Genomic DNA, 112,854 nt, shown 5'->3' on the forward strand with positions numbered 1-112,854 from the left:
CCGGGCGGAGGCGGGACCGCCCCGGAGGGGCACGACAAAGGACCCCGCCCCAGCGCTTCCGCTGGGGACGGGGTCCTCGGCACTTCTCGCGAAGTGCCCCCGGCAGGATTCGAACCTGCGCACACGGCTCCGGAGGCCGGATGAGCTTGGACCGTTTCAGCAGTTCAGGAGCTCGTACCTAGCTCCTGGTGCTTCGCTCACCCGCGAATAGGCCGCCACCATAAGGCCAAGGTGCAGAGGACGGCCGGGTTAAGCCCACTGCCTGCAGCGCGAAGCCCCGTGACTGACCTCCCCTCTCGGCCGGGATGAGTGGAGACTAGGCGATTCTCAAAACTGACAAAAGAGGCAAAAGGGGTGTCCTGTCGTAAGGATCACCAGGGTTGTGCGCTCATGCCATGATGCGGATCATGAGTGTCCAGGATGACAAGCGCGAGAACCAGATGATCGATCGCTTCAATCTTGAGGTTCCAGAAGACCGCAAGCGAGCTGACATCGATGCCTATTTGACCGTAAATGGGAAAACTATCTCATTTGAGCTTAAGTCGGCCACCCGTAAGGGTGTATCGACGGTCAGGGATCTTGGGCCGGGACACTTCGAGAAATGGAAGAATATTCACTGGCTCTTCGGTGTTTATGATCCCAGGGGAGAGCGGCTCCTGTATACCTACTATGCCTCGCCTGAAGATATGGCCCCGTGGATCTCTGAGAAGGCGCGCTATGTGCGCCCCGATGTCTCGTTGGCGCTACATGCCGCACAAGGCGTAGGGCGAGACTCCGTCATCGATCTGCTCGGCGAGAAGGAGTATTACACCCTAGAAGAAGCCAAGTGGGTCATGAAGAAGCAGTGGTCGGCGGCAAAGTATCGGGAAAGTGGGGATCTGACCGAAGGGAAGGAGATCCGATACTCTCTGGATCGGATGGTCGAGATAATGCGTGCCCGTTGCATCTATGTGATGTCTCGCGGGGCAACGCTGAATAATCCCCATATCCCGATGTCGTATATTGAGAAGCTGCCTAGGATCACCGTTGAGCCGGCGATGAATCTTCGGCAACTGGTTAAAGATTACTTGGAGAGTGCATCCCTCACTGAAGACGCTACTGCGTAGGCGAGTGGCGGCGGAACCGCGTTTCCGATCTGGCCGAGGGCCATGTATGTGGCGCCCACAAAGGGCCAGTCCTCAGGGAACCCCTGAATCAGCGCAACGTCGGGAACGGAAAGTCGAAAGTGCCCGTTCTTGGCGACGAAAGCGCGAGCAGAAGTTCGGTCCGCTGCCACTCCGTTGGGCCAAATTTCCATGCTCTCGAACTTGCGCTGCGCAGCAACGCTATTGAGGATCGACGTGGTGTGGCGTGGGCCGGTCAGGCTGCTTCGGATTGTGGGGGAGAGGTCGTCGAATCCAATATCAGGCAAACCGAGTGCCTCTCGGAGTCCCATGCAGCGGGCTTCAGTGCCAATGGAAGCGTCACCCCAGAAATGGGTAGGTTCGGGCGCATTCCAGGAGTTCGCTGCCTTCTTGGTGCGAAATCCGACGAAGAAAACCCGGCGTCGTACCTGTGGGACTCCGAAGTCGCTGGCCTGGAGGATCACCTTCTGAATGTGATAGTTAGCGGAGAGCGGGGTCATGATGCTTTCCGCTACGTACTCCGAGAACTTCGGGCTAGCCAGGGCTGGTACGTTTTCACCAATAAAGGCTGCCGGCCTGATCTCTTTGACCGCACGCACAAACTGAGGCCACATGTCCCGTTCGTCGAGATGGCCCTGCTGTCGCCCTGCGTTGGAGAAAGGCTGACAAGGGGGACCTCCATGGAGAAGGTCAACCTCTCCGCGCCACTGCTTGAAGTTGACTCCCCGGACGTCGCCTTCACTGCCGCTGAAAACCGCCCAATGGTCACGAGCTTTTCGCAGCGTGTCCCCTGCTTCCGGCATGATCTCGAACGATGCCGTGTGGCCGAAGCCGGCTCGTTCCACTCCGAGGTCCAGACCGCCCCCACCACTGAAGAGAGACAGTGCGGTCATGCCCGAAGCTTCGCGCTGGGGCATCAGGTCCAGCGGCCTGAAGTTCGGAATGTTGATCTCGTGAAGCGGTGCGGGTCCTTCGCCAGCCAGTGCGGAGCGTCGCGCTTCGCGTGAATCGCGCGACATTTTCCTGAACTTTTCGCGCTGGGCTTCGGTCAGCTCGCGAGGCTGGTGGAAAGGGGAGGTCGTCCGGATCCGACTCGGCACGACCTGCCCCTCAGGCCCCTCCGTCGCGCTAGAGGTGTCGAAGAGGCTGTCTTGCTGAGTGGGCTCGGGCATGGTGTGAATCTTACGAGACCGCGTAGCGTTTGTCAGCTGTGTGAGGGACTAGTGACTCTGAGCTGCGGATACGTGTGACCCGAGCCGTATATCCATGGGGTCACGAGAGCAAAGAATCCCGAGGCGTGTGGTGTGCCCCGGATAGAAGCCCCGCTCGGCCTGATGCCGCACCACCCTCCCTAGCTCCCATCCCGTCTGCCGTCGACCCACACACCGTGGAGCAGGCGCGGTGCCGGGCGTCCAGGTGGAGCGCGCCACTGTACGAACGACCTGGACGCCCGGTGCCGTGTCTGCTCGGCTCTGCCTGGGTCGACGGCAGGCGGGATGGGAGCCCCCACCGCTACACCCCACCGGCCGGCACCCGCCCGCGGGCCTCTCCCATCCCGGAGCCTGAGCGCCCCCGCCGGAGGCATGTCGGTGACCTGGGGAACCGGCGGCCGTTGGGGCTCGGACTCATGCTCTTGGGCCTGTCCCGTCTTGCAGGGGCGGGCGTCGGCGCAGCGGGGGCGGAGCGGGCCGAAGGCAGGAGCGGCGCCCCGAGCGGAGCCGGGAAGCCCGCCCGGCGGAGCGGAGCGCAGCCGGGTGCTTGATGAGGTAGAGAAACCTGTAACAGGTCCTCCGCTGCTCCTCGGCTATGCCGTGGTGACTGCGTCGGCGATGGCGTGCATATCGTCGGTGATGGTGTCAGCCTGGGCCTCGGCGAAGAGGTCGGCCTTGTGGGGCTTGTTGGCGTAGGCGATCACCGTGGCCCCGGCTGCGTGGGCAGCCTGGATGTCCGTGAGCGAGTCACCGATCAGGGCGCAGCTCGTGACGTCGATGTGCATCCGCTCGGCAGCCGTGATGAGCGGGAAGGGGTTCGGCTTCATCAGGTGGGGCTGTCCCGTCGGCCGGCCGACCACCTTCGCGACGTATCCCTCCAGCCCGTGCGCCTTGAGGAAGCTCTCGACGCACTCGGCCGAGTTGTTGCTCACCACTGCGACCGCCCTCCCCGAAGCGTTCACCGCCTGGAGGGCTTCCACCGCCCCCGGCGTCGGCGAGCCCGCCACCGCGACGGCTTCGACCTCCGCCTCCGTCAGCCGCTGCTCGATCTCCCCGCCCAGCTCGGCGTCCGCCTCATGCGCGATGCGCAGGACCTCGATGGGGTCATCGGTCTCGGCCGCCTTCGCGCCCGCGGATACGTCCTTCGCCGCGAGGATCGCCGTGAGCTGTTCTGCGACCTGGGAGGCGGGAAGCCCGGCGAACACATCGCACACGGGGCCGTCGAAGTCGAAGAAGACCACCCGGGCGTTGCCCAGGACCTCGGAGAGTCGGTCATCGTGCGTCAAGGTCGAAGTCCCTTCCGATGGTCTCCCAGACGCTGTCGAACCACATCCGGGCTTGCTGGACCTGCTGCGCTCCGCCGGACGACTCGCCGTCGTTGACCGAGTGGTGGAACAGGGTCGTGTCCTTGCCGACGAGGTCATAGATCTCGATCGCCTCGCCCTGTGCGACGACCTTGTTCGGACGGATCGGGTAGTACCCGAAGAACGCGTCCTCGTTGTTGATGACGTACAGCTTGAAGAACTGGGTGCCGCTGTGGACGCGGACCTTGATGCGCGTCTCGGCGACCAGGCCCAGGTGCTCCAGCTCGGTGATCGCGTCCCGGATGCTGCGGGTGTAGCCGACCATGATGTCGTGCATGCGGTCGCGGAGCCTCTTGTCGTCCGCTCCGTCGGACATCCGGACCGGCGCCGCCTGAGGCACCGCCATGTCGGGGACGAGTATCCGCATGGTGATGCTCGACGGCGTGAGCCTGCCGACGCGGATCTTGTCGAGCGGCTCTTGAAGAGCACCGTGCAGCGTCTCGCTGGAGAACCCCGCGAAGTCGATGGTGACGTGATCCTTCGCGAACGCCTGCTCCACGTAAGGCCGAAGCCCCGCCGGCCGTTCCGTCCGGTTGCGGACGTAGACACCGCTGCCCTTGCGCGAGACCACGAGTCCTTCGTCCTCAAGGTCCCGTAGCGCGCGCTGGATCGTCGCCCGCGCGAAGCCGTAGAGCTCCGTCAACTCCTTGTGCGACGGCAGCTTCTCGCCCGGCCCGAGCCTCCGCGTACGAATCGCTGCGCTCAGGCTGCTCGCGACCTGCTCATACGGGGCTCGGTCGTCGTCGGGGTCGAGGGGCTCGGGGACAAAGGTCATGAAGTCGATGGTAGGCGAGTTCCTTCAGGCAGGACAGTCATGCCAGTCATGTTGTTGACATGGCTAGCCACGTCTTCTAACTTCGAGATGTGACCAACCAGGTTAGCCAAGTTGGTCGCCTAGTCCCTTCCTGCCCTCTCGAAGGAGAAACTCATGCCCTCGTTCAAGGTGGACACGTCGACCGCCGTGGTCTTCGTCGCGACCGCTCCCACGCCGAAGCTCGTGAGCAAGCAGACCGGTGAGAGGGCGGTGGACCGGGAGACCGGGGCCGGGCTCTCCACGGTGGGCCTGCTGATCTCGGACGAGGGGGAGGGCAACCTCTACCAGGTGACGGTCCCGGAGACCGGTCTCCCCGACGGGCTGACGCCGGGCATGCCGGTGACGGTCATCGGGCTCAAGGCCCGGGACTGGGAGAACACGTTCAACGGCCAGACCCGCCACGGCATCTCCTTCCGCGCCGTCGCGGTCACCCCGATGGGCGCCTGACCATGGCTGACATCTCGACCTTATGGGAGGTCGGCCTCCCCCTCGCCGGAGCCGCCGGCGGCCTCGGATACGCCAAGGCCCGAGCGCCCCGGGTGTTCTGGTCGCTGATCGGTCTGCCGGTCACGCGGGTGCGGTTCGCGGTGAACTACCACGCGACGATGGACGTGTGCGGGCTGACGGTCCAGCCGTCCCGCCTGCGGGCGTTCATGGTCCGCAACGTCGCCCGCCGCTCCGAGGTGCAGCCCGTGCCGCCGAAGGTCCGCCGCGTGCGGGGCACTTCGACGGGGATGCGGGTCACCCTTCGCCTTCCGGCCGGTCTGGAGCCCGCCGACGTGATGGCGGCCTCCGAACGCCTGCGGCACGCCTGGGGCGTCCACTCCGTCCACGTCGTGGAGACCAAGCCCGGCTTCGTGGAACTCCGCATGACCGGCTACGACGTTCTTCGCCGGGTCCGGATGCCGCGCTCCCGACGTCGCCTGTCGGGGCCGATGGCGGTGCCGGTCGCGCTGCGCGAGGACGGGTCGGCGTTCGTACGGGACTACCTGAAGGTCCCGCACGCGCTGACCCTCGGCGCGAACCAGTCCGGCAAGTCCATGTATCAGCGCAACCTCATCGCCCAGCTCGCCCGCCTCGACGTGGCCCTGGTCGGCATCGACTGCAAGCGGGGCGTGGAACAGCGCGGGTACGCGCCCCGCCTGTCGGGGTTCGCCACCACCCCCGAGGAAGCGTCCGGCCTGCTCGACGCCCTGGTCGGGGAGATGGAAGCCCGCTTCGATCTGCTGAGCTTCGCCGGGGTCGCCGACATCTGGGCCCTGCCCGAGACCGCACGTCCGGTCCCGGTGGTGGTCCTGGTGGACGAGGTCGCGGAGCTGTTCCTCGTCGCGGGGAAGAAGGACGAGGAACGCCGGGACCGGATGGTCATGCAGATGATCCGGCTCGGGCAGATGGCCCGTGCGGCCGGCATCTACCTGGAGGTGTGCGGGCAGCGCTTCGGCTCCGACCTCGGCCGCGGCGCCACCACCCTGCGGGCCCAGCTCACAGGCCGGGTCGTGCACCGGGTCAACGACAAGCAGACCGCCGACATGGGCCTGGGAGACATTGCCCCGGACGCGGTGGTGGCCGTGACCGCCATCCCGCCGGACCGGCCCGGTGTCGCGGTGGCCGGTGACACCTCCGGCGGCTGGACCCGCATCCGCACCCCCGAACTGTCCGCCGCCGAGGTCGCCGACATCTGCACCGCGCACGCCGACCTCACGCCGGACCTTCCCGCCCTCGCCGCCTACCGCCCGGCCCTCCCGGACGACACCAGCGCCGATCCGGCGTCGGTCCCGCTGGTGAAGCCGAACCCGGCCACCGCGTAACCCCCTGCCTCGCCTCGGTCGGCGTGACCGTCTCACGCCAGGTCCCTACCCGACCCATGCCCGAAAGGAGGCGGCCGCGTGTTCCGTCCCTTCCGTCTCGACGCGGTCCTGATCCAGGCCGTCATCGCCGGGGCTCTGTCCTTCGCCCACCTGCACGACCTGGCCGAGGCGGCCGGGCAGGACGGATGGAAGGCGTGGGCCTACCCGGTCTCCGTCGACCTGCTCCTGGTCGCCGCCTGGCGCCGGATGCGCACCGACGCCGGCAACCGGGACGCCTGGCTCTGGTTCGCCATCGCCCTGATCGCGTCCCTCGGCGCCAACGTCGCCACCGCCGGACTCCTCGACATGAACGACGTCCCGGCCTGGCTGCGGATCCTCGTCGCCGGATGGCCCGCTATCGCCTTCCTCGGCGGCACCCTCCTCGCCCACGCCCACACCCACCCCGCCCCTGAACCCACCCGCGCCCCGGAGCCCGTGCCGGTCCCGGAACCGGTCGCCGAAGTGACCGTGGAACGGGCCCCGGAACCGGCTCCCGAACTCCCGCCGGCCGAACCCGAACCGGTGGAGACCCAGCCGGAACCCGCCGCACAGGAAGAACAACCCGAACCCGTGGTGCCTGCTGTGGTGGTGCCGCCCGCGCTGATGGCTCACGCCCAGAAGATCGCGGACGCCCATCGGGCCCAGACCGGCCGGCCAATCGACGCGGAAACCCTCCGCACCCGCCACGGCATGCCCCCGGCCCTCGCCGACTCCATCGCCCTCCAGCTCGCCTGACCCAGGAAGGAGGTACGTCCCGTGCGACCCAACCGCTTCCACAACGTCATCAAGCTCGGCCCGGTACAGATTGGCACCCACCGCGACGGCCGCGGCCGGACCAAGCACACCGCCGTGTGCACGGCCCCCGGCTGCGACTTCTCCGCCGACTACAACACCCGCGCCGCCGCCGAACTGGCCGCCCGCACCCACCGCTGCCAGCCCCGCTGAACCCGAAGGAGCCCGTCCCATGGACGTCCCGCTCTGGCTCGCCCTGATCGTCATCGGCGGCCTCGGAATCAAGCTCATCCGCCCGCCCTGGTGGCTCGTCGCCGTCCTCCTCCTCGGCGGCTACCTCCTCGCCGACAGCCTCCTCACCCCGCTCATCGACCCCATCGCCAAGTAGGGAGACCCCGTCATGCTCCAGCCCCGCATCCCGATCAACCCCCTCCCGCCCGGCCACCCCACCCCCACGGCCCGAACCGAACCGGCGACCACCCCGGCCCCGGTCGCGGTCCCGGCCCCCGCCCCGTCCACCGCCCCCCGGAACTCGGTCCAGCTCACCCCGGGCAGCGCGGTCGCCCTCGCCGCCGGCGGCGGCGCCGTCGTCCTGGTCGTCGGCGCCGTCCTGGTCTCCATGCTCCTCGCCGTCGCCATCAGCGCCGCGTCCATCGCCGTCGTCGCGGTCGTGCTCCGCCTCCTGGTCCGCGACATGCAGAAGGGTTGGTGACCGCCGTGGACACGCAGACGATCGCCGCCGCTGGCTTACCGGCCCTGGGCTGGGCCCTGCACGGCGGCCTGCTCTGGCGCCGCCTGGCCACCGCCCGCCGCGACCCCCTGACCGGCCTGCACACCCGCGCCGGATGGACCACCCGCGCCGAACACCTCATGGCCAAGCACCCGAACGCGCTCGTGGTCCTGGTCGACCTGGACGACTTCAAGGCCATCAACGACACCCACGGCCACGCCACCGGAGACACGGTCCTCACCGCCACCGCCGACCGGCTCACCGCCTGGTGCGGCCGGCACGGCATCGCCGCCCGCCTCGGCGGAGACGAATTCGCCGCCATCGTCACCCACCCCGCCCGCACCCCCGGCCTCACCGCACTCCGGGCCGCGCTCGACGAGCCGGTCACCCACGGCGGGCACGTCCTGCCGGTCTCGGCCTCGGTCGGGCACTGCCACCGCGATGACCTGCCGGTCCCGGTCCTCACCGATGCCCTCTCGGCCGCCGACGCGTCGATGTACGCGGTCAAGGGCCACGGCAGGCGCAACACCCGCTAGCGGCCCCCGGGGCGGCTCTCTCGCCAAAGACCGCCGCCCCGGGCGCCTTCACCCCATTCCAGATCCACAGGACCCGAAAGGGAGCACTCATCATGCCCGAGAACACCCCCGCCCAGCGCGTCTGCCGCCACTGCGACGGCTTCCCCGTCGTCCACATCACCACCGGCACGACCCCGGACGGCCGGCGCCGCACCCTCGCCGCCACCTGCCCCGCCTGCAAGGGCACCGGCACCCGCACCACCGCCGCCCTCGCCCGCGCCGGGAAGTGACCGTGATGGCCAAGCTCACGCCCTCGCCGGACCGGCCCGGCCTGCACGTCAGCAAGCCGTCCCCGTCCGAGCCGGCCACCGCGTCCGCCGTCTGCCACTGCGGCGCCACCGCCACGGCCGAAGGTGACGCTCAGGTCGGTGCCCTGGTCGCCGGATGGAACACGAACCACGGCTCCGCCCACGGCCGGGGAGGTGCCGCGTGAACGCCCGACCCCGGGTCCTGGACCTGTTCTCCTGCGCCGGCGGTGCCGCCATGGGCTACCACCTCGCCGGATTCGCGGTCGACGGCTGCGACATCGCCCACCGCCCCAACTACCCCTTCGCCTACCACCACGGCGACGCCCTCGACCACCTCACCCACCTGACCACCACCGGCGAGATCGAGCGGTACACCCTGATCCACGCCTCCCCGCCCTGCCAGGCCGGCTGCGCCATCACCGTCGGCACCAACGCCTCCCAGGGCTGGGGCGGCACCCACACCGACCTCGTCGCCCCGACCCGCGAACTCCTCGACGCCACTGGCCTGCCCTACGTGATCGAGCAGCCCAACGGCCGCGCCGCGATCCGCAAGGACCTCACCCTGTGCGGCGAGATGTTCGGCCTCGGCGTCCTGCGACACCGCAACTTCGAACTCGGCCGCTGGTCCACCCCCAAGCCCGCCCACCCCCGCCACCGCGGCTACGTACGCGGCCACCGCCACGGCATCCGCCGCGAAGGCCCCTACGTCGCCGCATACGGCAAGGGCGGCGGCAAAGCCACCGTCCCCGAGATGCAGCAGGCCATGGGCATCACCTGGACCGACGTCCACGCCGAGCTGACCGAAGCGATCCCTCCGGCCTACACCCGCTGGATCGCCACCGCCTTCCTCACCGCCCGACAGGAGGTCCTGGCGTGACCAACCCCGCCACCGCGGCGGGCCTGGACCCGGCCACCCTGAGCGACCTGCTCCGGGTCGCCGGGTCCCCCGGCTTCGACCGCCTCACCGAACAACTCCGCCGCACCGGCGGCTGCACCGCCCCCATCCGCCTCACCGGCGGCACCAAACTCCTCGACCCCGCCACCAAGACCGTGATCCACGCGTACACCACCGACGCCGAACCCGGCGGCGTCCTCCGCGTCGCCTGCGGCAACCGCCGGGCCTCCCGCTGCCCGGCCTGCGCCTGGACCTACGCCGGCGACACCTACCACCTCATCCGCGCCGGACTCACCGGCGACCCGAACAAGGGCACCCCCGACACGATCCGCGAACACCCCCGCGTCTTCGCCACCCTCACCGCCCCCTCCTTCGGCCCGGTCCACAACCGCCCCGGCACCCGCCCCTGCCGCTGCGGCACCCACCACCCCGAGGACGCCCCGGAGCTCGGGACCCCGCTCGACCCGCACACGTACGACTACGCGGGCGCCGTCCTCTGGAACAACCACGCCTCCGAGCTGTGGCGGTACTTCACGATCTACCTCCGCCGGGAGATCGCCGCCCGCGCCGGCCTCACCCAGAAAGCCGCTCGCGAACAGTCCCGCGTCTCCTTCGGCAAGGTCGCCGAGTACCAAAAGCGCGGCGCCGTCCACTTTCACGCCGTCATCCGCTTTGACGGCCCCGATGGGCCGCACACCCCGCCCCCGCGCTGGGCCACCCTCGACCTGCTCACCGACGCGATCCACGCGGCCGCCGCCCGCGTCCGCGTCAACGTCGACGCTGCCCCCGCCCACGGCATCGACCAGGACCTCGTCCTCACCTGGGGCGCGCAGATCGATGTCCAGCCCATCGGCGCCTTCGGTCAGGGCGAGGAACTGACCGAACAGGCTGTCGCCGCCTATGTCGCGAAGTACGCCACGAAGGCCGCCGAGGCCACCGGCACCGTCGACCACCCCGTCGGCAACAAGGAAGCGCTCATCCTCCTTGGCGTCCCCGACCACCCCCGGCGGCTGATGGAAGCCTGCATGGACCTCGACGCCGCCTACCCGGACCGGCGCCTGCGCGCCTGGGCCCACATGCTCGGTTTCCGCGGCCACTTCTCCACCAAGTCCCGCGCCTACTCCACCACCCTCGGCGCCTTACGCCAGGTCCGCGCCGACTACCGAGCGCACCAACAACGCACCGCCCTCGGCCTGCCCGACCCCGACGAACACCCGGAGTCCACCCTCCTCGTCGTCGCCCACTGGGCCTACGCCGGCCACGGCCACACACCCGGCGAGTCATGGCTCGCCGCCAACATCCGCCGCGACATCCAGCACAACCGCGAATACGCCCGAGAGATCCGAACCGAACTCGAAGCTCAGGGGGATGAGCTGCTGTGAAGGACGAGCTGATGACTGTGCCGCAGATCCTTGCCGAGCTGGGCGGGGTGTCGCGGCGAACCTTCTACCGGTGGCGTGAGCTGGGCCTGGGGCCGAACGCCTTCAAGCTGCCCAACGGCGAGCTGCGCGTCTGGCGCTCGGACTTCTCCGCCTGGCTCCGGGGCCTCGAAGGAGCCGCCGCGTGAAGTCGACCGATGTGCGGGTCTGGTCGATTCGCACCAAGCAAGGAGCGCGGCCGTCCTACGAGGTTCGGTGGAAGGTGGCCGGCGAGCCGTTTTCTCAGACGCGGAAGACCAAAGCGCTCGCCGACAGCTTCCGCTCGAAGCTGCTCCGAGCCGCGCGCGATGGTGAGGAATTCGACACCGAGTCCGGGCTTCCCGACTCGATGGCGGAAAAGAAAGCCACGCTGAGCTGGTACGAATTCGCCTTGAAGTACCTGGCCATGAAGTGGCCGCACGCCGCCCCCAACACCCGTGACGGCATCAACGAATCGCTGACCGCCGTGACCATCGCGCTCCTGGAGGATCGCCCAGGCCGGCCGTCTGACGACGTCCTTCGCAAGACGCTGCGGACGTGGGCCTTCGTCCTTCCCGCGCCAGGGGAGAGGGACCTTCCCGTGGACGTCGGCAACACGCTCCACTGGGTGCAGAAGGCGTCCCGTTCCATGGCCGTCCTCGCCGACCCCGTGGTCGGACGGGCCGTCCTCGACTCCCTGAAACTCAAGCTGGACGGCACCGCCGCGGCTGCCGAGACCGTACGCCGGAAGCGCCGCACGCTGGTCAACGCGCTGAATTACGCCGTCGATCTCGGGGAGTTCTCCGAGAATCCGCTGGCCTCTGTCCGCTGGCAGAAGCCGAAAGTCTCCAACGAAGTAGACCCGCGAGTCGTCGCCAATCCCGAGCAGGCCCGGTCGCTCCTCCACGCCGTCTCGTACATCGGCGGCTATCGACGGGCTCGCGGCCGGCGCCTGGTCGGGCTCTTCGCCGGGATGTACTTCGGGGGCTTCCGGCCTGCCGAAGCGGTCGGCCTGACCGAACAGGACCTCACCCTCCCCGAATCCGGCTGGGGGACCGCCCTTCTCCACCGGACCCGCCCCAGCGTCGGCAAGCAGTGGACCGACTCCGGAGAGAGCCACGACGACCGCGGCCTCAAGAACCGGCCCACAGAGGATGTCCGGCGGGTGCCGATCCCGCCCCAGCTCGTGCGGATCTTCCGGGAGCACGTCGAGACCTTCGGCACTGCGGACGACGGGCGGCTGTTCTTCAGCGAGAACGGGGGAGTGGTGTCCTCCTCCACCTACTACCGGGCCTGGCAGGAAGCCCGGGAGCTCGCGCTCCCGCCGGCCGTCGTCGCCTCGCCGCTTGCCCGGCGGCCGTACGACCTCCGGCACTCCGCGCTCTCCACGTGGCTCAACGCGGGCGTGGACGCCACCGAGGTCGCCGAGCGCGCTGGGAACAGCGTGGAGGTCCTGTTGACCCGTTACGCGAAGTGCCTCGACGGCCGCCAGGAGGTGGCGAACCGGCGCATCGATGATCTGCTGCGCGAGTACGAGTGAGCACTGCCTGACAACCTGCGCGCCATGGCCCCTGGACCTGTCCGGGGGCCTTCCGCGTTCTCCTCCCCGCCTAGAACGGGGCAGTCCACCCTGCCGGCCAGTTCGTTGCGTATCGGGGATGGGGGTACATGTCCGAGCCCTCGTACACGTACCACTGACGGCCCAGCCACTCGCACTCGGGAATGGATCCCTCCCAGTCGTCGGTGCAGCGGTCCGCCCACTCGCGGCCCACGAGAACGGGCCGGGTCAGGATCCCGTCCTCGGTGTCCTGGACGCGCAGGACCATGCCGACGTCGTTGATCCCCGGGTTGCCTCGCGGACCGTACGACACATGGTGAGTGCCCGAGGAATGAAGGTCCAGGACGGTCTCCTGGAGTACGGCAGGCACGCGTCCGGTCAGCTCCAGCCCGTCCAGAGTCACGCGCGGTCCGTGGGCGGCGTCGGCGGCCACGCAGAAGAGGCGGCCGGTGCCCTCGAAGTATGCGTAGACAGCCGGCACCGCTGGGTGGAAGCCGAGCTGGAGGCCGTAGATCTCCGGGTAGGAGGGCTCGGCGGAGAATCGGCTCAACTCGACGGCTTCCGGAAGAGCGGCCCGGACCTCGTCGGCGGACATGCCGAAGCGCAGAGGGCCGACGCTCTCCAACGGGGTCAGTACCCATACCGGTCGAACCGGCTCCGCCGCGGTCTCCTCGGCTCCCGAACCCATCCGTTGCTCCCCCTCGTTCGTCACTCGAGTCCCGGCCCTGACCTGCGCCGACACCCCACGGCCCAGGCCGCGAATAGGCCGCGGCCCCTGTCATACGGCCGCTCACCCCGGCGCACGCCCGCACATACAACAAGACCCCGCTCTCAGCGTTTCCGCTGATCACGGGGTCTGTGTGGCACTTCTGCGAAGTGCCCCCGGCAGGATTCGAACCTGCGCACACGGCTCCGGAGGCCGTTGCTCTATCCCCTGAGCTACGGGGGCTTTCGTCGCGCTCGGTGGCGACGGGAAGAACACTACCAGCTCTTCGGGGGTGGCTGTGAACAGGTATTTCCGGGGCGTCACAGGGGGGTGTTCGCTCGCACGGGTCGGAAGTGGGCAAAACCCGGACGCAGCCGCTCGGGGCGGCCTACTCTCGTTCACGTGTCAGGCGTGTCCGGGCGGGTGCTCGTTGTCGACGACAACAAGGTCATCCGGCAGTTGATCAGGGTCAATCTCGAACTAGAGGGGTTCGAGGTCGTGACCGCGGCCGATGGTGCCGAGTGTCTGGACGTCGTGCACCGCGTGCGGCCCGACGTCGTCACCCTCGACGTCGTCATGCCCCGGCTCGACGGGATCAAGACCGCCCAGCGGCTGCGGGAGGACCCGCGGACCCGGCACCTGCCCGTGGCGATCATCAGCGCCTGCGGGGAGGGCGAGGGCGCCCCGGCGGCGGATGCCTTCCTCGCCAAGCCCTTCGAGCCGGCGGAGCTCGTACGGGTCGTCCGGCAGCTGCTGCACCGGGAGCCCCGGCAGCGGCGCCAGGCCGGTGGACCCGACGCGGGAGAGGAGCCGTCCGCAGGGGACGAGCCCCAGGCCAGACCGGCCGCCGGGAGCGTGCGCCCCGGGCGGTGAGGCGGTGAGTCGGTGAGGCCGACGGCGCGCCGGTCCGGCCCGGCCCGATCCGGCCCGGTGACTTGCGGCGGCGAAGGCCCCCGGAAGCCCCGGCGGTGAACGGTCCGGTGGCGAAGGTCCCCGGAAAGCCCCCGGCGGTGAACGGTCCGGTGGTGACGGACCGGTGCGGGGGCCCGGTGCGTGCCTCCGGGGGGACCCTTCCGGGGCGCGGATCCCCGTCGGCCCCCGGCGCGGGTGCCCGGATGGCGAAACCGGTTCGCGTTCGGACCCCCCTCCTCCCCTAGGCTGGGAGCGTGACCCCCGCGGACCTCTCCCTCACCGTGCAGCACGCCGTGCGCCGCGCGGTCGACGACGGTGCGCTGCGGGTCGACGTCCCCCCGCGCGTCAAGGTCGAGAAGGCCAGGCCCGGAGGGGTGGGGGAGTACGCGAGCAGCGTCGCCCTCTCCCTCGCCCGGCCCGCCGGGCGCCCCGCGCTCGACGTCGCCTCCGTCCTGAAGGAGCGGCTCGAAGGCGCCGCCGGGATCCTCGCCGTGGACATCACCGGACCCGGGTTCCTGAACTTCACCCTGCGCCGCGAGACCGGCGCCGAGCTCGTCCGGGCCGTCCGGGCCGCCGGGCCCTCGTACGGACGCGGTGACGCCCTCGCCGGCGACGTCGTCCGGTTCGAGCCCCCGGCCGAGGCCCGCGCCCGCGTGGTCGTCGAGTGCCTGGTGGGGCTGCTGCTCGGACAGGGGGCCGACGCCGGCCTGGAGACCGGCGGCGAGCGGCCGCACGTCCACCCCGGCGCGTACGAGCCCGAGCGGCTGGGGACCGACGCCGCGCGGTGGCGGCTCCTCCGCGCCGCGCCCCACGACCGGCCCCTCGACGGGCCCCCGCTCCTCGTACGGCACGAGCGCAACCCGCTCTTCCGCGTCCAGTACGCCCACTCCCGCGCCCGGCGCCTCCTCGTCAACGCGGCCCAGCTCGGCGTCCTCCCCGTCCACGAGGACGACGGCACCGGCGTCGAGGGCCCGCTCCCCGGGCTCCTCCGCGACCACCCCGGCGTCCTCCTCGCCGCCGCCCGCCACCGCGCCCCCGACCGGGTCGCACGGCACCTCGAAGCCGTCGCCGACGCGCTGCTCGGCTTCCAGCACACCGTTCTGCCGCTCGGCGACGAGAAACCCTCGGCCGCCCACCGCTCCCGGCTCGCGCTCGCCGAAGCCGCCGGGACGGTGCTCGCCGGCGGCCTCTCCGTGCTCGGCATCAGCGCACCCGACCGGATCTGAAAGAGCAGACCAGACATGAGCCGTTCCGCCCACCCCGCCGGCCCCCGCCACGCCGACGTCCTCCCCGAGGGCCACTACACCGCCCCGCCCGCCGACCTGAACACGCTCGACCCCAAGGTCTGGGCGCGGACCGTCGCCCGGGACGAGCAGGGGATCGCGACCGTCGGCGGACTGCGCGTCACCGACCTCGCCGAGGAGTTCGGGACCCCCGCCTACTTCCTCGACGAGACCGACTTCCGCGCCCGCTGCCGCGCCTGGGCCGACGCCTTCGGCCCCGGCGCCGACGTCTTCTACGCCGGCAAGGCGTTCCTCTCCCGCGCGATCGTCCGCTGGCTCCACGAGGAGGGGCTCAACCTCGACGTCTGCTCCGGCGGCGAGCTCACCACCGCGCTCTCCGCCGGGATGCCCGCCGAGCGGATCGCCTTCCACGGCAACAACAAGAGCGAGGCCGAGATCCGGCGGGCCGTCGAGGCCGGCGTCGGCCGGATCGTCCTCGACTCCTTCCAGGAAATCGTCCGCGTCTCCCACGTCGCGCAGTCCCTCGGCAAGCGGCAGCGCGTCCAGATCCGCGTCACCGTCGGCGTCGAGGCGCACACCCACGAGTTCATCGCCACCGCCCACGAGGACCAGAAGTTCGGCATCGCGCTCGCCGGAGGACAGGCCGCCGAGGCCGTCCGCCGGGCGCTGAAGCTCGACGGCCTGGAGCTCATCGGCATCCACTCCCACATCGGCTCGCAGATCTTCGACATGGCCGGCTTCGAGGTCTCCGCCCGCCGCGTCGTCCAGCTCCTCGCCGAGGTGCGCGACGAGCACGGCGTCGAGCTGCCCGAGATCGACCTCGGCGGCGGCCTCGGCATCGCGTACACCTCCGAGGACGACCCGCGCGAGCCGCACGAGATCGCCAAGGCGCTCAGCGAGATCGTGACGCGGGAGTGCGAGGCCGCCGGGCTGCGGACGCCGCGGATCTCCGTGGAGCCGGGCCGGGCCATCGTCGGACCGACCGCGTTCACGCTCTACCGGGTCGGCACGATCAAGCCGCTCGACGGGCTGCGCACGTACGTGAGCGTGGACGGCGGCATGTCGGACAACATCCGCACCGCCCTGTACGACGCCGAGTACAGCGTCAGCCTCGTCTCCCGCGTCAGCGACGCCGAGCCGATGCTCTCCCGCGTCGTCGGCAAGCACTGCGAGAGCGGCGACATCGTCGTCCGGGACGCCTTCCTCCCCGCCGACCTGGCCCCCGGCGACCTGATCGCCGTGCCGGCCACCGGCGCCTACTGCCGCTCCATGGCGAGCAACTACAACCACGCCCTCCGGCCGCCCGTCGTGGCGGTCCGGGACGGCGAAGCAAGGGTCATCGTCCGGCGGGAGACGGAGGAAGATCTCCTGCGTCTCGACGTCGGCTGATGAAATAGTCGGGTGATGGAATCGATGTCTCAGGATCCGGACGGACGGCGGAATCCTCCGTCCGGTGAGTGAGACTTGTCCCCATCCCCGCCGGAACCGTAGAGATACGAATCAAGAAGTACGAGAAACGAGGTCGGATGATGCGTACGCGTCCGCTGAAGGTGGCGCTGCTGGGCTGTGGAGTTGTCGGCTCCGAGGTGGCGCGCATCATGACGACGCACGCCGACGACCTCGCCGCGCGCATCGGCGCGCCGGTCGAGCTCGCCGGCGTGGCCGTCCGCCGGCCCGACAAGGTCCGCGGCGGCGTCGACCCCGCGCTGATCACCACCGACGCGACCGCCCTGGTCAAACGCGGGGACATCGACGTCGTCGTCGAGGTGATCGGCGGGATCGAGCCGGCCCGCACCCTCATCACCACCGCCTTCGAGCACGGCGCCTCGGTGGTCTCCGCCAACAAGGCGCTGCTCGCCCGGGACGGCGCGGCCCTGTACGCCGCCGCCGAGCAGCACGGGCAGGACCTGTACTACGAGGCCGCCGTCGCCGGCGCCATCCCGCTGATCCGCCCGCTGCGCGAGTCCCTCGCCGGCGACAAGATCAACCGGGTGATGGGCATCGTCAACGGCACCACGAACTTCATCCTCGACAAGATGGACTCGACCGGCGCCGGCTACCAGGAGGCCCTGGACGAGGCCACCGCGCTCGGTTACGCCGAGGCCGACCCGACCGCCGACGTGGAGGGCTTCGACGCCGCCGCCAAGGCCGCCATCCTCGCCGGGATCGCCTTCCACACGCGCGTGCGCCTCGACGACGTCTACCGCGAGGGCATGACCGAGGTCACCGCCGCCGACTTCGCCTCGGCGAAGCAGATGGGCTGCACCATCAAGCTGCTCGCGATCTGCGAGCGGGCGGCCGACGGCGAGTCCGTCACCGCGCGCGTGCACCCGGCGATGATCCCGCTCAGCCACCCGCTGGCCTCCGTCCGCGAGGCGTACAACGCGGTCTTCGTCGAGGCGGAGGCCGCCGGGCGGCTCATGTTCTACGGCCCCGGCGCCGGCGGCTCGCCGACCGCCTCCGCCGTCCTCGGCGACCTCGTCGCCGTCTGCCGCAACCGTCTCAACGAGGCGACGGGCCCCGGCGAGTCCGCGTACACCCGCCTGCCCGTGAGCTCCATGGGCGAGGTCGTCACGCGGTACCACATCAGCCTCGACGTGGCCGACAAGCCGGGCGTCCTCGCCCAGGTCGCGACGGTCTTCGCCGAGCACGGCGTGTCGATCGACACGGTCCGTCAGCAGGGCAAGGACGGCGAGGCCTCCCTCGTCGTCGTCACCCACCGCGCGGCCGACGCCGCCCTCTCGGGGACGGTCGAGGCACTGCGCAAGCTCGACACCGTGCGCGGTGTCGCCAGCATCATGCGTGTTGAAGGGGAGTAAGGACCCATGACCAACCAGGGCACCCACCAGTGGCGCGGCATCATCGAGGAGTACCGGGACCGCCTTCCGGTCACGGACACGACGCCGGTCGTCACGCTCCGTGAGGGCGGTACGCCGCTCGTCCCCGCTCAGGTCCTCTCCGAGCGCACGGGCTGCGAGGTGCACCTCAAGGTCGAGGGCGCCAACCCCACCGGTTCCTTCAAGGACCGGGGCATGACCATGGCCATCACCCGGGCCAAGGAGGAGGGCGCCAAGGCGGTCATCTGCGCCTCCACCGGCAACACCTCCGCCTCCGCCGCCGCCTACGCGGTGCGGGCCGGGATGGTCTCCGCGGTGCTCGTGCCCCAGGGCAAGATCGCGCTCGGCAAGATGGGCCAGGCCCTCGTGCACGGCGCGAAGATCCTCCAGGTCGACGGCAACTTCGACGACTGCCTGACGCTGGCCCGCTCGCTCTCCGAGAACTACCCGGTGGCGCTGGTCAATTCGGTCAACCCGGTCCGCATCGAAGGCCAGAAGACCGCCGCGTTCGAGATCGTGGACATGCTGGGCGACGCGCCCGACGTCCACGTGCTGCCCGTCGGCAACGCGGGCAACATCACCGCGTACTGGAAGGGGTACCGCGAGTACGCCGAGGACGGCCTCGCCACCCGCCGGCCGCGCATGTGGGGCTTCCAGGCCTCCGGCTCGGCCCCGCTGGTGCGCGGCGAGGTCGTCAAGGACCCGTCGACCATCGCCACCGCGATCCGCATCGGCAACCCGGCCTCCTGGGAGTACGCGATCGCCGCGCGCGACGAGTCGGGCGGCTTCATCGACGAGGTGACGGACCGTGAGATCCTGCGCGCCTACCGCCTGTTGGCCGCGCAGGAGGGCGTCTTCGTGGAGCCCGCCTCGGCCGCCTCGGTCGCCGGCCTGCTGAAGGCCGCCGAGCAGGGCAAGGTCGACCCGGGCCAGCGGATCGTCTGCACGGTCACCGGGAACGGCCTGAAGGACCCCGACTGGGCCGTCGCCGGCGCCCCGCAGCCCGTCACCGTCCCCGTGGACGCCGCGGCCGCCGCCGAGCGGCTCGGACTGGCCTGATCCCGATGCCCCGGACGGGGGAGCGGATGCTCGGGAACGAGCGGAAAACTCCCCCGTCGGGGTGAGGGCCCTGGTCGAAACCCGATCAGGAACGTACATAGGCGCACAGGTTGGCGCGCGACACGCATCGTGCGCCTCCCGTGCGCCCTATGTCGCCACAGAACCTTCCTTCGATAGGCTGTACCGAACCCGCCCCGGCGCATATGCGCGGTGTCGTTGCCGTCGTCGCCTCCCCGCGACCGAAACGGCCGAAACGGCACCCCGGGTTCTCCAGCACTTCTCTTGAACACCCCGTTGCCGCAGTCAAGGAGAGTCATCGAGCGATGGCCGGTCCCGCGTTCCGCGCCGCCGCCGTACGGGTGCGCGTCCCCGCCACCAGCGCCAACCTCGGCCCGGGCTTCGACGCCTTCGGCCTGTCGCTGGGCCTCTACGACGACGTCGTCGTCCGGGTCGCCGACTCCGGGCTGCACGTCGACATCGCCGGAGAGGGCGCCGAGACCCTCCCGCGCGACGAGAGCCACCTGCTCGTCCGCTCCCTGCGCACGGCCTTCGACCTGCTCGGCGGACAGCCGCGCGGCCTGGAGGTCGTCTGCGCCAACCGCATCCCGCACGGCCGCGGCCTCGGCTCCTCCTCCGCCGCCATCTGCGCCGGCATCGTCGCCGCCCGCGCCGTGACCATAGGCGGCGACGCCAAGCTCGACGAGGCCGCCCTCCTGGAGCTGGCCACCGAGATCGAGGGCCACCCCGACAACGTCGCCGCCTGTCTGCTCGGCGGCTTCACCCTCGCCTGGACCGAGGCCGGCGGCGCGCGGGCGATCAGGATGGACCCCTCGGATTCCATCGTTCCGGTGGTTTTCGTGCCCGGGAAGCCGGTGCTGACCGAGACCGCCCGCGGACTCCTGCCGCGCACCGTCCCGCACGTGGACGCCGCCGCCAACGCCGGCCGCGCCGCCCTCCTCGTCGAGGCCCTGACCCGCCGCCCCGAGCTGCTGCTCGCGGCCACCGAGGACCGGCTGCACCAGGAGTACCGCGCCCCCGCGATGCCGGAGAGCATCGCACTTGTGAACCGGCTGCGGGCCGACGGAGTGCCCGCGGTCATCTCCGGCGCGGGCCCCACGGTCCTCGCGCTGGCCGACAACGAGGCGGCCGACAAGGTCGCCCTGCTCGCGGGCGAGGGATGGGCCGCCAACCGGCTCGACCTCGACGCGTCCGGAGCGAGCGTGCTGCCGCTGGCGCCCTAGCGGCGCGGCGGCGGACGCCGTACGGGACGCCGGGCAGCGTCCTGAACACGCGATTGCCGGTGAGGGAGAGGGGGAATGTTTGTTGGAGCCGGTAGTGTTAACCTCAAGTCTGCACCCGACCTCTTTGTGGAGCGGTGCGGAGTGTCCCCTCAGGGACCACCCATTCTTCCGGGAGCCTCCCCAACTGCCTGAGCAGCCTGCCTGAGCAGTTTCGAGCACGCTCCGGAACCGGCACGACACCCCTCGCTCCCACCCGCGAGGGCCGAGCAGGGGGCGCTCGGGCCGGACACAGCACGTTTCTCTCCTCTCGCCGCATTCCGGCGGGACCACCGCCCCGGCCACGGTCCGCCAACCAGGACCGCTGCCGGACAGCACAACCGGTCGCCGAGCCACAGGGCCGACGTCCGCTCCAGGGAAGGACCCTTCGTGAGCGACACCACCGATCTGATGGGCGTGACTGCCGACAGCACTGTCGACGCCACCGCGCCCGCCGCAGGTGCTGCCAGTGGCGGCACCGCACGGCGCCGCCGCTCCGGCACCGGCCTCGAGGGCATGGTCCTGGCCGAGCTGCAGCAGGTCGCGTCCGGCCTCGGCATCAGGGGCACCGCGCGGATGCGCAAGAGCCAGCTGATCGAGGTCATCAAGGAGGCGCAGGCCGGGGGTTCCCCCCAGGCCGCCGCCCCCGCCAAGACCGACGCCGCCGCCGAGGCCAAGCCGAAGCGCCGCGCCACCTCCAAGGCCCGTACGGGCGAGACCGCCGAGGCCGTCGAGCCGAAGGCGGAGAAGGCCGAGCAGGCCCCCGCCCAGCAGCAGATCGACATCCCGGGCCAGCCGTCGAAGCCGACCGCCGCCGAGCAGGGCGACGAGCAGCCGTCCGGTGAGCGCCGCCGCCGCCGGGCCACCGCCCCCGCCGGTTCGCCGGAGGGCGCCGAGGGCGCCGCGCAGGCCGTGAAGACCGAGACGCGCGTCGAGCCCAAGGGCGAGCCGCAGGGCGACAGGGCCGAGGCCGCCGTGGACGGCGCCGAGGGCCGCAGCCGCCGGGACCGCCGGGACCGCCGCGACCGCCAGCGCGAGCGCGGCAAGGGCGACGACCAGCAGCAGGGCGGCGGCCAGCGCAAGGACCAGCAGCGCCAGGGCCAGGGCCAGGGTCAGCAGCAGGGCCAGGGTCAGGGCGCGCAGGGCGGCTTCCAGGACGACGACGACTTCGAGGGCGGCCGTCGCGGCCGTCGCGGCCGCTACCGCGACCGCCGCGGGCGCCGCGGGCGCGACGAGTTCGCCGCCGGCGAGCCGCAGGTCTCCGAGGACGACGTCCTGATCCCCGTCGCGGGCATCCTCGACATCCTCGACAACTACGCGTTCATCCGGACCTCCGGCTACCTGCCCGGCCCGAACGACGTGTACGTCTCCCTCGCCCAGGTCCGCAAGAGCGGCCTGCGCAAGGGCGACCACCTCACCGGCGCGGTCCGCCAGCCGAAGGAGGGCGAGCGCCGCGAGAAGTTCAACGCGCTGGTCCGCCTCGACTCGGTCAACGGCATGGCGCCGGACTCCGGCCGCGGCCGCCCCGAGTTCAACAAGCTGACCCCGCTCTACCCGCAGGACCGGCTCCGCCTGGAGACCGACCCGGGCGTGCTGACCACGCGGATCATCGACCTCGTGTCGCCGATCGGCAAGGGCCAGCGCGGTCTGATCGTGGCCCCGCCGAAGACCGGCAAGACCATGATCATGCAGGCGATCGCCAACGCGATCACCCACAACAACCCCGAGTGCCACCTGATGGTCGTCCTCGTCGACGAGCGTCCGGAAGAGGTCACCGACATGCAGCGGTCGGTGAAGGGCGAGGTCATCTCCTCGACCTTCGACCGCCCGGCCGAGGACCACACCACCGTCGCCGAGCTGGCCATCGAGCGCGCCAAGCGCCTCGTCGAGCTGGGTCACGACGTGGTCGTCCTGCTGGACTCCATCACCCGCCTGGGCCGCGCGTACAACCTCGCGGCGCCCGCCTCCGGCCGCATCCTGTCCGGTGGTGTCGACTCGACCGCGCTCTACCCGCCGAAGCGCTTCTTCGGTGCCGCGCGCAACATCGAGGACGGCGGCTCGCTGACCATCCTGGCCACCGCGCTGGTCGACACCGGCTCGCGCATGGACGAGGTGATCTTCGAGGAGTTCAAGGGCACCGGCAACATGGAGCTCAAGCTCGACCGGAAGCTCGCCGACAAGCGGATCTTCCCGGCCGTCGACGTCGACGCCTCGGGCACCCGCAAGGAGGAGATCCTCCTCGGCAGCGACGAGCTCGCCATCACCTGGAAGCTCCGCCGCGTGCTGCACGCGCTCGACCAGCAGCAGGCGATCGAGCTGCTCCTGGACAAGCTCAAGCAGACGAAGTCGAACGGCGAGTTCCTGCTGCAGATCCAGAAGACGACGCCGGGCGGCAACAACGACTGAGGTCGTCGAGGAGACCCGCGTCACACCGCGGGGGACGGCCCCAGGGCCGTAACCCGTTCGTGACCTGCGCAGACGCTGTGCCCGCCGCTCCCCGAGCGGCGGGCACAGCGCGTTTCCGGGGCTCACCCACCGAAACCTCACAGGTCCGTATGCAACCCTTTCGGGCGCTTCGCCGTCACAACAGGTGAACCAGAGGCCCGAGGGAAGACGATGACCGAGCAGAACAGGAACGGCCGCGCCCGCACGGGCGCCGGCGGACGACGCCGCAAGCCGCCCGCCCGACGCCGCCGCGCCGGCATAGCCGTGTCCGGCGCCGCGGCCGTGCTCGTCCTGGCCGGCGCCGGACTCGGGTACGTCTACCTCAAGCTCGACGGCAACCTCCAGGGCGTCGACATCAACGCCCAGCTCGGCACCGACCGCCCCAAGAACGTCGACGACGGCTCGCTGGACATCCTCGTCCTCGGCTCCGACTCCCGCTCCGGCGACAACGGCGCCTACGGCAAGGACGAGGGCGGCGCCCGCTCCGACACCGCGATGGTCGTCCACGTCTACGAGGGCCACAAGAAAGCGAGCGTCGTCTCCGTCCCCCGCGACACCCTCGTCGAGCGCCCCGCCTGCGTCGACGGGCAGGGCGCCGAGGTCGCCGGCGAGAGCCGCGCCATGTTCAACACCGCGTACGAGGTCGGCGGCCCCGCCTGCGCCGTCAAGACCGTCGAGAGCATGTCCGGCATCCGCATGGACCACTACATCGAGGTCGACTTCACCGGCTTCAAGAAGCTCATCGACACCCTCGGCGGCGTCGAGATCACCACCACCCGGGCCATCAAGGACCCCAAGAGCCACCTCGACCTGGAACCCGGCACCCACACCCTCGACGGCGAGCGGTCCCTCGGCCTCGTCCGCACCCGCAAGAGCGTCGGCGACGGCAGCGACCTCGGCCGCATCCAGCTCCAGCAGGCCTTCATGAAGGCCTTCGTCGAGCAGGTCAAGGACGTCGGCGTCGGAACCAGTCCCAAGAAGCTCCTCGACCTCGCCGACGCCGCCACCAAGGCCATCACCCCGGACTCCGAGCTCGACTCCGTCCAGGAGCTCATGGGCTTCGCCCGGGGCCTCATGGGCATCTCCGCCCAGGACGTCCACATGGTGACCCTCCCCGTCCGGTACGACCCCCTGGACCCCAACCGGGTCGTCCCCGTCGAGGAGAAGGCCCAGCAGGTCTGGAAGGCCCTGAAGGCCGACCGGCCGATCCCCGCCGCGGCCACCGAGGACACCGCCACCGGCAAGGCCGACGGCGTCGTGAAGTAGCCGCGCGGCCCCCCGCCCGCCCCCGGGAATACCGGCGGTCGCACCCCGGTTTGGGGAGATGCGGCCGGTCCTGGCAGACTGGTACGTCGGCCCCGGTTCACGTCCGCCGCAACCCGCGGCGACGACCCGGCGCCCTCCCGGAACTAGGAGACACCTTGAAGCGCGAGATCCACCCCGAGTACGTCGAGACCCAGGTCAGCTGCACCTGTGGCGCGTCGTTCACCACCCGTAGCACCCTGACCGAGGGCACCATCCGTGCCGAGGTCTGCTCCGAGTGCCACCCGTTCTACACGGGCAAGCAGAAGATCCTCGACACGGGTGGCCGCGTCGCCCGCTTCGAGGCCCGCTTCGGCAAGGCCGCCGGCTCCGCCAAGAAGTAGCGAGCCCCCGCGCCGGTCACCGGCCGCCCCCGCGCGGGGCGGCCGGGACCGGCGCTTTGGCGTCCCCGTAGCAACTGACGAAACCAGGAGCCCGAAGATGTTCGAGGCGGTCGAGGAACTGGTCGGCGAGCACGCCGACCTCGAGAAGAAGCTCGCCGACCCGTCGGTCCACGCCGACCAGGCCAACGCGCGCAAGCTGAACAAGCGCTACGCCGAGCTGACCCCGATCGTCGGCACGTACCGCGCCTGGAAGCGGACCGGGGACGACATCGAGACGGCCCGGGAGTTCGCGCACGACGACCCCGACTTCGCCGCCGAGGTCAAGGAGCTGGAGAAGCAGCGCGAGGAGCTCACCGAGAAGCTCCGCCTCCTGCTGATCCCGCGCGACCCCAGCGACGACAAGGACGTCATCCTGGAGATCAAGGCCGGCGCTGGCGGCGACGAGTCCGCCCTCTTCGCCGGGGACCTGCTCCGCATGTACCTCCGCTACGCCGAGCGCGTCGGCTGGAAGACCGAGATCATCGACGCCACCGAGTCCGAGCTCGGCGGCTACAAGGACGTCCAGGTCGCCGTGAAGACCAAGGGAGGCCAGGGCGCCACCGAGCCCGGCCAGGGCGTCTGGGCCCGGCTCAAGTACGAGGGCGGCGTCCACCGCGTGCAGCGCGTGCCCGCCACCGAGTCCCAGGGCCGCATCCACACCTCCGCCGCCGGCGTGCTCGTCACCCCGGAGGCCGAGGAGGTCGACGTCGAGATCCACGCCAACGACCTGCGCATCGACGTCTACCGTTCTTCCGGCCCCGGCGGCCAGTCGGTCAACACCACCGACTCCGCGGTCCGCATCACCCACCTGCCGACCGGCATCGTCGCCTCCTGCCAGAACGAGAAGAGCCAGCTCCAGAACAAGGAGCAGGCCATGCGCATCCTGCGCTCCCGGCTCCTCGCCGCCGCCCAGGAGAAGGCCGAGGCCGAGGCCGCCGACGCCCGCCGCAGCCAGGTCCGCACGGTCGACCGCTCCGAGAAGATCCGCACGTACAACTTCCCGGAGAACCGCATCTCCGACCACCGCGTCGGCTTCAAGGCGTACAACCTCGACCAGGTCCTCGACGGCGAGCTCGACGCCGTCATCCAGGCCTGCGTCGACGCCGACTCGGCGGCGAAGCTCGCCGCGACCTGACCCACCCCCCTGCGCAAGGCCCCCCTCAAGCCCCGCCCCGCACCACGGAGGACCGCGTGAACCTGCTGCTCGCCGAGGTGGCCCAGGCCACCCAGCGGCTGGCCGACGCCGGCGTTCCCTCACCGCGTTTCGACGCCGAGGAGCTCGCCGCGTTCGTGCACGGCGTCAAGCGGGGGGAGCTGCACAACGTCAAGGACGCCGACTTCGACGCCCGCTACTGGGAGGCCATCGCCCGCCGCGAGGCGCGCGAGCCCCTCCAGCACATCACCGGCCGGGCGTTCTTCCGCTACCTGGAGCTCCAGGTCGGCCCCGGCGTCTTCGTGCCCCGGCCGGAGACCGAGTCCGTGGTCGGCTGGGCCATAGACGCCGTCCGCGCGATGGACGTCGTCGAGCCGCTCATCGTCGACCTCTGCACCGGCTCCGGGGCCATCGCCCTCGCCATGGCGCAGGAGGTGCCCCGCTCGCGCGTCCACGCGGTGGAACTCTCCGAGGACGCCCTCGTCTGGACCCGGAAGAACGCCGACGGCTCCCGCGTCACCGTCCACCAGGGCGACGCGCTCACCGCCCTCCCGGAGCTGAACGGCCAGGTCGACCTGGTCATCTCCAACCCGCCGTACATCCCCCTCACCGAGTGGGAGTACGTCGCCCCCGAGGCCCGCGACCACGACCCCGAGATGGCCCTCTTCTCCGGCGAGGACGGCCTCGACACCATCCGCGGCATCGAGCGCACCGCCCACCGGCTGCTGCGCCCCGGCGGCCTCGTCGTCATCGAGCACGCCGACACCCAGGGCGGCCAGGTGCCGTGGATCTTCAACGAGGAGGCCGGCTGGGCGGACGCCGCCGACCACCCCGACCTCAACAACCGGCCGCGCTTCGCGACCGCCCGCAAGGCGATGCCATGAGCAGGCACCGCACCACCACGACAGAGGAGGAGCGCGACTGATGGCACGCCGATACGACTGCAACGAGGCGACCGACCGCGCGACCGGCCTGCGCGAAGCCGCGTCGGCGGTCCGCCGCGGCGAGCTCGTCGTGCTCCCCACCGACACCGTGTACGGCATCGGCGCGGACGCCTTCGGCCGCGAGGCCGTCGCGGACCTGCTCGCCGCCAAGGGGCGGGGCCCCGGCATGCCCGTCCCCGTCCTCATCGGCTCCCCGAACACCCTGCACGGCCTCGTCACCGACTTCTCCGAGCACGCGTGGGAGCTGGTCGACGCCTTCTGGCCCGGCGCGCTCACCCTCGTCGCCCGGCACCAGCCGTCCCTCCAGTGGGACCTCGGCGACACCCGCGGCACCGTCGCCATCCGGATGCCGCTGCACCCGGTCGCCATCGAGCTGCTCACCGAGGTCGGCCCGATGGCCGTCACCTCGGCCAACCTCACCGGGCACCCCGCGCCGGAGGACTGCGACGCCGCCCAGCAGATGCTCGGCGACTCCGTCTCCGTCTACCTCGACGGCGGTCCGACGCCCGGCATCGTCCCCTCCTCCATCGTCGACGTCACGGGCAAGGTCCCGGTGCTGCTGCGCGAGGGCGCGCTGTCACCGGAGGAGCTCCGCAAGGTCGTACCCGACCTCGAGGTGGCCAGTTGACCGCCCCTGAGGGGCGTGGCATAGCGGGGTACGAGAACGGCGGCACCTTCCGCATCCTCCACGTCAGCACCGGCAACGTCTGCCGCTCGCCCATCACCGAGCGGCTGACCCGCCACGCCCTGCTCCAGCGGCTCGGCGACGGGCTCGGCCGGGGCCTCATCGTGGAGAGCGCCGGCACCTGGGGCCACGAGGGCGCCCCCATGGAGACCAACGCCGAGCTGGTCCTCGCCGACTTCGGCGCCGACCACACCGGCTTCGTCGGGCGCGAGCTCCTCGACGAGCACGTCATCCGCGCCGACCTCGTCCTCACCGCGACCCGCGACCACCGCGCGCAGGTCATCTCGATGGGCCACTCGGCGGGCCTGCGCACCTTCACCCTGAAGGAGTTCACCCGCCTGGTCCGCGCCATCGACCCCGCCACCCTCCCCGACCCCCGCGACGGCGTGGTCGAACGCGCCCGCGCCCTGGTCCGCGCCGCCGCCGCTCTACGCGGGTGGCTCCTGGCCCCCTCCGCCGAGGCCGACGAGGTCAACGACCCCTACGGCGCCCCCATCACCGTCTTCCGCTCCATCGGCGACGAGATCCAGGAGGCCCTGGACCCGGTCGTCACGGCCCTGACGGGCGTGCCGACGCGACGCTGACGCGACGGGGCGCGCCCCTGCCCGGCGGTTCGGAGGCCGCCGCAGCGGCCCGAAGCCCGGGAAGGCCCCCCGGGGCCGAGCGGTGCGAGGGGTGCGTCGGGAGGAGGGGTTCCAGGAGGCCCTGGACCCGGTCGTCACGGCCCTGACGGGCGTACCGACGCGACGCTGACGCGACGGGGCGCGCGTCGAGGAGAAGGGGTTCCAGGAAGCCCCCGGGGCCGAGCGGTGCGAGGGGTGCGTCGGGAGGAGGGGTTCCAGGAGGCCCTCGACCCGGTCGTCACGGCCCCGACGGGCGTGCCGGCGGGGTCGTCCGGAGGGGCGGGCTCGGGGTGTCGCGCCTACATTGGTGCTACGTCCCTCCAGGCCCGGAGTCAGCCATGTCGGTCAGCGCGCCCCCCGAAGAGGTCCTCGACGTCCTGCGGCGGCAGGACCCGCAGATCGCCGACGTGCTGCTGGGGGAGGCGCGGCGGCAGGCCGAGACGCTCCAGCTGATCGCGGCCGAGAACTTCACCTCGCCGGCGGTGCTCGCCGCCCTGGGCTCGCCGCTCGCCAACAAGTACGCCGAGGGGTATCCGGGGGCCCGGTACCACGGGGGCTGCGAGTACGCCGACGCCGCCGAGCGGATCGCCGTGGAACGGGCCACCGCGCTCTTCGGAGCCGATCACGCGAACCTCCAGCCCCACTCGGGCTCCTCGGCCGTCCTGGCGGCGTACGCGGCCCTTCTCAGGCCCGGTGACACGGTCCTGGCCATGGGTCTGGACCACGGCGGGCACCTCACCCACGGCGCGCCGGCGAACTTCTCCGGCCGCTGGTTCGACTTCGTCCCGTACGGCGTCGACGCCGAGACCGGGCTCATCGACTACGAGCAGCTCGCCGCGCTCGCCCGCCACCACCGCCCCAAGGCGATCGTCTGCGGCTCGATCTCCTACCCCCGCCACCCCGACTACGCGCTCTTCCGGGCCGTCGCCGACGAGGTCGGGGCGTACCTGATCGCCGACGCGGCCCACCCCATCGGCCTCGTCGCCGGGGGAGCGGCGCCGAACCCGGTCCCGTACGCGGACGTCGTCTGCGCCACCACCCACAAGGTGCTGCGCGGCCCGCGCGGTGGGATGGTGCTGTGCACGGCGGAGCTGGCCGACCGGGTCGACCGGGCGGTCTTCCCCTTCACCCAGGGCGGCGCCCAGATGCACACCATCGCGGCGAAGGCGGTGGCGCTGGGGGAGGCGTCCACCCCGGCCTTCACCGCGTACGCCCATCGTGTGGTGGAACACGCGCGCGTGCTGGCGGCCGCGCTCGCCGCCGAGGGCTTCGCGCTGACCACCGGCGGCACCGACACCCACCTCGTCACCGCCGACCCCGCGCCGCTGGGCGTCGACGGACGGACCGCGCGGGCCCGGCTCTCCGCCGCCGGGATCGTCCTGGACACCTGCGCCCTGCCGTACGGGGACCGGCGCGGGATCCGGCTCGGCACCGCCGCGGTCACCACCCAGGGGATGGGCGCCCCGGAGATGGCCCGGATCGCCGCCCTCTTCACCGCCGCGCTGCGCGACGAACCGGAGGAGACGGCTCGGGTACGGGCCGAGGTACAGGAGTTGACCAGCGGTTTTCCCCCGTATGGACGGTGAGCCGAAAGCGGCCGCAACCGTTCCGGGCTCCGGGGTGTCTCCAACCACGTGGACGGCACGGCTAGGGTGTGGGGCTGAGATGGCCAGCGATTCCTGTGGGGACAGCCCGTGCGTGATTACCTGCTGACGCTCTGTGTCACGGCCGCGGTGACCTATCTGCTGACCGGTCCGGTGCGGAAGTTCGCCATCGCGACCGGCGCGATGCCGGAGATCCGCGCGCGCGACGTGCACCGAGAACCGACTCCGCGACTCGGTGGCATCGCCATGTTCTTCGGGCTGTGCGCGGGCCTGCTCGTCGCCGACCACCTCCAGAACCTCAACAGCGTCTTCGACCAGTCGAACGAGCCGCGGGCGCTGCTCTCCGGCGCCGCCCTGATCTGGCTGATCGGCGTCCTGGACGACAAGTTCGAGCTGGACGCGCTGATCAAGCTGGGCGCCCAGATGATCTCGGCCGGCGTCATGGTGGCGCAGGGCCTGACGATCCTGTGGCTGCCGATCCCGGGCGTCGGCACGGTCGCGCTGACCCAGTGGCAGGGCACCCTGCTGACGGTCGCCCTGGTCGTCCTCACCATCAACGCGGTCAACTTCGTCGACGGTCTCGACGGCCTCGCCGCCGGCATGGTCTGCATCGCGACCGGCGCCTTCTTCCTGTACGCGTACCGGCTCTGGTACGGCTACACGATCGAGGCGGCTGCCCCCGCGACCCTCTTCGCCGCGATCCTCATGGGCATGTGCCTGGGCTTCCTGCCGCACAACATGCACCCGGCGCGGATCTTCATGGGCGACTCCGGCTCGATGCTGATCGGCCTGATCCTGGCCGCCTCCGCCATCTCCATCACCGGCCAGGTGGACCCCGACACCCTGAAGATCTTCGAGGGTTCGACCCGCGAGGCGACCCACGCGGCGCTGCCGGTCTTCATCCCGCTGATCCTGCCGCTGACCATCATCGCGATCCCGATGACCGACCTGGTCCTGGCGATCGTGCGGCGCACCTGGAAGGGCCAGTCGCCGTTCGCCGCCGACCGCGGCCACCTGCACCACCGGCTCCTGGAGATCGGCCACTCGCACAGCCGGGCCGTGCTGATCATGTACTTCTGGTCCGCGCTGATCGCCTTCGGCGCGCTCGCCTACTCGGTCCACTCGACCTCGATGTGGATCGTCCTGGCCATCACCGCGCTGAGCGCCCTCGGCCTGGTGCTGCTCCTGCTGCCGCGCTTCTCGCCGCGGGCGCCCCGCTGGGCCGAGGCCGTCGTGCCGCCGCGCTACCGGAGGCGCAAGCCGCTCCCGGAGCCGGAGCCGGAGCACGCCGCGGTCGAGGAGGAGCGGGTCCCGGTGCCGGCGGGGCTGCACGGCTCGACGGCCATCGGTCACCGTTCGCGCTTCTCCGACCGGAGGAAGGCCGGAACGCCCAGTTGACGAAAGCCTCAGCGGGGCCCAATACCAGACAAGGTGCCCCGCTGTCGCGCACAACCGCGCGTTGCCACCCTCATGTGTGACAGTTGGCACACCTTAGGGTAAAGACCTATTCAAATAGTTTGTGATACGGTTCACGAGACCCGGCGCCAGTGCCGAAAGACCGTAGTGCGACGGTCTGTTGGCCCCGAGACCCACCTCGGACCGGGCTTACGCTCGTCCCTGACGACACCATCGCCCCCTCCAGCAAGCGGAGACACCGCCATGCCTTCCAACGACGCACGCCTCCTCCTCTCGGCCGTCGTACCCACTGCCGCCGTCGGCGCCATCGCCACGGTGATCAGCGGCATCGTCGCCGGCGGGAAGGGAGCGATCGGCGCCGTCCTCGGCACTCTGGTCGTGATCCTCTTCATGGGCATCGGGATGCTGGTGCTCCAGCGGACGGCAAAGAAGCTTCCGCAGCTGTTCCAGGCCATGGGGCTCTTGCTCTACACGACCCAGCTGCTGGTGCTCTTCGTCTTCCTGGCCTTGCTGAAGGGCACCACGGTGTTCGACTTCAAGGCCTTCGCCTTCACGCTGCTCGCGGCGACCGTGGTGTGGGTCGCGGCCCAGGCCCGTGCCTACATGAAGGCCAAGATCGCGTACGTCGAGCCCGAGAAGACGGGTTCGAAGTCGTGAAGGGTAGGGCCGGGATAAAGACGCGTTCGGCTTCCTGCTATCGTCCGGTGCCAACTGCGGCACTGCGGGCGCGGGCATCCGAAGCGGCGCCTGTCCCAGCGCGAGGCTCGATGCCGACCCGCCGCCCCCTTATCCGTAAGACCAGTCCAGTGCCGACCCGCGGCTGCGTGCCGCGCCGACACAACGAGGTTGCCGTACCTATGCGCCACGCTGAAGGAGCCCGCGGTGAGTGCTGACCAGACGCTTGCCTTCGACCCGGATTGCCACATCTTCACCGGATGCGGCTTCCCGGCTCCGGGCCTGCACACGTTCATCTACGAGCCGATCGCGACGTGGGGCGGCTTCGAGCTGACCAAGCCCATGCTGCTCGCGGTCCTGAGCTCCGTCGTGGTGGTCGGTTTCTTCTGGGCGGCCTTCCGCAAGCCGAAGCTGGTCCCCGGCAAGATGCAGATGATCGGCGAGGCCGGTTACGACTTCGTGCGCCGCGGCATCGTCTACGAGATCATCGGCAAGAAGGACGGCGAGAAGTACGTCCCCTTCATGGTGTCGATGTTCTTCCTCGTCTGGATGATGAACCTCTGGTCGATCATCCCGCTGGCCCAGTTCCCGGTCACCTCGCTGATCGCCTTCCCGGCGGCCCTGGCGCTGATCGTGTACGTCGTCTGGGTCTCGCTGACCTTCAAGAAGCACGGCTTCGTCGGCGGCTGGAAGAACATCGTCGGCTGGGACAAGTCCCTCGGCCCGATCCTCCCGCTGGTCGTCGTCCTCGAGTTCTTCTCGAACCTGATCATCCGGCCCTTCACGCACGCGGTCCGACTGTTCGCGAACATGTTCGCCGGTCACCTGCTGATCGTGATGTTCTCGCTGGCCTCCTGGTACCTGCTCAACGGCATCGGCATCGTCTACGCCGGCACGTCCTTCGTGATGGTCCTCGTGATGACCGCCTTCGAGCTCTTCATCCAGGCCGTCCAGGCGTACGTCTTCGTCCTCCTGGCCTGCAGCTACGTCCAGGGCGCGCTCTCCGAGCACCACTGAGCCCCCTGCCACGGACCAGCTCCACCACCCACCCCGCAGTCTCCGGTGGCCAACCCCCACCGGGTCCTTGAAAGAGAAGGAAGAACCGGCATGTCCGCTCTCCAGACCCTTGCTGCTGTCGAAGGCAACGTCGCCGCCATCGGTTACGGCCTCGCCGCGATCGGCCCCGGCGTCGGCGTCGGCATCATCTTCGGTAACGGCACCCAGGCCCTCGCCCGCCAGCCCGAGGCGGCCGGCCTGATCCGCACCAACCAGATCATGGGTTTCGCCTTCTGTGAGGCGCTCGCCCTCATCGGCATCGTCATGGGCTTCGTCTACTAAGCCTGCTTCACGACGACAGCCACATTTTCACGGAAGGCACTGATGTGAACGCTCTGCTTCTTGCGGCCGAGGGGGAGCCCATGCCCCCCCTCCTCCCGCATCTTGACGAGCTCGTCATCGGCCTGATCGCCTTCGTCATCGTCTTCGGCTTCCTCGCCAAGAAGCTCCTCCCGAACATCAACAAGGTTCTGGTCGAGCGCCGCGAGGCCATCGAGGGTGGCATCGAGAAGGCCGAGTCGGCCCAGATCGAGGCTCAGAGTGTGCTGGAGCAGTACAAGGCACAGCTTGCCGAGGCCCGCCACGAGGCCGCGCGTCTCCGCCAGGAGGCGACGGAGCAGGGCACCGCGATCATCCAGGAGATGAAGGCGGAGGGCCAGCGCCAGCGCGAGGAGATCATCGCCGCCGGTCACTCGCAGATCGAGGCCGACCGCAAGGCCGCGGCCGCCTCGCTGCGCCAGGACGTCGGCAAGCTCGCCACCGACCTGGCCGGCAAGCTGGTCGGCGAGTCCCTCGCGGACACCGCCCGCCAGAGCCGCACGATCGACCGCTTCCTCGACGAGCTCGAGGAGAAGGCTGAGGCCGTCCGATGAACGGAGCGAGCCGTGAGGCACTGGCTGCCGCCCGCGAGTCCCTCGACGCGCTGACCGACAACACCTCGGTCGACGCGACGAAGCTGGCGGACGAGCTGGCCGCAGTCACCGCCCTGCTCGACCGCGAGGTGTCGCTGCGCCGGGTCCTGACCGACCCCGCGCAGTCGGGTGAGGCCAAGGCCGAGCTCGCGCAGCGACTCCTGACCGGTCAGGTGGGCGGGGAGACCGTCGACCTGGTCTCCGGAATGGTCCGGTCCCGCTGGTCGCGCTCGCGCGACCTGGTCGACTCGGCCGAGGAGCTGGCGAACACCGCCGACCTCACCGCGGCCCAGAAGGCGGGCGCCCTCGACTCCGTCGAGGACGAGCTGTTCCGGTTCGGCCGGATCGTGTCCTCCAGCACCGAGCTCCGCTCGGCGCTGACGGACAAGACCGCCAAGGCCTCCGCCAAGGGCGAGCTGCTCCGCAGCCTGCTCGGCGGCAAGGCCCACGCCACCACCGAGCGCCTGGTCGTCCGTCTGGTGACCCAGCCCCGGGGACGTAGCCTGGAAGCGGGACTCGAGTCCCTGTCCAAGCTCGCCGCGGCGCGCCGGGACCGGATGGTCGCCGTCGTCACCTCGGCGGTGCCGCTGACCGACCAGCAGAAGCAGCGCCTCGGCGCCGCCCTCGCGAAGCTGTACGGCCGCGCGATGCACCTGAACCTGGACGTGGACCCCGCGGTCCTCGGCGGGATCTCGGTGCGGGTCGGCGACGAGGTCATCAACGGCACGGTCGCCGAGCGCCTCGACGAGGCGAAGCGGCGCCTGGCCGGCTGACGGCAGCAGCCACCAACTCAACACGCATCACAGCGGCCCGGTTGGGCCGTGCAGAGATTGCAGAAGATTCCTGGGGGTCGGCCCCCAGACCCCTTAAGAAACTTCGGGCCCAACAAGGAGAGCAGGGAACCCAGATGGCGGAGCTCACGATCCGGCCGGAGGAGATCCGGGACGCGCTGGAGACCTTCGTCCAGTCGTACCAGCCGGACGCGGCCTCGCGCGAGGAGGTCGGCACGGTCAGCCTGGCCGGCGACGGCATCGCGAAGGTCGAGGGTCTTCCCTCGGCCATGGCGAACGAGCTGCTGAAGTTCGAGGACGGCACCCTCGGTCTCGCGCTGAACCTCGAAGAGCGCGAGATCGGTGCGATCGTCCTCGGCGAGTTCAGCGGCATCGAGGAGGGACAGTCGGTCACCCGTACCGGCGAGGTCCTCTCGGTCGGCGTCGGCGAGGGCTACCTCGGCCGCGTCGTCGACCCGCTCGGCAACCCGATCGACGGCCTCGGCGAGATCGAGGTCGAGGGCCGCCGCGCCCTCGAGCTGCAGGCGCCCGGCGTCATGCAGCGCAAGTCGGTCCACGAGCCGATGGAGACCGGCTACAAGGCCGTCGACGCCATGACCCCGGTCGGCCGCGGTCAGCGTCAGCTGATCATCGGCGACCGCCAGACCGGCAAGACCGCCCTGGCCGTCGACACGATCATCAACCAGCGCGACAACTGGCGCTCGGGCGACGTGAACAAGCAGGTCCGCTGCATCTACGTCGCCATCGGCCAGAAGGGCTCCACCATCGCCGCCGTGCGCGGCGCCCTGGAGGAGGCCGGCGCGCTCGAGTACACGACGATCGTCGCCGCCCCGGCGTCCGACCCGGCCGGCTTCAAGTACCTCGCCCCGTACACCGGCTCGGCCATCGGCCAGCACTGGATGTACCAGGGCAAGCACGTCCTCATCGTCTTCGACGACCTGTCGAAGCAGGCCGACGCCTACCGCGCCGTGTCGCTGCTGCTGCGCCGCCCGCCGGGCCGCGAGGCCTACCCGGGTGACGTCTTCTACCTGCACTCCCGCCTCCTTGAGCGCTGCGCCAAGCTCTCGGACGACCTGGGTGCCGGTTCGATGACCGGTCTGCCGATCGTCGAGACCAAGGCCAACGACGTCTCGGCGTTCATCCCGACCAACGTCATCTCCATCACCGACGGCCAGTGCTTCCTGGAGTCCGACCTGTTCAACGCCGGCCAGCGCCCGGCCCTGAACGTCGGTATCTCGGTCTCCCGCGTCGGTGGCTCCGCCCAGCACCCGGCCATGAAGCAGATCGCCGGTCGCCTCCGCGTGGACCTCGCCCAGTTCCGTGAGCTGGAGGCCTTCGCGGCCTTCGGTTCCGACCTGGACGCGGCCTCGAAGGCGCAGCTGGAGCGCGGTCAGCGGATGGTCGAGCTGCTGAAGCAGCCGCAGTACCAGCCGATGCCCACGGAGAACCAGGTCGTCTCGGTCTGGGCCGGCACCACCGGCAAGATGGACGACGTCCCGGTCGCCGACATCCGTCGCTTCGAGGCCGAGCTCCTGGCGTACCTCCGCCAGAACCACTCGGGTCTCATGACCTCCATCCGCGAGGGCAAGAAGATGTCGGACGACACCCTGACGGCCGTCGCCGACGCCATCGCGGAGTTCAAGAAGCAGTTCGAGACCTCTGACGGCAAGCTGCTCGGCGAGGACGCTGCCGCTCCCGCCACCGTCAACGTCTCGAAGTGACGACGGAAGGGACCTGACTCATGGGAGCGCAGCTCCGGGTCTACAAGCGTCGCATCAAATCCGTCACCGCGACGAAGAAGATCACCAAGGCGATGGAGATGATCGCCGCCTCGCGCGTGGTCAAGGCTCAGCGCAAGGTGCAGGCGTCGACCCCGTACGCCACCGAGCTCACCCGCGCGGTGACCGCGGTGGCCACGGGCGCCAACGACAAGCACCCGCTGACCACCGAGGCCGAGAACCCGACCCGCGCCGCGGTTCTGCTCCTGTCGAGCGACCGCGGTCTGGCCGGCGCCTTCAACTCCAACGTCATCAAGGCGGCGGAGCAGCTCATCAAGAAGCTGGAGGGCGAGGGCAAGACGGTCGACGTCTACGTCGTCGGCCGCCGCGGCATCGCGCACTTCAACTTCCGTGAGCGCAAGCTGGCCGACACGTGGGCCGGCTTCACGGACGAGCCGACGTACGCGGACGCCAAGAAGATCGGCGCGCCGCTGATCGAGGCGATCGAGAAGGACACGGCCGAGGGTGGTGTGGACGAGCTCCACATCGTCTACACCGAGTTCGTCTCGATGATGACGCAGACGGCGGTCGAGGCCCGGCTGCTGCCCCTCAGCCTCGACGAGGTGGCGAAGGAGGCGGGCGAGCAGGACACGCTCCGTCCGCTGTACGACTTCGAGCCGTCGGCGGAGGACGTCCTGGACGCCCTCCTGCCGCGCTACGTCGAGAGCCGGATCTACAACGCGCTGCTCCAGTCGTCGGCGTCGAAGCACGCCGCGACGCGGCGCGCGATGAAGTCGGCGACCGACAACGCGGGCGAGCTGATCACCAGCCTCACCCGACTTGCCAACGCGGCCCGCCAGGCCGAAATCACCCAGGAAATCAGCGAGATCGTCGGTGGCTCCGCAGCCCTGGCCGACGCGACCGCGGGGAGTGACAAGTAATGACGACCACTGTTGAGACGGCCGCCGCCACGGGCCGCGTCGCCCGGGTCATCGGCCCGGTCGTCGACGTGGAGTTCCCCGTCGACGCGATGCCGGAGATCTACAACGCGCTGAACGTCCAGGTCCCGGACCCGTCCGGCGAGGGCACCAAGACGCTGACCCTGGAGGTCGCGCAGCACCTCGGTGACGGCATGGTCCGCACCATCTCGATGCAGCCCACCGACGGTCTGGTCCGCCAGGCCCCGGTGACCGACACGGGCGCGGCCATCACCGTCCCGGTCGGCGACGTCACCAAGGGCAAGGTCTTCAACACCCTGGGCGAGGTCCTCAACGAGGACGCGTCCACGGTCGCGAGCGCCGAGCGCTGGGCGATCCACCGCAAGGCCCCGGCCTTCGACCAGCTCGAGTCCAAGACCGAGATGTTCGAGACCGGCCTGAAGGTCGTCGACCTCCTCACCCCGTACGTCAAGGGTGGAAAGATCGGTCTGTTCGGTGGTGCCGGTGTCGGCAAGACCGTTCTGATCCAGGAAATGATCATGCGTGTGGCGAAGCTGCACGAGGGTGTGTCGGTCTTCGCGGGCGTCGGCGAGCGCACCCGTGAGGGCAACGACCTCATGGTCGAGATGGAGGAGGCCGGCGTTCTCGACAAGACCGCGCTGGTCTTCGGCCAGATGGACGAGCCCCCGGGCACCCGTCTGCGCGTGGCCCTCGCCGGTCTGACCATGGCGGAGTACTTCCGCGATGTGCAGAAGCAGGACGTGCTGTTCTTCATCGACAACATCTTCCGCTTCACCCAGGCCGGTTCCGAGGTGTCGACCCTGCTCGGCCGCATGCCCTCCGCGGTGGGTTACCAGCCGAACCTGGCCGACGAGATGGGTCTCCTCCAGGAGCGCATCACCTCGACCCGTGGTCACTCGATCACCTCGATGCAGGCGATCTACGTCCCCGCCGACGACCTCACCGACCCGGCGCCGGCGACCACCTTCGCCCACCTCGACGCGACGACGGTTCTCTCCCGTCCGATCTCCGAGAAGGGCATCTACCCGGCCGTGGACCCGCTGGACTCCACGTCCCGGATCCTGGACCCGCGCTACATCGCGCAGGACCACTACGACGCCGCCATGCGCGTCAAGGGCATCCTGCAGAAGTACAAGGACCTCCAGGACATCATCGCGATCCTCGGTATCGACGAGCTCAGCGAGGAGGACAAGCTCGTCGTGCACCGTGCGCGTCGTGTCGAGCGCTTCCTGTCGCAGAACACCCACGCCGCCAAGCAGTTCACCGGTGTGGACGGTTCGGACGTCCCGCTCGACGAGTCGATCGCCGCGTTCAACGCGATCTGCGACGGCGAGTTCGACCACTTCCCGGAGCAGGCCTTCTTCATGTGTGGTGGTCTCGAGGACCTCAAGAAGAACGCCAAGGAGCTCGGCGTCTCCTGAGCCCCGTGCTCGCCTTGAGGGGGGCGGGACCGGTCCCGCCCCCCTCGTCACGCCCCCTAGAATTGATCCCAACACCCGGCAGCACCGCCGGGTGGTGACCCGAGGAGCCAACCTTGGCTGCTGAGCTGCACGTCGAGCTGGTCGCCGCGGACCGGAGTGTCTGGTCCGGCGAGGCCACCCTGGTCATCGCGCGTACCACCTCCGGCGACATCGGCGTCATGCCCGGTCACCAGCCGCTGCTCGGTGTGCTGGAGTCGGGCCCGGTGACCATCCGTACGAGCGAGGGCGCCACCGTCGTGGCCGCCGTGCACGGCGGATTCATCTCGTTCGCGGACGACAAGCTGTCGCTGCTGGCCGAGATCGCCGAGCTGTCGGACGAGATCGACACCCAGCGCGCCGAGCGTGCGCTGGAGCGTGCGAAGGCCGACGAGGACGCCGCCGCCGAGCGGCGCGCCGAGGTCCGGCTGCGCGCGGTAGCGGTCCGCTAGCGGACCCGCGACCGAAGAGTAGTGCCCTCAGCCGCGGCACGGCTGGAACGTTCCAGACCGTGCCGCGGCTGAGGCGATGCAGATGCAGGTGGTATTCGGTTCGGCCGGCGGCGCCGGCCACGGGACGCAGCGAGGAGGTCGGTGAAGATGTTCCTCGCGCTGCTCGTGTGCGGCCTGGTCGTCGCACTGGTGGTGATCGGGCTCTTCGTCTTCGGCTTGCGCCGACGGCTGATCCAGCGGGCCGGCGGCACCTTCGACTGCTCCCTGCGCTGGGACGTCCCGGAGGAGCCGGACCTGTCCGGCAAGGGCTGGGTGTACGGAGTGGCCCGGTACAGCGGTGACGAGATCGCCTGGTTCCGGGTCTTCTCGTACGCGCCCCGGCCGCGCCGCTTCCTGGAGCGCTCGGCGATCGTGGCCCTGGAGCGCCGGATGCCGGAGGGCGAGGAGGAGCTGGCGCTCCTCTCCGACTCGGTGATCCAGCCCTGCATGTACAACGGCGTCCGGCTGGAGCTCGCGATGAGCGAGGACGCCCGGACCGGCTTCATGGCCTGGCTGGAGGCGGCGCCGCCCGGCCAGAGGGTGAACGTCGCGTAGTTCTCGCGCACGTACGGAAGCGGGGGACGGTGTGCTGCACCGTCCCCCGCTCCGTCGTACCGGCGGGTGCTAGCTCAGGCCGCTGTTGATGGCGTTGACCAGCTCGCCGTTGCCGGTGTCACCGCTGAACTCCCAGAAGAAGGCTCCGCCGAGGCCCTGGTTCTTGGCCCAGCTCATCTTGGAGGTGACGGTGGCGGGGGTGTCGTAGCTCCACCAGTTGGTGCCGCAGTGGGCGTAGGCGGTGCCGGCGACGGTGCCGTTGGCCGGGCAGGAGGCCTTGAGGACCTTGTAGTCCTCGATGCCCTGCTCGTAGGTGCCCTGCGCCGGGCCGGTCGCCGTGCCGCCGGGGGCGGACTGGGTGACGCCGGTCCAGCCGCGGCCGTAGAAGCCGATGCCGAGCAGCAGCTTGTCGGCCGGGACGCCCTTGGCCTTGAACTTGGCGATCGCCTCGGCGGAGTTGAAGCCCGCCTGCGGGATGCCGGCGTACGAGGTCAGCGGGGAGTGCGGGGCCGTCGGGCCCTTCGCCGCCCAGGCGCCGAAGAAGTCGTACGTCATCACGTTGAGCCAGTCGTAGTACGGCGCGGCGCCGCCGTAGTCGGCGGCGTCGATCTTGCCGCCGGCGGAGGCGTCGGCCGTGACGGCCGCGGTGACCAGGTTGTTCGGGCCGAACTTGGCGCGCATGGCCTGCATCATGGTCTTGAAGGACGCCGGGCCGCTGGTGTCACAGGTGAGACCACAGGCGTTCGGGTACTCCCAGTCCAGGTCGATGCCGTCGAAGACGTCGGCCCAGCGCGGGTCCTCGACCAGGTCGTAGCAGGACTGGGCGAAGGCGGCGGGGTTCTGGACGGCCTGGCCGAAGCCGCCGGACCAGGTCCAGCCGCCGAAGGACCAGAGGACCTTGATGTGCGGGTACGCCTTCTTCAGCTTGCGGAGCTGGTTGAAGTTGCCGCGCAGCGGCTGGTCCCAGGTGTCGGCGACGCCGTCGACGGACTGGTCGGCGGTGTACGCCTTGTCGTAGTCGGCGTAGGCGTCGCCGATGGTGCACTTGCCGCCCTGCACGTTGCCGAAGGCGTAGTTGATGTGGGTGATCTTGGACGCGGAGCCCGAGGTCACGATGTTCTTCACGTGGTAGTTGCGCCCGTAGACGCCCCAGTTGGTGAAGTAGCCCATCTTGACGGTGCCGGGGTTCGGCTGGCCGCCGTCGCCGCCGGTGGTGCGGACGGCGACCGGGCCGGCGGCGGGGCCGGTCTGGTCGGCGGTGTCGCGGGCGACGACGGTGTAGCTGTAGTCGGTGCCGGCGGTGAGGCCCGTGTCGGTGTAGGTCAGGGCCGTGGTGGTGGTGACCTTGGCGCCGTCGCGCAGCACGTCGTAGTTCTTGACGCCCTTGTCGTCGGTGGCCGCGCCCCAGGAGAGCTTCACCGAGGTGTCGGTGACGCCGGAGGCGGTCGGGGTGCCGGGGGCCGAGGGCGGGTTGTCGCCGGGCTGCTGGGTGCCGTCGCAGGAGGCGCCGTTGATCTTGCAGCCGGAGGGGGCGCCGGAGCCGGTGCCGTTGTAGCCGAAGGAGACGGAGGCGCCGGGGGCCAGGGTGCCGTTCCAGCCGACGTTCTTGGCGGTCCAGTGGTCGCCGCTGTTGGTGACGGTGGCGTCCCACGCGGAGGTGACCTTGGTGCCGGAGGGGTAGTCCCACTCCAGGTTCCAGGAGGAGATGGTGGTGGTGCCGGTGTTCTTGATGGTCCAGTTGGCGCCGAAACCGGTGCCCCAGTCCTGGGTCTTGGTATAGGTCGCGGTGACCGAGGTGGCGGCCTCCGCGGGGGAGGCGAGGCCGACCATCGCGGCGAGCGGGAGGGTCAGGGCGGTGAGGCCGGCGGCGGCCTTCGCCTTGAAGCCTCTTCGGCGCGTCGGTGCTTGAGTGCTCAACGGTGCTCCTCAAGTAGCGGACGTTCGGGGTGGGGGTGGTCCGTGGAGAAGTTGCGCGCGCCCCGCGAGCGTAGGAAGGTCTGGACCAATCGTCAAGAGGTCCAGACCAACGTCGGCGCCGTCCGCTCAGACCCCCAACTCGCCCGCCAGGACCGCCGCTTGGACCCGGCTGCGCAGCCCCAGCTTGCTCAGCACCTTGCTGACGTGGGTCTTCACCGTCGCCTCCGCCATGTCCAGCCGTACCGCGATCTCCGCGTTCGACAGGCCCGCGCCCAGCGCCGCCAGCACCTCCCGCTCCCGGGGCGTCAGCCCGTCGAGCACCGCGGGGTCCCTCCGCGCCGGCGGGGCCGAGGAGGCGAACTCGGCGATCAGCCGCCGGGTCACCGCCGGCGCGATCAGCCCCTCGCCCCGCGCCACCGTCCGCACCGCCTCGACCAGCTCCCGCGCGTCCGCGTTCTTCAGCAGGAACCCCGCCGCCCCCGCGCGCAGCGCCCCGAAGACGTACTCGTCCAGGTCGAAGGTGGTCAGCACCAGCACGTCCGCCAGGCCCTCCGCCACCACCAGGCGGGTCGCCGTCACCCCGTCCATCCGGGGCATCTGCACGTCCATCAGCACCAGGTCCGGCCGCAGCTCCCGGGCCAGCTCCACCGCCCGCTCCCCGTCCTCGGCCTCCCCGACCACCTCGACGTCCGGCGCGCTGCCCAGGATCAGCACGAGCCCCGCCCGTACCGCGGCCTGGTCCTCGGCCACCACCACCCGCACCGTCATGCCCGCTCCTCCTCGCTCACGTCCACGGGCAGCACCGCGCGCACCCGCCACACCTTCCCGCCCCCGTCCGCCGCCACCGGGCCGGCCTCCAGCTCCCCGCCGAGCAGCGCCACCCGCTCCCGCATGCCCACCAGTCCTGCCCCCGAGCCCGGCGCCCGCGGCCCCGGCCGCTCCCCGTACGGGCTCGTCACCGTCACCGTCAGCGCCCCGCCCCCGCGCGCCAGCGCCACCCGCACCTCACCGGGGGCCGCGTGCTTGAGCGCGTTCGTCAGCGACTCCTGCGCGATCCGGTACGTGGCCAGCTCCACCGGCGCCGGCAGCCCCGGCCCGTCCCGGCGGGCGTCGTCCAGGACGAAGCGCAGCCCGCTCGCCGCGCCGTTCGCCTCCGCCTGCGCCACCAGCGCGTCCAGCCCCGCCAGGGTCGCCGTCGCGGCCGGCTCGCCCGCCGCCCCGCTGTCCCGGAGCAGACCGATCAGCCGCCGCATCTCCGCGAGCCCCGCCACGCTGTTCTCCCGGATCACGGTGAGCGCCTGCCGGGTGGTGGCCGGGTCGTCGAGGGAGAGCGCGGCCGTCGAGTGGATCGCGATCGCCGAGAGGTGGTTGGCCACCATGTCGTGCAGCTCCCGCGCCATCCGGGCCCGCTCCGCCACCACCGCCTGCGCCCGGTCCATCTCGGCCAGCAGCGCGGTCTGCTCCGCGCGCAGCCGGGCGGACTCCGCCGCGTCCCGGTGGTTGCGCACGATCGACCCGGTGACGGCGGGCAGGAACGAGACCATGCCGGTGAGCGCGCCGACGAGCAGCGCGATCGCGTTCTGCCACCAGACCAGGAAGACCGCCGTGACGCCGACCGTCAGCAGGGCGGTGGCGTACGGGACGCGGCGCGCCTGGGCCGGCGTGCCGTAGAGGACGGAGGCGTAGACGACGTCGGTGAACATCAGCACCGTGGCCAGGTTCCCGTTGGTGAGCTGGTCGCCGGCCATCGCCAGCGTGCCCACCACCAGCGCGGTGTGCGGCGCCGCCCGGCGGACCGCCTCCATCGCGGCCAGCACGGCCAGCGGGATCAGCGGCGCCCACTCCTGGGGGAAGGGCCGGCCGCCCGTCGTGTACAGCCCGTACGACCACAGCAGCAGGCCGCCGGCGAGCCCGGCGAGGGCGATGAGCAGATCGACGCGGTGCGGGCGGGGGAGGGTCACGTACCCATCCAACACGTCCGCCGGCCCCCGGACCTCGGCGTCCGGGCCGATCCGCGGGCGCCGGCGCCTCCGTCGAAGGATGTAGACGCGTTTCCTCACCGGCGACGACGAACCGGGCCCGTCCGCACGGGAGGCTGGGAGGGTCCCGACGGGGGAAGCGAAAGGGGAAGCGTCGTGATCGTCACGATGATCGTCGTCTGCGAGGTGGGGTTCTGGGTCCTGCTGGCCGCCGGACTCACCGCGCGCTACCTGCTGCGCATGCCCAGGCTGGGCGCGGCGCTGCTGCTGTGCGAGCCGCTCCTGGAGGTCCTGCTCCTCGTGGTCTCCGCGATCGACCTGAAGAACGGCGCGGAGCCGAGCTGGCGGCACGGCCTCGCCGCGATCTACATCGGCTACACCGTGGGCCACGGCCACCGCACCGTGAAGTGGCTCGACGGCCACGCCGCCCACCGGTTCGGCGGCGCCCCGCCGCCGCCGAAGCCGCCCCGCTACGGCATGGCCCGCGCCCGCCACGAGGGGCAGATCTGGCTCGGCACGGTGGTGGCCGGCTCCGTCGCCTCCGCCCTCCTGCTCGCCGCGGTCTGGTACGTCGGCGACGCCGGTGACGTCTCGAAGCTGGAGGCCTCGATCGCCGGCGTCTGGCGGGCGGTCGGCATCCACGGCCTGATCGTGCTCAGCTACACGGTCTGGCCGAAGAGGGAGCCGGAGGGCGCGACGGGGGAGAAGGAGCGGTCAGCGGTCGCCGCCCGGGACCCAGAGCACGTCCCCGACCTCCTTGTTGGCCACCCGGGCCAGGATGAAAAGAAGGTCTGACAGCCGGTTGAGGTACGTGGCGGTGAGCGGGTTCATCGTCTCGCCGTGCACCTCCAGGGCCGCCCAGGTCGAGCGCTCGGCCCGCCGGACCACCGTGCACGCCTGGTGCAGCAGCGCCGCGCCGGGCGTGCCGCCGGGCAGGATGAAGGAGCGCAGCTTCTCCAGCTCCTCCAGGAAGCGGTCGCAGTCCGCCTCCAGCTTGTCGACGTACGCCTGCTCCACCCGCAGCGGCGGGTACTCCGGGTTCTCGACCACCGGCGTGGCGAGGTCGGCGCCCACGTCGAAGAGGTCGTTCTGGACCCGGGTGAGGACGGTGACGACCTCCTCCTCCAGGTGCCCCAGCGCGAGCGCGGTGCCGATGACGGCGTTGGCCTCGTTGGCGTCCGCGTAGGCCGCGATCCGGAGGTCGGTCTTGGCGGTGCGGCTCATGTCGCCCAGGGCCGTCGTGCCCCGGTCGCCGGTGCGGGTGTAGATGCGCGTCAGATTGACCATGGGCCCAGCCTAGTGACGCCCCCGCCCGCCGCGCCTGTCGCGAGTGTGACGTCCGTCAAAGACAGCGTGACGCGCATTACTTCACGGTCACATGGCGCCCCGCGCCCGCTAATCTCCGCCGAGGAGCCAGAAGTGAACAGGCGTTAAGGGGTGGAATTCGTGGCTGGGAAGCTCGCCGTCATCGGGGCCGGACTCATGGGGTCCGGCATCGCTCAGGTCTCGGCGCAGGCCGGCTGGGACGTCGTCCTGCGGGACGTCACCGACGCCGCCCTCGCCCGGGGCACCGACGGCATCGAGGCGTCGTACGAGAAGTTCGTCGCGAAGGGCAAGCTGGACGCCGCCGACGCGGAGGCCGCCCTCGGCCGCATCACCGCCACCACCGACCTCGACGCCGTCGCCGACGCCGACGTCGTCATCGAGGCCGTCTTCGAGAAGATCGAGGTCAAGCACGAGATCTTCCGCTCCCTCGACAAGATCGCCAAGGACGGCGCGGTCCTCGCCTCCAACACCTCCGCCATCCCGATCACCAAGATCGCCGCGGTGACGGAGCGCCCCGAGGCCGTCGTGGGCGTCCACTTCTTCTCGCCGGTCCCGATGATGCGGCTCGTCGAGCTCGTCCGCGGCCACAAGACGAGCGACGCCACCCTCGCCGCCGCCCGCTCCTTCGCCGAGTCCGTCGGCAAGACCTGCATCGTCGTCAACCGCGACGTCGCCGGCTTCGTCACCACCCGCCTGATCTCCGCCCTCGTCGTCGAGGCCGCCAAGCTGTACGAGTCGGGCGTCGCCACCGCCGAGGACATCGACCTCGCCTGCAAGCTGGGCTTCGGCCACGCCATGGGCCCGCTCGCCACCGCCGACCTCACCGGCGTCGACATCCTCGTCAACGCCACGGGCAACATCTACGCCGAGACGCAGGACGAGAAGTTCGCCCCGCCGGAGCTGATGCGCCGGATGGTGGACGCGGGTGACATCGGCCGCAAGAGCGGGCAGGGCTTTTACAAGTACTGAGCTCTGGGCGCCACACCACCTCACTCCATGGAGTGAATTCAGGTATCGGTTCGACGACAAGGCGCAACGTATCTGCCGAGGCAGCAGTCAGTTGTTGCGAAGACGGAGCATTTCCCGGGGAGCGACTATGCACATCAGGGGCGACCATGCCGAGCTGGTCGTCGGGGGCCGCCTCGACGTCCGGAGCGCGGCGGACGCCCGTACGGTCCTGCACTCGGCCGTCGACGACGGCGTCGGCGACCTGGTGCTCGACCTGACCGGACTCGACTCCTGGGACGCGACCGGCCTCGGCGTCATCATGGGCGCCCACCGGCGGGCCGGCCGCTGCGGCCGCCGGCTCGTCCTGCGCGGGGTGCCGCCGCAGATGCAGCGGCTCCTCGTCGCCACCCGCCTCCACCGCATCCTCGCGATCGAGGGCGGCCTCGCGCTGGAGTCCCTGCCCCGCGTCTGAACGGACGGCGGCGGCCCGGGCACCGGTGTGAACGCGGGCCCGCCGTCTGTGAAGCCCCTGTGCGAACCAGGCGTCACGCTCAATCCTCACAAGACCGTGACGTCTTGGTCTCCACGGCACCCCGCCTGTTCCCGGGCGTCCGGCGACCGTCTAGGGTTCGGTCGCCCGCACCCGACGACGAACCCGCCCGGCGGGCTCCGCACCACCGCTCTTGGGGGCTTTGACCATGGACCCGATACACCGGGGGCCGGACGAGTCCGGTCACGACGCCGCGGCCGAGGACGCCCGCCCCGCAGCCCTGCCCGACCGCGCCGCCGCGCCCGCCCGCGCCCGCGTCACCCGGATCGTCTCCGGCGGCCTCCTGCTCACCGTCAACCCCGTCGACGGCAGCGAGATCGAGGCGTGCCCGCCCGGCGAGGAGCCCCCCGCCGCCCGCCGCCGCACCCCCGAGGAGCGCGCCGAGGCCGCCCGCGCCGCCGCCGCGCCCGTGCCGCCCGGCCCCGCCGCCCCCGGGCTGCCCCTCCTGGAGCGCGACGAACAGCGCGCCCGGCTCACCGAGACCCTCACCCGCGGCCGCTCCGCCCGGCTCACCGGCCCCGACGGCTCCGGCCGCACCGCCCTCCTCGACGCCGTCGCCGCCGACTGCGCCGACCTCGCCCCCGACGGCGTCGTCCGCCTCTCCGGCCACCACCGCACCACCGGCGAACTCCTCCACGAGCTCCGCGCCGCCGTCCTGCACGCCCCCCACCACCGGCCCGACCGCGACGGCCTGCGCGCCGACCTCGCCGGCGTCGGCGCCGTCGTCGTCGTCGACGACCTGGAGTTCGGCGGCGCCGCCCTCGACGAACTCCTCGCCGCCGCCCCCGAGTGCGCCTTCCTGCTCGCCGCCGCCCCCGGCGTCCCCGCGCCCTCCGCCGAGGCCCGCGTCGAGGAGGTCGCCCTCCCCGGCCTCGGCCGCGCCGCCTCCCTCGCCCTCCTGGAGGCCGCCGTCGGCCGCCGCCTCACCGACGAGGAGGCCAACTGGGCCGGCGACCTCTGGTTCGAGTCCGAGGGCCTGCCGCTCCGCTTCGTCCAGGCCGGCGCCCTGCTCCGGCAGCGCGACCGGCTGCGCGTCACCCCCGCCGAGTTCGACGCCTTCGGCGCCCTGGAGGAGGCCTTCGGCCCGTCGGGCGCGGCCCCCGCCGGGCCCGCGCCCGCCCCCGACCCGTACGAGGACCCGGACGTCGAGCTCCACGACGTGCCGCTGCCCAGCCTCGGCGAGGGCGCCGCGCCCGCCGCGCTGCTCGCCTCCCGGCTCAGCCGCGCCGCCCAGACCACCCTCCGCTTCGCCGTCGCCCTCGGCGGCGAGGTCCCGCACCACGCCCACCTCCCGGCGCTCGTCGGCGACACCCACGCCGACGCCGCCCTCGGCGAACTCCGCGCCTGCGGCCTCCTCAGCCCCGTCGGCCCCCGGCACCGGCTCGCGAGCGGCGTCCTCACCCAGCTCCTCGCCCACGGCTACGGCCTCGACGCCGCCGACCGCCTCCACACCGCCGCCCAGCACTACGCCTGGTGGGCCGGCCACCCCTCCGTCGGCCCCGAGCGGGCCGCCGCCGAGTCCGACGCCCTCCTCGCCGCCCTCGCCGCCCTCGTCAGCGGCGAGACCGGCCCGGGCGCCGGCGACGAGACCGCCGCCGAGCACCGGACCACCGCCGTCGCCCTCGCCCGGGCCGCCGCCCCCGCCTTCGCCGCCGGCCTCCACTGGGGCGCCTGGGAGCGCGCCCTGCGCTCCGGCCAGGAGGCCGCCCGGCTCGCCGGGGACGTCGCCGAGGAGGCGTACTTCCACCACGAGCTCGGCGTCCTCGCCCTCTGCGCCGGCAACCTCGCCCGCGCCCGCGCCGAACTGGAGGCCTCCATCGGCCTGCGCGGCGTCCTCGCCGACAAGCGGGGCACCGTCGCCGGCCGCCGGGCCCTCGCCCTCGTCGCCGACCTCACCCGCGAACGGGAGCCCGCCCCGGCCCCGCCGCCGGCCCGCGCCGACTCCCCGCCCCGCGGCCTGCCCGCCGTCCGCGCCGCCGCCCCGGCCCCGCGGACCCCCGCCGAACCGCCGACCGAGCCGCTGCCGCCGGTCCCCGCCGGCGCCACCGCCCCGGCCGCCGCGCCGCCCGGCTTCCCGGCCTTCCCGGACTTCGCCGACCAGGGCCCCACCCTCATCACCCGCTCCGACGCCACCCCCGAGGCCCCGCCGCGCAAGGGCCTCGCGGCGGGCATCCTCACCGGCACCCGCCGCAACCTCGCGGCCGTCGGCGCCGGCGTGCTCCTCGTCGCCGTGCTCGGCACGGTCGTCACCCTCGGCGCCACCTCCGGCACCGACGACACGCCCACCTCCGGCACCGTCTCCACCGACAGTACCGCCGACCAGGGCGGCGACGAGGTCCCCGGCACCGAGGACGGGGCCCCGGCCGAGAGCGGCACCGACGCCCCGACCGGGACCGGCACGCCCACCACCTCCGGCTCGCCCGGCCCCACCACCTCCGGCGCGGCCCCGACCACCGGCACCGCCGACCCGACGGCGACCGGCTCCCCGTCGGCCTCCGCCACCTCGGACCCCGCGGCCCCGTCGTCGAGCGCGCCGGGACCGACGCAGCCGCCGACGACGACACCGGGGCGGCCCACGACGACCGGTCCGTCGGCGACGCAGCCGCCGACCTCGCCCACGGAGACGACTCCGCCGGCCACGCCCACCACGCCGCCCACCACCTCGCCGGAGCCCCCTCCGACGACGACCCCGACCACCCCGCCGACCACGGAAACGGGGACCGCCCCTCCGCCGGTGGAGCAGGCGCCGAGCAACTCCGCCTCCTCCACCCTCGACGGCGCCCCCTCCGCCTCCGACGACCCCCCGGTGGCCTGAGACCGCGAAGGGGACGGCCCCGGACGCTCAGCGCGTCCGGGGCCGTCCCCTCCGTCGTACCGCCCGGCTCAGAAGAGCCGCAGCTTGTCGTCCTCGATGCCGCGCAGGGCGTCGTAGTCGAGCACCACGCAGCCGATGCCGCGGTCCGTCGCGAGGACCCGCGCCTGCGGCTTGATCTCCTGGGCCGCGAAGATCCCCTTCACCGGGGCGAGGTGCGGATCGCGGTTGAGCAGCTCCAGATAGCGGGTCAGCTGCTCGACGCCGTCGATCTCGCCGCGCCGCTTGATCTCGACCGCGACCGTGGCCCCGTCCGCGTCCCGGCAGAGGATGTCCACCGGCCCGATCGCCGTCGGGTACTCGCGGCGGACCAGCGTCCAGCCCTCGCCGAGCGTCTCGATCCGGTCGGCCAGCAGCTCCTGGAGGTGCGCCTCGACGCCGTCCTTGATGAGGCCCGGGTCCACGCCCAGTTCGTGGGACGAGTCGTGGAGGATCTCCTCCATCGTGATGATCAGTTTCTCGCCCGCTTTGTTGATCACGGTCCAGACGCCGGCCTCACCGTCGGCCCCCTCCTTGAGGGTGCACGGCGGCGACATCCAGTTGAGGGGTTTGTACGCCCGGTCGTCCGCGTGGATGGAGACGCTGCCGTCTGCCTTGATCAGGATCAGACGGGGCGCGGAGGGCAGGTGGGCCGTGAGCCGACCCGCGTAGTCCACGGAACAACGGGCAATGACGAGACGCATGGTCGCCCACGCTACAAGAGGAGCGCCCTTCTCCGCGATTCGGGCATCGGTGTGAGCCGAACACCCGTCGTTTATCGGCCTGTTGTGTGCCCAATCGCCTGGTGCGGGCCGGACCGCGCGCTTACCGTGGAAGCTGGAGGTCGTCGTCCGTGCACGCTGCGTGGCGTACGTCGCCCTTCGGCCCTGCCCGCACAGACCCCGTCCGCGGGGTCGCGAGAGGAGAACCCATGTCGCTCGACGTCTCACCGGCACTGTTGGAACAGGCCGAGCGAGGCGAGGTCGACGAAGCCGCCTTCGTCGACTGCGTCCGGACCTCCCTGCCCTACGCGTGGGAGATGATCAGTTCTCTGGTGGCCCAGCTGGAGGTCGAAGGCGGAGAGTTCGCCGACAACCAGACGCCGCCGCCGAACGAGCAGGCACGTGGTCAGCTGCTGCGCGCGCTGGCGAGCGACGCGATCCGCGGGGCGCTCCAGCGCCACTTCGGAGTGCGTCTGGCCTTCCAGAACTGCCACCGCGTGGCGGTCTTCCCCCTGGACCCGGCGGTGGACGAGCGGCTCGCCCGCTTCACCTCGATCCGGGGACAGCTGCTCAACCAGTCGCCGGAGCTCCGCGACTGCTGAGGCCCGACCGCCACCACCGGGATCCATCGGGACTTGATGCCGCCGCCCCGCGTCACAAAGAACCGCGAACGGTGCGCGCCGACGCGCGCCGCGCGCGGGGACGCCGGAGCGGCGGCAGGCCCCGGTCCTCACCCCAGCAGGGGGAGGACCTCGGCGCCCAGCCGCCGCAGGTTCTCCTCGGTGCCGGCCAGGTCGCCGGAGCCCTCGGCGAGCAGCGCGAAGCGGGTGATGCCGGTGCGCTCGGAGGTCGCCGCGAGCCGGTCCGCCGCCAGCGCGGGGGTGCCGACCGGGTGCAGCGAGCAGAGCAGCTCGGTGTACGCCACCGGGTCCCGCATCGCCCGGTGCCGGCCGTCCACCGTCACGTGCGCGTCCAGGCCCTGCTTCAGCCAGCCCGGCATCGCCTTCACCAGGGTCTCCGCCGCCTCCTGCGGACGGTCCGCGAGCTGCGCCACGCCCGCGGAGACGTGGCCGGCGCTGATCCGCGCGACCTCGTCCGGATCCCGGCCCGCCTCCCGCGCCCAGCGTGCCCAGGCCGCGACCATCTCCGCCTTCTCCTCGTCGCCGCAGTGCATGCCCAGCAGCATCGGCAGCCCGCGCTCGGCCGCGAGCCGTACGCTCTTCTGCGAGGTGCAGGCCACGACCACCTCCGGCGACGCCTCGCCGCCGATCAGCTCGCCGGCCCGGGGCACCACCGGCACCTCACGGAAGGAGAATCGTTCGCCCTCGGCACCCACGCGGGGCTCGGTGAGCCAGCGCAGCAACAGGTCCAGGGCCTCCGGGAAGCCGCGCTCGTACGCCTCCAGGCCCGCGCCGAAGACCTCCAGGTCCACCCAGGGGCCGCCGCGGCCCACCCCGAGGGTGAACCTGCCGCCGGAGACGACGTGCAGCAGCGCCGCCTGCTCGCCGAGGGCGACCGGGTGGACGGTCGGCAGCACGCTCACCGCCGTGCCCACCCGCAGCCGCCGGGTGCGGCCCAGCAGCAGCGCCGCCAGGGTCACCGCCGACGGGCAGACGCCGTACGGCACGAAGTGGTGCTCGGCCAGCCAGACCGAGTCCAGGCCCGCCTCCTCGGCCACCTCGGCCGTCCGCACCGCCCGGTGCAGCGCCTCTCCCTGGCCCTGGCCCGGAAACTGTGCCGCCAGAACGAACGTTCCTACCCGCATCGTCTTCTGCCTCCTCGCGGCCGACGCGTTCTCTCCCCCCGGTACCGGCATCAACGCCTGACACGTGCCAAAGGCAACGGCCCCGCATGAAGTTCTTGCGATTTTCGGTCCGGCCCTCCGGACCGGGGCCCCGCGCACCACGTCGCGGCCCGTACGCTGGAGGGAACGGTCCGTGTTCCCCGACCCCGTGAGGTGTGCTGTGTCACCGCGTCACAACCGTTCCCGCCGCGGCCCCAGGCCCGAGGCCCAGGACGACCGCGACGACCGGTACGGCGGCTCCCAGCGCACCGAGTCCTGGCAGGGCGAGGAGTGGTACGTCCGGCTCGTCGCCGGCGCCAGCTCCCCGGGCAAGCGCTACCGCTGCCCCGGCTGCGACCAGGAGATCCCGGCCGGCGCCCCGCACGTCGTCGCCTGGCCCGAGTACGGCGGCGTCGACGACCGCCGCCACTGGCACAAGGCCTGCTGGAACGCGAAGGACCGCCGCACCACCCGGGTGCAGCGGTCCCGCAACGCGCCGAAGTACTGAGCCCCGGCGGGCCTCAGACGTCCCGGCTGTTCAGCAGCGCGTAGGCGGCCCCGAGGACCACCGCGGTGATCCCCGCCAGGGTCAACAGCGCCTCCCAGCCCGCCGGACCGCTCTCCGAGAACGGCGGCCGCGCGCTGTACAGCGCGATCATCTGCGACGGCACCGAGTAGGTGAACAGCACCTCCCGGAGCCCCTCCAGCGCCGGCGAGAACATGAACAGGGCCGCCACCAGCGGCAGCAGCAGCACCCCGATCATCACGGTGATCGCCCCGGCCGAGTGCCGCACCAGCGCCCCGACCGCCATCGACAGCAGCCCGAGCACGGCCAGGAAGCCGGCCGCACCGACCGTGGCCCGCGCCCACTCCGCGCCCGTCGGCTCCGCCGCGTCCACCATCGCCACCTGCGCCGTCGCCACCGCGAACGCGACGACCAGCGTCACCGTGAAGACCAGCAGGAAGAAGACGACCGCCTTCGCGGTCAGCACCCGGGCCCGGCTCGGGCACGCCGTCAGCGTGGTCCGGATCATCCCCGTGCCGTACTCGGACGAGATGGTCAGCACGCCCAGCGTGATCACGCAGATCGACGCGGGCAGCATCCCGAAGAAGCCCAGCGACAGCGCCGACTCCTCGCCCACCCCGCCCTCGCCGCTCGCGACCGCACCCACGCCGAGGCCGATCAGCAGCATCAGCAGGACCATCGTCCCCAGCGTCCACATCGTCGACCGCACCGAGCGGATCTTCGTCCACTCCGAGGCGAGCGCGTCCCCGAGGTGCGCCCGGCGGACCGGGATGGGGGAGACGTAGCCGTACGGCGGGGGAGGCGTCGGGGTCGGGGTCGGAGCGGTCATCGGGCGTCCTCGGTGGTGTCGCTCTGCTTCTGGAGGCTCGGCTGCGGCGTGCCCGGCGCGGCCGGGGCCGCGGGAGCCGGCGGCTGCGGGGCGGCGGCGTACGGGTTCCGGTCGGGCGGCGGCGGGGCGTACCAGCCCTGCTGCGGCACGTCCGCCGGGACCGGCGGCTGCGGCGGCAGCCCGTACCCCGGCTGCCCGGGCTGCGGCGGGGCCTGGAGGTGGGCCAGCTTGTCGTCGCTGGAGCGGTAGTCCACCGCGCCCTGCGTCAGCCGCATGTACGCCTCCTCCAGCGAGGCCTGGTGCGGGGACAGCTCCCAGAGCCGTACGTCCGCCCCGTGCGCCAGGTCGCTGATCCTCGGCAGCGGCAGACCGGTGACGCGCAGCGCCCCGTCCGGCTCGGAGAGGACCTGGCCGCCGGCCTCGACGAGTACCCCGGAGAGCTTCTCCCGCTGCCCGGGCTCGGCGTCCGGGACGCGGACCCGGGCGAAGTCCGCCGAGTTCGCCGAGATGAACTGCTTCACCGGCATGTCGGAGAGCAACTGGCCCCGGCCGATCACGATCAGGTGGTCGGCCGTCAGCGCCATCTCGCTCATGAGGTGGCTGGAGACGAAGACCGTGCGGCCCTCGGCGGCCAGCTTCTTCATCAGGTTCCGCACCCAGAGGATGCCCTCCGGGTCCAGGCCGTTGACCGGCTCGTCGAAGAGCAGCACCTGCGGGTCGCCGAGCAGCGCCGCCGCGATGCCGAGCCGCTGGCCCATGCCGAGCGAGAAGCCCTTGGAGCGGCGCTTCGCCACGTCCTGGAGGCCCACCACGCCCAGCACCTCGTCGACCCGGCGGGCCGGGATGCCCGCCAGCTGGGCCAGCGACAGGAGGTGGTTGCGGGCGCTGCGGCCGCCGTGCACGGCCTTGGCGTCGAGGAGGGCGCCGACCTGCCGGGGCGCGTTCGGCAGCTCCCGGAAGGGGTGGCCGCCGATCGTCACGTGGCCGGCCGTGGGGGTGTCCAGGCCGAGGATCATGCGCATGGTGGTCGACTTGCCGGAGCCGTTCGGTCCCAGGAAGCCCGTGACGACGCCCGGCCTCACCTGGAAGGAAAGGTTGTACACGGCCGTCTTGGCGCCGTAGCGCTTGGTCAGGCCGACTGCCTCGATCATTCTCCAGCCCCATCGACAGGTCGGTGGTGTGCGACCGGGGCACGACGGCGCGCGGCCGCGAGGTCCCCGTACGAGTCAGGAGCTTATCCAGCCGTTGACGGTTCCCGCGCCGCGGAAGAGAGACCGAAGCGAAACCTCCGGGGAAAATCCGGGACGCGCCCCCGGGAGACCCCAGGGGCGCGCGTCCGTCCTCCGGCGCCGTCTCCGGCCCGCCCTCAGGCGTCCCGTCGCTTCAGCACCAGGTAGCCGCCGAGCAGCGAGGCCGCCACCCACAGCAGCATGATCCCGAGCCCGCCCCACGGGCCGTACGGCGCCTTCTCCGAGCCCAGCGCGTCCGGCACCACCTGCATGATCTTGGAGCCGGCCTGGTCGGGGAAGTACCGGGCGACCTCCTTCGCCTTCGGCACCGCCGACAGGATCTGCGAGATCAGGAAGAAGAACGGCACCAGGATGCCGAGCGACAGCACCGTGGAGCGGAGCATCGCCGCCACGCCCATCGAGAAGACCGCGATCAGCCCCATGTAGATCCCGCCGCCGACCACCGCCCGCAGCACGTTGTCCGCGCCGATCGTCGTCCGGTGCTCGCCGAGCAGCGCCTGCCCGAGGAAGAACGACAGGAAGCTCGTCACCAGACCGACCAGGAGGGCCAGCGTCCCGGCCACCGCGACCTTGGAGAAGAGGAAGGTGGCCCGCTGGGGGACGGCGGCCAGCGAGGTGCGGATCATGCCCGAGGAGTACTCGGTCCCCACCACGAGCACGCCGAAGACCACCATCGCCAGCTGGCCCAGCACCATCCCGGAGAAGCTGACGAAGGTCGGGTCGAAGGTCGCCCGCTCCACCTCGGAGAGGTCGTCGAAGGTCGAGCTCAGGAGCGCCGAGAGCGCGGCGCCCATCGCCACCGTGACGAGCAGCGCGCTCGCCAGCGTCCAGACCGTCGACGAGACCGTCCGGATCTTGGTCCACTCGGACTGGAGGACCGCCGGTACCGCCGCCATGGATCAGACCCCCTCACCGGTCGGGCCGGCCCCCGGACCCCGGTCGGGGCCCCAGCCGGCGTTCGCGCCCCACGCGGGGCCGGGCGCGGCGGGCTCGCCGCCGTGCGTGTCCGTGCCGTGCGCGTGGTACTCCACCGCGCCCGCCGTCATCTGCATGAACGCCTCCTCCAGGGAGGCGCGCTGGGCGCTCAGCTCGTGCAGCGTCAGCCGGTGCTCCGCCGCCAGCTCGCCCAGCTCCTCGATCGGGGCCCCGTCCACCTCCAGGGTTCCGTTTCCGGCCTCGACCACCACGAATCCGCCCGCGTGCAGCACGTCCCGCAGCCGTTCCTGCTGCGGAGAGCGGAGCCGGACGAAACTCCGTGAATTCTGCTGGATGAAATCGGCCATCGACGTGTCGGCCAGCAGCTTTCCCTGCCCGATGACGATCAGATGATCGGCCGTCAGCGCCATTTCACTCATCAGATGGCTGGAGACGAAGATCGTTCTTCCTTCCGCCGCCAGCGACTTCATCAGATTGCGGATCCAGTGAATTCCCTCGGGGTCCAGACCATTGACGGGTTCGTCGAACATGAGGATCTCGGGATCACCCAGCAGCGCCGACGCGATCCCGAGCCGCTGGCCCATGCCGAGCGAGAATCCCTTCGACTTCTTCCGCGCCACCGCCGTCAGACCCACCAGGTCGAGCACCTCGCCCACCCGGCGCTCCGGGATCCGGTTCGACTGCGCCAGGCACAGCAGGTTGTGGTACGCCGACCGGCCCCCGTGCATCGCCTTGGCGTCGAGCAGCGCCCCGATGTACTTCAGCGGCTCGTCCAGCTCGCGGTAGTGCCGGCCGTCGATCCGCACCGTCCCGCTCGTCGGGTTGTCGAGATCGAGCATCATCCGCATCGTGGTCGACTTCCCCGCCCCGTTGGGCCCCAGGAAGCCGGTGATCATGCCCGGCCGGACCTGGAAGGAGAGATGATCGACCGCCGTCTTCGTCCCGTACCGTTTCGTCAGCCCGTCAAGCTCGATCATGCGTACCAAGCTAAGGGCGCGCGAAACCCCCCGCCACCGGAGTGACGGGGGGTTCGGAGGCCCGGCGGAAGGGGCTCAGCGGGTCTGCTGGGCGGGGACGCCCGCGGAGCGCTCCTCGTCCATCGGCGAGCCGGCCGCGGCCACCGCGGCACCGGTCAGCGTGGCCAGCATCTCGCGGACGTTGGTCAGCTGCGCGTTGATGGAGTCGCGGCGGTTGGTGAGCGCCGCCAGCTCGCGCTCCGATTCCGAGCGGATCCGGTCCGCCTTGGCGTTGGCGTCGGCCACGATGTCCTCGGCCTGGCGCTGCGCGGTCTCCACCGTCTGGCGGGCCCGGCGCTCGGCGTCCGTGCGGAGCTTCTCGGCCTCCAGGCGGAGCTGCTCGGCGCGGTGCTCGATCTCGGCGAGGCGCTTCTCCGCCTTGGCCTGACGGGAGGCCAGGTCGCGCTCGGACTGCTCGCGGCGCTTGGCCAGGTTGGTCTCGAAGTCCGCGGCGGCCTGGGCGGCCTTGGCGCGGGTCTCCTCGAAGAGGGCGTCCGCCTCCTCGCGCTTCGACTGCGCGTCCTTCTGCGCCTCGGCGCGCAGCGAGTTCGCCTCGCCCTGGGCCTTCTCGACGATCCGGACGCCCTCGTCCTCGGCCTTCGCCTTGCGCTCCGCCGCGAACGACTCCGCGTCGTTGCGCACCTGCTGGGCGGCCGACTCGGCCAGCTCGCGGTGCTGCTCGGCGGCGCGACGGGCCTCCTCGCGCAGGTCCTTCGCCTCCTCCTCGGCGAGCCGGAGGATCTTCTCGACGCGCGCGCCGAGACCGGCGTACGACGGCTCCGCGTCGCTCACCTGCGCCTGGGCGTTCTGCGTCTCGAGGTGGAGCTCCTCGATGCGCTTCTCCAGGGAGGTGATCCGGGCCAGAGCACTGTCACGGTCGGCGACGAGCTTGGTAATGCGGTCGTCCACCTGACCGCGGTCGTAACCACGCCGCACGAGCTCGAAGCCGAAGGGGGAGGAAGTGTCGCTCATGGGGTTCCTGTCGAATGAGACCGGTGAGGTGTTAGAGGGAATCCTAGGGGCCGAAGCGGCGTGTCATCGAGCGTATGCCCGTTTGATCTGGAGAATGTCCAGCCTTTTGAGTGGCTAGCCGTCCTGGGACTTGCCACCCGAACGAGTGGAACCCGAGGAAGCGCCCGCCTTGAGCCCGTCCTTCGCCCCCGCCGACGGAGTCTCGAAAGACTCCAACGCCTCCAGTACGTCCTGGACACGGGAGATCTCGGCATTGATGTCCGTACGACGACGGGTCAGGACCTCCAGCTCGCGCCGGCCCTCCTCGACCAGCCGCTCCGCTTCCGCCTCCGCCTCCGCCTTGATCCGCTCGGCCTCCGCGATCAGCGAACTCTTCTTCTGCTCCGCCTCCTTGAGGAGGGCGTCCGCCTTCCGCACGGCCGCGATCCGGACCTTGCTCGCCTCCGAACTCGCCTCCGAGACCATCTCCTTGGCCTTCTCCTCGGCCTCGGCCCGCTGCTCCTCGGCGGCCTTCACCAGCTTGTCGACGCGCTCGCCGGCCGTCTTCATCTGCTCGGCCGACTCGCGCCGCGCCCGCTCGTGCAGCTCCTCGATCTCCCCCTCGATCCGGCCCCGCAGCTCCTCGGCCCGCTCCCTTATGTCGGTGGCGTCCTTGCGGGCGCCGACCAGCAGCTCGTCCGCGTCCGTACGGGCCTTCTCCACCAGCGCGTTGCCCTCGACGGTCGCCTCGGCGACGATCCGCTCGGCCTCCTTGCGGGCCGCGCCGACCATGGTGTCCGCCTGGGTCTCCGCCTCGGCGGTGGCGCGCAGCGCCTCCTCCTGGGCCTTGGCGATCAGCTGGTCGGCCTGCTCGGCCGCGTCCGCCCGCTTCTTCGCGCCGGCCTCGCGGGCCTCGTCGAGGGTCCGGTCGGCCTCCGCGCGGGCCTCCGCGCGCATCTGCTCGGCCGCCGCCTCGGCGTCCTCCCGGAGCTTCGCCGACTCCCGGCGGATCCGCTCGGCGTCCTGACGGGCCGCCTCCAGCGCCTCGGCGCCGTCGGCCCGCAGCCGCTCGGCCTCCCCGGCCGCGTCGGCGAGGGTCCGCTCGGCCTCGGCGCGGGCGTCGGCGGTCACCGAGTCGGCCAGCTCGGCCGCCTCGTCGGTGATCCGGCCGGCCTCCGCCGTCGCCTCGCCGACCAGGGCGTCGGCCTGCTCGGCCGCGTCCTGACGGCGCTTGTCGGCGGCCTGCCGGGCCTCGTCCAGGATCTGCTCGGCGTCGGCCAGGGCGGCCGTGCGCAGGGCCTGCGCGTGCGCCTCGCCGTCGGTCTTGACCTGCTCGGCCTCGGTCCGCAGCCGGGTCGCGTCCCGCTCGGTGGTCTCCCACAGCTCGGCGGCCTCGGCAGTGATCCGCTCGGCCTCGGCGGTCGCCTCGCCGACCAGGGCGTCGGCCTGTTCGGCGGCGTCCTGGCGGCGCTTGTCGGCGGCCTGCCGGGCCTCGTCGAGGACCCGCTCCGCCTCCGCGCCGATCCGCTCGGCCTCGGCCGTCGCCTCGCCGACCACGCCCTCGGCCTTCTCGGCCGCCTCCGAACGGATCCGGTTGGCGTCGTCCCGGGCGTCCGCCCGGGTGCGGGCCGCGTCCTGCTCGGCGGAGGCCAGCGCGTCCGTCGCCTCGGTCCGCACCCGCTGCGCGTACTCGGCGGTGTCCGCGCGGAGCTTCTCCGCCTCCGCGATGGCGTCCCCGACCGTCCGCTCGGCCAGCGCCTTCGCGGCCTCGGACTCCTCCTGGGCACGCGCGCGCGTGCGGGCCGCGTCCTCCGACGCCCGCTCCCGCTCCTCGTACGCCTCGGCGCGGACCCGGTCCGCCTCCTCCTGCGCCTCGGTCCGGGTCCGCTCCGCCGCGTGCTCGGCGGCCGAACGCAGCCCGGCGATCTCCTCCTCGGCCTGCTCGCGCAGCCCGGCGACCGAGTCGCGGACCTCCTGCGCGGTCTGTTCGGCGGCACCGACCATCTCGGTCGCCCGCGCGTCGGCCTCCTCGACCAGGCGCTGCGCCTCGGCCTGCGCCTCCTCCACCCGCTTGCGGGCGGCGGCGAGCAGCTCCTCGGACTGCTCGCGGGCGTGCTCGCGCTCCCGGCCGGCCTCGGAACGGGCCGACTCCAGCGTCTCCTCGGCCTCCCGGCGGCGCCGGTTGGCCTCCTCCCGCGCGGCGGCCAGCGCCTCGGCGGCCTCGGCGGCGACCCGCTCGGCGGCGGCCGCGGCCTCCGCCCGCACCCGGTCGGCGGTCTCCTGCGCCTCCGACCGCAGCCGCTCGGCCTCGGTCTCGGCCTCGGAGGTGAGCCGCTGCGCGGTCGCCTCGGCCTCGGCGCGGGCCGCGGCGGCGTCCGCCGTGGCCTCGGTCCGCAGCCGCTCGGCCTCGGTCTCGGCCTGCTCCCGCAGCGTACGGATCCGCTCGGCGGCCTCCGACCGCAGCCGCTCGGTCTCCTCGGCGGCCTCGCGCCGCATCCGCTCGCCCTCGGCACGGGCGTCGGTCAGCTCCCGCCCCGCCGCGGCCACCTTCGCCTCGGCGTCGGCGTGCAGCCGGGCCAGCTCCTCGGCGGCCTCCGCCCGGCGGGCCTCGGCGGCCCGCTCGGCGTCCGCGCGTAGCCCCTCGGCGGCCTTCTCGGCGGCCTCCCGGACCGCCTCCGCCTGCTCCTCGGACTCGACGCGCAGCCGCTCGGCCTCCGCGCGGGTCCGCTCCAGGGTCTCCTCGGCCTGGGTCCGGAGCGTCTGGGCGCGCTCCATCGCCTCCGACCGGACCTTCTCGCTCTCCGCGCCGGCGTGGGTGCGCAGCTCGTCGGCGTCGGCCTTCGCCTTGGCCAGCAGCTCCTCGGCGGTCTTCGCCGCCTCCTCGATCTGCTGGAGCGCCTCGCGGCGGGCCTCGCCGCGGATCCGCTCGCCCTCGGCGATGGCCTCGGCGCGCAGCTGCTCGGCCTCGCCGCGCAGCCGCCGGGCCTCCTCCTGGAGCTCGACGGTCTTGGCCCGGTACTCCTTGGTGTCGTCCTTGGCCGAGCCGAGCAGCTCGTCGGCCTGCTCCTCGGCGCGCGAGCGCAGCCGGTCGGCCTCGGTCTCGGCCTCGCGGCGGATCCGCTCGGCCTCCTCGGCGGCCTTCCGGGTGGTCTCGGAGGCGTCCTCGGACGCCTTGCTCAGGATCTCCTCGGCGCTGCGGGCCGCCTTGGCGAGCGCCGCCGCCGAGTCCTCGGCCGCGGCGGTGCGGGCCTTCTCGGTGGCCTCGGCGACCAGCTTCTCGGAGTGCGCGGTCGCCTCGCGCAGCTTCTCCTCGGCCTCCGCCTTGAGGGCCTCGGCCTCCTTGGTGGCCTCGCCGACGAGGCGGGCGATCTCCGTCTTGGCGGTACGGGTGCGCTGCTCGTTGACGGAGTCGGCGGAGGCCAGCGTCTTCGCGGCGGCCTCCTTGGCCTCCGCGAGCGCCTTGTCGGCCTCGGCGCGGGCCTGCCGCAGCTTCTCCTCGGCCTCCTGCATCCGCTGCTCGGCGGCGCGGGACAGCTCGGCGGCCTGCCGACGGGCCTGGTCGGTCTCGGCGACGGCGGCGGTACGCAGCTGCTCGGCGTGGCCGGTGGCCTCCTGCGCCTGGGTGGAGGCGGCCGTCATCAGCCGCTCGGCGTCCTTGCGGGCGCGCAGCAGAATCGCTTCGGCCTCGGCGCGGGCGGCCTCCGCCTCGGCGCCGACGCGGCGGCCGGTCTCCTCGGTGAGGCGGGCGGCCTCGGCGCGGGCGGCGGCGAGCGACTGCTCGGCCTCGGCGCGGGCCTCGTCCATCAGCCGGCGGGCCTGCGCCTCGGTGCGGGCGCGCAGCTGCTCGGCCCAGGCCACGTTCTCGTTGACGTGGGCCTCGACGGTCTGGCGGCGCTCGTTCAGCTCCTGGTCGAGCTGCTGGCGGCGCTGGACGGCCTCGTTGTGCAGTTCGGCCTGGAGCCGGGCCTGGTGCTCGGCGTGCTCCTGGAGGATCCGCTGGGTCTGCGCCCGCGCCTCCCGGAGCTCCCGCTCGGCGTCCTGGCGGAGCTGCTCGGCCTGCGCCTGGGCGTTGCGCAGCAACTGCTCGGCCTGGTAGCCGATGTCCGCGCTGTCGTAGGCGGGCCGGGACGCGATGGTGCGGCGCGCCTCGTGGAGCTTGGCACGCAAGACCTCGACCTGGTAACCGAGGTCCTCGGCGTGCTGGACGGCCTTCTCTCGCTCCTTCTTCAGCCGGTCCATCTCGGCTTCGAACCGCGAGAGATGGTCGTCTTCAGCTCGGTGGCTCTCCTGGCGTTCGTAGCCCCGCACTGCGCGGTCCATCCTTCCCCGAGCTCCGCGAGCGGGGCAGACCCCAACCCTGGTCGCTACATTCCGACGAGCACCGTTCACCGGACAGAACGGCCCCCCCGGGGAATCGTGGCAGATCGGACGACCCCGACATCCCGACTACGGCGCCGCGCGAAGCGGCCCCGACCGGCCCCGGCCCGGAGTCGCCCACTCTACCGGGCCGGGAATACGGAGGTCAGTGCTCCACTGAGGAGTGGTCAGCGGAGGTGACCAGTTCGGTCAGGACGCCGTGGCAGTCCTTGGGGTGGAGGAAGGTGATCCGGGAGCCCATGGAACCGGTCCGGGGCTCGTCGTAGAGGACCCGGACGCCCTTGCCGCGGATGGCCTCGGCGTCCCCGTCGACGTCGGCGGTGCCGAAGGCGATGTGGTGGACGCCCTCGCCGTTCTTGGCCAGCCACTTGCCGACCGCGGAGTCCTCCCGGGTGGGCTCCAGGAGCTGGAGGTAGGAGGCCCCGCCGTCGTCGGTGGCGTTGATCCTCAGCATGGCCTCGCGGACGCCCTGCTCCTCGTTGACCTCGGAGTGGTAGACCTCGAAGCCGTACGTGGCACGGTAGAACTCGACGGTCCTGTCCAGGTCGAAGCAGGCGATCCCGATGTGGTCGATACGCGTCAGCATGGCTCCAGTGCACCCCCGCCGGGATGGTTACGCAACGTGCGCGCCGTCACACCGGCAGGCCGGTGACCTCGCCCCGCACCGCTCAGTACATTGGCGGTAAACCCTCGTTCACTCCTCATCCCAAGGGGCCGTGCCTCATGTCTGGAACGACCGGTACCACCTCAGTGATCGTCGCGGGCGCCCGCACGCCCATGGGTCGCCTGCTCGGCTCGCTCAAGTCCTTCTCCGGCGCCGACCTGGGCGGCTTCGCCATCAAGGCCGCCCTGGACCGGGCCGGCATCGGCGGCGACCAGGTGCAGTACGTGATCATGGGCCAGGTGCTCCAGGCGGGCGCCGGGCAGATCCCCGCCCGCCAGGCCGCCGTCAAGGCCGGCATCCCGATGAACGTCCCCGCCCTCACCATCAACAAGGTGTGCCTCTCCGGCCTGGACGCCATCGCGCTCGCCGACCAGCTCATCCGCGCCGGTGAGTTCGACGTGATCGTCGCCGGCGGCCAGGAGTCCATGACCAACGCCCCGCACCTGCTGCCCAAGTCCCGCGAGGGCTACAAGTACGGCGCGATCGAGATGCTCGACGCGATGGCGTACGACGGCCTCACGGACGCCTTCGAGTCCATCGCGATGGGCGAGTCCACCGAGAAGCACAACACCCGCCTCGGCATCGACCGCGCCTCCCAGGACGAGATCGCCGCGCTGTCGCACCAGCGCGCCGCCGCCGCCCAGAAGAACGGCGTCTTCGAGGCCGAGATCACCCCGGTCGAGATCCCGCAGCGCAAGGGCGACCCGGTGATCTTCTCGAAGGACGAGGGCGTCCGCGCCGAGACCACCGTCGAGTCCCTCGGCAAGCTCCGCCCGGCCTTCACCAAGGACGGCACCATCACCGCCGGCACCTCCTCGCAGATCTCCGACGGCGCCGCCGCCGTGGTCGTGATGAGCAAGGCCAAGGCGGAGGAGCTGGGCCTGGAGTGGATCGCCGAGATCGGCGCCCACGGCAACGTGGCCGGCCCGGACAACTCGCTCCAGTCGCAGCCGTCCAACGCGATCAACCACGCCCTGAAGAAGGAGGGCCTGACCGTCGACGACCTCGACCTGATCGAGATCAACGAGGCCTTCGCCGCGGTCGCCGTGCAGTCCATGAAGGACCTCGGCGTGTCCCCGGAAAAGGTGAACGTCAACGGTGGCGCCATCGCGCTCGGCCACCCGATCGGCATGTCCGGCGCCCGCGTGGTGCTCCACCTCGCCCTGGAGCTCAAGCGGCGCGGCGGCGGTGTCGGCGCGGCCGCGCTCTGCGGCGGCGGCGGTCAGGGCGACGCCCTGATCATCAAGGTCACCGGCAAGTAAGCACCTCTGACAGGAGAACGCAGCATGGTGGACGTCCCCGCTCTCGTCGCCCAGGCACGGGAAGGCCGGCCGCGGGCCGTGGCCCGGCTGATCTCGCTGGTGGAGGGGGCGTCCCCGCAGCTGCGCGAGGTGATGGCGGCGCTGGCCCCGCTGACCGGCAACGCCTACGTGGTGGGCCTGACCGGTTCGCCCGGGGTCGGCAAGTCCACGTCGACCTCGGCGCTGGTGGCCGCGTACCGCCGGGCCGGCAAGCGGGTCGGCGTGCTCGCCGTCGACCCGTCCTCGCCGTTCAGCGGCGGAGCCCTCCTCGGCGACCGGGTGCGGATGTCGGACCACGCCTCCGACCCGGGCGTCTACATCCGCTCGATGGCCACCCGCGGCCACCTGGGCGGTCTCGCCTGGGCCGCCCCGCAGGCCATCCGGGTGCTCGACGCGGCCGGCTGCGACGTGATCCTGGTGGAGACCGTCGGCGTCGGCCAGTCCGAGGTGGAGATCGCGGGCCAGGCCGACACCTCGGTGGTGCTGCTCGCCCCGGGCATGGGCGACGGGATCCAGGCCGCGAAGGCGGGCATCCTGGAGATCGGCGACGTGTACGTGGTCAACAAGGCGGACCGGGACGGCGCCGACGCCACGGCCCGCGAGCTCAACCACATGCTGGGCCTCGGCGAGGCCCGCGGTCCCGGCGACTGGCGGCCGCCGATCGTGAAGACGGTCGCGGCCCGCGGCGAGGGCGTCGACGAGGTCGTGGAGGCGCTGGAGAAGCACCGGGCCTGGATGGAGGAGCACGGGGTCCTGGCGGAGCGCCGGAAGGCCCGCGCGGCCCGCGAGGTGGAGACCATCACCATCACGGCGCTGCGCGAGCGGATCGGCGACCTGCACGGGGACCGGCGGCTCGACGCGCTGGCCGAGCGCATCGCGACCGGCGCGCTCGACCCGTACGCGGCCTCCGACGAGCTCCTGGCGAGCCTGACCGGCAACTGACCCGCCGGACGACGGAGAAGGGCCTCCCCGCGCCGGGGAGGCCCTTCTTCCGCACATCCGTCAGGTCACGGCTTGCCGCGCTTGCCGCGCAGCCGCTCGGCGACCGGCTTCAGCGACTCGTGGAGGTCGCCGAGCGCCTCCGGGGTGAGCCGGTCGATGAAGTGGTCGCGGACCGACTCCACGTGGTGCGGGGCGACCTTGCGCATGGTCTCCATGCCGTGGTCGGTGAGGACCGCGTAGAGGCCGCGCCGGTCGGACTCGCAGTTCATCCGCTCGACCAGGCCCGCGTTCTCCATCCGGGTGATCTGGTGCGAGAGGCGGCTCTTGGACTGCAGGGTGGCCGCCGCCAGGTCGCTCATGCGCAGCCTGCGCTCGGCGGATTCCGAGAGGTTGACGAGGATCTCGTAGTCGTTCATCGTCAGCCCGAAGGGCTGGAGGTCGCGCTCCAGCTGGTGCGTCAGCATTCTCTGGACGTCGAGGAAGGTGCGCCACGCGCACTGCTCGGCGTCGGTGAGCCAGGGAGTGGCCGTCTCGGTGTCCATGAGTGGATTCTACCTAAGAAGTTGAATACTTGACGAAATCTGCGGGGTGACGCTCGGCACCCGCCGTGCCGGCCGCGCGCCCCGCGCGGCCGTTCGACGCGTCACGCTCCGCAGACTACCGCTCACAGCCCGAAGCGCCGCTGCAGGTCCCCGAGCTGGCCGGGAAGACGCGGTACCGAACCCGGGACGCCCTGGCCCGAACCGTGCGCACCGCCCGGCACCCCGGCCTGGGCCGGCGGGGCACCGGCGGGACGCTCCGCCATCAGCAGCTCCGTCGACTGGAGCAGCACCGTCCCCGCCCCGACGAACTCGAACTGGTGCTCCTCGCCCGAGGAGCCCCCGATCCCCGTCAGGGCCCGGACGCCGCCCATCACGCCCGTCAGGTAGGCGTGGTCGTAATGGTGACAGGGGGAGGGGCAGTCCGCCCAGCCGACCAGCGCCTGCGGGTCCACCCGCAGCGGCGGCTCCATGAAGACCACCGGCCCGTTAGACGCCGCCACGAACTTCCCCGTGCCGATCAGCGTCACGAACCCGGGCACGATCGACTGCTTCAGCGCCAGCGTCGGCTGGTAGGCCAGCAGGTTCCCCGACCGGATCGTCAGATTGCCCTCGTCCAGGTCGTACGAGTTCACGTCGAAGGCCCGGTCCGCGAGCAGCATCTTCCCGGTGCCCTCGGCCACCACCCAGTCGCTCGCGTGCAGCGGCGAGTGGAAGGCCGTCCGCACCAGCCGGTCCAGCCGGCCGTGCCCGATCCCGTTGAACTCGATCCGCCCGTAGTAGGCGATCATCTTCCCCTTCTGGAGGAACCAGGGGGAGCCCTTCAGCTCGACGCAGAAGGTGTACGCGTTGACGTTGTCGTCCGACGGCAGGGTGTGCGGATCGTGGATGACAGGGGTGCTCACAGCTTCTCCTCCGACGCCTGGACGTACACCGCGCCGCTGCCGCTCAGCTCCAGCTGGAACGCCTCGCCCGAGCCGCGGCCCACCATGTCCCGCCAGCCCAGCGCCGCCGAGAGCTTGTTGCGCACGTCGCCGTGGTGCGCCACGTACGCCTGCGGGTCGACGTGGACCGGGCGGCCCGGCGCGATCGGCAGCTCGATCACCCCGCCGTGCGCCATGACCGCCACCGAGCCGTGGCCCTTGAGGGTGGTGGTGAAGAGCCCCTGGCCGGTCACCTGGCCGCGGACCATGCCCATCACCCCGCCCTGCGAGCCCATGAACATGGTGCCCTGCTCCAGGGTGCCGTCGAAGGCGAGCAGCCGGTCCGCCTCCACGTACAGGGTGTCGCCGGTCAGCGCGATCACCTGGATGTGGTGGCCCCCGTGCCCGAACATCACCGTGCCGCTGCCCTCGACGGTCATCAGCGGCGTCGCCTCGCCGGCCACCCGGCGGCCGATCATCGACATCAGGCCGCCCTGGCCGCCGGCCATGTTCGGCGTGAACGTGACGTCCCCGCGGTACGCCAGCATGGCGCCGCGCTGGCTGAAGAGGCGCTGCCCGGGGACGACGGTCGCCTCGACCATCTTCGAGTTGATCTCCCGGAACGGCATCAGACCGCACCCCCTTCGTTCGCTTCTCCGCCCGCGCGGCTCAGAGGCGCGGCCGTCGTCGTCGCCTGCGGGCCGGTGGCCGCGCGTGCGTCGCTCACAGCTCACCCCCGATCGTGTTCCGCTCGCTCGGCTGCACGTAGACGAGCCCGTCGCCCTCGAAGCGGATCTGGAAGGCCTCGCCGCCGCCCTCGCCGATCAGGGTGCGGAAGGTCACGCCCGACTGGAAGTGCTGCTGGAGGTTTCCCTGGTGGGCCACGTACGCGCCGGGGTCCACCGACAGCGGGTACTGCGGGGTCACCCGGAGCACCGTCGCCGGGCCGTCGGACATGATGGCCGCCTGGCCGGTGCCCTCCACCGTGGTGGTGAAGAGGCCGTTGCCGGTCGCGCCGCCGCGCATGCCCGTGAAGGACGTGCCGGTGCGCAGCCCCGCGTCGGCGCAGAGCAGGTTGCTCGCCTCGACCCACAGCTTGTCGCCGTGCAGCTGGACGAGGTTGATCTCGGAGGCCCGGTCGGCGAACCAGCAGGTCCCCTGGCCCTTGACCTCCATCACCTCCATCTGTTCGCCGGTCAGCCGGCGGGTGACCATGCCGCGCAGGCCCTCACCGCCGCCGCTCATCTTCTTGAACGCCATCTGCCCGTCGTAGGCGACCATCGAGCCGTTCTTCGCCTTGACGGCGTCGCCGGTCATCGTCACGGCGAGCACCTTGCTGCCTTGGAGTCGGAACGTAGCCACCGCTCGAAGGTAGCGGGGACCCGGTTAAAGGGACTGCAAAGTCGCCGTGCACAATGGACTCGCCCACCCCTTGTGCATCCGTTCACAAGATCGCGCTCCTGCTCGAACGAAGGTGATCCCTCCGTGGACCTCAAGACCGCTTCCTCGCTGCACCGCCTCCGGCTCGTCTCCGCGCCCGAGGCCGTCTCGTTCCTGCTCCTGCTGGTCTGCTCGGTGCTCAAGCGGACCACGGACTTCAACGCGGTGCCGGTGATGGGCGCCGTCCACGGCGTGCTCTTCGTCCTCTACGTGCTCTTCTGGCTGGACGCCTGGAACCGCACCAAGTGGAGCTTCGGCACCGCCGCCGTCTACTTCGTCCTCTCGGTGATCCCCTTCGGCGGCTTCTTCGCCGACCGCAAGCTGAAGGCCGAGGCCGAGGCCGCCGTCATCGCCTCCCGCGCCCGCGCCGAGGCCGCCGAGGGCGCGGTGAAGGCGTGATCGTCGCGTTCTCCGTCACTCCGCTCGGCGTCGGCGAGGAGGTCGGCGAGTACGTCGCCGACGCCGTCCGCGTCGTCCGGGAGTCCGGGCTGCCGAACCGCACCGATGCCATGTTCACGTCCATCGAGGGGGAGTGGGACGAGGTCATGGACGTCGTGAAGCGGGCGGTCGCCGCCGTCGAGGCGCGCGCCCCGCGCGTCTCCCTCGTCCTCAAGGCCGACGTCCGGCCCGGCGTCACCGACGGCCTCACCGCCAAGGTCGAGACGGTCGAGCGCCACCTGGCCGGCTGAACCCGAGCCGCCCCGAGCCCCCGGTCCATCGCCGGGGGCTTCTCGGTTCCCACCAGCGCTTTGAGCGAATGATCGCCATCGGTTAACGTCCTCCTTGAGCAGTCGCTCAAGACGGGAGGAAGGCCGGGACGCGTCCACGGCCCGCTCCCGATCCCGGCCGTCGCCGGGGCCGGTGTCTCCGCGGGGGAGCGCCACCGGTCCGGCGGCGGCCGGAGCCGCGCCGGGGCCGGGGGGCCCGCGCGCCGGGAGGGGCGGGACGGGCCCGCGGGCGAGAGGGGCGGGGCGTGAGCCGGGAGACGAAGGCGCGGGACGCCAAGGGGCGGGAGACCCGCGAGAAGCTGCTGGACGGCGCCCTGCGGAGCCTCGTCGAGCACGGCATCGCCGGGACCTCGGCCCGGTCCGTCGCGGCCGCCGCCGGGGTCAACCAGGCCCTCGTCTTCTACCACTTCGGCTCCGTCGACGACCTCCTCGCCGCCGCCTGCCGGCGCGGCGCCGAGCAGCGGGTGGCCCGCCACCGCGACCGGCTCCGGGCCGTCACCGGCCTGACCGAGCTGCTCGCCTTCGGGCGGGCGATGCACGAGGAGGAACGGGACGCCGGCCACGTCGCCGTCCTCGCCCAGCTCCTCGCCGGCGCCCAGACCCACCCCCGGCTCGCCCCCGCCACCGCCGCCGGCCTCGACCTGTGGGCCGAGGAGATCGAGCGGGTCCTCCGGCGGGTGCTCGCCGGGACCCCGCTGGACGGGATCGCCGACCCCGCGGGACTCGCCCGCGCCGTCGCCGCCTCCTTCGTCGGCCTCGAATTGTACGAGGGCGTCGACCCCGAGGGGGCCGAGGCCGCCCTCACCGCCCTGGAGCAACTCGGCGCGCTGCTCGCCGCCGTGGAGGAGCTGAACCCGGTCGCGCGGAAGGCCGTCGCGTACACGCTGCGTCGATCGGGTGGACGCGGGCGCTAGAGCACCCTCACTCGGAGTACTCCAGTCGACACGCCGGACGATCTCCCCTTTCGTGGGGATATCGACCCGATCGACGACAGCTGGAGGCACCGTGCGGCCGGGAGGCTACGACTACGACACCTACAGCCGACTCGCCGGTCCCCTCACGGAACCGGACACGGCGGCGTACCAGGTGCGGTACACGAGTCTGCTCTCCAAGGAGCCGCACCGAATACGAGCCGTCCTCCTCATGGCCCTCGCGCCGCTGCTCTCCGCGGTGCTCCTGGCCTACCTGGTCTGGCCCAGCCACTGGACCGTCCGCGAGGGCGACGACGCCTGGCGGGTGCCGTACGACACCGTGATGCTCGTGTCGATCGGCCTCATCTGCCTCTTCATGCTGGTGAACGTCTCCTCGATCGCCCACGCCACCATGGTCGCCCGCGACCCCGTCCCCGTGTACCCCGAGAAGGGCACCCGGGTCGCCTTCCTCACCACGTACGTGCCCGGCAAGGAACCCCTCGCCATGGTCCGGGCCACCCTGGAGGCCGCCGTCCGCCTCCGGCACGACGGCATCCTGCACGTCTGGCTCCTCGACGAGGGAGACAGCGACGAGGCCAAGGCGCTCTGCGCCGAACTCGGCGTCCGCCACTTCACCCGCGCCGGCGTGCCCGAGTGGAACCGCGCGAAGGGCCCGCACAAGGCGAAGACCAAGCACGGCAACTACAACGCCTGGCTCGCCCGGCACGGCGACGCCTACGACTACTTCGCCTCCGTCGACACCGACCACGTCCCGCTCCCGAACTTCCTGGAGCGGATGCTCGGCTACTTCCGCGACCCCGACGTCGCCTTCGTCGTCGGACCGCAGGTCTACGGCAACTACACCGGCGCCGTCACCAAGGCCGCCGAGTCCCAGCAGTTCCTCTTCCACGCCCTCATCCAGCGCGCCGGCAACCGCTACCGCGCCCCCATGTTCGTCGGCACCAACAACGTCGTCCGGATCGCCGCCCTGAAGCAGATCGGCGGCCTGTACGACTCCATCACCGAGGACATGGCCACCGGCTTCGAACTGCACCGCCGCAAGAACCCGGTCACCGGCCGGTACTGGCGCTCCGTCTACACCCCCGACGTCCTCGCCGTCGGCGAGGGCCCCGAGTCCTGGACCGACTTCTTCACCCAGCAGCTCCGCTGGTCCCGGGGGACGTACGAGACGATCCTCAAGCAGTCCTGGAAGGCGCCGTTCACCATGCCTCCCGGCCGCCTCCTCAACTACGCGCTGATGCTCGTCTACTACCCCATGACGGCCGTCAACTGGCTGCTCGGCATCCTCAGTTGCGTCCTCTACCTGTGGCTCGGCGCCTCCGGCACCCAGGTCTCCTCCCAGGTCTGGCTGATGATCTACAGCGACGCCGTCGCCCTCCAGATCGGCCTCTACCTCTGGAACCGCCGCCACAACGTCTCCCCGCACGAACCCGAGGGCTCCGGCGGCCTCGCCGGCATGGTGATGTCCGCGCTCTCCGCGCCCGTCTACCTCAGGTCCCTCGGCTCCGCGCTGCTGCGCACCCGCGGCCGCTTCGTCGTCACCCCCAAGGGCGGCGCCGCCAGCCCCGACCGCGTCCTCACCTTCCGCATCCACCTCTTCTGGGCGGCCGTCCTCATCGCCTCCCTGGTGGCCTCGGTCCGCTACGACCACACCCACGCGGCCATGCGCACCTGGGCGGTCCTCGCCCTCGTCATCGCGCTCGCCCCGGTCGCCGTCTGGGCCTTCACGTGCCTGCGCGACCGGCGGGCCCGCGCGGTCCGCGCCCGGGCCCGCGCCCGGACCCGGGAGCGCCGCCTCGCCGTCGCCCGCGCCGGGATCGAGCTGCGCGCCGTACCGCCGCTGCCGCAGTTCCCGCCGCTGCCCCCGCACCCGCCCGCGACCACCGCGCCCACGACGACCGGAGGGAACTGATCCATGGCCTACCGGCCGTCCAAGAAGTTCAAGAAGACCCTGCTCGGCAGCGGCGCCGTCCTCGTCCTCGCGGCGCTCAACGCCCCCGCCGCCGTCTCCTTCGCCACGGAGAAGTACCACGCCTACAAGATCGCCCAGCCGGAGTACAAGAAGCGGTACGGCTCCTGGGGCGGCGTCTCCGTCCCCGACGGGGCCCGGATCAACGCCATCCACGCGGCCCTCCTGCACACCGGCAAGGTGCTGCTGATCGCCGGCTCCGGCAACAACCAGAAGAACTTCGACGCCGGGACCTTCGACACCGTCCTGTGGGACCCGGTGAGGAACACCTTCAAGAAGGTCCCCACCCCCGAGGACTTCTTCTGCGCCGGCCACAGCCAACTCCCCGACGGGCGGCTCCTGGTGGCCGGCGGCACCGCCCGCTACGAGGTCCTCGACGGCGGCGTGAAGAAGGCCGGCGGCGGGATGCGGGTCAAGAACGAGTCCCCCGACAAGGCCGTCACGCTGAAGAAGGGCACCCGCTTCCGCTCCCCGTCCGGCGTCGAGTACGTCACCACCACCGACGTCACCGTCCCCAAGGCGAAGCGCGAGTTCGAGATCTCGTACTTCAAGAGCGGCCAGATGAAGCCGTGGCGGACCAAGGTCACCGCGGCCGAGGCCCGCGTCTTCGTCGAGGCCGTCGAGGAGGGCCCGCGGGGCCTCACCACCCAGGCCGCCCAGTACGAGGTCGTCGGCCTCAAGGGCAAGGACGCCGACAACGTCTACGGCCTCGCCCAGAAGCTCACCACCGAGAAGCAGGACTTCCAGGGCATCAAGGCCGCCTACGAGTTCGACCCCAAGGCGGAGAAGTACGTCCCGGTCGCCCCCATGAAGGACGCCCGCTGGTACCCCACCCTCGTCGGCCTCCAGGACGGCAAGGTCCTCGCCGTCTCCGGCCTCAACGACGTCGGCGACGTCGTCCCCGGCGACAACGAGATCTACGACCCCAAGACCAAGAAGTGGTCCAAGGGCCCCTTCCGCTACTTCCCCACCTACCCCTCGCTCTTCCTCACCAAGGGCGGCAAGCTCCTCTACACCGGCTCCAACGCCGGCTACGGGCCCGCCGAGAAGGGCCGCGAACCGGGCCTGTGGGACCTGAGGACCAACACCTTCACCAAGCTGTCCGGGCTCAGCGACCCCGACCAGCTGGAGACCTCCGCCTCCCTGATCCTGCCCCCGGCCCAGGCCCAGAAGGTCATGGTGCTCGGCGGCGGCGGGGTCGGCGAGTCCGCCAAGTCCACCGCCCGCACCGCCGTCGTCGACCTGGGCAGCGACAACCCCGTCTTCCGGGACGGGCCCGCCCTCCCGCAGGGCACCCGCTACCTCAGCAGCGTCCTGCTCCCCGACGACACCGTCTTCACCACCGGCGGCTCCCGCGACTACCGCGGCCGCGGCGGCAGCGACATCCTCAAGGCCCAGTTCTACGACCCCGCCACCAACGCCTTCGCGGCGGCGGCCGACCCCACCGTCGGCCGCAACTACCACTCGGAGGCGCTGCTGCTGCCCGACGGACGGGTCGCCACCTTCGGCTCCGACCCGCTCTTCGGCGACAAGGACAACACCAAGCTCGGCACCTTCGAGCAGCGCATCGAGGTCTTCACCCCGCCCTACCTGCACAAGGCGGGCGCCGACCGGCCGGTGCTCGGCGAGGGGCCGCGGGAGCTCGACCGGAACGGCCGCGCCACCTTCAAGACCAAGGACGCCGGGCGGATCGCCAAGGCCCGGCTCATGCGGCCCAGCGCCGTCACCCACACCACCGACGTCGAGCAGCGCTCGGTGGCCGTGGACCTGACGAAGGGCAAGGACGGCCTGACCGTCACCGTGGACGTGCCCGACGACCGCACCCTCGTCCCGCCCGGCTGGTACATGCTCTTCGTCACCGACCGGGACGGCATCCCGTCCGAGGCCAAGTGGATCCAGGTGGGGGAGGGGTGACGGCTCCTCGGGTCCGGGGCCGCGTCAGGACGCGGCCCGGCGGGCCAGGCCGAGCGCGTACTCCGGCCACCAGGTCCCCGCGGACGGGCCGCCCCGGCACTGCCCGTCCGAATCGCCCGGCCGCTTGATCCACAGGTACGCGTCCACCAGCGCGTCCCCGGTCCGGTCCGTCGGCGGCACGCCGAGCGACCGGCCCGGGGGATTGCACCAGGCCTCCGCCCGGTCCCCCGGGAGGGGGCCGGCGCCGTTCCGGCTGGTGTCGATCGTGAAGTGCAGCCCGCCGAGCAGCCCCGACAGGGTCGCCCCGAACTCCCGCACCGCCGCGTTGGTCTGGAAGTTCGACACGTTCAGCGAGAAGCCGTCCGCCCGGCCGATCCCCGCCCGCCGCAGCGGCTCCACCAGCTTCCCCGGATCGTCGATCCACGCCGGATTGCCCGCGTCCAGGTAGACCCGGGTCCGCGGCTGCCGCTTCAGCCGCTCGATCGCCTCCGCGAGCAGCGCGGACCGCTCCTCGTGGTACTGCGCCGGAGTGCAGCCGTCCACCATGTGGGGCACCGCGTCCGGTTCGAGCACCACCACCGCCGAGGCGTCCCCGATCGCCGAGGCGAAGGAGTCGATCCACGCCCGGTACGCCGCCCCGTCGTGCGCCCCGCCCGCCGAGTACATGCCGCAGTCCCGGTGCGGGATGTTGTACGCCACGAAGACCGCCGTCCGGCCCTCGGCCGTCGCCCCCCGCACCGCCCGCAGGATCTCCGGCACCGGGTCGTCACCGGCCGGCCACTCCGCGACCGGCTGCTCCGCGATCCGCTTCAGCACCCGCGCGTCGTCGGCGCGGCCCTGCGCCTCGTACCGCCGCACCTGCTTCGCCGCGTCGCTCTCCGGATCCACCCAGAACGGCGACCCGCCGGTCGGCGCCGGAGCCTCGCCCCCGGTCGTGGCGGGCGGACCGACGGGGGAGGGGGCGGGCCCGTCGGAGGAACAGCCGGCCCCGGCCAGCAACAGCGCGCTGACGAGGGCGAGCGTGGCGGTGACGGTGGTGCGGCGGGACATCCGGCCCCCAGGGTCGGCAACACGGGAGAGGGGAGTACGGGCGTGGGATCCGCCCGCGGCAGCCGGGCGAACGGGGCTTATCGTGACATGACGGTCAGTCGGCGTCCGGCTGCGACACCGCGATCCCCAGCGGTGTCCGCTCGTACAGCACCTGGTGGCCGTAACGCCGCGAGGTCAGCAGCCCCGCGTCCCGCAGCACCGCCAGGTGCGCCGAGACCGACGACGGCGCCCGCCCCAGCCGGTGCGCCAGCGCCGTCGTCCCCATCGGCGCGTCCAGCGCGCACAGCACGTCCGCCCGCACCGGGCCGAGCAGGCGCGCCAGCACCTCCGGCGTCCGCTCCCGCGCCGGGGTCCACAGCCCGCCGATCCCGCGCACCGGATACACCACCGTCGGCTGCCACGGCTCCTCGAAACCGCTCACCACGTCCGGCCAGATGAACACCGACGGCATCAGCACCAGCCCCTGCCCGCCCAGCGCCCGCACGTGCTCCCCGCGGTAGCCGTCCACCTCCAGGACCGCCGCCTCCGCGTCCCAGGAGAAGGACGGGTGCAGCTCGCCGAGCAGCCGCTCCAGACCGCCGTCCGCGAGCCGCCGCGAGTGGTACGCCACGTCCGCTTCGAGCAGCGCCCGCAGCCGGGGCCAGTGCGGGGCGATCAGCGCCTCCCAGGCCGCCTGGAGCAGATCGGCCAGGCGCTCCACCGCCCCGGCGGGGTCGGCGAGCAGCCGCCGCCCCTCCGGGCTCTCCGCCGCCCCCGGCGTACAGGCCAGCGCCCGGGCCAGGTCCGGCCCGACCAGCGCCGGATCGACCGCCCGTACGGCGGCGAGCTCCTCCTCGAAGGAAGCCGCGGGACCCAGCGGCGGCGGGTACAGGAAGTCCGGCGAGTGCCCGCGCAGCGGCATGAGCAGCTGGAGCGGCGCCAGCTCCAGCTCCCGCGCGGCCGCGGCGATCCGCCGCAGCCACGGCAGGTGGTAGCCCTGCTGCCGGGGCCGCGCCAGCACCCGCACCGCCGACTGGGCCTCCCAGAGCGGCGAGACGGCGAACCGGATCCGCAGCGGATCGGTCTCCCCGAACAGCAGGTGGTACGGCACGGGAACCCTCCGGGTGCGCGGAGCCGGGCGCGGCGGGCGGGCGCGGGGCGCCCGGCGAAGATTCGGCTGGAGCCGAAAGTCTACGGCCGCCGTCCGCCCGCCCCCAGGCTGCTCCCATGACCCAGACCGACACCCCCGTCCCCGGCGCCGCCGGACCGGACGCCCCCGCCCCCGACACCCCCGGCGCCGCCGGGGCCGCGCCGACGGCCGGTTACCTCGCCGTCTTCCGGGTCCGTGAGTTCCGGTGGGTCTTCGGGGCGCACCTGCTCTCGCTGCTCGGGCTCGTCGTCAGCGAGATCGCCCTCACCGTCCTCGTCTACGACCTCACCCGCTCCCCGCTCCTCTCCTCCCTCACCTTCGCCCTCGGCTTCCTCCCCTACCTCCTCGGCGGCACCCTCCTCGCCGGCCTCGCCGACCGCTTCCCGCCCCGCCGGGTCCTCGTCGTCTGCGACCTGGTCTCCGCCGCCGCCGTCGCGCTCATGGTGCTGCCCGCCACCCCGGTCGCCGGGCTGCTCGTGCTGCGCTGCGCCGTCGCCGCCGTCGCCCCGGTCTTCCAGGGGGTCCGGATGGCGACGCTCACCGACATCCTCGGCGAGGGCGACCTCTTCGTCCTCGGCCGCTCCCTCCTCCGGATCGTCTCCCAGTCCGCCCTCCTCGCCGGCTTCGGCGTCGGCGGCGTGCTGCTCACCGTCGTCCCCGCCCGCGGCGCCATCGCCCTCACCGCCGCGACCTTCCTCCTCTCCGCCCTGCTGCTGCGCCTCGGCACCGCCCGCCGCCCCGCCCGCGCCGCCGCCGGGCGCGCGGGGAGCGGCGCCGGGTGGTCGCTGCTGCGCGACCGCCGGATCCGCGTCCTGCTGCTGCTCTTCTGGACGCCGCCGCTCTTCGCCGTCGTCCCCGAGGCCCTCGCCGCCCCCTACGCCGACGGGCTCGGCGTCTCCACCGCCGCCCTCGGCCTCCTCATGTGCGCCATGCCCGTCGGCACCATCGCGGGCGAGCTCCTCGCCGGCGCCCTCCTGAAGCCCGCCACCCGCTCCCGGCTGGTCGCCCCGCTGCTCCTCGCCGGCTTCCTCCCCTTCCTCCTGTACGCGCTCCGCCCCGGGCCCGCCCTCGCGGCGGTCGCCCTCGTCCTGGCCGGCGCCGCCGGGGCGTACACCCTCGGCCTCGACGCCTGGTTCGTCGCCGCGGTCCCGGAGGAGCGGCGGGGGAGGGCGATGACCCTCCTGTCCGGCGGCATGATGACCGTCCAGGGCCTCGGCATGGCCGGCGCGGGGCTCGTCGCCGAGTTCGTCCCCGTCCACCTGGTCGTCGCCGGCGCCGGCGCGCTGGCCACCGCCGCCGTCGCCGTCCTCCTCGCGACCGAAAGACGAGACAGGGCTGACCGGCATGTGACCAGTCGGTAAGGTCGACGCGTGCCGAAGCCGCTCAGTCTCCCCTTCGACCCCATCGCCCGAGCCGACGAACTCTGGCAGAAGCGCTGGGGTCCGGTCCCCTCGATGGCCGCGATCACCTCGATCATGCGCGCCCACCAGATCCTCCTGGCCGAGGTCGACGCCGTGGTCAAGCCGTACGGGCTGACCTTCGCCCGCTACGAGGCGCTGGTGCTGCTCACCTTCTCCCAGGCGGGCGAGCTCCCCATGTCGAAGATCGGCGAGCGGCTGATGGTCCACCCCACCTCGGTGACGAACACGGTGGACCGCCTGGTGAAGTCCGGCCTCGTCGCCAAGCGGCCCAACCCCAACGACGGGCGCGGCACGCTGGCCTCCATCACGGAGAAGGGCCGCGAGGTGGTCGAGGCGGCCACCCGCGACCTGATGGAGATGGAGTTCGGCCTGGGCGCGTACGACGCGGAGGAGTGCGCGGAGATCTTCGCCCTCCTGCGCCCCCTGCGGGTCGCGGCGCACGACTTCGACGAGGGCTGACCCCGCTCCGGCGAGGGCCGACCCCCGCGAAGATCGCCCGGAACGGGCGGTTACGCTCGACGGCATGAAATCCAGCGTGCTGACCCGCTACCGCGTCATGGCGTACGTGACCGCCGTCATGCTGCTCGTGCTGTGCACCTGCATGGTCTTCAAGTACGGGTTCGACATGGGCGAGGACGTGACCTTCGCGGTCTCCCAGGCCCACGGCGTCCTCTACATCATCTACCTGGTCTTCGCCTTCGACCTGGGCTCCAAGGCCAAGTGGCCGTTCGGCAAGCTGCTGTGGGTGCTGCTGAGCGGCACCATCCCCTTCGCCGCCTTCTTCGTCGAGCGCAAGATCGTCGCCGAGGTGAAGCCGCTGGTCAGCGGCGGGCAGCCGGTTCCCGCGAAGGTCTGACACCCCACCCCCGCACAACTGTGCGGGGGTTTCTCATCGACATTTACTAGGACGTCCTAGTAAATTCGAAGGCATGGACGCTGACGCCATCGAGGAAGGCCGCCGTCGCTGGCAGGCCCGTTACGACAAGGCCCGCAAGCGCGACGCGGACTTCACCACGCTCTCCGGGGACCCGGTCGAGCCGGTCTACGGGCCCCGGCCCGGGGACTCGTACGAGGGGTTCGAGCGCATCGGCTGGCCCGGCGAGTACCCCTTCACCCGGGGGCTCCACCCCACCGGCTACCGGGGCCGCACCTGGACCATCCGCCAGTTCGCCGGCTTCGGCAACGCCGAGCAGACCAACGAGCGGTACAAGATGATCCTCGCCGCCGGCGGCGGCGGGCTCTCGGTCGCCTTCGACATGCCCACCCTCATGGGCCGCGACTCCGACGACCCCCGCTCGCTCGGCGAGGTCGGCCACTGCGGCGTCGCCATCGACTCCGCCGCCGACATGGAGGTCCTCTTCAAGGACATCCCGCTCGGCGACGTCACCACGTCGATGACGATCTCCGGCCCCGCCGTCCCCGTCTTCTGCATGTACCTCGTCGCCGCCGAGCGCCAGGGCGTCGACCCCGCCGTGCTCAACGGCACGCTCCAGACCGACATCTTCAAGGAGTACATCGCGCAGAAGGAGTGGCTCTTCCCGCCGGAGCCGCACCTGCGCCTCATCGGCGACCTGATGGAGCACTGCGCGGCCGGCATCCCCGCGTACAAGCCGCTCTCCGTCTCCGGCTACCACATCCGCGAGGCCGGGGCGACGGCCGCGCAGGAGCTGGCGTACACCCTCGCCGACGGCTTCGGCTACGTGGAGCTCGGCCTCTCCCGCGGCCTGGACGTGGACGTCTTCGCGCCCGGCCTCTCCTTCTTCTTCGACGCGCACCTCGACTTCTTCGAGGAGATCGCCAAGTTCCGCGCCGCCCGCCGGATCTGGGCCCGCTGGATGAAGGAGGTGTACGGCGCCAAGACCGACAAGGCGCAGTGGCTCCGCTTCCACACCCAGACCGCCGGCGTCTCGCTCACCGCCCAGCAGCCGTACAACAACGTGGTCCGCACGGCCGTGGAGGCCCTCTCCGCCGTCCTCGGCGGCACCAACTCGCTCCACACCAACGCCCTCGACGAGACCCTCGCCCTCCCCAGCGAGCAGGCCGCCGAGATCGCCCTGCGCACCCAGCAGGTGCTCATGGAGGAGACCGGCGTCGCCAACGTCGCCGACCCGCTGGGCGGTTCCTGGTACGTCGAGCAGCTCACCGACCGGATCGAGGCCGACGCCGAGAAGATCTTCGAGCAGATCAAGGAGCGCGGCCTGCGCGCCCACCCGGACGGCAAGCACCCGATCGGCCCGATCACTTCCGGCATCCTGCGCGGCATCGAGGACGGCTGGTTCACCGGCGAGATCGCCGAGTCCGCCTTCCGCTACCAGCAGGCCCTGGAGAAGGGCGAGAAGAAGGTCGTCGGAGTTAACGTGCACCACGGCTCGGTCACCGGCGACCTGGAGATCCTGCGGGTCAGCCACGAGGTCGAGTGGGAGCAGGTCCGCGTCCTCGGCGACCGCAAGGGCCGGCGCGACGAGGCGGGGGTCCGCGCCGCCCTCGACGCCATGCTGGCCGCCGCCCGCGACGGCTCCAACATGATCCCGCCGATGCTCGACGCCGTCCGCGCCGAGGCCACCCTCGGCGAGATCTGCGGCGTGCTGCGCGAGGAGTGGGGCGTGTACGTGGAGCCCGCCGGCTTCTGAGCCCCCCACGGGAACGGACGGGGCCGGTACGGGACTTCCCGCACCGGCCCCGTCCGCGGGCGTCAGCGGACCGGGCCCAGCACCTTCGCCGGGGTGATCCGGAGCACCACCCGGACCCGCTCCGGCGGCAGCTCCAGGTACTCCCGCCCGGCGCCCTCGCCCTCGTACTTCTCCGCCAGCGCCACCGCCAGGGCCCGGCCCTCGTCCTCGGTGACCGTCGCCGTGCCGCGTATCTCCGTGTAGCGGTTCGGGTCGTGGCGGTCGGGGACCAGGAGGGAGACCCGGGCGTCGGCCCGGACGTTCTCGACCTTGCGGCGGCCGTCCTGGCTGGAGATCAGCACGTCGTCGCCGTCCCGGCCCGTCCACACCACGGAGGTCTGCGGGGAGCCGTCGGGCTGGATCGTGGAGAGCACGGCGTGGTTCACGTCGTCGAGCAGGGCGCGCACCGGCGCGGAGAGCCGGACGTCTGTACGGGTGGTCATGCGGGCACGCTAGCCGAGCGTCGCCACCGCGCCCAGACCCCCCACGAGCAGGGCCGACAGCCGGGTCACCCAGGCGGTGTCCACCGGCTCGGCGCTGACCAGGGCGCGGTGCACCACGGCGCCGGCGACCACGTCGAAGATCAGGTCGTCGGTGGCCTCCACGGCCACCGGGTCGCGGTGCGCGGGCAGTTCGCCGCGCTCCTGCGCCCGCCGCCGGCCGTCGAGGACCAGCCGCTTCTGGCGCTCCACGATCGAGGCGCGGATCCGCTCCCGCAGCGGGACGTCCCGGGTCGACTCGGCGACCACCGCCATCAGCGCGGTCTTGGTCTCGGGGCGCTCCAGGAGGGCGGCGAACTGGAGGACGACGTGCTCGATGTCGGCCCGGAGGGAACCCAGGTCGGGCAGTTCGAGTTCGTCGAAGAGGACGGCGACGGCGTCGACGACCAGTTCGTTCTTGTTGGCCCAGCGGCGGTACAGGGTGGTCTTGGCGACGCCGGCCCGGCCGGCGACGTCGCCCATGGTGAGCTTCGACCAGCCCAGCTCCACCAGGGCCGCACGGGTCGCCTCCAGGATGGCCTCGTCGGCCTCGGCGGAGCGGGGGCGCCCGGCGCGGGGGCCGCGGGGGGTGGTGCTGCTACACATGGACGACGACCATACCCGCCGGTAAGTAAGGCGCCAGAGGCGTGCGATGTGAGGCAGTTCACGGCAGGGGGCTCCCTCCGGGCGGGCCGGGGCCATTACGCTACGACCCGTAGCGAAAGGCATCGAGAGGCCCGAGCGACAACCACGCAGGACCGCCGGGTGGGGACCCGGCGGGCAGGAAGCGCCCTCGGCGGAGGGCGCTGTTCGGCCACGGCTTACCGGATACGCGCGCGGAAGGGGGAGGATGTACTCATGCAGCCCCGAAACATGTCCATGAGCGGCGTCGTCGACCTCGCCGCGGTGAAGGCGGCCGGAGAGGCCAAGGCGAAGGCGGAGCAGGCGCGCGCCGAGGCCGCCCGGCACGGCGGGCCCGCGGCGGTGCCGCCCTCCGCCCTCGTGATCGACGTCGACGAGGCGGGCTTCGAGCGCGATGTGCTCCAGCGCTCCGCCGAGGTACCGGTCGTCCTCGACTTCTGGGCCGAGTGGTGCGAGCCCTGCAAGCAGCTGGGCCCGCTCCTGGAGCGGCTGGCCGTGGAGTACGACGGCCGCTTCCTCCTCGCGAAGATCGACGTCGACGCCAACCAGATGCTGATGCAGCAGTTCGGCATCCAGGGAATTCCGGCCGTTTTCGCGGTCGTCGCCGGCCAGGCCCTACCCCTCTTCCAGGGCGCGGTGCCGGAGGCGCAGATCCGCGAGACCCTCGACCAGCTGATCCAGATCGGCGAGGAGCGCTTCGGCCTGACCGGCCTCACCGTGGACGCCGGCGCGGAGGGCTCCGCCCCCGCCGCGCGTCCGGCCGCCGGTCCGTACGACGCCCTCCTGGAGGCGGCCATGTCCGCGCTGGACGCGGGCGACCTGGCCGGTGCGGTGCAGGCGTACAAGAACGTACTCGTGGACGACCCCCAGCACCCCGAGGCCAAGCTGGGCCTCGCCCAGGCCGAGCTGCTGAGCCGGGTGCAGGGCCTGGACCCGCAGACGGTGCGGAAGAACGCGGCGGACGACCCGGCGGACGTCGCCGCCCAGATCGCCGCCGCCGACCTGGACCTGGTGGGCGGTCACGTGCAGGACGCCTTCGGGCGCCTCGTGGAGACCGTGCGCCGCACCGTCGGCGAGGACCGGGACGCGGCGCGGCTGCGGCTCCTGGAGCTGTTCGAGGTGATCGGCCCCGAGGACCCGCGGGTCACGGCGGCCCGGCAGGCGCTGGCGCGCGTGCTGTTCTGAGTCCGGGTACGCACCCGGGTGCCGGATCGTCCGACGATTTGGCGACACGGTGACAAACGGCGGCCGCGCTTTACCAAATCTTGATAAACGCGGCCGCTGTTACTTGCAGTAAATCGAACCCGTGGGTCTGTCCGGGTTCGCTCTCCTATCAGAGGATTTTCCGCGCCGCGGGCCTCCACCCTGTGTACCCGCCCGGCGGCATCGCGCCATGGCACGGTCACGCATCCGTTACTAGCGAGTAATGAACCCCTTGTGCGGGCGCCCGGAATGGACCACGATCGGCCACGCTCGGTCCGAACCGCACGCCCCGGCCACCACCCGGGACACGCGGCGAGGGTCCCCACCGGGCAGGCCGGCGCCACAGGCGGCCGGCCATGGACAGGGGGGTTCCCGCTCCCACCGGGCGGGACCTGTCCACCGGGCCGTGCGCACGCGCGGCACATGGTTGTCGCTCGGGGGTGATCGCCGGTGATCAGGACGCGCGTCGCGCCTTTTGACGCCCCGGCGCTCTCCTTCCCGAGGACGTAGCTCTTCTCCCATCCCAGGACGGGCCCCGGGCCCTTCTTGGAGATGTACGTCCGAGAAGGAGGATTCTCATGAAGTCCCAGGTTCGTGGCGGGACCAGATGGAAGCGGTTCGCCGTCGTCATGGTCCCGAGCGTGGCCGCCACGGCCGCGATCGGTGTCGGCCTGGCCCAGGGCGCGCTCGCCGCGTCCTTCAGCATCTCCGGCCAGGAGTTCAAGGTCCGTGCCGACAGCCTCGTCGGTGAGGGCTTCGTCCAGTACGGCAGCGTCGCCTCCGGCAAGACGCTGGAGGGCGAGGCCTTCGCCGCTCCGGTCGCCGTGTCGGGCTTCCACAAGGCGAAGATCTACGGGATGTGCCAGTCCGTGGTCACCCCGAAGGTCCCGTTCGTCGGCGACGTGACGCTGCAGCTGAACGCGGGCACCGACTCCAAGAAGCCGGTCGAGGCCTCGGGTCTGTACCTCGACGTCTCCGACCTGAAGGCCGACGCCGAGTTCGGCAACATCGACATCGGCATCGCGGCGGGCTCCGCCGACAAGAACCAGAAGGGCGAGGTCCTGCCGGGCCGTCCGGGCATCCAGCCCGAGACCAGGGCCAACCTGAACGGCTTCGCGCAGCGCGCCGAGACCGCGAAGCTCAGCAACGTCCGTCAGAAGGCGTGGGCGACCACCGCCGCGACCTTCAAGCTCCCCAACCTGAGCCTGTCCCTGCACCGGGGCACCTCGGCGGAGTGCTTCAAGGACTGATCCGGTCCCCCAGGGTGCGGGCCGTTCCGGCGGCCCGTACCCGCGCCGGGGCCCGTCCCCGGCCTCTTCACCTTTCTCAGCAACACCGCTTCCAGGGAGCTGTTTCCATGAGCGCCGAGACCCTCGCCTCCCGCGAAGTCCCCAAGAAGGAGAACCGGTTCAAGGTCTGGCGGCAGACCCGGCCCTTCTGGGCGGGACTGTTCACCATGCTGGGAGGCGTGCCGATCGCCTACCTGCCGTACGGGGACCTGCGGCTCGGCAACGTCACCCTCGCCATGGCGACGACCGCCGGAGCCGGCGCGCTGATCATCGGCGTCCTGCTCATCACCCTCGGCCTGACGATGTGGTTCCAGCCCGTCGTCCGGGTCTTCGCGGGCGTCGCGGCGATCGTCCTGGCCCTGGTCTCCCTCCCCGTCTCGAACTTCGGCGGACTGGTCGTCGGATTCCTCTTCGCCCTCATCGGCGGCGCCCTGTCGGCCTCCTGGGCCCCCGCGCCCGAGCCGGAGGAGACCGAGGAGACGCCGGCGACGGCGGAGGCGGAGCACGACGGCGGGCCGGACGGCTTCGCGGAGGCCGCGTACGACTCCGAGGCCGAGACCCGCGCCGTACCGGCGGCGGGGATCCCGGAGCAGGCGCACGGACCGGCGACCGACACGACGATCGACGCCAACGGCGGGAGGAACAGTGCGGGGTGACGAGACCCAGCAGGGCCTCGGCAGGAGCGGGCCGCGCCACGCGGCCCCGCGCAAGACGCTGCTGAACAGGATCCAGGGTCCCGCGGGCAAGGCGATGGCGCTCGCCGCCATGCCGACCGCGGTGTTCGTGGGCATGGGCCTCGCGCCCAACCCCGCGCTGGCCGACGAGAAGGACGTCCCCTTCGCGCCCGGCCCCTGTGTGACCCGCTCGGACGAGCCGGTGGCGGAGGAGACGACGGCCACGCCCACGGCGAAGGCCACCGAGACCGCGAAGCCGGACCCGACGGCGACGGCCACCGGGCCGGCCGGGCCGGGCGGGGAGCCGACGGCGACCCCGTCCGCGACCGCCACGCCCACCGCCACGGCGACCCCGGAGCCGACGGCCACCGCGACCGCGTCCGCCCCGGCGGCACCGGCCGCCGGCGCGGCCGCCGCCACGGCGACCCCGACGCCCACGCCCACGAAGTCGGTCAACCCGCTCGATCCGCTGGGCGTCGGCGACGCCCTCAAGGACCTCTTCGGCGGCCTGGCCCCGAAGCAGGAGCCCACGGCCGCCCCGACGACCGCCTCCGCCACCCCGGCTCCGACGCCGACCCCGACCAGCTCGGCGACGACGGCCGCCCCGCGGCAGGAGAAGGCGGCCGCGGAGACCGAGGAGGAGAAGCCCGCGGGCACGACCGAGGAGAAGCCGGCCGAGGACACGGCCGAGCCGTCGTCCACCGCCGCGAAGACCAAGGCCGCCATCGAGGAGGCCGCGGAGAAGGCCGGCGCCGAGGTCGAGGAACTCCCCGAGGAGGCCCAGGGGCTGGACGCCAAGCCGGACACCGACATACCCGACGGCGCCAAGCCCCGCTTCCCCTGCCCCGAGCCGGACCCGGCCGCGCTCGCCGCCGCCGAGCTGGAGCCGGGCATCCCGCTCCTCCCGGACGACCCGTGGCGCCTGGACACCACGCTGCTCACCCTCAAGGGCCTGAAGTACCACGGCATCGTGGAGGTGAAGACCGCCGGCGGCCAGATCAAGAAGGTCCTGAAGTTCACCGCCAAGGACGGCGTGGACATCAAGGACCTGCACCAGACGACCGTCCACTCGCCCGGTTACAAGGGCCACGTCCGGTCGGACAGGGGCTCCACCTCGACCATCCGGAACGGCACGGTGACCATGTACACCGAGTCGATCAAGGGCAACCTCTTCGGGATCATCCCCATCGAGTTCACCCCCCAGTCCCCGCCCCCGCTGGACGTCCCGCTCGCGATCTTCTCGAACGCCGTGGTCATCCAGGCCGGCCAGTTCGGCGGCACCCTCAAGGTCCCGGGCCTGCGCAACACCATCGAGCCCGGCTGATCCCCCGTACCGCTCCGGGAGCCGCACACCGCGAAGCCCCCGTCCGATCCGTCGGACGGGGGCTTCGCCGTGGTGCCGTGCGGCGGTGCGCGTCAGTCGCGTTCGCCGCCGCCCAGGTGGTGGACGCGGACCATGTTGGTGGTGCCGGGGACGCCGGGGGGCGAGCCGGCGGTGATGACCATGGTGTCGCCGGCGTTGTAGCGCTGGAGCTTCAGGAGCTCGGCGTCCACGAGGTCGACCATCGCGTCGGTGTTGTTCACGAACGGGACGAGGAAGGACTCGACGCCCCAGCTCAGGGTGAGCTGGTTGCGGGTGCCCTCGTCCGTGGTGAAGGCCAGGATCGGCTGCTGGGCGCGGTAGCGCGAGAGGCGGCGGGCGGTGTCGCCGGACTGGGTGAAGGCGATGAGCGCCTTGCCGTTCAGGAAGTCGGCGATCTCGCAGGCCGCGCGGGCGACGGAGCCGCCCTGGGTGCGCGGCTTCTTGCCGGGGACCAGGGGCTGGAGGCCCTTGGAGAGCAGCTCCTCCTCGGCCGCGGCGACGATCTTCGACATCGTCTTGACGGTCTCGATCGGGTAGGCGCCGACCGAGGACTCGGCGGAGAGCATGACCGCGTCCGCGCCGTCCAGGATCGCGTTGGCGACGTCGCTCGCCTCGGCGCGGGTCGGACGCGAGTTGGTGATCATCGACTCCATCATCTGGGTGGCGACGATGACCGGCTTGGCGTTGCGGCGGCACATCTCGACGAGGCGCTTCTGCACCATCGGGACCCGCTCCAGCGGGTACTCGACGGCGAGGTCGCCGCGGGCGACCATGACGGCGTCGAAGGCGGCGACGACCTCGGCCATGTTCTCGACGGCCTGCGGCTTCTCGACCTTGGCGATGACGGGGACGCGGCGGCCCTCCTCGTCCATCACCTTGTGGACGTCCTTGACGTCGGCGGCGTCGCGGACGAAGGAGAGGGCGACCATGTCGCAGCCCATGCGGAGCGCGAAGCGGAGGTCCTCGACGTCCTTCTCGGACAGGGCCGGGACGTTGACCGCCGCGCCGGGCAGGTTGATGCCCTTGTGGTCGGAGATGACGCCGCCCTCGATGACGACCGTCTTGACCCGGGGGCCGTCGACCTCGACGACGCGCAGCTCGACGTTGCCGTCGTTGATGAGGACCTGGTCGCCCTTGGAGACGTCGCCCGGGAGGCCCTTGTAGGTGGTGCCGCAGATGGACTTGTCGCCGGGGACGTCGTCGGTGGTGATGGTGAACTCGTCACCGCGCACCAGCTCGACCGGGCCCTCCGCGAAGGTCTCCAGACGGATCTTGGGGCCCTGGAGGTCGGCCAGCACACCGACGGCGCGGCCGGTGTCGGCGGCGGCCCTGCGGAGACGGTCGTACCGCTCCTGGTGCTCTGCCTGGGTCCCGTGGCTCATGTTGAAACGGGCCACGTTCATGCCGGCCTCGATGAGAGCCTTCAGCTGCTCGTACGAGTCGACGGCGGGGCCCAGCGTGCAGACGATTTTGGAACGGCGCATGAGGCGGATCCTATCGGTTTGTTTCACTGCGGAATATTCCGACTGGCGGAAAGTACAAATGGGCGGGGGCCCGCTCAGGCGTTCACTCCTTCGAGGGGCTACCCGCTCACGAGTGCGTAGCTCTGACGGGCGATCTCCAGCTCCTCGTCGGTGGGCACCACGGCCACCGCGACCCGCGCGTACTCGGGCGAGACGATCCGGGGGCCGTCGGCCCGCGCCGCGTTGAGACCGGCGTCCACCGCGAGGCCCAGCTCCTCCAGGCCGGTGATCGCCGCCTCCCGCACCGGCGCCGCGTTCTCGCCGACGCCGGCGGTGAACGCGACCGCGTCCACCCGGCCGAGCACCGCGTAGTACGCGCCGATGTACTTCTTCAGCCGGTGGACGTAGATGTCGAAGGCGAGCGCGGCCCGCTCGTCGCCCGCGTCGATCCGGCGCCGGATCTCCCGCATGTCGTTGTCGCCGCAGAGCCCGACCAGCCCGGACCTCTTGTTGAGCAGCTCGTCGATCTCGTCGGCGTCCATCCCCGCCACCCGCTTGAGGTGGAAGGTGACCGCCGGGTCGATGTCGCCGGAGCGGGTGCCCATGACCAGGCCCTCCAGCGGGGTGAGCCCCATGGAGGTGTCGACGCAGCGGCCGCCGCGGACCGCCGAGGCGGAGGCGCCGTTGCCGAGGTGGAGCACGATCACGTTCACCTCCTCGGGCTCCTTCCCGAGCAGCTTCGCCGTCTCGCGGGAGACGTACGCGTGCGAGGTGCCGTGGAAGCCGTAGCGGCGGATCCGGTGCGCGTCGGCGGTCTCCACGTCGATCGCGTACCGCGCCGCCGACTCCGGCATCGTGGTGTGGAAGGCGGTGTCGAAGACGGCGACCTGCGGCAGGTCGGGGCGGAGCGCCATGGCCGTGCGGATGCCCAGCAGGTTGGCCGGGTTGTGCAGCGGCGCCACCGGCACCAGGCGCTCGATCTCGGCGATCACCTCGTCGTCGATGACGGTCGGCTCGGTGAAGCGCAGCCCGCCGTGCACCACCCGGTGCCCGATCGCCGCCAGCTCGGGGGAGTCCAGGCCGAGCCCGTCGGCCGCCAGCTCCTCGGCGACCGCCTTCAGGGCCGCCGCGTGGTCGGGGACCGGCTCCACGCGCTCGCGGGTCGCGCCCCCGCCGTCCCGGAGCGGGGTGTGGGCGAGCCGGGAGGTCTCCTCGCCGATCCGCTCGACGAGCCCCTGCGCGAGCCGGCTGCCGTCGCTCATGTCGAGGAGCTGGTACTTCACCGACGAGGAGCCGGAGTTGAGGACGAGGACGCGGGTGGGGGTGCCGGTCATGCGGGGAGCTCCTGAGCCGGGGTCGGGACCTGGGACTGGATCGCCGTGATGGCGACCGTGTTGACGATGTCGCTGACGAGGGCGCCGCGCGAGAGGTCGTTGACCGGCTTGCGCAGGCCCTGGAGGACCGGGCCGACGGCGACGGCACCGGCCGAACGCTGCACCGCCTTGTAGGTGTTGTTGCCGGTGTTGAGGTCCGGGAAGATCAGCACGGTCGCCTGGCCGGCCACCTCCGAGTCCGGCAGCTTGGTCGCCGCCACGGAGGGCTCCACGGCCGCGTCGTACTGGATCGGGCCCTCGATCCGCAGCTCCGGGTGGGCCCCGCGGACCAGCTTGGTCGCCTCGCGGACCTTGTCGACGTCGGCGCCCGAGCCGGAGGTGCCGGTCGAGTACGAGAGCATCGCGATCCGCGGCTCGACGCCGAAGCGGGCCGCGGTGGCCGCCGACTGCACGGCGATGTCCGCGAGCTGCTCGGCGTCCGGGTCCGGGTTGACCGCGCAGTCGCCGTACACCAGCACCTTGTCGGCGAGGCACATGAAGAAGACCGAGGAGACGATCGAGGCCTCCGGCTTGGTCTTGATGATCTCGAAGGCCGGGCGGATGGTCGCGGCGGTGGAGTGGACCGCGCCGGAGACCATGCCGTCCGCGAGCCCCTCCTGGACCATCAGGGTGCCGAAGTAGTTCACGTCCGAGACCACGTCGTACGCCAGCTCCACGGTGACGCCCTTGTGGGCCCGGAGCGCCGCGTACTTCTCGGCGAAGGCGTCCCGCAGCTCCGAGGTCTGCGGGTCGATCAGCTGGGTGTCGCGCAGGTCCACGCTGAGGTCGGCGGCCTTCTTGCGGATGGCCTCGACGTCACCGAGCAGGGTGAGGTCGCAGACGTCCCGGCGCAGCAGCACGTCGGCGGCGCGCAGCACCCGCTCCTCGGTGCCCTCGGGCAGCACCACCCGGCGCCGGTCGGCCCGGGCCTGCTCCAGGAGCTCGTGCTCGAACATCATCGGGGTGACCCGGCCGCTGGGCGCCACCGAGATCCGCTTCAGCAGGTCGGCGGTGTCCACGTGCCGCTCGAAGAGGCCGAGCGCGGTCTCCGCCTTGCGCGGGGTGGCCGCGTTCAGCTTGCCCTCCAGGGCGAAGAGCTCGGCGGCGGTCGGGAAGCTGTTGCCGGGGACGGAGATCACCGGGGTGCCGGGCGCGAGCCGGGCCGCCAGGGTGAGGACCGCGTCGGTGGGCCGCTCGTCCAGGGTGAGCAGGACGCCCGCGATCGGGGGCGTACCGGCCGAGTGGGCGGCGAGCGCGCCGACGACCAGGTCGGCCCGGTCGCCGGGGGTGACGACCAGGCAGCCCGGGGTCAGCGCGGCGAGGAAGTTCGGCAGCATCGCGCCGCCGAAGACGAAGTCCAGGGCGTCGCGGGCGAGCCCGGCGTCGTCGCCGAGGACGACGGTCGCGCCGAGCGCGTGGGTGATCTGGGCGACCGTGGGCGCGGCGAGCGCCGGCTCGTCCGGCAGGACGTAGCAGGGCACGGGCAGCCGGGCGGTGAGCCGCTCGGCGATGGCCTCGCGGTCCTCGGCCGCCACCCGGTTGACGACCATCGCGAGGACGTCGCAGCCGAGGCCGTCGTACGCCCGGAAGGCGTTGCGCGCCTCGGCCCGCACGGACTCCGACGGCTGGCCCTTGCCGCCGACGACCGGGATGACGGAGGCGCCGAACTCGTTCGCGAGCCGGGCGTTGAGGGCCAGTTCGTCGGGGAGCTGGGTGGCGGCGAAGTCGGTGCCGAGGACGAGGACGACGTCGTAGTCGCGGGCGACCGCGTGGAAGCGGTCGACCAGCCGGGAGACCAGCTCGTCGGTGCCCTGCTCGGCCTGGAGGCCGGAGGCCTCGTGGTAGTCCATGCCGTAGACCGTCGCGGGGTCCTGCGTCAGCCGGTAGCGGGACCGCAGCAGGTCGAAGAGGCGGTCGGGGCCGTCGTGCACCAGCGGCCGGAACACCCCCACCCGGTCCACCTGTCGGGTGAGGAGCTCCATGACTCCCAGCTCGACGACCTGGCGGCCGTCCCCGCGGTCGATCCCGGTCACGTACACGCTGCGCGTCACGCCGTGGTCTCCTGTCCAGTCCTGCGGAAGGGGCCCGCCCCGTGGGAGGGCCGTCCTGCGCGAGGGCCCGGCCCGTCCTCGGGCCCGGCCCTCGCCCTGCGTCAATCCCCGGCGCCGAAAAGGCACCGATAGGGTGGCATTACCCCCTTGACAATACCCCTGCACCTGGGTAGGTCGCCCGCTGTACGAAAGGCCCCCGGCGAGGGACGAAAGGCCCCCGGACGGACCCGCTCCCGGCACGCGCGGAGCGGCGGCGAGCGGCCCGGGAGCATCCCTCGTGTGAGAATCGAAACGGCTCAGAAGGACCACGACGAGCAGGAGACACAGCACGATGCGCATCGGAGTTCTCACCGCAGGCGGCGACTGCCCGGGCCTGAACGCAGTGATCCGGTCGGTCGTGCACCGGGCCGTGACCAACTACGGGGACGAGGTCATCGGCTTCGAGGACGGCTACGCCGGACTCCTCGACGGCCGCTACCGCCCCCTCGACCTCAACGCCGTCAGCGGCATCCTCGCCCGCGGCGGCACCATCCTCGGCTCCTCCCGCCTGGAGCGCGACCGCTTCGCCGCCGCCTGCGCCAACGCCAAGGAGCTCATCGAGAAGAGCGGCTTCGACGCCCTCGTCCCGATCGGCGGCGAGGGCACCCTGACCGCCGCCCGGATGCTCTCCGAGGCCGGCGTGCCCGTCGTCGGCGTCCCCAAGACCATCGACAACGACATCTCCTCCACCGACCGCACCTTCGGCTTCGACACCGCCGTCGGCGTCGCCACCGAGGCGATGGACCGGCTGAAGACCACCGCCGAGTCCCACCAGCGGGTGATGGTCGTCGAGGTGATGGGCCGCCACGCCGGCTGGATCGCGCTGGAGTCCGGCATGGCCGGCGGCGCCCACGGCATCTGCCTGCCCGAGCGCCCCTTCGACCCGGCCGACCTGGTCAAGATGGTCGAGGAGCGGTTCGCCCGGGGCAAGAAGTTCGCCGTCATCTGCGTCGCCGAGGGCGCCCACCCCGCCGAGGGCACCATGGACTACGGCAAGGGCGAGATCGACCAGTTCGGCCACGAGCGCTTCCAGGGCATCGGCACCGCCCTCGCCTACGAGCTGGAGCGCCGGCTCGGCAAGGAGGCCCGCCCGGTCATCCTCGGCCACGTCCAGCGCGGCGGCACGCCCACCGCGTACGACCGCGTCCTCGCCACCCGCTTCGGCTGGCACGCGGTGGAGGCCGTGCACCGCGGTGACTTCGGCAACATGACGGCGCTGCGCGGCACCGACGTGAGGATGGTGCCGCTCGCCGAGGCCGTCACCCGGCTCAAGACGGTCCCGGAGGAGCGGATGCGGGAGGCCGAGTCGGTCTTCTGACCGCCGCGCGCACCCGGGCCGGAAGCCCCGCGCGGCGGGCCCTGCGGCCTCTTCTCCCCGCGGACCTACGGCCCGACCGCCGCCCAGAAGTGCTCCAGGACGTCGTCCAGGTAGGCCCGGCCCTCGTCGCCCGTCGCCCCCGACGCGCCCCAGCTCGACGTCGCCGCCATGCGGGCGTGGTACTCGGCGTGCAGCCGGGCCAGGACGGGCTCCACCGCCCGCTTGGACAGCGGCAGCATCCGCACCACCGGCTTCACGTACGCCTGCCAGCGGGTCGTCGCCGCGTCCCGCAGCAGCTCCGCGAGCCGCTCGTCGCCGCCGGTCGCGGTGATCAGGGCCCGCGGGCCCAGGCCCAGGACCTCGGCGAGGGCGGCGGTCTGCCGCTCGGTGCCGCGCCAGTCGCCCCCGTCCTCCATCCGGGCGTACGCGTGCGCCGCGACGCCCACCCGGCGGGCCAGCTCCTCCACGGAGAGGCCGCGCGCCACCCGGTGCTCCCGCAGCGTGGAGGCGGCGGCGATCAGATCGGCGGGCGAGCACCACAGGACGCCCGCCAGCGCGGTCAGCTCCTGTTCGCTCGGGGCGAGGGTGCCGCGCTCCCAGGCGGCGACGGTGTCGGGGGTGACGGACAGGCCGTACTGCGCCCGCAGGCCGTACGCGACGTGTCCCGGGGCCATGCCGAGGCCCTGGCGCAGGCGGCGCGCGGCGAGGGCGTCGAAGGGGGGAGAGGGATGGTGCACCCGGCCACGGTAGGTGCGCAGGGTGACGATTGGCTACGGTGCGTTCGTCCGAAGGCCAAAGCCTGGAGGAACGTCGGAACCGGCCGGTAATCGGGGCGTGACGTCCGGTGAGCGGTCGCCGCGGGGGCGCGGGCCCCGCTCCGGCTTCCGCCGCGGGTCCCGCCTCAGCGCCCGCCGCGCCAGCGGTACTGGAGCTCGGGGCGCCCGATCTGCCCGTACTGGGGCGCCCGGACCGCACGGCCCTCGGCGACCAGGTGCTCCAGGTAGCGTCGGGCGGTGATCCGCGAGATGCCGACCGCCGCCCCCGCCTCGGCGGCGGTCAGACCGGCCGGCGCCTCGCGCAGGGCCCGGGTGACGGCCTCCAGCGTCGGGCCGCTCAGCCCCTTCGGCAGGGCGGCGGGGTGCGGGGCGCGCAGCGCGGCGAGCGCCCGGTCCACCTCGTCCTGCCCGGCCGCCTCCCCGGCCGCGCCCCGGAACTCGGCGTACCGCACCAGCCGGTCCCGGAGCGTGGCGAAGGCGAAGGGCTTGAGGACGTACTGGACGACCCCGAGCGACACCCCCTCGCGGACCACCGCCAGATCGCGCGCCGAGGTCACCGCGATGACGTCCGCCGCGTGCCCGGCGGCCCGCAGGGCGCGCAGCAGGGCGAGCCCGTGCCCGTCCGGCAGGTAGAGGTCGAGCAGGATCAGGTCGACCGGGACCCGGTCGAGCAGCCGCACCGCCGCCGCCCGCGAGTGCGCCACCCCGACCACCCGGAAGCCCTCCACCCGCCCCGCGTACAGCGCGTGCGCGTCGGCGGCGACCGGATCGTCCTCGACGACCAGCACCCGGATCTCCTGCGGCCCGCTCACGCGTCGCCTCCGGCGGGGGTACGGGGGAGCGGGACCCGGACCGTGAAGCGGGCGCCGCCCCCCGGCGCCTCGTCCAGGGCGAGCGTGCCGGAGGCGCGGACGACGGCCTGGCGGACCAGCGCCAGGCCCAGGCCGCGGCCCGGGCCCCGGGTGGACCAGCCCCGGCCGAGCACCGCGTCCCGGTCGGCGGGGCGGACGCCGGGCCCGCTGTCGTCGACGCGGAGCAGCAGCTCGCCGTCGCCCGCGCGGGCCGCGACGGTGACCGTCACGCGCGCGTGCGGGGTGCCGCCCGCCGCCTCCACCGCGTTGTCCACCAGGTTGCCGAGCACCGTCACCAGCTCCCTGGGCCCCAGGGCCGGCGGCAGCAGCCCGTCGTCGATCCGGCTGTCCTCGGTGAGGACCAGCTCCACGCCCCGCTCGTTCGCCTGCGCCGCCTTGCCGAGCAGCAGCGCCGCGAGGACCGGCTCGCCGACCGCGTCCACCACCCGGTCGGTGAGCGCCTGCGCCAGCTCCAGCTCGGCCGTCGCGAACTCCACCGCCTCGGCCACCCGCCCGAGTTCGATCAGCGACACCACCGTGTGGAGCCGGTTCGCCGCCTCGTGCGCCTGCGAGCGCAGCGCCTCGGTGAAACCGCGCTGCGAGTCCAACTCGCCGGAGAGCGCCTGGAGTTCGGTCCGGTCCCGGAGGGTCACCACGGTGCCGCGCCGCTCCCCGCCCACCACCGGGCGGGTGTTGACGACGAGGACCCGGTCGTCGGTCAGGTGCGTCTCGTCCACCCGGGGCTCCGAGGAGAGCAGCGCCCCCGTCAGCGGCGCCGGGAGCCCGAGGTCCGCCGCCGACCGGCCCACCACCCCCTCGTCCAGACCGAGCAGGACGCGCGCCCCGTCGTTGATCAGCGCGATCCTGCGCCGCCCGTCGAGCATCACCAGGCCCTCCCGCACCGCGTGCAGCGCCGCCTGGTGGTAGTCGTGCATCCGGCTCAGCTCGGTGGCGTTCATCCCGTGGGTGTGCCGCCGCAGCCGCGCGTTGACCACGTACGTGCCGGCGCCGCCGAGCGCCAGCGCCGCGCCCGCCATGCCGAGCAGCGCGGCCACCTGCTCCCGTACCTGCGCGCTGATCCGCTCGATGGTGATGCCCGCGCTGACCAGGGCGACCACCCGCCCGCCGGAGAGGACCGGCGTGACCGTCCGCACCGACGGGCCGAGGACCCCCAGATGGGTCTCCGAGAAGGTCTCGCCGCGCAGCGCCGGCTCGATGTGCCCGAGGTAGTGGCGGCCGATCTGGTCCGGCTCGGGGTGGGTCCACCGGGTCCCGTCCGGCGCCATCACCACCACGAAGGCCACGTCCGCCCGGCGCCGCAGCTCCTCCGCGTACGGCTGGAGCGCGGCGGACGGGTCGGCCGAGCGGGCCGCGGCCACCACGGACGGCGAGCCGGCGACGGCCGCCGCGGTCGCCGTGGACTGCCGGCGCGCGGTCTCCTCGGCCTGCGCCCGGTCCGTGACGTACGCGAAGACCGCGCAGCCCGCCACGACCGCGGCCATCAGCACGACCTGCATCGCGAAGAGCTGTCCGGCCAGGCTGCGGGGGCGGGGGAGGAGACGGGGGGACGGGAGACGCATGCGAGCAAGTGTGCACGCCGGGGTTTGCTCCGGCGCATCACGTTCCCGAATCGTGCCCTCGGCCCCCGCCCCGGCCCCGACCCGCCCCGGCCGCGGTGCCGCCCCCGCCCCCGGTCCTGTCTCCGCCCCCGGCCCCGGTCCCGGCCCCGCGGGGCGGGTGACGTTTCGGCCGTGAACGAAACGCACGTAACCGTGACCCCGGTCACAGGCTGGTGGATAGTCGCGGAGTCCACCGGGACGTGGACACCCCCCATCAGCGCGAGGAGGATCCCGTGGCCGCACGCCGGGACCGCACCCACTATCTGTATCTGGCCGTCATCGGCGCCGTCCTGCTCGGCATCGCCGTCGGTTTCCTCGCCCCGGGCGTGGCCGTCGAGCTGAAGCCGCTGGGCACCGGCTTCGTGAACCTGATCAAGATGATGATCTCGCCGATCATCTTCTGCACGATCGTCCTGGGCGTCGGCTCGGTCCGCAAGGCCGCCAAGGTCGGCGCCGTCGGCGGCCTCGCCCTCGGCTACTTCCTCGTGATGTCGACCGTCGCGCTCGCGATCGGCCTCGTCGTCGGCAACCTCCTGGAGCCCGGCTCCGGCCTCCACCTCACCGAGGAGCTGGCCGAGGCCGGCGCCAAGCAGGCGGAGGGCGCGAGCGAGGGCACCGCCGACTTCCTCCTCGGGATCATCCCCACCACCCTGGTCTCCGCCTTCACCGAGGGCGAGGTCCTCCAGACCCTGCTCGTCGCCCTCCTCGCGGGCTTCGCGCTCCAGGCGATGGGCCCGGCCGGCGAGCCGGTGCTGCGCGGCATCGGGCACATCCAGCGGCTCGTCTTCCGCGTCCTCTCCATGATCATGTGGGCGGCCCCGGTCGGCGCCTTCGGCGCCATCGCCGCCGTCGTCGGCGCGACCGGCCTCGACGCCCTGAAGTCGCTCGCCGTCATCATGATCGGCTTCTACCTGACCTGCGCGCTCTTCGTCTTCGTCGTCCTCGGGGCGCTGCTCCGCCTGGTCGCCGGGATCCACATCTGGCCGCTCCTGAAGTACCTGGGCCGCGAGTTCCTGCTGATCCTCTCGACCTCGTCGTCCGAGTCCGCGCTGCCCCGCCTGATCGCCAAGATGGAGCACCTGGGCGTCTCCAAGCCGGTCGTCGGCATCACCGTCCCCACCGGCTACTCCTTCAACCTCGACGGGACCGCCATCTACCTCACGATGGCCTCGCTCTTCGTCGCCGAGGCGATGGGCGACCCGCTCTCGATCGGCGAGCAGATCTCCCTCCTCGTCTTCATGATCATCGCCTCCAAGGGCGCCGCCGGCGTCACCGGCGCCGGCCTCGCCACCCTCGCCGGCGGCCTCCAGTCGCACCGCCCCGACCTGGTCGACGGCGTCGGCCTCATCGTCGGCATCGACCGCTTCATGAGCGAGGCCCGCGCCCTCACCAACTTCGCGGGCAACGCCGTCGCCACGGTCCTCGTCGGCACCTGGACCAAGGAGATCGACCGGACGCGGGTGACCGAGGTCCTGGCGGGGAAGTTCCCCTTCGACGAGAAGACCCTCGTCGACGACCACGGCGGTCACGGCCCGGCCGACGACCCCGGCGCCGTGCCGGACCAGCGCGACCAGGGCGAGGAGCGCGCCCGGGCCGGCGTCTGACCGCCCCGAACCTCCTCCCGGGACCCGGGCCTTGAGCCGGATCCGGGCACCGGGAGGAACCCGCCCGCCGAGGACGGCGACCGCCTCCTCGTCGTCGGCCCGGCCGGCGGCTCCGGCCGCCGCCCGGACCGGTACCGCGACCTCCCGGCCGCCCCCACCGCGACGGGACCGGCCCCGGGAGCCGCGCCCCGGGTCCGGCCGGCCGCGGGCGGAGCCGGAGGCGCACGTCGCGTACGAGGGGGCGGAGGCCGTCCCGCCGCTCAGGGCGGCGGGACGGCCTCCGTACGGCGGCTTCCTTGCCTTGACGTCGGCGTCAACGCGTACGTTCGTCGTCATGCGCATCGGAGAGCTGGCCGAGCGGGCCGGGACGACCACGCGGACCCTGCGGTACTACGAGTCCCGCGGTCTCCTGCCCGCCCGGCGCACGGAACAGGGGCACCGGACCTACGACGAGGGCGACCTCAGGCTCCTGCGGGAGATCCGGACCCTCCAGGACTTCGGCTTCGAGCTGGAGGAGACCCGGCCGTTCGTCGACTGCCTGCGGGCCGGGCACCCGGCGGGGGACTCCTGCCCCGCCTCGGTCGCCGTCTACCGCCGCAAGCTCGGCGAGCTGGACGCGCTGATCGGCCGGCTCCAGGAGGTGCGCGACCAGGTGGCCGTCCAGCTGCTGCGGGCCGAGGCGGAACTGCCGCACGGCCCCGAGCCCCGGTGCGAGCTCGGCACGGAGACGGCGGAGACGACGACGAGCACGGAGGAGTGACGGCGATGACGACGACCCCCCGGACGACCCCCACGGGAGCGCCCATGACGACGCCCGAGGCGGCGGTGACCGAGACCTCGGACGCGGACTTCGCGGCGGACGTCCTGGCCGCCGGGACGCCGGTCCTGGTGATGTTCACGGCCACCTGGTGCGGCCCCTGCCGCCAGCTGAAGCCGGTGCTCGCCGCGCTCGCCGCGGAGGAGGCGGGCCGGCTGCGCGTGGTCGAGATCGACGTCGACCGCAACCCGGCGACCACCGTCCGCCACGGCGTCCTGGCCACCCCCACCCTGATGGTCTTCCGGGCCGGCGAGCCGGTGAAGTCCCTGGTCGGCGCCCGCCCGAAGCGCCGGCTGCGGGAGGAGCTGGCGGACGTCCTGGACTGATCCCGGAGCCGTGCCAGACTCGGCCCCATGGATCATGATCACGACGAGACGGGGCTGACCGTCGGGCACCGCGACCCGGGCCTGGCCGAACTCCTCGACCGCGGCCTCGACGCGTACAACTTCGCGGCCACCGGCACCACCGCGGCGGACCAGGGCGAGCTGTCCGTGCGGGCGGTCGACCCGGCCACGGGCGAGACCGTCGGCGGGCTCACCGCCTGGACCTGGGGAGGGCTGCTCGGCATCGACATGCTGTGGGTGCACGAGGACCACCGGCGGGACGGCTGGGGGAGCCGGCTGCTGCGCGCGGCCGAGGCGGAGGCCCGCCGGCGCGGCTGCGACCGCGCCGTGGTCTCCTCCTTCACCTTCCAGGCCCCGGACTTCTACCGGCGGCACGGGTACGCGGAGACCGGCCGCACGCTCGGCATCCCGGGCGGGGCGGAGGACGTCCACTTCCACAAGGAGCTGACGCCGGACACCCCGTGACCCGGTGGCCGGGCCCCGCCGGGAACCGTTCCTCCGGCGGGGCTTGACCCTCCCCGGACCCATGACGATACGATACGTCTCGTCTTATTGGCGGTGCGAGGGGAGAGCGGCATGGCGCGCGAACGGTACGTGGACGTGGAAGCCGGCGTACGGCTCTGGGCCGAGGAGCGCGGGGACGCCGGACTGCCCCCGCTGCTGCTCGTCATGGGCGCGCAGGCGCCGGGGCTCACCTGGCCCGACGAACTGGTGGAGTCGCTCGCCGTCCACCACCGGGTGATCCGGTACGACCACCGGGACACCGGCCGCTCCACCTGGGCCTTCGACGAGAAGCCCTACCCGCTGGGCCGGCTCGCCGAGGACGCCGTCGCCGTCCTGGACGCGTTCGGCGCCGAGCGGGCGCACGTCGTCGGCATGTCCCTGGGCGGCCTGCTCGTCCAGCTGCTCCTCGCCGACCACCCGGACCGGCTGCTGAGCGCGACCGTCATCGGCACCACCGCCCTCAGCGACACCCCGTACGTCCGCCCCGACGGCACCCGCGTCCCGGTCGGGGAGCTGCCCGGCCCCGCCGCGCACCTCCTGGAGCTGTGGTCCCGCCCGGCCGGCGACCTGGACCTGGAGGGGGAGCTGGACCGCCGGGTCGAGCACTGGCGGGCCCTCGCCGGCGACGCGCTCCCCTTCGACCCGGACTGGTTCCGGGAGCGGGAGCGCCGGGTCGTCGCCCACACCGGGCACCACGCGGCCTCCACCGCCCACGCCCGTGCCGACGCCTCGGACCTCCTGCGCACCGGCCCGCTGGCCGCCACCGAGGTGCCCACCCTGGTGATCTCCGCCCCGGCCGAGCCGGTCGCCCCGCCGCCGCACGCCGCCCACCTGGCCCAGGTGATCCGGGGGGCCCGCCTCGCCGAGGTCCCCGGCATGGGCCACGCCCTCCCGCCCGAGGTCCACGCCCCGCTCGCGCGGGAGATCCTGCGCCACACCGGAGCGGCGTGAGGGCACGAAAAAACCCCGGCTGAATTGACAGTCGGGGTGGTGCGGCGCCTATATTGGTGAATTCCGTGTGCTCAATCGGACTTCAAGCCCGATGAATTCACGGAGCATTTCACTAAAGGCACTGTATCGCGCTGGGAGTCGAATTGTCAACCGAGCCAATTCGGGAAGAGCAGAAATTCATCACCTCGCTCTACGCGCGGCTCGACGACCTGAGGGACCGGGCCGAGGCCGCCGTCGGCGAGGCGCTCAGGACGCCCGGGACCGGGAGCGCCCAGTCGCGCCTGGAACGGGACATCATGGTCGCCGAGCAGTCGGGGCTGCTCGCCGCCTTCAACGCCGGCGAGACCGGCCTCTGCTTCGGCCGGCTCGTCTTCCAGGACGGGCGCGACCACCACATCGGACGCATCGGCCTGCGCGAGGACGACCCCCAGCGCACCCCGCTGGTCGTCGACTGGCGCGCCGAGATCGCCCGCCCCTTCTACCTGGCCACCGGCCACGAGCCGATGGGCCTCACCCGCCGCCGGCACATCACCACCAAGGGCCGCGAGGTCGTCTCGCTGCACGACGAGGTCCTGGACCTCGCCGACCGCACCCGCACCGGCCACGAGGGCCGGGACGCCGACGAGGTGCTGCTGGCCGCGCTCGACGCCGCCCGCACCGGCCGGATGCACGACATCGTGCAGACCATCCAGGCCGAGCAGGACGCCATCATCCGCTCCCCGCACCGGGGCGTCCTCGTCGTCGAGGGCGGCCCCGGCACCGGCAAGACCGCGGTCGCCCTGCACCGGGCCGCGTACCTGCTCTACGCCCACCGCGAGCAGCTCGCCCGGCGGGCCGTCCTCATCGTCGGCCCCAACCCGGCCTTCCTCGGCTACATCGGCAACGTCCTGCCCTCGCTCGGCGAGACCGGCGTCCTCCTCGCCACCCCCGGCGAGCTCTACCCCGGCGTCCGCGCCACCGGCACCGACACCCCCCGCGCCGCCGCCGTGAAGGGCGACGCCCGGATGGCCGAGGCGCTGGCGGCGGCCGTGCGCGACCGGCAGCGGGTCCCCGAGCGGGGCGCCCCGCTCGTCGTCCCGCACGAGGACGGCGACCTCGTCATCGACTGGGACATGGCCCTGGAGGCCCGCCACAAGGCCCGCGAGACCGCCCTCCCGCACAACCTCGCCCGCCCCCACTTCGCCTTCCGGATCCTCGACGCGCTCGCCGCGCAGCTCGCCGACCGGATCGGCGCCGACCCGTACGGCGGCCCCAACTTCCTCGGCCCCGACGACATCGCCCTGCTCGCCAAGGGCGTCGCCGCCAACCCCGACGTGCACGCCGCCATCGACGAGCTCTGGCCGGACCTCACCCCCGAGGACTTCCTCGCCGACTACCTCGCCGAGCCCACCCACCTCCCCGAGGAGGACGCCGCCGCGATCCGCCGCGACGGCGGCGCCTGGACCCCCGGCGACGTACCGCTCCTGGACGAGGCCGCCGAGCTCCTCGGCCGCGACGACTCCGCCGAGCGGGCCGCGCAGGAGGCCGAGCGGCAGCGGCAGGTGCAGTACGCGCAGGGCGTCCTCGACGTCTCCTTCGCCTCCCGCACCTACGAGTTCGAGGACAAGGAGGAACTCGACGAGGACGCCTCCGAGGTGCTCTCCGCCCACGACATCATCGACGCCGAGCGGTTCGCCGAGCGGCACGAGGAGGCCGACCACCGCACCGCCGCCGAGCGGGCCGCCGCCGACCGCACCTGGGCCTTCGGCCACATCATCGTCGACGAGGCCCAGGAGCTGTCCGCGATGCAGTGGCGGCTCCTGATGCGCCGCAGCCCCACCCGCTCGATGACCCTGGTCGGCGACCCGGCGCAGACCGGCGACCCGGCCGGCGTCGGCTCCTGGGCGGAGATCCTCACCCCGTACGTGGAGGACCGCTGGCAGCACGTGCGGCTCGGGGTCAACTACCGCACGCCCGCCGAGATCATGGCGGTCGCCGCCGCCGTCCGCCGGGAGGACGACCCCGCCTTCGAGCCGCCCGGCTCGGTCCGCTCCACCGGCGTCGAGCCCTGGGACAGGACCGCCGAGGACCCGGTGAAGGAGACCGCCGACGCGGTCGCGGCCGAGTCGCGGGCCGAGGGCCGGCTCGCCGTGATCGCCCCGGCGGAGCTGCTCCCGGCCCTGGCCGAGGCCCTCCCCGAGGCCGCGCGCGGCCGCACGCCCGACCTCACCCGGCCGGTCGTCCTCCTCGACCCCCGGCAGGCGAAGGGCCTGGAGTTCGACACCGTCCTGGTCGTCGACCCGGACGGCATCCGGGCCGGCGCCCCGCACGGCACGAACGACCTGTACGTGGCGCTGACCCGGGCCACCCAGCGGCTCGGGATCGTCAGGCGGGCCTGAGCCAGACCGTCGCCAGCGGCGGCAGCGTCATCCGGACGCTCGCCGCCCGGCCGTGCCACGGCACCGACTCGGTCTTCACCGGGTCGGTGCCGACCACGTCCGAACCGCCGTACCGGGCCGCGTCCGTGTTCAGCACCTCGCTCCAGGCGACGAAGGACTCCGGCACCCCGATCCGGTAGTCGTGCCGGACGACGGGGGAGAAGTTGCAGACGGCGAGCAGCGGCGAACCGAAGCCGTCGTACCGCAGGAAGGCGAGGACGTTGTCGTCGGCCGCGTCCCCGGTCACCCACGCGAAGCCCTCCGGCACGGTGTCCCGCTCCCACAGCGACGGCGTCGCCGTGTAGATCCGGTTCAGGTCCGCCACCAGGTCCTTCACGCCCCGGTGGTCCGCCTCCGCCCCGTACGCCGGGTCCAGCAGCCACCACTCGGGCCCGTGGTCCGCCGACCACTCCGCCCCCTGGGCGAACTCCTGCCCCATGAAGAGGAGCTGCTTGCCCGGGTGGGCCCACATGAAGCCCAGGTAGGCCCGGTGGTTGGCGCGCCGCTGCCACCAGTCGCCGGGCATCTTCGACACCAGCGCCCGCTTGCCGTGCACCACCTCGTCGTGCGAGATCGGCAGGATGTAGTTCTCGCTGTACGCGTACACCATCGAGAAGGTCATCTCGTGGTGGTGGTACTTGCGGTGCACCGGCTCCTTCTCCATGTACTGGAGCGAGTCGTGCATCCAGCCCATGTTCCACTTCATGCCGAAGCCGAGGCCGCCGAAGCCGCCGGGGCCCACCTGGTCGGTCGCCCGCGTCACCCCGTCCCAGGCCGTCGACTCCTCGGCGAAGGTGACGATGCCGGGGCAGCGGCGGTAGACGGTGGCGTTCATCTCCTGGAGGAAGGCCACCGCGTCCAGGTTCTCCCGGCCGCCGTACTCGTTGGGCAGCCACTCGCCGTACTCGCGCGAGTAGTCCAGGTAGAGCATCGACGCCACCGCGTCCACCCGCAGGCCGTCGATGTGGAACTCCTGGCACCAGTAGACCGCGTTGGCGACGAGGAAGTTCCGCACCTCCTTGCGGCCGTAGTCGAACTCCAGGGTCCCCCAGTCCGGGTGGTGCGAGCGGCGCGGGTCCGCGTGCTCGTACAGCGGCCGCCCGTCGAACTCGGCCAGCGCCCAGTCGTCCTTCGGGAAGTGGGCCGGCACCCAGTCCATCAGGACGCCGATGCCCTCCCGGTGCAGCGCGTCCACCAGGTGCTTGAAGTCGTCCGGGGTGCCCAGCCGGGCGGTCGGCGCGTAGAAGCCGGTGACCTGGTAGCCCCAGGAACCGCCGAAGGGGTGCTCGGTGACCGGCATGAACTCCACGTGCGTGAAGCCCATCTCGCGTACGTACGCGGGGAGTTCGACCGCGAGCTGACGGTAGGTCAGCCCCGGCCGCCAGGACGGCAGGTGGAGCTCGTAGACGGAGATCGGCGCCTCGTGCGCCGGCCGGGCGCCGCGCCGCTCCATCCACTCCCGGTCGTTCCACTCGTAGTGCGACTCGGTGACGATCGAGGCGGTGTTCGGCGGGCACTCGGTGCGGCGGGCCATCGGGTCGGCGCGGACGGTGTGCGAGCCGTCGGGCCGGGTGATGTCGTACTTGTACACCGCCCCCTCCCCGATGCCGGGCACGAACAGCTCCCAGACGCCGGTCGAGCCGAGCGACCGCATCGGCAGCCCGGTGCCGTCCCAGTGCGTGAAGTCGCCGGTGACCCGCACGCCGCGCGCGTTCGGCGCCCACACGGCGAAGCGGGTGCCGCTCACCCCGCCGTGGGTCATCACGCGCGAGCCCAGCGCCGTCCACAGCTCCTCGTGCCGGCCCTCGCCGATCAGGTGCAGGTCCAGCTCGCCGAGGGACGGCAGGTGCCGGTACGGGTCCTGGACGGCGATCTCCTCGCCGTCGTACCGTACCCGGAGCTCATAGGCGGGGACCTTCCGCAGCAGCGGCACGAGCACCGAGAACAGGCCGTCGCCCTCGTCGAACAGCTCGACCCGCCGCCCCTTCGGCAGCACGGCCGCCACGCTCCGGGCCCAGGGGCGCAGCGCCCGGATGACGATCCCGCCCTTCACCGGGTGGGCGCCGAGCAGCGCGTGCGGATCGTGGTGCTCCCCGGCGAGCAGCCGCGCGCGCTCGCCGGGGTCGATCGGGGGCGCCGTGCGGGGCGTCTTGGCGGTCACCGGAAGCCTCCTGAAACGTCGAAAAGGGTACGAACAAGGCAACTCCCCCGCGGGCCGTCAGGAAACTCCGCCGAACGGGCCATCTCGCCCGAACGGGCCCTCTCGTCCACCGCGGGCCGCCCGCTCACCGGGGGGAGGCCAGGCGCTGGATGGCGGACATGGGCACGGGGAGCCAGTCGGGGCGGTGACGGGCCTCGTAGACGACCTCGTAGACCGCCTTGTCGGTCTCGTAGGCGCGCAGCAGCGCCGGGTCCGTCCGGGGGTCCGCCCCCGCCACCTCCGCGTAGCCCGTGCAGTACGCCGCCCGGCACCGCGCGGCCCAGTCCGCGTTCCAGGGCCGGTGGGTGCGGGCCGCGTAGTCGAAGGAGCGGAGCATGCCGGCGACGTCCCGGACGGTCGGCTGCGGCCGGCGGCGCTCGTCGAGCGGTTTCGCGGGCTCGCCCTCGAAGTCGATGACGGCCCACGCGCCGTCGGAGCCGCGCAGGGTCTGGCCGAGGTGCAGGTCGCCGTGGATGCGCTGCACCGCGCCCGCCCCCTCCGCGTCACCGGCCGCCGCGAAGACGGCCCGCAGCCCGGGGACGTACGGCAGCAGCGCGGGGACGGCCTGGGCGGCGGCGTGCAGCCGCCGGTCCATCGCGGCCGCCAGCCCCTCGGCCTCGGCCCGTGCGAGCCGCAGGGTGGGCAGGGCCTTCGCGAGGGCGAGGTGGACCTCGGCGGTGGCCCGCCCGAGCGACCGCGCCTCCGCGGTGAACTCCCGGCCCGCCGCCAGCGCGTCGAGCGCGAGCCGCCAGCCGTCCCGCGAGTCGCGCAGGTACGGCTGGAGGACGCCGAGCGTCGCCGCGCCCGACTCGAACCAGGCCACCGGCGCGGGGACGCGCGAGCACCCCGCCCGGTCGAGGGCGAGCGGCAGCTCCAGGTCCGGGTTGGCCCCGGGGCTGACCCGCCGGAAGATCTTCAGGATGTACGCGTCGCCGAACACCAGCGAGGAGTTGGACTGTTCGGCGTCGAGGACCCGGGGGGCGAGCGCCCCGGGCAGCGGACGGGTGGCGTGGAAGCGGAGCGGACCGGTGCGGCCCGGCGTGCGCAGCCGCTCGTACAGGAGCCCGGCGAGGCGCGGGTCGCGCAGCCCCTCGTAGACGGCGCGGCCGGCCAGCGGGCCCTGCCGGACGCGCCCGATGAGGGCGGGGGCGAGGCGCGGCGGCAGCTGGGTCCGTACGCCGAGGAGGAGCTGGTAGCAGTCGGCGGGCGCGCCGGCCGGGCGGCCGGGCTGTTCGACCCGCAGGAGGAGGTGGAGGAGACCGGGGCCGGCGCCGTCCAGGGGCAGCAGCTCGGTGGCCGCTTCCAGCGTGAATCCGGTGACCCGGCGCCCCTTGCCCGCGAACCAGCGCTGCCGGGGCAGCCATTCGTGGAGCAGGGGCGCGAGGGACGGAAGGAGGGCGTCCGGGGCCCGGGTGGTGGATGCGGTCTCCGGCATGGCATCGCGTCCTTTCCCCGGGGCGCGCAGTTGGCTGTCATAGGCGTTCAAATGCGCAGATTGTCCCGGATGGCGGCTGGGGCTGTCCGGATGTGCGGGACGTGTCGGAAAGGGAAGATCCGTACGGATGGACCCGGAGGGGGCCGGATCGTGTGTGGGACACAGTTCCCAGAGTGGGACGGAGGAAACCGCCCCACCCCGGCGGAGGCCTGAACGGCCCCCTCGTCAGGCCTTCTTCATGCGGAACCAGTAGAAGCCGTGGCCCGCCAGCGTCAGCAGGTACGGCAGTTCGCCGACGGCCGGGAACTCCACCCCGCCGATCAGCTCCACCGGCCGCATCCCGGCGAAGCGCCGCAGGTCGAGCTCGGTCGGCTGCGCGAACCGCGAGAAGTTGTTCACGCAGAGCACGAGATCGGCGTCCTCCCCCTCCTCCGGAGCGGCCTCGCGGAGGAAGGCGAGCACCGCCGGGTTGGACGCCGGGAGTTCGGTGTACGTGCCCGTCCCGAAGGCCCGGTTCTGCTTGCGGACCTCGATCATCCGCTTCGTCCAGTGCAGCAGCGAGGACGGCGAGGCCATCCCCGCCTCCACGTTGGTCACCTGGTAGCCGTGGACCGGGTCCATGATGGCCGGCAGGTAGAGCCGGCCCGGGTCGCAGGAGGAGAAGCCCGCGTTCCGGTCCGGGGTCCACTGCATCGGGGTGCGCACCCCGTCCCGGTCGCCGAGCCAGATGTTGTCGCCCATGCCGATCTCGTCGCCGTAGTACAGCACCGGGGAGCCCGGCAGCGAGAAGAGCAGCGCGGTGAACAGCTCCATCTGCTTGCGGTCGTTGTCGAGGAGCGGGGCGAGCCGGCGCCGGATGCCGATGTTGGCCCGCATCCGCGGGTCCTTGGCGTACTCGGCGTACATGTAGTCCCGCTCCTCGTCCGTGACCATTTCGAGCGTGAGCTCGTCGTGGTTGCGGAGGAAGATGCCCCACTGGCAGCCGGAGGGGATCTCCGGGGTCTTCGCCAGGATCTCGGAGACCGGGTACCGGGACTCGCGCCGCACGGCCATGAAGATCCGCGGCATGACCGGGAAGTGGAAGGCCATGTGGCACTCGTCGCCGCCCGCGCGGAAGTCGCCGAAGTAGTCGACGACGTCCTCCGGCCACTGGTTGGCCTCGGCGAGCAGCACCGTGTCCGGGTAGTGGGCGTCGATCTCCTTCCGGACCTCCTTCAGGAAGGCGTGGGTGGCCGGCAGGTTCTCGCAGTTGGTGCCCTCCTGCTGGTACAGGTACGGCACCGCGTCCAGCCGGAAGCCGTCGATCCCCAGGTCGAGCCAGAACTTCAGCGCCGACAGGATCTCCTCCCGCACCGCCGGGTTCTCGTAGTTGAGGTCCGGCTGGTGCGAGAAGAAGCGGTGCCAGTAGTACTGCTTGCGGACCGGGTCGAAGGTCCAGTTGGAGGTCTCGGTGTCGACGAAGATGATCCGGGCGTCGGCGTACTGCTTGTCGTCGTCCGCCCAGACGTAGTAGTCGCCGTACGGGCCGTCCGGGTCGCGCCGCGACTCCTGGAACCACGGGTGCTGGTCGCTGGTGTGGTTCATGACGAAGTCGATGATCACGCGCATCCCGCGCTGGTGCGCCGCGTCCACGAACTCCACGAAGTCGGCGAGGTCGCCGAACTCGGGGAGGACCGAGGTGTAGTCGGCGACGTCGTAACCCCCGTCGCGCAGCGGGGACTTGAAGAACGGCGGCAGCCACAGGCAGTCCACCCCGAGCCACTGGAGGTAGTCCAGGCGGGAGGTGATGCCCTTCAGGTCGCCGACGCCGTCGCCGTTGCTGTCCTGGAAGGACCGGACGAGGACCTCGTAGAAGACGGCCCGCTTGAACCACTCGGGGTCGCGGTCCTTGGCGGGGGTGTCCTCGAAGGTGTCGGGGACGGGATCGTTGACAGTCATGAGGTGGGTGACCCTCCGGTCTGCGGGGACGGTCGCAGGACGAGCACGTGCGCGGGCGCCACGCCCGGTTCCAGGCGCACGTAGGCGTTCCTGCCCCAGTGATAGGTGGAGCCGGTGAGCTCGTCGCGCACCGGCACGGTCTCGTGCCAGCCGAGACCGAGTTCCGGCATGTTCAACGAGACCGTCGCCTCCTGGGTGTGGTGCGGGTCGAGGTTGACGACCACCAGAACGGTGTTCGAACCCGACGTCTTCGAGTACGCGATCACCTGCGGGTTGTCCGCCTCGTGGAAGGTCAGGTTCCGCAGCCGGCGCAGGGCCGGGTGACGGCGCCTGATCCGGTTGAGGGAGGTGATCAGCGGAGTGATCGTCGCGCCCGAGCGCTCCGCCGACTCCCAGTCACGGGGCCGGAGTTGGTACTTCTCCGAGTCCAGGTACTCCTCGCTGCCCTCGCGCAGCGGGGTGTTCTCGCACAGCTCGTACCCGGCGTAGATCCCCCAGGTCGGCGAGAGCGTCGCCGCGAGCACCGCCCGCACCTCGAAGGCCGGCCGCCCGCCCTCCTGGAGGTAGGCGTGCAGGATGTCCGGGGTGTTCACGAAGAAGTTGGGCCGCATCTGCGCCGCCACGTCCCCGGACAGCTCCGTCAGGTACTCGGTCAGCTCGTCCTTGGTGTTGCGCCAGGTGAAGTACGTGTACGACTGCTGGAAGCCGACCGCGCCCAGCGTCCGCATCATCGCCGGCCGGGTGAACGCCTCCGCCAGGAAGATCACGTCCGGGTCCTTCGCGTTGATCTCCCCGATCACCCGCTCCCAGAACACCACCGGCTTGGTGTGCGGGTTGTCCACCCGGAAGATCCGCACCCCGTGGTCCATCCAGTGCCGCAGGATCCGCACGGTCTCCGCGACGATCCCGTCCATGTCGGCGTCGAACGCGATCGGGTAGATGTCCTGGTACTTCTTCGGCGGGTTCTCCGCGTAGGCGATCGAGCCGTCCGGGCGGTGGTGGAACCACTCCGGGTGCTTCTCCACCCACGGGTGGTCCGGCGAGCACTGGAGCGCGAAGTCCAGCGCGATCTCCAGGCGCAGCTCGCGCGCCCGGGCCACGAAGGCGTCGAAGTCCTCGATCGTCCCCAGGTCCGGGTGGACCGCGTCGTGCCCGCCCTCCGGCGAACCGATCGCCCACGGCACGCCGACGTCCTCCGGGGACGCCGACAGCGCGTTGTTGGGGCCCTTGCGGTGGGTCTCGCCGATCGGGTGGATCGGCGGCAGGTAGACCACGTCGAAGCCCATCGCCGCGATGGCGGGGAGCCGTTCGGCGGCCGTGCGGAAGGTGCCCGGCACCGTACGGCCCTCGACCTTCCGCACGCCCTCCGAGCGCGGGAAGAACTCGTACCAGGAGCCGTACAGCGCCCGCTCGCGCTCCACCAGGAGCGGGAACGCGGGGGAGGAGGTGACCAGTTCGCGCAGCGGGTGCCGGTCCAGGGCCTCGGTCACCCGCGGCGCGAGCGCGGCGGCGAGCCGGGCGGCGGCCGGCCGGGACCCGTCGCGCAGCGCGTCCGCCGCCGCGAGCACCGCCTCGCGCCCGCCGCCCTTCTTCGGGACGCCCTTCGCGGCCCGCTCGTGCAGCTCCGCGCCCTCGGCCAGGACGAGTTCGGAGTCGATCCCGGCCGGGATCTTGATCTTCGCCGCGTGGCGCCAGGTCGCCAGCGGGTCGCTCCACGCCTCGACGGTGTACGTCCACAGGCCCTCGGCGTCCGGGGTGACCTCGGCACCCCAGCGGTCGGTGCCCTCGGCCAGTTCGCGCATCGGGGTCCACGGCCCCGGACGGCCGGTCGGGCCGGTGAGTACGACATTGGCGGCGACCGCGTCGTGGCCCTCGCGGAAGACGGTCGCCGACACCTCGAAGGTCTCGCCGGCCACCGCCTTCGCGGGGCGCCGGCCGCAGTCGACCAGCGGGCGGACGTCCAGTACGGGAATGCGTCCCATGAGCGGATTCACAGCATCACCTGACGGGTTACGGGGGTGCGGGTGGTGGTGCGCTCTTTCTAGCCGCGCCGGAGGCCGGTGGGTCGCGGGCATCGCCGCGCCCCTCCGCGTTCACTCGGATGGCGGGCCCACAGGGATGAAGACGGGTACGGGGAGGACGGATTCGGGGGTGACGGGGGAGAGCCTTCCCCGCGTTCTCGGGTGGGCAATCCGGCCCTTTGTTAACTACTAGGGCGTAGGAGGCCGGGCAAGGACCCGACCCGGACAAGAAACCCGTCCGGGCGCACCGGGACACACCGGATCTTCCGCCCGCCCTCGTTACCCTGACGCTGCCTCGTCACCGACCGCGGAAGGTGCGTGACCCCATGGAAGCCGTCGCCGCGCGGGCCGTCCTCCACTACGTGCTGACGGGCCGGTGCGGGCTTGCCGTCACGGGACTGCGCGCCCTCGAACTCGCCCGCGGCGACCTCGCCCTGCTGCCGACCGGCGCCCGCCACCGCCTCTCCGCCGCACCCGGCCGCCCCGGCGCGCCGCCCCCGCTCGATCCGGCCGGATCCACCGCCCTCGTCCACGAACTCGACGGCCCCGGACCGCCCGTCCGGCTCCTCAGCGCCCGGACCGACCGCCCCGCCCCGCCCCTCGCCGCCACCCTGCCCCGCGCCCTCGTGCTCGACCGCGCCCGCGTCGAGGCGGCCCCGCTGCTCCGCGACACCCTCGCCCTGCTCGCCGCGCCCGGCCGGCGCCCCGGCCCCGGCGACCGGCTGCTCGCCCTGCGGGCCTGCGAGGCGGCCCTCGCCCTCGCCGCGCCCCGGCGGCCGGACGGCCCGCACCGGCACACCGGCATCGGGCGCGCCCTCGCCGCCGTCGAGACCCGCTTCGCCGAGCCGTGGACCGTGGTGACCCTCGCCCGCGAGGCCGGGATGTCCCGCTCCGCCTTCACCGCCGCCTTCCGCGAGGCCGTCGGCACCTCCCCGGCCCGCCACCTGACGGCCCGGCGGATACGGGAGGCGGCCCGGCTGCTCGCCGAGACCGGGCTTCCCCAGTCGGCCGTGCCGGCCCGCGTCGGCTACCGCAGCCGGGTCGGCTTCCACCTCGCCTTCCGCACCGCCTACGGCACGACCCCCGGCGAGTACCGGGCCGCCGCCCCCCGCCGGCCCGCCTGACCCCCGAGGGGGCACGGGCGGACCGGCGGGCGCGCCCCGCCCGCCGCGAGCCCTCCGGACGCGCCCCCGGCGCCCCGTCCGCGCCCCCGGGCGCCCCGCCCGGCCGGGGGCCCACGCCCTAGGCTCGGTGCGGCACGCCGGGCGCACAGCGTGGTGCGTCCGCTCCGTTCCGTCACCGGCCTGCGAAGGTGGGACACGTGAAGGCAATCCGTCGATTCACCGTGCGTCCTGTCCTCCCCGACACCCTCCGACCCCTCGCCGCCCTCGCGGCGAACCTGCGCTGGTCCTGGCACGAGCCGACCCGCGCCCTCTTCGACACCCTCGCCCCCGAGGGGCTCTCCGGTGCCGACCCGGTGCGGGTCCTCGGCGCCCTGGAGGCCCCCCGGCTCGCCGCACTCGCCGCCGACCACGACTTCCTCGGCCGGCTCGCCGCCGCCGCCGAGGACCTCGACGCCTACCTCCACCGGCCCCGCTGGTACCAGGAGCGCGGCTCCGGCGACGGCCCCGCCGCCCTCGCCTACTTCTCGCCCGAGTTCGGCGTCGCCGCCGCCCTGCCCCAGTACTCCGGCGGGCTCGGCATCCTCGCCGGCGACCACCTCAAGTCCGCCAGCGACCTCGGCGTCCCGCTGATCGGCGTCGGACTCCTCTACCGGCACGGCTACTTCCGCCAGTCCCTCGGCCGCGACGGCTGGCAGCAGGAGCAGTACCCCGTCCTCGACCCCGGCGAGCTGCCCGTCACCCTCCTCCGCGAGCCCGACGGCACCCCCGCCCGGATCGCCCTCGCCCTGCCCGGCGGCCGCAGCCTCCACGCCCACCTGTGGATCGCCCAGGTCGGCCGCGTCCCGCTCCTCATGCTCGACTCGGACGTCGAGGAGAACGCCCCCGGCGAGCGGTCCGTCACCGACCGGCTCTACGGCGGCGGCAGCGAGCACCGGCTCCTCCAGGAGATGCTGCTCGGCATCGGCGGCGTCCGCGCGGTCCGCGCGTACTGCCGGCTCACCGGCCACCCCGAGCCCGAGGTCTTCCACACCAACGAGGGCCACGCCGGCTTCCTCGGCCTGGAGCGGATCCGCGAACTCCAGCGCGACGGGCTGGACTTCGACGCCGCCCTGGAGACCGTCCGGGCCGGCACCGTCTTCACCACCCACACCCCCGTCCCGGCCGGCATCGACCGCTTCGACCGGGAGCTCGTCGCCCGCCACCTCGGCGACGACGGCGCCCTGCCCGGCCTCGACACCGGCCGGATCCTCGCCCTCGGCGACGAGACCCCGCTCGGCGGCGAGCCCGGCGTCTTCAACATGGCCGCCATGGGCCTGCGCCTCGCCCAGCGCGCCAACGGCGTCTCCACCCTCCACGGCGCCGTCAGCCGGGAGATGTTCGCCGGACTCTGGCCGGGCTTCGACGCCGAGGAGGTGCCGATCGCCTCCGTCACCAACGGCGTCCACGCCCCCACCTGGACCGCCCCCGAGCTCACCCGCCTCGGCCCCGACCCCTCCGACGCCGAGCTGTGGGAGCTGCGCCGCACCCTGCGCGCCCGGCTCGTCGCCGACGTCCGCGAGCGGGTCCGGGCCTCCTGGCGGCAGCGCGGCGCGGCCGCCGCCGAACTCGGCTGGACCGACTCCGTCCTCGACCCCGAGGTCCTCACCATCGGCTTCGCCCGCCGGGTCCCCTCGTACAAGCGGCTCACCCTGATGCTCCGCGACAAGGACCGGCTGCGGGCGCTGCTGCTCCACCCCGAGCGGCCGGTGCAGCTGGTCGTCGCCGGCAAGGCCCACCCGGCCGACGACGGCGGCAAGAAGCTCGTCCAGGAGCTGGTCCGCTTCGCCGACGACCCGCGCGTGCGGCACCGGATCGTCTTCCTGCCCGACTACGGCATGGAGATGGCCCGCGGCCTCTACCCCGGCTGCGACGTCTGGCTCAACAACCCGCTGCGCCCCCTGGAGGCGTGCGGCACCAGCGGCATGAAGGCCGCCCTCAACGGCTGCCTCAACCTCTCCGTCCTCGACGGCTGGTGGGACGAGTGGTTCGCGCCCGAGTTCGGCTGGGCGATCCCCACCGCCGACGGCGCCGCCGCGGCCGACGAGGAGCGCCGCGACGACCTGGAGGCCGCCGCCCTCTACGAGCTGATCGAGCGCCGGGTCGCCCCCCGCTTCTACGACCGCGGCGCCGACGGCGTCCCCGCCGCCTGGACCGCCATGGTCCGCCGCACCCTCACCGACCTCGGCCCGAAGGTGCTCGCCGACCGGATGGTCCGGGAGTACGTGGAGCGGCTGTACGTCCCCGCCGCCCGCGCCCGCCGGGCGCTCACCCCGGACCGGGCCCGGGAGCTCGCCGCCTGGAAGGCCCGGGTCCGGGCGGCCTGGCCGGGCGTCTCGGTGGACCACGTGGAGATCGGCGACGACCTCGCCGAGACCGGCGCCGAACTCGGCGCCACGCCGGGGGTCCGGGTCAGGGTGGCGCTCGGCGGCCTCGCCCCCGACGACGTCGAGGTGCAGGCCGTCACCGGCCGGGCCGGCGCCGACGACGTCCTCACCGACACCCGCGCGGTCACGCTCAAGCCGGCCGGCGGCCCGGACCTGGAGGGCCGGCAGCCGTACGCGGGCACCCTGGAGCTCGACCGCACCGGCTCCTTCGGCTGCACCGTCCGCGTGCTGCCCGCCCACCCGCTCCTCGCGCACCCCGCCGAACCGGGCCTGATCGCCCTGCCGGAGGAGGCCGGGGAGCCGGCGGCCGAGGGCGCGGGGGTCCTCCTGCGGTAGCCGGGGCCGCGGTCCGGTCCGGTCCCGGCGCCGGGACCGGACCGGGCTGCCTAGGCTGGAGCGCATGATCAGGGTGCTGCTCGCGGACGACGAGGCGATGATCCGTGCCGGGGTGCGGGCCATCCTCACCACCGACCCCGGGATCGAGGTGGTCGCCGAGGCGGGCGACGGCCACGAGGCCGTGGAGCTGGCCCGGCTCCACCGGCCCGACGTGGCCCTCCTCGACATCCGGATGCCCCGCCTCGACGGCCTCGCCGCCGCCGGCGAGCTGCGCCGCGTCCTGCCGGACACGGCGGTCGTCATGCTCACCACCTTCTCCG

General features: G+C 72.4%; 105 protein-coding genes and 2 tRNA genes (1 of these 107 only partly in view). 70 read left to right on the forward strand and 37 right to left on the reverse strand.

Features of this window, described 5'->3' with window-relative positions; genetic code table 11:
- Window positions 1-94: 94 nt before the first annotated feature.
- A tRNA-Arg gene (locus AB0E83_RS04990) sits at window positions 95-172 on the reverse strand.
- A gap of 235 nt (window positions 173-407) precedes the next feature.
- Here AB0E83_RS04990 and AB0E83_RS04995 point away from each other — a divergent pair.
- Window positions 408-1,106, forward strand: coding sequence for a hypothetical protein (locus AB0E83_RS04995; protein ID WP_362106013.1), 699 nt, complete (start codon window positions 408-410; stop codon window positions 1,104-1,106).
- On the opposite strand, the gene dcm is transcribed toward AB0E83_RS04995, so the two are convergent.
- From dcm to AB0E83_RS05010, 3 genes are all read right to left on the reverse strand, one after another.
- Window positions 1,064-2,296, reverse strand: a complete 1,233-nt coding sequence (dcm, locus tag AB0E83_RS05000; protein ID WP_362106016.1) for a DNA (cytosine-5-)-methyltransferase — start codon at window positions 2,294-2,296, stop codon at window positions 1,064-1,066. The genes AB0E83_RS04995 and dcm overlap by 43 nt on opposite strands.
- Window positions 2,297-2,928: 632 nt before the next feature.
- On the reverse strand, window positions 2,929-3,621 hold the full coding sequence (locus tag AB0E83_RS05005) for an HAD family hydrolase (protein ID WP_362106019.1): 693 nt from the start codon (window positions 3,619-3,621) through the stop codon (window positions 2,929-2,931).
- A complete protein-coding gene (locus AB0E83_RS05010) occupies window positions 3,608-4,474 on the reverse strand; it encodes a winged helix-turn-helix domain-containing protein (protein ID WP_362106021.1) in 867 nt (288 codons plus the stop codon). The genes AB0E83_RS05005 and AB0E83_RS05010 overlap by 14 nt, the downstream gene beginning before the upstream one ends.
- Before the next feature lie 153 nt (window positions 4,475-4,627).
- Here AB0E83_RS05010 and AB0E83_RS05015 point away from each other — a divergent pair, with 153 nt between their 5' ends.
- From AB0E83_RS05015 to AB0E83_RS05075, 13 genes are all read left to right on the forward strand, one after another.
- The gene (locus tag AB0E83_RS05015; protein ID WP_030495246.1) at window positions 4,628-4,960 is read left to right on the forward strand and encodes a hypothetical protein; all 333 of its coding nucleotides are present in this window, start codon (window positions 4,628-4,630) and stop codon (window positions 4,958-4,960) included.
- 2 nt (window positions 4,961-4,962) lie between these two features.
- On the forward strand, window positions 4,963-6,321 hold the full coding sequence (locus AB0E83_RS05020; RefSeq protein ID WP_362106024.1) for an FtsK/SpoIIIE domain-containing protein: 1,359 nt from the start codon (window positions 4,963-4,965) through the stop codon (window positions 6,319-6,321).
- A 78-nt stretch (window positions 6,322-6,399) separates the two neighbouring features.
- Entirely contained in the window at window positions 6,400-7,095 is a 696-nt protein-coding gene (locus AB0E83_RS05025) for a DUF2637 domain-containing protein (protein ID WP_362106027.1), read from the forward strand.
- A 21-nt stretch (window positions 7,096-7,116) separates the two neighbouring features.
- Entirely contained in the window at window positions 7,117-7,305 is a 189-nt protein-coding gene (locus AB0E83_RS05030) for a mobile element transfer protein (protein WP_362106030.1), read from the forward strand.
- Window positions 7,306-7,324: 19 nt separating this feature from the next.
- Window positions 7,325-7,480: a hypothetical protein gene (locus AB0E83_RS05035; RefSeq protein WP_361397171.1), complete on the forward strand. Its 156-nt coding sequence runs from the start codon at window positions 7,325-7,327 to the stop codon at window positions 7,478-7,480.
- A 12-nt stretch (window positions 7,481-7,492) separates the two neighbouring features.
- Complete coding sequence (locus AB0E83_RS05040) at window positions 7,493-7,804, forward strand: SpdD-like protein (RefSeq protein WP_362106033.1); 312 nt, start codon at window positions 7,493-7,495, stop codon at window positions 7,802-7,804.
- 5 nt (window positions 7,805-7,809) lie between these two features.
- Complete coding sequence (locus tag AB0E83_RS05045; protein WP_362106036.1) at window positions 7,810-8,358, forward strand: GGDEF domain-containing protein; 549 nt, start codon at window positions 7,810-7,812, stop codon at window positions 8,356-8,358.
- 92 nt (window positions 8,359-8,450) lie between these two features.
- Window positions 8,451-8,627, forward strand: coding sequence for a hypothetical protein (locus AB0E83_RS05050; protein ID WP_362106039.1), 177 nt, complete (start codon window positions 8,451-8,453; stop codon window positions 8,625-8,627).
- A 5-nt stretch (window positions 8,628-8,632) separates the two neighbouring features.
- A complete protein-coding gene (locus tag AB0E83_RS05055) occupies window positions 8,633-8,830 on the forward strand; it encodes a hypothetical protein (protein WP_362106042.1) in 198 nt (65 codons plus the stop codon).
- Entirely contained in the window at window positions 8,782-9,522 is a 741-nt protein-coding gene (locus tag AB0E83_RS05060) for a DNA methylase (RefSeq protein WP_362106045.1), read from the forward strand. The genes AB0E83_RS05055 and AB0E83_RS05060 overlap by 49 nt, the downstream gene beginning before the upstream one ends.
- Window positions 9,519-10,922, forward strand: a complete 1,404-nt coding sequence (gene repSA, locus AB0E83_RS05065; protein WP_362106048.1) for a replication initiator protein RepSA — start codon at window positions 9,519-9,521, stop codon at window positions 10,920-10,922. Before AB0E83_RS05060 ends, repSA begins: the two co-directional genes overlap by 4 nt.
- An 11-nt stretch (window positions 10,923-10,933) precedes the next feature.
- Window positions 10,934-11,107 (forward strand): helix-turn-helix domain-containing protein, encoded by a 174-nt coding sequence (locus AB0E83_RS05070; RefSeq protein WP_200427736.1) that lies wholly within the window; start codon window positions 10,934-10,936, stop codon window positions 11,105-11,107.
- On the forward strand, window positions 11,104-12,477 hold the full coding sequence (locus tag AB0E83_RS05075; RefSeq protein WP_362106051.1) for a tyrosine-type recombinase/integrase: 1,374 nt from the start codon (window positions 11,104-11,106) through the stop codon (window positions 12,475-12,477). The genes AB0E83_RS05070 and AB0E83_RS05075 overlap by 4 nt, the downstream gene beginning before the upstream one ends.
- A 70-nt stretch (window positions 12,478-12,547) precedes the next feature.
- Here AB0E83_RS05075 and AB0E83_RS05080 read toward each other — a convergent pair whose 3' ends face one another.
- Both AB0E83_RS05080 and AB0E83_RS05085 read right to left on the reverse strand, forming a co-directional pair.
- Window positions 12,548-13,120 (reverse strand): hypothetical protein, encoded by a 573-nt coding sequence (locus AB0E83_RS05080; RefSeq protein WP_362106054.1) that lies wholly within the window; start codon window positions 13,118-13,120, stop codon window positions 12,548-12,550.
- A 252-nt stretch (window positions 13,121-13,372) separates the two neighbouring features.
- Window positions 13,373-13,444: transfer RNA gene (locus AB0E83_RS05085), tRNA-Arg, on the reverse strand.
- Between the two features lie 159 nt (window positions 13,445-13,603).
- On the opposite strand from AB0E83_RS05085, the gene AB0E83_RS05090 reads away from it, so the two are divergent.
- The 25 genes from AB0E83_RS05090 to AB0E83_RS05210 all read left to right on the forward strand — a co-directional run bounded on the left by AB0E83_RS05090 (window position 13,604) and on the right by AB0E83_RS05210 (window position 39,698).
- Entirely contained in the window at window positions 13,604-14,074 is a 471-nt protein-coding gene (locus AB0E83_RS05090) for a response regulator (protein WP_362106057.1), read from the forward strand.
- Between the two features lie 293 nt (window positions 14,075-14,367).
- Window positions 14,368-15,339 carry an ArgS-related anticodon-binding protein NrtL gene (nrtL, locus tag AB0E83_RS05095; RefSeq protein ID WP_362106060.1) on the forward strand — a complete coding sequence of 324 codons (972 nt, stop codon included), beginning with the start codon at window positions 14,368-14,370 and terminating at the stop codon, window positions 15,337-15,339.
- A gap of 15 nt (window positions 15,340-15,354) precedes the next feature.
- Entirely contained in the window at window positions 15,355-16,746 is a 1,392-nt protein-coding gene (gene lysA / locus AB0E83_RS05100; protein WP_362106063.1) for a diaminopimelate decarboxylase, read from the forward strand.
- Between the two features lie 140 nt (window positions 16,747-16,886).
- A complete protein-coding gene (locus AB0E83_RS05105) occupies window positions 16,887-18,176 on the forward strand; it encodes a homoserine dehydrogenase (protein WP_362106285.1) in 1,290 nt (429 codons plus the stop codon).
- Between the two features lie 6 nt (window positions 18,177-18,182).
- On the forward strand, window positions 18,183-19,253 hold the full coding sequence (gene thrC, locus AB0E83_RS05110; protein WP_362106066.1) for a threonine synthase: 1,071 nt from the start codon (window positions 18,183-18,185) through the stop codon (window positions 19,251-19,253).
- Between the two features lie 323 nt (window positions 19,254-19,576).
- Window positions 19,577-20,494 carry a homoserine kinase gene (gene thrB, locus AB0E83_RS05115; RefSeq protein WP_362106069.1) on the forward strand — a complete coding sequence of 306 codons (918 nt, stop codon included), beginning with the start codon at window positions 19,577-19,579 and terminating at the stop codon, window positions 20,492-20,494.
- A 426-nt stretch (window positions 20,495-20,920) separates the two neighbouring features.
- Complete coding sequence (gene rho / locus AB0E83_RS05120) at window positions 20,921-22,936, forward strand: transcription termination factor Rho (protein ID WP_362106072.1); 2,016 nt, start codon at window positions 20,921-20,923, stop codon at window positions 22,934-22,936.
- 210 nt (window positions 22,937-23,146) lie between these two features.
- Entirely contained in the window at window positions 23,147-24,241 is a 1,095-nt protein-coding gene (locus AB0E83_RS05125) for an LCP family protein (RefSeq protein ID WP_362106075.1), read from the forward strand.
- Between the two features lie 155 nt (window positions 24,242-24,396).
- Entirely contained in the window at window positions 24,397-24,621 is a 225-nt protein-coding gene (gene rpmE / locus AB0E83_RS05130) for a 50S ribosomal protein L31 (protein ID WP_030761597.1), read from the forward strand.
- A 97-nt stretch (window positions 24,622-24,718) separates the two neighbouring features.
- Window positions 24,719-25,795 carry a peptide chain release factor 1 gene (prfA, locus tag AB0E83_RS05135; protein ID WP_362106079.1) on the forward strand — a complete coding sequence of 359 codons (1,077 nt, stop codon included), beginning with the start codon at window positions 24,719-24,721 and terminating at the stop codon, window positions 25,793-25,795.
- A 56-nt stretch (window positions 25,796-25,851) separates the two neighbouring features.
- Window positions 25,852-26,697 (forward strand): peptide chain release factor N(5)-glutamine methyltransferase, encoded by an 846-nt coding sequence (gene prmC / locus AB0E83_RS05140; RefSeq protein ID WP_362106082.1) that lies wholly within the window; start codon window positions 25,852-25,854, stop codon window positions 26,695-26,697.
- Window positions 26,698-26,737: 40 nt separating this feature from the next.
- Window positions 26,738-27,385 carry an L-threonylcarbamoyladenylate synthase gene (locus tag AB0E83_RS05145; RefSeq protein WP_362106085.1) on the forward strand — a complete coding sequence of 216 codons (648 nt, stop codon included), beginning with the start codon at window positions 26,738-26,740 and terminating at the stop codon, window positions 27,383-27,385.
- A complete protein-coding gene (locus AB0E83_RS05150; RefSeq protein ID WP_362106088.1) occupies window positions 27,382-28,026 on the forward strand; it encodes a protein-tyrosine-phosphatase in 645 nt (214 codons plus the stop codon). Before AB0E83_RS05145 ends, AB0E83_RS05150 begins: the two co-directional genes overlap by 4 nt.
- A 377-nt stretch (window positions 28,027-28,403) precedes the next feature.
- Window positions 28,404-29,651 carry a serine hydroxymethyltransferase gene (gene glyA / locus AB0E83_RS05155; RefSeq protein WP_362106091.1) on the forward strand — a complete coding sequence of 416 codons (1,248 nt, stop codon included), beginning with the start codon at window positions 28,404-28,406 and terminating at the stop codon, window positions 29,649-29,651.
- Between the two features lie 108 nt (window positions 29,652-29,759).
- Window positions 29,760-31,067: an MraY family glycosyltransferase gene (locus AB0E83_RS05160; RefSeq protein WP_362106093.1), complete on the forward strand. Its 1,308-nt coding sequence runs from the start codon at window positions 29,760-29,762 to the stop codon at window positions 31,065-31,067.
- 261 nt (window positions 31,068-31,328) lie between these two features.
- Window positions 31,329-31,742 carry a hypothetical protein gene (locus AB0E83_RS05165; RefSeq protein ID WP_362106096.1) on the forward strand — a complete coding sequence of 138 codons (414 nt, stop codon included), beginning with the start codon at window positions 31,329-31,331 and terminating at the stop codon, window positions 31,740-31,742.
- A gap of 225 nt (window positions 31,743-31,967) precedes the next feature.
- Window positions 31,968-32,777, forward strand: a complete 810-nt coding sequence (gene atpB / locus AB0E83_RS05170) for a F0F1 ATP synthase subunit A (RefSeq protein ID WP_362106099.1) — start codon at window positions 31,968-31,970, stop codon at window positions 32,775-32,777.
- Window positions 32,778-32,867: 90 nt separating this feature from the next.
- Complete coding sequence (atpE, locus tag AB0E83_RS05175; RefSeq protein WP_006346597.1) at window positions 32,868-33,098, forward strand: ATP synthase F0 subunit C; 231 nt, start codon at window positions 32,868-32,870, stop codon at window positions 33,096-33,098.
- Between the two features lie 44 nt (window positions 33,099-33,142).
- A complete protein-coding gene (locus AB0E83_RS05180) occupies window positions 33,143-33,688 on the forward strand; it encodes a F0F1 ATP synthase subunit B (protein WP_362106102.1) in 546 nt (181 codons plus the stop codon).
- Window positions 33,685-34,500 carry a F0F1 ATP synthase subunit delta gene (locus AB0E83_RS05185; RefSeq protein ID WP_362106105.1) on the forward strand — a complete coding sequence of 272 codons (816 nt, stop codon included), beginning with the start codon at window positions 33,685-33,687 and terminating at the stop codon, window positions 34,498-34,500. The genes AB0E83_RS05180 and AB0E83_RS05185 overlap by 4 nt, the downstream gene beginning before the upstream one ends.
- A 134-nt stretch (window positions 34,501-34,634) precedes the next feature.
- Window positions 34,635-36,239, forward strand: coding sequence for a F0F1 ATP synthase subunit alpha (atpA, locus tag AB0E83_RS05190; RefSeq protein WP_362106108.1), 1,605 nt, complete (start codon window positions 34,635-34,637; stop codon window positions 36,237-36,239).
- Window positions 36,240-36,259: 20 nt separating this feature from the next.
- A complete protein-coding gene (locus AB0E83_RS05195) occupies window positions 36,260-37,177 on the forward strand; it encodes a F0F1 ATP synthase subunit gamma (protein WP_362106110.1) in 918 nt (305 codons plus the stop codon).
- Window positions 37,177-38,616 carry a F0F1 ATP synthase subunit beta gene (gene atpD / locus AB0E83_RS05200; protein ID WP_362106113.1) on the forward strand — a complete coding sequence of 480 codons (1,440 nt, stop codon included), beginning with the start codon at window positions 37,177-37,179 and terminating at the stop codon, window positions 38,614-38,616. Before AB0E83_RS05195 ends, atpD begins: the two co-directional genes overlap by 1 nt.
- 113 nt (window positions 38,617-38,729) lie before the next feature.
- The gene (locus tag AB0E83_RS05205) at window positions 38,730-39,104 is read left to right on the forward strand and encodes a F0F1 ATP synthase subunit epsilon (RefSeq protein ID WP_282693264.1); all 375 of its coding nucleotides are present in this window, start codon (window positions 38,730-38,732) and stop codon (window positions 39,102-39,104) included.
- Window positions 39,105-39,251: 147 nt separating this feature from the next.
- Window positions 39,252-39,698, forward strand: a complete 447-nt coding sequence (locus AB0E83_RS05210; RefSeq protein ID WP_150233122.1) for a DUF2550 domain-containing protein — start codon at window positions 39,252-39,254, stop codon at window positions 39,696-39,698.
- A gap of 69 nt (window positions 39,699-39,767) precedes the next feature.
- Here the strand turns inward: AB0E83_RS05210 and AB0E83_RS05215 are convergent, their stop codons facing one another.
- The 3 genes from AB0E83_RS05215 to AB0E83_RS05225 all read right to left on the reverse strand — a co-directional run bounded on the left by AB0E83_RS05215 (window position 39,768) and on the right by AB0E83_RS05225 (window position 43,576).
- On the reverse strand, window positions 39,768-41,528 hold the full coding sequence (locus tag AB0E83_RS05215) for a glycoside hydrolase family 18 chitinase (protein WP_362106288.1): 1,761 nt from the start codon (window positions 41,526-41,528) through the stop codon (window positions 39,768-39,770).
- A 213-nt stretch (window positions 41,529-41,741) separates the two neighbouring features.
- On the reverse strand, window positions 41,742-42,383 hold the full coding sequence (locus tag AB0E83_RS05220; protein WP_362106116.1) for a response regulator transcription factor: 642 nt from the start codon (window positions 42,381-42,383) through the stop codon (window positions 41,742-41,744).
- The gene (locus AB0E83_RS05225) at window positions 42,380-43,576 is read right to left on the reverse strand and encodes a histidine kinase (RefSeq protein ID WP_362106119.1); all 1,197 of its coding nucleotides are present in this window, start codon (window positions 43,574-43,576) and stop codon (window positions 42,380-42,382) included. Before AB0E83_RS05225 ends, AB0E83_RS05220 begins: the two co-directional genes overlap by 4 nt.
- A 174-nt stretch (window positions 43,577-43,750) precedes the next feature.
- Here AB0E83_RS05225 and AB0E83_RS05230 point away from each other — a divergent pair, with 174 nt between their 5' ends.
- Window positions 43,751-44,389: a hypothetical protein gene (locus AB0E83_RS05230; protein WP_362106122.1), complete on the forward strand. Its 639-nt coding sequence runs from the start codon at window positions 43,751-43,753 to the stop codon at window positions 44,387-44,389.
- Here AB0E83_RS05230 and AB0E83_RS05235 read toward each other — a convergent pair.
- Window positions 44,309-44,881 (reverse strand): cob(I)yrinic acid a,c-diamide adenosyltransferase, encoded by a 573-nt coding sequence (locus AB0E83_RS05235; protein ID WP_362106125.1) that lies wholly within the window; start codon window positions 44,879-44,881, stop codon window positions 44,309-44,311. The genes AB0E83_RS05230 and AB0E83_RS05235 overlap by 81 nt on opposite strands.
- A gap of 159 nt (window positions 44,882-45,040) precedes the next feature.
- Here AB0E83_RS05235 and AB0E83_RS05240 point away from each other — a divergent pair, with 159 nt between their 5' ends.
- The 3 genes from AB0E83_RS05240 (at window position 45,041) to AB0E83_RS05250 (ending at window position 49,233) form a co-directional block, all read left to right on the forward strand.
- On the forward strand, window positions 45,041-45,889 hold the full coding sequence (locus AB0E83_RS05240) for a 3-hydroxyacyl-CoA dehydrogenase family protein (RefSeq protein WP_362106128.1): 849 nt from the start codon (window positions 45,041-45,043) through the stop codon (window positions 45,887-45,889).
- 127 nt (window positions 45,890-46,016) lie between these two features.
- Window positions 46,017-46,340, forward strand: a complete 324-nt coding sequence (locus AB0E83_RS05245; RefSeq protein ID WP_188269246.1) for an STAS domain-containing protein — start codon at window positions 46,017-46,019, stop codon at window positions 46,338-46,340.
- Between the two features lie 226 nt (window positions 46,341-46,566).
- Window positions 46,567-49,233, forward strand: a complete 2,667-nt coding sequence (locus AB0E83_RS05250; RefSeq protein WP_362106131.1) for an ATP-binding protein — start codon at window positions 46,567-46,569, stop codon at window positions 49,231-49,233.
- A gap of 68 nt (window positions 49,234-49,301) precedes the next feature.
- Here the strand turns inward: AB0E83_RS05250 and nucS are convergent, their stop codons facing one another.
- A complete protein-coding gene (gene nucS, locus AB0E83_RS05255; RefSeq protein WP_362106134.1) occupies window positions 49,302-49,973 on the reverse strand; it encodes an endonuclease NucS in 672 nt (223 codons plus the stop codon).
- 227 nt (window positions 49,974-50,200) lie between these two features.
- Between nucS and AB0E83_RS05260 the strand changes: the two genes are divergently transcribed.
- Complete coding sequence (locus AB0E83_RS05260; RefSeq protein WP_362106136.1) at window positions 50,201-50,593, forward strand: SCO5389 family protein; 393 nt, start codon at window positions 50,201-50,203, stop codon at window positions 50,591-50,593.
- A 128-nt stretch (window positions 50,594-50,721) separates the two neighbouring features.
- On the opposite strand, the gene AB0E83_RS05265 is transcribed toward AB0E83_RS05260, so the two are convergent.
- Entirely contained in the window at window positions 50,722-51,756 is a 1,035-nt protein-coding gene (locus AB0E83_RS05265; protein ID WP_362106139.1) for an LLM class flavin-dependent oxidoreductase, read from the reverse strand.
- Window positions 51,757-51,955: 199 nt separating this feature from the next.
- Here AB0E83_RS05265 and AB0E83_RS05270 point away from each other — a divergent pair, with 199 nt between their 5' ends.
- Window positions 51,956-52,282: an ATP/GTP-binding protein gene (locus tag AB0E83_RS05270; protein WP_362106142.1), complete on the forward strand. Its 327-nt coding sequence runs from the start codon at window positions 51,956-51,958 to the stop codon at window positions 52,280-52,282.
- Between the two features lie 13 nt (window positions 52,283-52,295).
- On the opposite strand, the gene AB0E83_RS05275 is transcribed toward AB0E83_RS05270, so the two are convergent.
- From AB0E83_RS05275 to mce, 7 genes are all read right to left on the reverse strand, one after another.
- The gene (locus tag AB0E83_RS05275; RefSeq protein WP_362106145.1) at window positions 52,296-53,129 is read right to left on the reverse strand and encodes an ABC transporter permease; all 834 of its coding nucleotides are present in this window, start codon (window positions 53,127-53,129) and stop codon (window positions 52,296-52,298) included.
- Window positions 53,126-54,280 carry an ATP-binding cassette domain-containing protein gene (locus AB0E83_RS05280; protein ID WP_362106148.1) on the reverse strand — a complete coding sequence of 385 codons (1,155 nt, stop codon included), beginning with the start codon at window positions 54,278-54,280 and terminating at the stop codon, window positions 53,126-53,128. The genes AB0E83_RS05275 and AB0E83_RS05280 overlap by 4 nt, the downstream gene beginning before the upstream one ends.
- A gap of 215 nt (window positions 54,281-54,495) precedes the next feature.
- Window positions 54,496-55,275: an ABC transporter permease gene (locus AB0E83_RS05285; protein ID WP_362106151.1), complete on the reverse strand. Its 780-nt coding sequence runs from the start codon at window positions 55,273-55,275 to the stop codon at window positions 54,496-54,498.
- Window positions 55,276-55,278: 3 nt separating this feature from the next.
- Window positions 55,279-56,292 (reverse strand): ABC transporter ATP-binding protein, encoded by a 1,014-nt coding sequence (locus AB0E83_RS05290; protein ID WP_362106153.1) that lies wholly within the window; start codon window positions 56,290-56,292, stop codon window positions 55,279-55,281.
- A 75-nt stretch (window positions 56,293-56,367) separates the two neighbouring features.
- Window positions 56,368-57,303, reverse strand: coding sequence for a cellulose-binding protein (locus AB0E83_RS05295; protein ID WP_362106156.1), 936 nt, complete (start codon window positions 57,301-57,303; stop codon window positions 56,368-56,370).
- Window positions 57,304-57,417: 114 nt separating this feature from the next.
- Complete coding sequence (gene scy, locus AB0E83_RS05300) at window positions 57,418-61,590, reverse strand: polarized growth protein Scy (RefSeq protein WP_362106290.1); 4,173 nt, start codon at window positions 61,588-61,590, stop codon at window positions 57,418-57,420.
- 214 nt (window positions 61,591-61,804) lie between these two features.
- On the reverse strand, window positions 61,805-62,245 hold the full coding sequence (mce, locus tag AB0E83_RS05305) for a methylmalonyl-CoA epimerase (protein WP_362106158.1): 441 nt from the start codon (window positions 62,243-62,245) through the stop codon (window positions 61,805-61,807).
- A gap of 137 nt (window positions 62,246-62,382) precedes the next feature.
- Between mce and AB0E83_RS05310 the strand changes: the two genes are divergently transcribed.
- Window positions 62,383-63,585 carry an acetyl-CoA C-acetyltransferase gene (locus AB0E83_RS05310; RefSeq protein WP_362106161.1) on the forward strand — a complete coding sequence of 401 codons (1,203 nt, stop codon included), beginning with the start codon at window positions 62,383-62,385 and terminating at the stop codon, window positions 63,583-63,585.
- 24 nt (window positions 63,586-63,609) lie between these two features.
- A complete protein-coding gene (gene meaB / locus AB0E83_RS05315; protein WP_362106164.1) occupies window positions 63,610-64,566 on the forward strand; it encodes a methylmalonyl Co-A mutase-associated GTPase MeaB in 957 nt (318 codons plus the stop codon).
- 65 nt (window positions 64,567-64,631) lie between these two features.
- Here the strand turns inward: meaB and AB0E83_RS05320 are convergent, their stop codons facing one another.
- From AB0E83_RS05320 to AB0E83_RS05335, 4 genes are all read right to left on the reverse strand, one after another.
- Window positions 64,632-65,108 carry a MarR family transcriptional regulator gene (locus AB0E83_RS05320; RefSeq protein ID WP_362106167.1) on the reverse strand — a complete coding sequence of 159 codons (477 nt, stop codon included), beginning with the start codon at window positions 65,106-65,108 and terminating at the stop codon, window positions 64,632-64,634.
- 122 nt (window positions 65,109-65,230) lie between these two features.
- Window positions 65,231-66,010 carry an AIM24 family protein gene (locus AB0E83_RS05325; RefSeq protein WP_362106170.1) on the reverse strand — a complete coding sequence of 260 codons (780 nt, stop codon included), beginning with the start codon at window positions 66,008-66,010 and terminating at the stop codon, window positions 65,231-65,233.
- Entirely contained in the window at window positions 66,007-66,657 is a 651-nt protein-coding gene (locus AB0E83_RS05330) for an AIM24 family protein (protein ID WP_362106173.1), read from the reverse strand. Before AB0E83_RS05330 ends, AB0E83_RS05325 begins: the two co-directional genes overlap by 4 nt.
- A gap of 94 nt (window positions 66,658-66,751) precedes the next feature.
- Window positions 66,752-67,390, reverse strand: a complete 639-nt coding sequence (locus tag AB0E83_RS05335) for an AIM24 family protein (RefSeq protein WP_362106176.1) — start codon at window positions 67,388-67,390, stop codon at window positions 66,752-66,754.
- A gap of 123 nt (window positions 67,391-67,513) precedes the next feature.
- Between AB0E83_RS05335 and AB0E83_RS05340 the strand changes: the two genes are divergently transcribed.
- The 5 genes from AB0E83_RS05340 to AB0E83_RS05360 all read left to right on the forward strand — a co-directional run bounded on the left by AB0E83_RS05340 (window position 67,514) and on the right by AB0E83_RS05360 (window position 73,011).
- On the forward strand, window positions 67,514-67,867 hold the full coding sequence (locus AB0E83_RS05340) for a DUF3817 domain-containing protein (protein ID WP_362106179.1): 354 nt from the start codon (window positions 67,514-67,516) through the stop codon (window positions 67,865-67,867).
- Complete coding sequence (locus tag AB0E83_RS05345; RefSeq protein ID WP_189847976.1) at window positions 67,864-68,157, forward strand: MTH1187 family thiamine-binding protein; 294 nt, start codon at window positions 67,864-67,866, stop codon at window positions 68,155-68,157. The genes AB0E83_RS05340 and AB0E83_RS05345 overlap by 4 nt, the downstream gene beginning before the upstream one ends.
- A gap of 284 nt (window positions 68,158-68,441) precedes the next feature.
- Window positions 68,442-69,110, forward strand: a complete 669-nt coding sequence (locus AB0E83_RS05350) for a TetR family transcriptional regulator (protein WP_362106182.1) — start codon at window positions 68,442-68,444, stop codon at window positions 69,108-69,110.
- Window positions 69,111-69,201: 91 nt separating this feature from the next.
- A complete protein-coding gene (locus tag AB0E83_RS05355) occupies window positions 69,202-71,040 on the forward strand; it encodes a cellulose synthase catalytic subunit (RefSeq protein WP_362106185.1) in 1,839 nt (612 codons plus the stop codon).
- 3 nt (window positions 71,041-71,043) lie between these two features.
- Window positions 71,044-73,011, forward strand: coding sequence for a kelch motif-containing protein (locus AB0E83_RS05360; protein ID WP_362106188.1), 1,968 nt, complete (start codon window positions 71,044-71,046; stop codon window positions 73,009-73,011).
- Window positions 73,012-73,035: 24 nt separating this feature from the next.
- On the opposite strand, the gene AB0E83_RS05365 is transcribed toward AB0E83_RS05360, so the two are convergent.
- Complete coding sequence (locus AB0E83_RS05365; RefSeq protein ID WP_362106191.1) at window positions 73,036-74,061, reverse strand: glycoside hydrolase family 6 protein; 1,026 nt, start codon at window positions 74,059-74,061, stop codon at window positions 73,036-73,038.
- 94 nt (window positions 74,062-74,155) lie between these two features.
- Window positions 74,156-75,151 carry a DUF5937 family protein gene (locus AB0E83_RS05370; RefSeq protein WP_362106194.1) on the reverse strand — a complete coding sequence of 332 codons (996 nt, stop codon included), beginning with the start codon at window positions 75,149-75,151 and terminating at the stop codon, window positions 74,156-74,158.
- 116 nt (window positions 75,152-75,267) lie between these two features.
- Between AB0E83_RS05370 and AB0E83_RS05375 the strand changes: the two genes are divergently transcribed.
- The 4 genes from AB0E83_RS05375 to AB0E83_RS05390 all read left to right on the forward strand — a co-directional run bounded on the left by AB0E83_RS05375 (window position 75,268) and on the right by AB0E83_RS05390 (window position 79,241).
- Window positions 75,268-76,551, forward strand: a complete 1,284-nt coding sequence (locus AB0E83_RS05375; protein ID WP_362106198.1) for an MFS transporter — start codon at window positions 75,268-75,270, stop codon at window positions 76,549-76,551.
- A gap of 9 nt (window positions 76,552-76,560) precedes the next feature.
- On the forward strand, window positions 76,561-77,070 hold the full coding sequence (locus AB0E83_RS05380) for a MarR family transcriptional regulator (RefSeq protein ID WP_362106201.1): 510 nt from the start codon (window positions 76,561-76,563) through the stop codon (window positions 77,068-77,070).
- A 64-nt stretch (window positions 77,071-77,134) separates the two neighbouring features.
- A complete protein-coding gene (locus AB0E83_RS05385) occupies window positions 77,135-77,467 on the forward strand; it encodes a DUF3817 domain-containing protein (protein WP_362106204.1) in 333 nt (110 codons plus the stop codon).
- 73 nt (window positions 77,468-77,540) lie between these two features.
- On the forward strand, window positions 77,541-79,241 hold the full coding sequence (locus AB0E83_RS05390; RefSeq protein WP_362106207.1) for a methylmalonyl-CoA mutase family protein: 1,701 nt from the start codon (window positions 77,541-77,543) through the stop codon (window positions 79,239-79,241).
- 62 nt (window positions 79,242-79,303) lie between these two features.
- Here AB0E83_RS05390 and AB0E83_RS05395 read toward each other — a convergent pair whose 3' ends face one another.
- Both AB0E83_RS05395 and AB0E83_RS05400 read right to left on the reverse strand, forming a co-directional pair.
- Window positions 79,304-79,723: a PPOX class F420-dependent oxidoreductase gene (locus AB0E83_RS05395; RefSeq protein WP_362106210.1), complete on the reverse strand. Its 420-nt coding sequence runs from the start codon at window positions 79,721-79,723 to the stop codon at window positions 79,304-79,306.
- 9 nt (window positions 79,724-79,732) lie between these two features.
- Window positions 79,733-80,365 carry a TetR/AcrR family transcriptional regulator gene (locus tag AB0E83_RS05400; RefSeq protein WP_362106213.1) on the reverse strand — a complete coding sequence of 211 codons (633 nt, stop codon included), beginning with the start codon at window positions 80,363-80,365 and terminating at the stop codon, window positions 79,733-79,735.
- A gap of 252 nt (window positions 80,366-80,617) precedes the next feature.
- Between AB0E83_RS05400 and AB0E83_RS05405 the strand changes: the two genes are divergently transcribed.
- The 4 genes from AB0E83_RS05405 (at window position 80,618) to AB0E83_RS05420 (ending at window position 84,891) form a co-directional block, all read left to right on the forward strand.
- Window positions 80,618-81,586 carry a tetratricopeptide repeat protein gene (locus tag AB0E83_RS05405; protein WP_362106216.1) on the forward strand — a complete coding sequence of 323 codons (969 nt, stop codon included), beginning with the start codon at window positions 80,618-80,620 and terminating at the stop codon, window positions 81,584-81,586.
- A 596-nt stretch (window positions 81,587-82,182) separates the two neighbouring features.
- Window positions 82,183-82,854: a DUF6230 family protein gene (locus tag AB0E83_RS05410; protein WP_362106219.1), complete on the forward strand. Its 672-nt coding sequence runs from the start codon at window positions 82,183-82,185 to the stop codon at window positions 82,852-82,854.
- A gap of 107 nt (window positions 82,855-82,961) precedes the next feature.
- The gene (locus tag AB0E83_RS05415; protein ID WP_362106222.1) at window positions 82,962-83,549 is read left to right on the forward strand and encodes a DUF6114 domain-containing protein; all 588 of its coding nucleotides are present in this window, start codon (window positions 82,962-82,964) and stop codon (window positions 83,547-83,549) included.
- Window positions 83,539-84,891, forward strand: coding sequence for a hypothetical protein (locus tag AB0E83_RS05420; protein WP_362106225.1), 1,353 nt, complete (start codon window positions 83,539-83,541; stop codon window positions 84,889-84,891). The genes AB0E83_RS05415 and AB0E83_RS05420 overlap by 11 nt, the downstream gene beginning before the upstream one ends.
- A 92-nt stretch (window positions 84,892-84,983) precedes the next feature.
- On the opposite strand, the gene pyk is transcribed toward AB0E83_RS05420, so the two are convergent.
- The 3 genes from pyk to pta all read right to left on the reverse strand — a co-directional run bounded on the left by pyk (window position 84,984) and on the right by pta (window position 89,817).
- Window positions 84,984-86,414: a pyruvate kinase gene (gene pyk / locus AB0E83_RS05425; RefSeq protein WP_362106228.1), complete on the reverse strand. Its 1,431-nt coding sequence runs from the start codon at window positions 86,412-86,414 to the stop codon at window positions 84,984-84,986.
- A 98-nt stretch (window positions 86,415-86,512) separates the two neighbouring features.
- Window positions 86,513-87,727, reverse strand: coding sequence for an acetate kinase (locus AB0E83_RS05430; protein WP_362106231.1), 1,215 nt, complete (start codon window positions 87,725-87,727; stop codon window positions 86,513-86,515).
- Window positions 87,724-89,817 carry a phosphate acetyltransferase gene (gene pta / locus AB0E83_RS05435; protein WP_362106234.1) on the reverse strand — a complete coding sequence of 698 codons (2,094 nt, stop codon included), beginning with the start codon at window positions 89,815-89,817 and terminating at the stop codon, window positions 87,724-87,726. The genes AB0E83_RS05430 and pta overlap by 4 nt, the downstream gene beginning before the upstream one ends.
- Before the next feature lie 331 nt (window positions 89,818-90,148).
- Between pta and AB0E83_RS05440 the strand changes: the two genes are divergently transcribed.
- A complete protein-coding gene (locus AB0E83_RS05440) occupies window positions 90,149-91,174 on the forward strand; it encodes an ATP-dependent 6-phosphofructokinase (RefSeq protein ID WP_362106237.1) in 1,026 nt (341 codons plus the stop codon).
- 65 nt (window positions 91,175-91,239) lie between these two features.
- Here the strand turns inward: AB0E83_RS05440 and AB0E83_RS05445 are convergent, their stop codons facing one another.
- From AB0E83_RS05445 to AB0E83_RS05455, 3 genes are all read right to left on the reverse strand, one after another.
- Window positions 91,240-91,848, reverse strand: coding sequence for a helix-turn-helix transcriptional regulator (locus AB0E83_RS05445; RefSeq protein ID WP_362106293.1), 609 nt, complete (start codon window positions 91,846-91,848; stop codon window positions 91,240-91,242).
- 227 nt (window positions 91,849-92,075) lie between these two features.
- A complete protein-coding gene (locus tag AB0E83_RS05450; protein ID WP_362106240.1) occupies window positions 92,076-92,762 on the reverse strand; it encodes a response regulator in 687 nt (228 codons plus the stop codon).
- Complete coding sequence (locus tag AB0E83_RS05455; RefSeq protein WP_362106243.1) at window positions 92,759-94,381, reverse strand: sensor histidine kinase; 1,623 nt, start codon at window positions 94,379-94,381, stop codon at window positions 92,759-92,761. Before AB0E83_RS05455 ends, AB0E83_RS05450 begins: the two co-directional genes overlap by 4 nt.
- 272 nt (window positions 94,382-94,653) lie before the next feature.
- Between AB0E83_RS05455 and AB0E83_RS05460 the strand changes: the two genes are divergently transcribed.
- From AB0E83_RS05460 to AB0E83_RS05485, 6 genes are all read left to right on the forward strand, one after another.
- On the forward strand, window positions 94,654-96,024 hold the full coding sequence (locus AB0E83_RS05460; protein ID WP_362106246.1) for a cation:dicarboxylase symporter family transporter: 1,371 nt from the start codon (window positions 94,654-94,656) through the stop codon (window positions 96,022-96,024).
- Window positions 96,025-96,358: 334 nt separating this feature from the next.
- Window positions 96,359-96,784: a MerR family transcriptional regulator gene (locus tag AB0E83_RS05465; RefSeq protein ID WP_362106249.1), complete on the forward strand. Its 426-nt coding sequence runs from the start codon at window positions 96,359-96,361 to the stop codon at window positions 96,782-96,784.
- Window positions 96,785-96,828: 44 nt separating this feature from the next.
- A complete protein-coding gene (locus AB0E83_RS05470; RefSeq protein ID WP_362106296.1) occupies window positions 96,829-97,167 on the forward strand; it encodes a thioredoxin domain-containing protein in 339 nt (112 codons plus the stop codon).
- A gap of 27 nt (window positions 97,168-97,194) precedes the next feature.
- Window positions 97,195-97,650 carry a GNAT family N-acetyltransferase gene (locus tag AB0E83_RS05475; protein WP_362106252.1) on the forward strand — a complete coding sequence of 152 codons (456 nt, stop codon included), beginning with the start codon at window positions 97,195-97,197 and terminating at the stop codon, window positions 97,648-97,650.
- A gap of 111 nt (window positions 97,651-97,761) precedes the next feature.
- The gene (locus tag AB0E83_RS05480) at window positions 97,762-98,640 is read left to right on the forward strand and encodes an alpha/beta hydrolase (protein ID WP_362106255.1); all 879 of its coding nucleotides are present in this window, start codon (window positions 97,762-97,764) and stop codon (window positions 98,638-98,640) included.
- A gap of 143 nt (window positions 98,641-98,783) precedes the next feature.
- Window positions 98,784-101,018, forward strand: a complete 2,235-nt coding sequence (locus tag AB0E83_RS05485) for a UvrD-helicase domain-containing protein (protein ID WP_362106258.1) — start codon at window positions 98,784-98,786, stop codon at window positions 101,016-101,018.
- Here the strand turns inward: AB0E83_RS05485 and glgB are convergent.
- The 4 genes from glgB to AB0E83_RS05505 all read right to left on the reverse strand — a co-directional run bounded on the left by glgB (window position 101,005) and on the right by AB0E83_RS05505 (window position 108,612).
- A complete protein-coding gene (gene glgB, locus AB0E83_RS05490; RefSeq protein ID WP_362106261.1) occupies window positions 101,005-103,218 on the reverse strand; it encodes a 1,4-alpha-glucan branching enzyme in 2,214 nt (737 codons plus the stop codon). The two genes, AB0E83_RS05485 and glgB, sit on opposite strands and share 14 nt — an antisense overlap.
- Before the next feature lie 124 nt (window positions 103,219-103,342).
- Entirely contained in the window at window positions 103,343-104,692 is a 1,350-nt protein-coding gene (locus tag AB0E83_RS05495) for a maltokinase (protein WP_362106264.1), read from the reverse strand.
- A gap of 225 nt (window positions 104,693-104,917) precedes the next feature.
- On the reverse strand, window positions 104,918-106,630 hold the full coding sequence (treS, locus tag AB0E83_RS05500) for a maltose alpha-D-glucosyltransferase (protein ID WP_362106267.1): 1,713 nt from the start codon (window positions 106,628-106,630) through the stop codon (window positions 104,918-104,920).
- Window positions 106,627-108,612 carry an alpha-1,4-glucan--maltose-1-phosphate maltosyltransferase gene (locus AB0E83_RS05505; protein WP_362106270.1) on the reverse strand — a complete coding sequence of 662 codons (1,986 nt, stop codon included), beginning with the start codon at window positions 108,610-108,612 and terminating at the stop codon, window positions 106,627-106,629. The genes treS and AB0E83_RS05505 overlap by 4 nt, the downstream gene beginning before the upstream one ends.
- A 365-nt stretch (window positions 108,613-108,977) precedes the next feature.
- Between AB0E83_RS05505 and AB0E83_RS05510 the strand changes: the two genes are divergently transcribed.
- From AB0E83_RS05510 to AB0E83_RS05520, 3 genes are all read left to right on the forward strand, one after another.
- Complete coding sequence (locus tag AB0E83_RS05510; protein ID WP_362106273.1) at window positions 108,978-109,775, forward strand: AraC family transcriptional regulator; 798 nt, start codon at window positions 108,978-108,980, stop codon at window positions 109,773-109,775.
- Window positions 109,776-109,972: 197 nt separating this feature from the next.
- Window positions 109,973-112,534 carry an alpha-glucan family phosphorylase gene (glgP, locus tag AB0E83_RS05515; RefSeq protein ID WP_362106276.1) on the forward strand — a complete coding sequence of 854 codons (2,562 nt, stop codon included), beginning with the start codon at window positions 109,973-109,975 and terminating at the stop codon, window positions 112,532-112,534.
- Window positions 112,535-112,598: 64 nt separating this feature from the next.
- Window positions 112,599-112,854: the 5' end (the start) of a response regulator transcription factor gene (locus AB0E83_RS05520; RefSeq protein WP_362106279.1), read on the forward strand. Its footprint extends 416 nt past the window's final position; the window shows 256 of its 672 coding nt (coding positions 1-256); the start codon lies at window positions 112,599-112,601; its stop codon lies beyond the right edge, outside the window.

This window comes from Streptomyces sp. NPDC035033, assembly GCF_040636735.1.
GTDB lineage: Bacteria > Actinomycetota > Actinomycetes > Streptomycetales > Streptomycetaceae > Streptomyces.

What these genes read in the sequence shown, in the direction of transcription:
- AB0E83_RS04995 (WP_362106013.1), top strand. Translation starts at nt 408, where the DNA reads ATGAGTGTCCAGGATGACAAGCGCGAGAACCAGATGATCGATCGCTTC.
- dcm (WP_362106016.1), bottom strand. Translation starts at nt 2,296, where the DNA reads ATGCCCGAGCCCACTCAGCAAGACAGCCTCTTCGACACCTCTAGCGCG.
- AB0E83_RS05010 (WP_362106021.1), bottom strand. Translation starts at nt 4,474, where the DNA reads ATGACCTTTGTCCCCGAGCCCCTCGACCCCGACGACGACCGAGCCCCG.
- AB0E83_RS05015 (WP_030495246.1), top strand. Translation starts at nt 4,628, where the DNA reads ATGCCCTCGTTCAAGGTGGACACGTCGACCGCCGTGGTCTTCGTCGCG.
- AB0E83_RS05020 (WP_362106024.1), top strand. Translation starts at nt 4,963, where the DNA reads ATGGCTGACATCTCGACCTTATGGGAGGTCGGCCTCCCCCTCGCCGGA.
- AB0E83_RS05035 (WP_361397171.1), top strand. Translation starts at nt 7,325, where the DNA reads ATGGACGTCCCGCTCTGGCTCGCCCTGATCGTCATCGGCGGCCTCGGA.
- AB0E83_RS05040 (WP_362106033.1), top strand. Translation starts at nt 7,493, where the DNA reads ATGCTCCAGCCCCGCATCCCGATCAACCCCCTCCCGCCCGGCCACCCC.
- AB0E83_RS05050 (WP_362106039.1), top strand. Translation starts at nt 8,451, where the DNA reads ATGCCCGAGAACACCCCCGCCCAGCGCGTCTGCCGCCACTGCGACGGC.
- AB0E83_RS05055 (WP_362106042.1), top strand. Translation starts at nt 8,633, where the DNA reads ATGGCCAAGCTCACGCCCTCGCCGGACCGGCCCGGCCTGCACGTCAGC.
- AB0E83_RS05060 (WP_362106045.1), top strand. Translation starts at nt 8,782, where the DNA reads ATGGAACACGAACCACGGCTCCGCCCACGGCCGGGGAGGTGCCGCGTG.
- AB0E83_RS05070 (WP_200427736.1), top strand. Translation starts at nt 10,934, where the DNA reads ATGACTGTGCCGCAGATCCTTGCCGAGCTGGGCGGGGTGTCGCGGCGA.
- lysA (WP_362106063.1), top strand. Translation starts at nt 15,355, where the DNA reads ATGAGCCGTTCCGCCCACCCCGCCGGCCCCCGCCACGCCGACGTCCTC.
- AB0E83_RS05105 (WP_362106285.1), top strand. Translation starts at nt 16,887, where the DNA reads ATGCGTACGCGTCCGCTGAAGGTGGCGCTGCTGGGCTGTGGAGTTGTC.
- thrC (WP_362106066.1), top strand. Translation starts at nt 18,183, where the DNA reads ATGACCAACCAGGGCACCCACCAGTGGCGCGGCATCATCGAGGAGTAC.
- thrB (WP_362106069.1), top strand. Translation starts at nt 19,577, where the DNA reads ATGGCCGGTCCCGCGTTCCGCGCCGCCGCCGTACGGGTGCGCGTCCCC.
- AB0E83_RS05125 (WP_362106075.1), top strand. Translation starts at nt 23,147, where the DNA reads ATGACCGAGCAGAACAGGAACGGCCGCGCCCGCACGGGCGCCGGCGGA.
- prfA (WP_362106079.1), top strand. Translation starts at nt 24,719, where the DNA reads ATGTTCGAGGCGGTCGAGGAACTGGTCGGCGAGCACGCCGACCTCGAG.
- AB0E83_RS05145 (WP_362106085.1), top strand. Translation starts at nt 26,738, where the DNA reads ATGGCACGCCGATACGACTGCAACGAGGCGACCGACCGCGCGACCGGC.
- glyA (WP_362106091.1), top strand. Translation starts at nt 28,404, where the DNA reads ATGTCGGTCAGCGCGCCCCCCGAAGAGGTCCTCGACGTCCTGCGGCGG.
- AB0E83_RS05165 (WP_362106096.1), top strand. Translation starts at nt 31,329, where the DNA reads ATGCCTTCCAACGACGCACGCCTCCTCCTCTCGGCCGTCGTACCCACT.
- atpE (WP_006346597.1), top strand. Translation starts at nt 32,868, where the DNA reads ATGTCCGCTCTCCAGACCCTTGCTGCTGTCGAAGGCAACGTCGCCGCC.
- AB0E83_RS05185 (WP_362106105.1), top strand. Translation starts at nt 33,685, where the DNA reads ATGAACGGAGCGAGCCGTGAGGCACTGGCTGCCGCCCGCGAGTCCCTC.
- atpA (WP_362106108.1), top strand. Translation starts at nt 34,635, where the DNA reads ATGGCGGAGCTCACGATCCGGCCGGAGGAGATCCGGGACGCGCTGGAG.
- AB0E83_RS05195 (WP_362106110.1), top strand. Translation starts at nt 36,260, where the DNA reads ATGGGAGCGCAGCTCCGGGTCTACAAGCGTCGCATCAAATCCGTCACC.
- atpD (WP_362106113.1), top strand. Translation starts at nt 37,177, where the DNA reads ATGACGACCACTGTTGAGACGGCCGCCGCCACGGGCCGCGTCGCCCGG.
- AB0E83_RS05210 (WP_150233122.1), top strand. Translation starts at nt 39,252, where the DNA reads ATGTTCCTCGCGCTGCTCGTGTGCGGCCTGGTCGTCGCACTGGTGGTG.
- AB0E83_RS05215 (WP_362106288.1), bottom strand. Translation starts at nt 41,528, where the DNA reads ATGGTCGGCCTCGCCTCCCCCGCGGAGGCCGCCACCTCGGTCACCGCG.
- AB0E83_RS05220 (WP_362106116.1), bottom strand. Translation starts at nt 42,383, where the DNA reads ATGACGGTGCGGGTGGTGGTGGCCGAGGACCAGGCCGCGGTACGGGCG.
- AB0E83_RS05235 (WP_362106125.1), bottom strand. Translation starts at nt 44,881, where the DNA reads ATGGTCAATCTGACGCGCATCTACACCCGCACCGGCGACCGGGGCACG.
- AB0E83_RS05245 (WP_188269246.1), top strand. Translation starts at nt 46,017, where the DNA reads ATGCACATCAGGGGCGACCATGCCGAGCTGGTCGTCGGGGGCCGCCTC.
- AB0E83_RS05250 (WP_362106131.1), top strand. Translation starts at nt 46,567, where the DNA reads ATGGACCCGATACACCGGGGGCCGGACGAGTCCGGTCACGACGCCGCG.
- nucS (WP_362106134.1), bottom strand. Translation starts at nt 49,973, where the DNA reads ATGCGTCTCGTCATTGCCCGTTGTTCCGTGGACTACGCGGGTCGGCTC.
- AB0E83_RS05260 (WP_362106136.1), top strand. Translation starts at nt 50,201, where the DNA reads ATGTCGCTCGACGTCTCACCGGCACTGTTGGAACAGGCCGAGCGAGGC.
- AB0E83_RS05265 (WP_362106139.1), bottom strand. Translation starts at nt 51,756, where the DNA reads ATGCGGGTAGGAACGTTCGTTCTGGCGGCACAGTTTCCGGGCCAGGGC.
- AB0E83_RS05275 (WP_362106145.1), bottom strand. Translation starts at nt 53,129, where the DNA reads ATGACCGCTCCGACCCCGACCCCGACGCCTCCCCCGCCGTACGGCTAC.
- AB0E83_RS05280 (WP_362106148.1), bottom strand. Translation starts at nt 54,280, where the DNA reads ATGATCGAGGCAGTCGGCCTGACCAAGCGCTACGGCGCCAAGACGGCC.
- AB0E83_RS05285 (WP_362106151.1), bottom strand. Translation starts at nt 55,275, where the DNA reads ATGGCGGCGGTACCGGCGGTCCTCCAGTCCGAGTGGACCAAGATCCGG.
- AB0E83_RS05290 (WP_362106153.1), bottom strand. Translation starts at nt 56,292, where the DNA reads ATGATCGAGCTTGACGGGCTGACGAAACGGTACGGGACGAAGACGGCG.
- AB0E83_RS05295 (WP_362106156.1), bottom strand. Translation starts at nt 57,303, where the DNA reads ATGAGCGACACTTCCTCCCCCTTCGGCTTCGAGCTCGTGCGGCGTGGT.
- mce (WP_362106158.1), bottom strand. Translation starts at nt 62,245, where the DNA reads ATGCTGACGCGTATCGACCACATCGGGATCGCCTGCTTCGACCTGGAC.
- AB0E83_RS05310 (WP_362106161.1), top strand. Translation starts at nt 62,383, where the DNA reads ATGTCTGGAACGACCGGTACCACCTCAGTGATCGTCGCGGGCGCCCGC.
- meaB (WP_362106164.1), top strand. Translation starts at nt 63,610, where the DNA reads ATGGTGGACGTCCCCGCTCTCGTCGCCCAGGCACGGGAAGGCCGGCCG.
- AB0E83_RS05320 (WP_362106167.1), bottom strand. Translation starts at nt 65,108, where the DNA reads ATGGACACCGAGACGGCCACTCCCTGGCTCACCGACGCCGAGCAGTGC.
- AB0E83_RS05330 (WP_362106173.1), bottom strand. Translation starts at nt 66,657, where the DNA reads ATGCCGTTCCGGGAGATCAACTCGAAGATGGTCGAGGCGACCGTCGTC.
- AB0E83_RS05360 (WP_362106188.1), top strand. Translation starts at nt 71,044, where the DNA reads ATGGCCTACCGGCCGTCCAAGAAGTTCAAGAAGACCCTGCTCGGCAGC.
- AB0E83_RS05365 (WP_362106191.1), bottom strand. Translation starts at nt 74,061, where the DNA reads ATGTCCCGCCGCACCACCGTCACCGCCACGCTCGCCCTCGTCAGCGCG.
- AB0E83_RS05375 (WP_362106198.1), top strand. Translation starts at nt 75,268, where the DNA reads ATGACCCAGACCGACACCCCCGTCCCCGGCGCCGCCGGACCGGACGCC.
- AB0E83_RS05385 (WP_362106204.1), top strand. Translation starts at nt 77,135, where the DNA reads ATGAAATCCAGCGTGCTGACCCGCTACCGCGTCATGGCGTACGTGACC.
- AB0E83_RS05390 (WP_362106207.1), top strand. Translation starts at nt 77,541, where the DNA reads ATGGACGCTGACGCCATCGAGGAAGGCCGCCGTCGCTGGCAGGCCCGT.
- AB0E83_RS05395 (WP_362106210.1), bottom strand. Translation starts at nt 79,723, where the DNA reads ATGACCACCCGTACAGACGTCCGGCTCTCCGCGCCGGTGCGCGCCCTG.
- AB0E83_RS05400 (WP_362106213.1), bottom strand. Translation starts at nt 80,365, where the DNA reads ATGTGTAGCAGCACCACCCCCCGCGGCCCCCGCGCCGGGCGCCCCCGC.
- AB0E83_RS05405 (WP_362106216.1), top strand. Translation starts at nt 80,618, where the DNA reads ATGCAGCCCCGAAACATGTCCATGAGCGGCGTCGTCGACCTCGCCGCG.
- AB0E83_RS05410 (WP_362106219.1), top strand. Translation starts at nt 82,183, where the DNA reads ATGAAGTCCCAGGTTCGTGGCGGGACCAGATGGAAGCGGTTCGCCGTC.
- AB0E83_RS05415 (WP_362106222.1), top strand. Translation starts at nt 82,962, where the DNA reads ATGAGCGCCGAGACCCTCGCCTCCCGCGAAGTCCCCAAGAAGGAGAAC.
- pyk (WP_362106228.1), bottom strand. Translation starts at nt 86,414, where the DNA reads ATGCGCCGTTCCAAAATCGTCTGCACGCTGGGCCCCGCCGTCGACTCG.
- AB0E83_RS05430 (WP_362106231.1), bottom strand. Translation starts at nt 87,727, where the DNA reads ATGACCGGCACCCCCACCCGCGTCCTCGTCCTCAACTCCGGCTCCTCG.
- AB0E83_RS05440 (WP_362106237.1), top strand. Translation starts at nt 90,149, where the DNA reads ATGCGCATCGGAGTTCTCACCGCAGGCGGCGACTGCCCGGGCCTGAAC.
- AB0E83_RS05445 (WP_362106293.1), bottom strand. Translation starts at nt 91,848, where the DNA reads ATGGCCCCGGGACACGTCGCGTACGGCCTGCGGGCGCAGTACGGCCTG.
- AB0E83_RS05455 (WP_362106243.1), bottom strand. Translation starts at nt 94,381, where the DNA reads ATGCGTCTCCCGTCCCCCCGTCTCCTCCCCCGCCCCCGCAGCCTGGCC.
- AB0E83_RS05465 (WP_362106249.1), top strand. Translation starts at nt 96,359, where the DNA reads ATGCGCATCGGAGAGCTGGCCGAGCGGGCCGGGACGACCACGCGGACC.
- AB0E83_RS05470 (WP_362106296.1), top strand. Translation starts at nt 96,829, where the DNA reads ATGACGACGCCCGAGGCGGCGGTGACCGAGACCTCGGACGCGGACTTC.
- AB0E83_RS05475 (WP_362106252.1), top strand. Translation starts at nt 97,195, where the DNA reads ATGGATCATGATCACGACGAGACGGGGCTGACCGTCGGGCACCGCGAC.
- AB0E83_RS05480 (WP_362106255.1), top strand. Translation starts at nt 97,762, where the DNA reads ATGGCGCGCGAACGGTACGTGGACGTGGAAGCCGGCGTACGGCTCTGG.
- AB0E83_RS05495 (WP_362106264.1), bottom strand. Translation starts at nt 104,692, where the DNA reads ATGCCGGAGACCGCATCCACCACCCGGGCCCCGGACGCCCTCCTTCCG.
- treS (WP_362106267.1), bottom strand. Translation starts at nt 106,630, where the DNA reads ATGACTGTCAACGATCCCGTCCCCGACACCTTCGAGGACACCCCCGCC.
- AB0E83_RS05505 (WP_362106270.1), bottom strand. Translation starts at nt 108,612, where the DNA reads ATGGGACGCATTCCCGTACTGGACGTCCGCCCGCTGGTCGACTGCGGC.
- AB0E83_RS05510 (WP_362106273.1), top strand. Translation starts at nt 108,978, where the DNA reads ATGGAAGCCGTCGCCGCGCGGGCCGTCCTCCACTACGTGCTGACGGGC.